Raw genomic sequence first — 115343 nt, forward strand, 5'->3', positions numbered from 1 at the left:
CTCACTGGTCGGGGTGAGTTCGGTCAGCCGGCCGTCCTCGATTCGTAGGATCCGGTCAGCCTCGTCCAGCAGGGCCGGCCGGTGGGCAACCAGCAGGGCGGTACGACCAGCCACGAGCCGCCGCGTGGCGTCCAGTACGGCCGCCTCCGACGCCCCGTCGAGTCGTGCGGTGGGCTCGTCGAGCAGCACGATCGGCGCGTCGCGTAGGAAGGCGCGGGCCAGCGCCACCCGCTGCCGTTGCCCGCTGGACAGGCCGTGTCCCCGTTCACCGAGTGGGGTGTCGAGACCTTCCGGCAGCTGGGCGATCACCTCGTCGAGGGCGGCGGCCTGGATCGCTTCTGCCAGCCGCTCCGGCGGGGTGTCGGGCGCGCCGAGCCGGATGTTGTCGGCCACCGAGGCGGCGAAGAGGTGGGCTCGTTGCGGCACCCAGGCGATCTGGCGTCGCCAGCCGTCGAGTTCGATCGTGGCGAGGTCGATGCCGTCGACGACGACCCGCCCACTGGTCGGGGTGACGAAGCCGAGCAGCAGGCCGAGCAGTGTGCTCTTGCCAGCACCGCTGGGCCCGATGATGGCGATCCGTTCGCCCGGGCGGATGGTCAGCGACACGTCCCGTAGCGCGGCACCCCGCTCGTACTCGACGGTGACCGACTCGAACCGGATCTCCCCCGCCTCAGGCGTTAGGAGGGGGCCCTTCCTATCGCTTTCTGCCTTGGAAGGGGCCCTTCCTAACACCGAGAACACGTCGTCCAGTGCGGTCAGGCCCTCCATGCTGGCGTGGAACCGGCTACCGGCGGCGCGCAGCGGAAGGTACGCCTCGGGGGTGAGCAGCAGCACCAGCAGGGCGGTCTGCAGGAGCAACCCGCCGCCGAGCAGGCGAAGCCCGACCGGCACCGCGACCAGTGCCACCGACAGGGTGGCGACCAGTTCGAGCACCAGGCTGGAGAGGAACGCGATGCGCAGCGTCTTCATGGTGGCGGCCCGGTGTCCGTCGGCCATCCGGCGGACCACCCCGACCTGGGACCGGGCCCGGCCGAACGCGCGCAGGGTGGGCAGCCCGGCGACCATGTCCAGGAAGTGGCCGCCGAGCATGGAGAGCCGCCGCCACTGGCGCTCGGTGGCGGCCTGGGCCTGCCAGCCGAGCAGCGCCCCGAAGATCGGGATCAGCGGCAGGGTCAGTACGACGATGAGGGCGGAACTCCAGTCGGCGAAGACCAGCCGGGCGAGCACCGCCGCCGGCACGGTGACACTGAGCACGAGCTGCGGCAGGTAGCCGGTGAAGTACGCGTCGAGCGCGTCGAGACCACGTCCGGCCAGGGTGGCCAGCCGTCCGGCCTGCTGACCGGCGAGCCAACCCGGCCCACGCTGGCCGACGGCGGCGAGCAGGTCGGTGCGCAGTGCCGCCTTGACGGTCGCGGCCATCCGCCCGGCCACGGTGCCCTGCGCCCAGACCAGGATGGCCCGACCGGCGACGGTGGCGATGAACGCGGCGAGCGCGACCCGGTCCAGCCGCCCGTCGGCGGCGGCGGTCAACACGACGGCCAGGGTGGTGGCCTGTGTGACGACCAGCCCGGCGGTCAGGATCCCCAGGAGCGCGAGCACAGCGAGATGGCGCCGGGTCGCGGGGACCCGGCGCAGCAGACGTGGGTCGAAGGGGCGGCGGTTCACCAGTACACCGGTGTCCTGCCGTCGATCCGCCCGCGGAATACCCACCAGCACATCAGTTGAAAGCCTAGTAGGGCCGGAACCAGCGGTAACAGCAGCCAGGTCAGTAGCCGCAGGGTCGACCCGCTGGCGGCGGCACTGGTCACCGTGAGGCTCGCCACTGGATCGACGGAGGAGACCAGCGTGTAGGGCCAGAGGGTCGCGCCGACCAGCAGTACCGGGGCGGCCAGGGCCAGCGAGGTGGCGGTGAAGGCGATTCCGGGCCGCCGTCGGGCGAGCGCGCCGCCGGCCACCAGCAGCGCCCCGACCAGCAGGACCGGCAGGAGTACGGCGATCGCCGGCTGTTGCACGGTGTGCCGTACCCGGTCGGAGAGCAGGCCGGCGACGGTGGCCAGGGCGAGCGTGGCGAGCGCGATCGGCACCAGTTTGCGGCCCAGTTGGGCGTGGCGCTGGGCCGACCCGTTGGGCAGCCGCAGTGCGAGGAAGGCCGCCCCGTGTACGGCCACCAGCGCGATCAGGGCCAGTCCGCAGGCGGCGACGAACGGGGTCATGATGTGCGTCACCCCGTCGACGTGACCGTCCGCGTGCAGCGGCACTCCCTGGAGGAGACCGGCGAGGACGGCACCCCAGCCGAACGCGGTCAGGGCGCAGCCGATCACCACGACGCGGTCCCAGATCGTGCGGCTCCGGTCGCCGGTCGGGCGGCTGCGTAACTGGACGGCGGCGGTGACCAGGATCACCCCGGTGACGGCCGCCACCACGGCGGGGTAGAGCCCGGTGAGGAGTTCGCCCTCCAGCATCGGAAAGGCGCCGAAGAGGATGCCGACGGCGGCGACCAGCCAGACCTCGTTGCCGAGGAAGAACGGGCCGACGGCGGTGAGGCTGGCCCGGCGCAGGCTCGGCTGTTCGGTACGGGCGAGCAGCAGGCCGACGCCGTAGTCGTAGCCGCCGAGAACGAGGTAGCTGGCGAAGAAGAGGCCGAGCAGGACGTACCAGGCGAGTTCCATGGTCGTGGCGTCTCCTTATCGGGCGAGGACGGGCTGCGGTGTGCGGTGACTGTCCGGGGCTTCGGGGCCGTCCGGATCGTCGGGTGGTCGGCCCAGGGCGAGATCGTGGGCACCCCGGACGGCATGCCGGGCCATCAGCACCCAGTTGGTGACGGCCAGGGTGCCGAGCAGCAGGGTGAAGCCGATGAACGAGGTGAGCAGCACGCCACCGCTGACCGGGCTGACCGCGTCCTCCACCTTGAGTAGCCCGTACGCGGCCCAGGGCTGACGGCCGACCTCCCGGGCCAGCCAGCCGAGGATGGCCGCGACGAACGGCAGCGGTACGGCCAGCAGCATCAGGTAGAGCGGGAACCGCAACCGGATGATCCAGTCCCGGTAGAGCAGGGGCAGGAGTAGGAAGCCCCAGGCGAGGGCGAAGCCGATGAGGATCATGAAGCCGAGCCCCACGTTGGCCAGGACCGGCGGGGTGTAGTCGCCGGGGCCGAACCGGGCGACCCATTCCGCGACGATGGCGTCCTTGGCGGCGCTGTTGCCGTACTTGCTGGGCTGCACCGGGCTGACCACGGCGAACTGGGCGAAGCCGAAACCCAGTACGAAGACGAGGGCGGTCGTCGCGGTGACCAGGCCGATCCGCAGTGACCGGCGGAACAGGGCGTAGTCGGGGGCACGCCGGATCAGGTGCCACGAGCTCACCCCGGCCATCAGCATGCCGCCGGTGAGGAGGGCGGCGGAGACGACGTGCCCGAGGGCCATGCCGAGGGTGGGGTTGGTGAGCAGGGCGGAGAAGTCGGTCAGGTGGGCGATGCCGTCGCGTACCTCGTAGCCGACCGGGTTCTGGAGGAAGGAGTTGGCCACCATGATCCAGAACGCCGAGGCGTATGCGGTGAGGGCCACGCCCCAGAGCAGCGCCAGGTGTACGCCCCGACGCAGCCGATGCCAGCCGAAGATCCACATGCCGAGGAAGGTGGATTCCAGGAAGAACGCCACCAGGGTCTCGATGGCCAGCGGCGCTCCGAAGACGTTGCCGACGTAGCGGGACAGGCCGCTCCAGTTCAGTCCGAACTGGAACTCCATCACGATCCCGGTGGCGATGCCGAGTACGTAGTTGATCACGTAGAGGGTGCCCCAGAAGCGGGTGAGTCGCTCGTACTCGGGATTGCGGGTGATGAACCAGGCGGTCTGTAGGTAGACCAGCAGCGCGACGAGTCCGAGCGTGACGATCACGAACAGGAAGTGGATCGAGGTCGTCGTGGCGAACTGGAGGCGGGCGAGGAGGAGCGGATCCATGGCCACCCTTCAGCGGTAGGCGTCCTTTTCGTAGAGACCCTACATGTAGCTCTCCTACCTATTGCTACTACAGCGTGTAGTAATTGAGTTCGTGGTGCGGCCCGGTCCGGATGAGGATCAGCTCAGTTCAGGAAGAGCGAGATGGGCAGAGTGAGAGTCGCGATGGCCGCCGCGAGCGCCATCGCGCCGCGTATCCGGGGTGGCCGGCGGGTGACGAGCAGCCGGTGGACCCGGGCGTCGATGTCCCGGTCGGCGATGCCGAGGGTGCCGGCAGGGCTGATCCGTGCCTTGGCGATGCCGAGCGTGCCCGCCGGGGTGATTCGCGACCCAGCGGTGGCGAACCGCAACAGGGCGGCGGCCAGCGGACCGTCGGCGTGCAGGCGGCGGGCCTTGTCGTCGGCGCGCATCTCGACCAGCAGAGCGACCATGTCGTGGGCCCGGTGCACCCACCGAGCCCACGGCAGGGCTCGGCACAGGGCGGTGAACGGGAGCAGCACCAGATCATGCCGCTCGTCGGCGTGGGCCCGCTCGTGACTGAGTACTGCCGCGAGTTGGGCCCGGTCGAGCAGGCTCAGGGTGCCGGCGCTGACCACCACTCGGGGGCGTACCCCGGGCAGGCAGTAGGCGGCGGCGCTCGGATGATCGAGCACCAGCGCGCCAGGGGCGGCGGGGTCGTCCCGGGCGACCAGGGTGAGCAGGTCGCGGTGGCGGCGCTGGGCGCGCAGCGCGGTGAGCAGGCTGCGAGCCGTCGTGCCGAGCAGCACCGTGGCCACCCCGAAGCCGACTCCGACCAGGCTGAGCTGTAGGACGCCCAGCCCCGGGGGCAGTTCACCGCCGAACAGGTCGCGGCCGAGGCGGACCAGGGCGCTGCCGGTGGGCAGGTTGTAGGGGATCAGACCGAGCGACAGCGGTACGCCGATCGCGCAGAGCCCGAGCGCGAGCCCGAGCGCCTGCCAGGACACGATGGCGACCCGAGGACTGCGCCAGCTCCAGGTGGAGCGGGTCAGTATCTGGACGAGGAGGTAGCACGCCAGGGCGGCGCCGGCGAAGTGTGCGGCGTACACCATGGTGGCATCAGCCCTGCCGGTCCGCTGCCTCGTCGGCGAGGGCTGCGCGGAGCACCTCGGCCTCGTTGCCGGTCACCGAGCGGGCGAAGCGCACCAGCGCGGCGTCCCGGCTGCCGGCCAGGTCGAGCGCGTCGAGCATCAGCTTGGCGATGTGCGCCTCACGGGTGGCGGCCGGCCGGTAGCTCCAGGCCCGGCCGTCCCGCTCGCGTTCGACCATGCCCTTGCCGGCCAGCCGGTCCAGCACGGTCATCACCGTGGTGTAGGCCAGCTCGCGGCCCGGCAACGCGTCGGCCACCTCACGTACGGTGACACCCGTTGTCGTGCCAGCGGTCCGGTCCCAGAGGACGTCCATCACCGCACGTTCGAGGTCACCCAGTCGCGTCACACCGCCAAGCCTACCGCCCGTAGTAGATCTCCCGCCCACCCCCGGTTGATCAAGAGATTGGCGTCATGGCGGGCCTGCCGGATGACGTAAATCTCTTGATCAACGCGGAGGGGTGGGGATCAACCCCGGAGGGGGCAACAGCGGTCAGACGCCCTTGGGGTGCCAGACGGTCTTGGTCTCCAGGAACGCGGTGATCCGGGCCAGGCCGGGATCGGCGGTCCAGTCGACCGGATCGGTCGCCGGCGGGCGGAGGACCCGCTTGAGGTTGCCGGCGGCAGCCTGCTCCAGCTCCACGGCCAGGCTCGGGTCGGTCACGCCGGTCAGGTCGATCGCGTTCACGTCCAGGTGGCTGGCCAGCCAGGGAGCGGTCTCGGCGGCCCGACCGGTGAGGATGTTCACCACCCCGCCCGGCAGGTCCGAGGTGGCCAGCACCTCGGCCAGGGTGACCGCGGCCAGCGGCAACTCCTCGGCGGCGAGCACCACCACCGTGTTACCGGTGACGATCGCCGGGGCGATCACGCTGACCAGCCCGAGCAGCGCCGAATCCGTCGGGGCGACGATGCCGACCACGCCGGTCGGCTCCGGGGACGACAGGTTGAAGTACGGGCCGGCGACCGGGTTCGCGCCGCCGTACACCTGGGTGACCTTGTCGGCCCAGCCGGCGTACCAGACCCAGCGGTCGATCGCCTCGTCCACCTCGGCGACGGTCAGCCCGAGCCCGACGAACTGGTCCCGCCGACCCTCCAGCATTTCCGCGACGCGGTAGAGGATCTGTGCCCGGTTGTACGCCGTCGCGCCGGACCAGCCCTTGACCGCCGCGCGGGCGGCCAGCACCGCGTCCCGAGCGTCCTTACGTGAGGCCAGCGCCACGTTGGTCTCCTGCACGAGATACGACCGCCCCGACTCGCTGCGCGGGAACTTCCCGCCGATGAAGAGCTTGTACGTCTTCCGTACCGCCAGCCGTTCAGACATCGAGGTACGCCTCCAGCCCGTGCCGGCCGCCCTCACGGCCGTAGCCCGACTCCTTGAACCCACCGAACGGCGAGGTCGGGTCGAACTTGTTGAACGTGTTCGCCCACACCACCCCGGCCCGCAACCGGTCGGCCATCCACAGGATCCGGGAACCCTTCTCGGTCCAGATCCCGGCCGACAGGCCGTACGGCGTGTTGTTGGCCTTCTCGACGGCCTCGGCCGGCGTGCGGAAGGTCAGCACGGAGAGCACCGGCCCGAAGATCTCTTCGCGGGCGATCCGGTGGGCCTGGGTGACCCCGGTGAAGATCGTCGGGGCGAACCAGAAGCCCTGCTCGGGCAGGTCGCACGGCGGCGACCAGCGCTCGGCACCCTCGGCCGACCCGATCTCGGACAGGGTACGGATCCGGTCCAGCTGCGCGGCCGAGTTGATCGCGCCGATGTCGGTGTTCTTGTCCAGCGGGTCGCCGACCCGCAGTTGGGCCATCCGCCGCTTGAGCGACTCCAGCACCGGCTCGTAGACCGATTCCTGTACCAGCAGTCGTGAGCCGGCGCAGCAGACGTGCCCCTGGTTGAAGAAGATCCCGTTGACGATGCCCTCGACCGCCTGGTCGATCGGCGCGTCGTCGAAGACGATGTTGGCGGCCTTACCGCCCAACTCCAGGGTGAGCTTCTTGCGGGTACCGGCCACGGACCGGGCGATGGCCCGACCGACCTCGGTGGAGCCGGTGAAGGCGACCTTGTCGATCCCGTCGTGCGAGACCAGGGCCTGCCCGGTCGCGCCCGCGCCCGTGACGATGTTGACCACGCCGGCCGGTAGGTCGGCCTGCTGGCAGATCTCGGCGAAGAGCAGCGCGGTCAGCGGAGTGGTCTCGGCCGGCTTGAGCACCACGGTGTTGCCAGCGGCCAGCGCCGGGGCGATCTTCCAGGCCAGCATCAGCAGCGGGAAGTTCCACGGGATGACCTGCCCGGCGACACCCAGCGGCTGCGGATTCGGGCCGAACCCGGCGTGTGGCAGCTTGTCCGCCCAGCCGGCGTAGTAGAAGAAGTGGGCCGCGACCAGCGGAATGTCCACGTCCCGCGACTCGCGGATCGGCTTGCCGTTGTCCAGGGATTCCAGCACGGCCAGCTCCCGGCCGCGCTCCTGGATGATCCGGGCGATCCGGTAGAGGTACTTCGCCCGGTCCCGGCCCGGCATCGGACCCCAGACCTGCTCGTACGCCCGGCGGGCGGCGCGTACCGCCCGGTCGACGTCCTGCGGCCCGGCCTCGGCGACCTCGGCCAGCACCTCCTCGGACGCCGGGTTGACGGACTTGATCACTCCGCCGTCGCTGGACTCGACGAACTCGCCGTCGATGAAGAGCCCGTACGACGGTTTGAGGTCGACCACCGATCGGGACTCGGGTGCGGGCGCGTATTCGAACGCGCCAGGGGTGTATTCGGGCATCGTCAGCTCAGTCCAGGGTGAAGTAGTCGGGGCCGGGGTAGCTGCCGCTGGTCAGCTTGGTGCGCTGCATCAGCAGGTCGTTGAGGAGGGTGGAGGCGCCGAACCGGAACCAGTCCGGGTGCAACCAGTCCGCCCCGACCGTCTCGTTGACCATGACCAGGTATTTGATCGCGTCCTTGGTGGTCCGGATCCCGCCGGCCGGCTTCACCCCGACCTGGCGACCGGTGGCGGCCCGGAAGTCGCGTACCGCCTCCAGCATCACCAGCGTGACCGGCAGGGTGGCGGCCACCGGCACCTTGCCGGTCGAGGTCTTGATGAAGTCGCCGCCGGCCAGCATCGCCAGCCAGGAGGCCCGCCGTACGTTGTCGTAGGTGACCAGTTCGCCGGTCTCCAGGATGACCTTGAGGTGGGCGTCACCGCAGGCCGCCTTGACCGCGACGATCTCGTCGTAGACCTCGCGGTAGCGGCCGGAGAGGAACGCGCCCCGGTTGATCACCATGTCGATCTCGTCCGCGCCAGCGGCGACGGCCGCCTCGGTGTCGGCGAGCTTCACGGCCAGCGGTGCCTGCCCGGACGGGAACGCGGTCGCCACGCTGGCCAGATGCACTACGCCAAGTCCGGCCGGCAGGACGCCGTCGGACTGCCCAGGCCGGCCGGATGGCCGCCCGGACCCGGCGCCCGAGCCGCCCAGGGCCTCGGCGGCGACCGGGACCATCGCCGGGTAGACGCAGACCGCGGCCACCGAGGGGCAGGTCGGGTCGGCCGGGTCGGGTCGCCGCGCCTTGGCGCTCAGCGCCCGTACCTTGCCGGGGGTGTCCGCGCCTTCCAGCGTGGTCAGGTCGACCATCCGGATCGCCAGGTCGATCGCCCACGCCTTGGCAGTGGTCTTGATCGATCGGGTGCCGAGCATGGCCGCCCGCTGCTCCGCCCCCACCTGGTCCACGCCGGGTAGACCGTGCAGGAAGGTTCGCAGCGTTGCCTCGGAACGCCCCAGGTCGGACAGGTCGGCCCGGTCCGACGTCGTTGTCGCCGTCATGACAGGGAGTTTACGCACCCCGACGCGACGTGATCTTGGTCACCGACGTAGGTTGGACGTTCGTGGACGTACTCGTGGTTGACCATCCCCTTGCCCAGTCGCGACTGACCGCGATGCGCGATGCCCGTACCGACTCGGCATCGTTCCGCGCAGCACTGCACGAACTCACCACCATGCTGGTGTACGAGGCGGCACGCTCCTTTCCCGCCGAGCGCTACCCGGTGCAGACCCCGGTGGCGCTGACCGACGGCACCCGGCTGGCCAACCCGCCGCTGCTGGTGCCGGTGTTGCGGGCCGGCCTCGGCATGGCCGACTCGGCGCTCGCGCTGCTGCCCGAGTCGTCCATGGGGTTCGTCGGCCTGGCCCGGGACGAGGTCACGTACGAGCCGCGCGCCTACATGGAGTCGCTGCCCCGTGACCTCAGCGGTCGTCCGGTGCTGGTGCTCGACCCGATGCTGGCCACCGGCGGCTCGCTGGAGCACTGCTGCCGGATCCTGGCCGACCGGGGCTGCACCGACATCACCGTGGTCTGCGCGCTGGCCGCGCCGGCCGGGGTCGAGCGGCTGGAGCGCTCGGGGCTGCCGCTGCGCCTGGTCACCGCCTCGATCGACGAGGGGCTCAATGAGCACAAGTTCATCGTGCCGGGGCTCGGCGACGCCGGTGACCGCCAGTTCGGCGGCATGCCCCGGTTCTGACCGGCAGCCTGCCCCGATTCTGACCCGGCGGCCTACCCGGCCGGTTCTGGCCCGGAGCCTCACAACTCGGTGTAGCTCCAGGTCAGGGCTTTGCCGTTGGCGTACGGCTGCACGCCGTGGAAGACCCGGGGCTGATCGGCGAAGACCAGCGGTAGGAAGTGCCGATCGCTCTCCCACATCGGTACCGTGCCGGCCAGGATGTCGGACAACTCGGTCCAGACCAGGGTGCCTTCTGGGCAGTTGTCCTGCGGCTGGCCGGACCACTCCGGCACCCGGAACAGGAAACCGAACCAGTGCTCGCCGCCCCGGCCGAACCCCGGCCAGGAGATCGTGCCGGCGAGTTCCAGGCGTAGGCAGTCCAGGCCGGACTCCTCCCGGATCTCCCGGCGCATGCCGGCCACCACGTCCTCGCCCGGGTCGAGCTTTCCGCCCAGCCCGTTGTAGTAGCCGAAGTGCAGGTCGTCGGGGCGCTTGTCCCGGCGCAGCATCAGCACTCGGCGCCGGTCGGGGGAGAGGACGTAGCCCAACGTTGCGATGATCGCCTGCACCCGCACACCTTACGACCTGGGTACATGCGCGGCTGGCGCGCAACGGCTACCGTCTCGGGCCATGACTGGTGTTGCGCTCGCCGAAGAGCTGCTGCTGCTCGCCTACGACGACGAGTCCGGTAAGGCGACCGGATCCCGGATCGGACTCGACCTCGGCATGGCCGCTGCGGTCCTGGTCGAGTTGGCGCTTGCCGGCCGGATCGCGTACTCCGACGGGTCGATCGTGGTGGTCGACCCGACGCCGACCGGCCAGCCGGTCCCCGATGAGGTGCTCGCCCGGCTGGCGGCCGAGCCGTTGAACGCCCCGGCCGCGTGGGTACAGCGGTTGCGGCACGGATTGCGCGACCGGCTGCTCGCCGACCTGTGCCAGCGGGGGGTCGTCCGGGACGTGGGCGAGACGGCGCTCGGGTCCATTCCGCTGCACCGCTACCCGGCGGCCGACGCGTCGGTGGAGGCCGACATCCGGCGGCGGCTGGCGGATGCGCTCACCACCGACCTGACCCCGGACGAGCGCACCGCCGCGTTGGCCACCCTGGTCGCGGCGGCCCGGATGGAACCGAGCCTGGGCGTGACCAGCTCGACCGCCGCCGACGCGCATCGCCGGTTGGACGAGATCGCCGGGGGTGCGGGCTTCGCCGGTAGCGTCGGCATGGAGGAGTCCACGGTCCGCCCATCGGTGGCGTTGGTGATCGCCGCGCTGACCCGGGCCATCGACGCGGCCCTGGGCGCTCGGGCCTGAGCCAGCCCGCCATCCCGCCATCCCGCCACCCCGCCCCGCTCACCCGCTCGCCCGGTTCCCGCCGGCTGAGGTCCGTGCGACCTCAGCCGGCTTTGTCGCGAATGCTCAGGCAGCGCCTCGCGGGTGACGGCAGGCGTGGCGCCAGGCGACGCAGCGCCTCGCGGGTGACGGCAGGCGTGGCGTCAGGCAGCGCGTCTCAGGCGATGCCGAGCGCGGTGGCGATCTCAGCCCGTAGGTCGCGCACCCGGACCGCCGCGCGCTCCCGCGCCGCGACCAGATCACCGTCGGCCACCGGCTGGACCACCTCCAGGTACGCCTTCAGCTTCGGCTCGGTGCCGGACGGCCGGATCACCACCCGGGCCGACCCGGTACGCAGGATCACCACGTCCGAGGTGGGCAGCAGGTCCTCGACCGAGGTGACCGGCTCACCGAGCAGGTTGGTCGGGGTGGTGGCCCGGATCCGGGCCATCGCCTCGGTGATCTCCCGCAGGTCGTCGACGCGTACCGAGAGCTGGTCGGTGTGGTAGACCCCGAATTCGGCGGCCAGCTCGTCGAGCCGGTCGGTGAGGCTGCGCCCCTGCGCCTTCAGCCCGGCGGCCAGCTCGGCGACGGTGAGCGCGGCGGTGATGCCGTCCTTGTCCCGGACGTGCTCCGGGGCGACGCAGTAGCCGAGCGCCTCCTCGTAGCCGAAGACCAGTGGGGCGTCGTCGGCGGCGGCCCGCACGATCCACTTGAACCCGGTCAGCGTCTCGTCGTACGTCCGGCCCCGGGCCGCGCACATCGCCCGCAGCAGCGACGACGAGACGATGGTGGTGGCGTACAGCCCGGGTACGCCCCGACGCATCAGGTGGTCGGCCAACAGCACGCCCACCTCGTCCCCGCGCAGCATCCGCCAACCCCGATCACCGTCCGGTACGGCCACCGCGCACCGGTCGGCGTCCGGGTCGTTGGCGATGGCGATGTCCGCCCCCACGGTCTGAGCCAGCGCGATGAGCAGATCGGTCGCGCCCGGCTCCTCCGGGTTGGGGAAGGCGACGGTGGGGAAGTCCGGGTCCGGCGTGGCCTGCTCGGCCACCACTCCTGGGACGGAGAAGCCCGCTCGGCTGAATGCGGCGGTGAGCACCGAAGCACCCACGCCGTGCATCGGGGTGTAGGCCACGGTCAGGTCCCGGGGGCCGTCCGGGGCGATCACCGCAGCGGCGGCGGCCACGTAGGCGGCCACGACGTCGTTGCCGAGCACCTGGCCGGGCTCACCCAGGGGCACCTTCGACAGCGGACCGACCGCCCGGATCGCGGCCTCGATCTCGACGTCGGCCGGCGGCACGATCTGCGCGCCCGCCCCGCTCGGGCCACCGAGTTCGGCCCCCAGGTAGACCTTGTAGCCGTTGTCCTGCGGCGGGTTGTGACTGGCGGTGACCATCACCCCGGCCGCCCCGCCCAGGGCCCGTACGGCGTACGCCAGCACCGGGGTGGGCAGCGGTTGGGGGAGCAGCAGGGCCGGGCGACCGGCTCCGGTGGCGACCTGGGCGGTCCGCTCGGCGAACGCCAGGGAACCGTGCCGGGCGTCGTACCCGATGATCAGCGGTCCGGTCGCCCCACGGGCGTCGAGCCAGCCGACCAGTCCGGCCGCCGCCTGGGTCACGACGGCGAGGTTCATGCCGTTGGGGCCGGCGCGCAGCGGGCCGCGTAGCCCGGCCGTGCCGAAGGTCAGCGGGCCGGCGAACCGGTCGGCCAGCTCGGCCGCGCTGGCCGGTAGCCGGTCCAGGACCTGCCGCAGTTCCTTCTGCGTGGCCGGGTCCGGGTCGTCGGCCAGCCATGCCTCGGCCTGGTCACGCAGTTCGTCGATCGTAGTCATCTCCGCCGCCATGCCGTCGTTGATAGCACGGCGGCGGTTCCGCTGCCCGTTGTCCCCCGGCCGAAGTGGCCCGGGGTACGCGCGCTAGCCGGCGTTGGTCAGCTGGAACGACCGGACCATCTCGTCGAAGATCGGCTTGCTCTCCTCGAATCGACCGCCGGACGAGGTCAGGTAGAAGGAGTACGCCTTACCTCCGTCGATGATCCCGCGCCAGACCCCGTGCCGCATGGTGTCGCCCTCGCCGCACTCGTATTCGAACTCGGCGGCCGGCTTGCCGGCCAACTGCTGGTCGGTGATGTCCGCTGGCGCGTACGGCCGGGCGCAGCTCTTGGTGTTCCCCTCGAGACCGTTCGAGGCGATCTCGGCCCAGCGGCGTGGATCGTCGCCCTTGAAGTTCTCGACGATGACGCGTACCCGCCGGCCCGCGTCGTCCGGGTCGACGTAGTCGACGTACGAGGCGCCACCGGACTTCCTGGTCCAGCCCTTCGGGACGTTGACCGAGACGCCCTTCTCGGCGTACACCTGGGTCTCCATCGCCCCGGCCTGACCGGACGCCGAGGGGCCAGCCTGCGGCACTACCGGCGGAGTCGGGTCATCGCCGCCGGTGAACAGCACCAGGCTGAGCACGAGCACGAGGACGGCCGCCACACCACCGGCCACGCCGAGCTGCACCTTGCGGGGCCAGCCCTTGATAGTGGCGACGAGGCCGCCGCCGGTGCGGCCGGCTGGGTCACCGGTGCCGAACTGCCCCGGACCGCCCGGATAGCCGCCGGCTTGACCACCGCCGTCGTAGAACCCGCCGGGTTGGCCGGTACCGCCGCCGTACATGCCGTTGGGCTGGCCACTGCCGTAGGTTCCCATGGGCTGGCCAGTGCCGTAAGGCCCGCCGGGCTGGGCGGTGCCGTAGCTGCCGCCGTAGACGCCGCTGGGCTGAGCGCCGGGCGGTCCACCCATGACCGCGCCGGTGGGATAGACCCCGCCGGGGACGCCGCCGACCGGGTACGCGCCACCTGGGCCGGAGCCGGTCGGGATGAACCCGGTCGGACCGGCGCTGGTCGGGCTGGGGCTGGTCGGGCCGGGCACGATGGTGCCGGTCAGCACCCGACCGTCGGTTATCAGGCCGGTGGGTTGGTCCCAGGGATGGGTGACGGCCGAGGAGTCGGCGGCGGGGTCCGGCATCATTCCGGTCGGCTGCTGCCAGGACTCGCCGCCAGCCGGGGTGCCAGCGGCCATGGGGTGGGCGGCGGTGGCTTCGGCGGCCGGGGTTTCGGGGCTCGGTGTTGGCATCGCCCCGGTGGGCGTACTCAGGGCGACGGCGGCGACGGCAGCGCTCGGCTTGCCGGCGTCAGCGTCGTCTTCGGCCGGGGTGTCGTCCAAGCCGGCCACTTCGCGCTTGCGCAGCTCGGCCAGTCGGTCGGTGAGCGACTCACCCGGGGCGAGCATCGCCCGACCACCGATCTGCCCACTCGGCTTCGGCTCGGCCGGAGCCGGAGCGGGAGTCGGCGGCTGCCATTGTTGGCGCTGGACCGGCACGACGGCGTACGGGTCGGTCATCGGGTCGGTCGGTGCCTTGCTGGCCAGCGGACCGGCGAGCAGTTCCCGGAGCATGCTGCGGGCGCTGTGCACGTTGATCCGCTGGGCTGGATCCTTCTCCAGCAGGCCGAAGAGGACCCGGGTCAGCGGGCCGGAGCGTACCGGCGGGGCGGGCTCGTCCTCGACCACGGCGTGCATGGTCTCGATCGGGTCACCCCGGTCGAACGGGGGGCGCCCTTCGATGGCGGTGTAGAGGGTCACGCCGAGCGAGAACAGGTCGCTGGGCGGCCCGAAGTCCTGGCCCAGCGCGCGCTCGGGGGAGATGAAGTGCGGTGAGCCGAGCACCATGCCGGGGGTGGTGAGCTGCACGTCGGTGGGCATTCGAGCCACCCCGAAGTCGGTCAGCACGCAGCGCCCGTCGGCGCAGATCAGCACGTTGGCCGGTTTGACGTCACGGTGCAGCACACCGATCGCGTGGGCGACCTCCAGCGCGCCGAGTAGCGCGATGCCGATCTTGGCGACGGCCCGGGGGGCGACCGGACCGTCCTCGATCACCATGTCGGCGAGACTGCGGGCCTCCAACAGCTCCATCACGATCCAGGGGCGACCACTCTCGGTGACCACGTCGTACACCTGAACCACGGCAGGGTGCTGGATGGCGGCAGCGGCGCGGGCCTCGCGCAGCGTGCGTTCGTAGAGGGCGTCACGGTCGCTGGGGGCGAGCCCGGGTGGGAGTACCACTTCCTTCACGGCGACATCGCGACGGAGCAGGGTGTCGACGGCCTTCCACACCGTCCCCATGCCACCGTGGCCCACTGCCGCCCGCAGCTCGTAGCGGCCGCCGATGGTGGCACCGGGGGCTGCGCGTCCGTTGGGGGGACTGACTTGTCCCCCGTTCCACGTAGGGATCTGAGTCACAGGATTAGCCACCGGAAAGATTCGAGGGGCTGGGACAGAACCCCCCTATATTGAGGGTTCCGGTGCCAGAAGGGAAAGCCGACCCGGCGCGACATCCGGGAAGTCAACCGTACGTGCTGGCTTTCTCACCGTATGTGCATATTTCGGGCAGCGATGTGCGAAATCCCGCACCCGATCGAGCGGGTCGAGGTCCTACCATCCGGTAATGAGTGAACGGCGGTTAAGCGAATCGGGTTTTCCGATCAAGAGTACCTACGGGCCGGCGGACGTACCCGACGGGTTGCCGGAGCGGCTCGGAGAACCGGGCGCGTTCCCGTACACCCGGGGCGTCTACCCCACCATGTACACGTCGCGTCCGTGGACCATGCGCCAGTACGCCGGCTTCGGCACCGCCACCGAGTCCAACGCCCGCTACCACCAGCTACTACGGGCCGGCACCATGGGCCTCTCCGTCGCCTTCGACCTGCCCACCCAGATGGGGTACGACTCCGACGACCCGATCGCGCACGGCGAGGTCGGTAAGGTCGGGGTGGCGATCGACTCCATCGAGGACATGCGAATGCTCTTCGACGGCATTCCGCTCGACCAGGTCTCCACCTCGATGACGATCAACGCCCCCGGCTCGGTGCTGCTGCTGCTCTACCAACTGGTGGCAGAGGAATCCGGAGTGCCCGGCTCGGCGCTGAAGGGCACCATCCAGAACGACATCCTCAAGGAGTACATCGCCCGGGGCACCTACATCTTCCCGCCCAAGCCGTCGCTGCGACTGGTGGCGGACACCTTCGGCTACTGCCGTACCGAGGTGCCGAAGTGGAACACCATCTCCATCTCCGGCTACCACATGGCCGAGGCCGGGGCGAGCCCCGTACAGGAGATCGCCTTCACCCTGGCCAACGGGCTGGACTACGTACGCGCCGCGCTCGCCGCCGGGCTGGCCGTGGACGACTTCGCCCCCCGGCTGTCGTTCTTCTTCGTCGCCCGGACCACGCTGCTGGAGGAGGTGGCCAAGTTCCGGGCCGCCCGGCGGATCTGGGCTCGGCTGATGCGCGACGAGTTCGGGGCGAAGGACCCGAAGTCCTGGATGCTGCGCTTCCACACCCAGACCGCGGGCGTGCAGCTCACCGCGCAGCAGCCCGAGGTGAACCTGGTACGGGTCGCCGTGCAGGGGCTCGGTGCGGTGCTCGGCGGCACGCAGTCACTGCACACCAACAGCTTCGACGAGGCCATCGCCCTGCCCACCGAGAAGGCTGCCCGGCTGGCCCTGCGTACCCAGCAGGTGCTCGCCTACGAGACGGACCTGACCGCCACCGTGGACCCCTTCGCCGGCTCGTACGTCGTCGAGGCGATGACCGACGAGATCGAGTCCGGTGTGCTGGCACTGATGGACCGGGTCTTCGAGCACGGCTCCTCGGTCGACGCGATCGAGGCCGGCTTCCAGAAGCGGGAGATCGAGACCTCCGCCTACCAGATCGCGCAGGAGATCGACTCGGGTGAGCGGGTGGTGGTCGGAGTCAACCGGTTCACCGTGGACGAGGAGGAGCCGTACGAGCCGCTGCGGGTCGATCCGACCATCGAGTCGGCCCAGGGGGAGCGACTGGCGAAGCTGCGGGCCGCCCGGGACGCCGATGCCGTCGAGCGGACGTTGGCGCAACTGCGTACCGCTGCCTCCGGTACCGAGAACGTGCTCTACCCGATGAAGGAGGCGCTGCGGGCCCGCGCCACCATCGGCGAGGTCTGCGGGACCCTGCGCCAGGTGTGGGGGACCTACCGCCCGACCGACCGGTTCTGATGTTAGGAAGGGCCCCTTCCTATCGCTTTTTGCATAGGAAGGGGCCCTTCCTAACACCCGGGGTGAGGTTAGACGGACAGCCTGTGCGGGCAGCTGTGACGATGGCCTGCACCATGGCGGGTGGAGCGGCGAATCCGGGAGACGTGACCGAACAAAACCGTCACGCGTTGTAGGAGGTACGGGACGCATGTCGACGTTTGACGGCGACCAACGTCCCGTTTCGTCCATTCCCGAACGCTGTCACCAGGCCTTTCGTAACGCAGCGCGGTCTGACCGCTACCGTAACGAGGTTGCGCAGCGTCACCGCCGGAGGTCTAGGCTGTCCGAGTCCCATCCCATCCACAGTGATCGAGTATTCGACGTGACGAGTGCGTTGACGCTGCCGCCTGGCGGGCAGCTGGCGTCGTCCTGGTTGGAGACGCCGACCGAGTCCCAGACCCTGCCGTGCGAGTTGGATCAGCTCCTCGCGTTGCGGGTCCCCGATCTGATCGCCACGCGTCGATTTATCCACGCGCATCCCGAACTGTCCGGTCAGGAATACGGCACCGCCAAACTGATCGTTCGTGAGCTGACAGATGCCGGGCTCCGGCCCCGTCTGCTGCCCAAGGGGAACGGTGTCATCTGTGACATCGACGGTCGGCCGAGCGGCCCGGTCATCGCCCTGCGGGCCGACATCGACGCGCTGCCGTTGCAGGATGCCAAGGACGTTCCCTACCGCTCGACGGTGGACGGCGTCTGCCACGCGTGCGGACACGACGTACACGCCACCGTCCTGTTGGGAGTCGGGCTGCTGCTGGCCCGACTCGCCGAGCGCGGCGAACTGGATGGTCGGGTTCGGTTGATCTTCCAGCCGGCCGAGGAGATCCTGCCCTGTGGATCGCTGGAGGTGATCGAGGCTGGTGGGCTGGAGGACGTCGCCCAGATCTTCGCACTGCACTGCGACCCCAACCTGCCCGTCGGACAGGTGGGACTGCGGGTCGGCCCGATCACCGCGGCGGCGGACAACGTCACCGTCCGGCTGACCGGGCCGGGTGGGCACACCGCCCGCCCACACCTGACCGTCGACCTGGTCGATGCCCTCGGGCGACTGGTCACCGAGGTGCCCACGCTGGTGACCCGGCGGGTGCCGGCCAACAGCGGGCTGCTCCTGGTCTTTGGTCATGCCTCGGCCGGGACGCAGTACAACGTCATCCCGACCGAGGCGATCGCCTCCGGCACGCTTCGGGTGCTCGACCGGGGCACCTGGGAGGCCGCACCCAAGATCGTGACGCAGATCGTCCGGGACGTGATCGCCCCGACCGGGGCCACCGTGGACATCGAGTACCTGCGGGGTCGCCCGCCGGTGGTCAACGACTCGCGGGCCATCCAGGTCCTGACCGCGGCCACCACCGCAGCACTCGGCCCAGCCGGGGTCGCGGAGACCCCGCAGAGCATGGGCGGCGAGGACTTCTCCTGGTATCTGGAGTACGTCCCCGGGGCGCTGGCCCGGCTCGGCGTGGGACGTACGGCGGCCAACGTCGACCTGCACCGCGCGACCTTCGACGTGGACGAGCGAGCCATCTCGGTCGGCGTTCGACTGCTCGTGCACACCGTGCTCACCGCGCTGGTCGACTGAACAGAGGGACGCCCGGGCTCCGGCCCGGGACGTCTGTAGCGATCAGGCTCGGGGCCTGCATCGGTGGGCCCCGGGCCCGATCGTGCTTTGGTGGGGGCCGGTTCAGTCGGACGTGGTGACGCTGCTGGCCCCGAACCTGGTTGGGCTAGGCGAACAGCAGTAACGGCTCCGCCGGCCCCCGTACGCCCAGGAAGCAGGCGGCGGTTACCCGGGCACCCCGCTCCACCCGGCGTACGCCATGCACTCGGGCGGCGTCGAACATCAGCAGGTCACCCTGGCCGGGTAGGACAGAGAAGTGTGGTTCGCCCAGGGTGGCCCGGTCCAGGCCGTAGTCGGACCGCTTCTGGCTGACGTACGCCGCCTCGTCGGTGAAGAGGCCCCAGAAGTCGATCTCACCGCCGTTGCCCGGCTCCGGCACCTGGAGATAGACGTTCACGCCGATCCGGCGGGTCAACCGGTAGGAGTCGAGTAGGGGGATGTCCCGCTGGTCGATGTGCGGGTTGGCGTGAGCGCCGCCGGGCCAGCGTCGGATGATGCCGGGCAGCATGGTCCGGCCTTGGTGGCGGGCGACCGTCGCCCCGTACGGCCAGAGTTCGTCGGCGTCGAGCCGCAACAGATCGGTCGGGGAGACTTGCCCGTCGAAGATCTTGTGCCGGATGACTGCGGTGGTCTCGGCGGCGGTGGCGAGGTAGCGGGCAGCGTTGGTCTCGTTCTCGGCCGCCTCGCCGAGCGACGTGCCCAGGCTCTGGAAGTCGTCGGTCAGCGTGTAGCCGGCCGCTTCGCACTCCGTGGTGATCCGGGGTAGGGCCTGCTCGCAGAGTGCGGTGGGGTAGTAGTCGCGATGCCAGATCAACTCGGTCTCTCCGTTGATCAGCCGGGCGAGTGAGCTGGCGGTCAGTTTTTCCTCGTGGCTCAGGGCGATTGTCATGACGGCTCCTGTCGACGAGTTACGCATCGGGGTGGGCGTCGAGCGCGGGCGTAGCCGGTCAGCTGGTGAGAGTGCCGTGTACGACGGTGACGGCTTGTCCTGCCAGCGTCACTCGATCGTTTCGTAGGGTAATCCTGAGCGAGCCGCCCCGGGGGGACGCCTGCTCGGCCCGTAGCTCGTCGCGGCCGAGGCGGGGAGCCCACCAGCTCGCCAGGGTGCAGTGTGCCGAGCCGGTCACCGGGTCCTCTGGGACCCCGACGTTCGGATAGAAGCACCGGCTCACCACGTCTGGGGATCCGTCGAGAGAGCCGTCCGGGGAGCCCTCGGTCGAGGCGGTGACGATCACCCCGCGACCCGGCACCCGGGCCAGCGCTGCCAGGTCCGGTTGCAGTTGGCGTACCTCGGCGGTGGATCCCAACTGCACCAGGGTGTCGGAGATGCCCCGCCCGACCGTGACGACGGACGCGCCGCCCACCCCGTCGAGGATGTCCGGGGACGGTTCGATCAGTTCCGCTGGATCGGCAGGGAAGTCCATCTCGATCCACCCGCCGTCCCGGATCGAACAGATCAACTCGCCGCTGCGGGTCTGGAAGACGGAGTCGACGCCCAACGCGTGGGTGGTCGCCAAGGTGGCGTGCCCGCACAGGTCCACTTCGGCGACCGGGGTGAACCAGCGCAGTTGTCGTACGCCGTCGACCAGTGGTCCGACGAAGGCGGTCTCCGAGTGTCGCAGCTCGGCCGCCACCGCCTGCATCCAGGCGGTGTCGTCGCTAACCTCTTCGAGTAGTACGACGCCGGCCGGGTTCCCGCCGAACGCCCTGTCTGTGAAGGCGTCGACGATGAAGAGTTCTAGGTTCGCCATCGTGGTCGCGGCCGCCATCCCGCAGGTGACCGGATGGATCGCCGCTCCTCCTCTCGATACGTATGCCGCCTGTCTGGTCGTCAGCTCGCTCATCATCGCGCAGGCATCGTCGTCTCACTATCTCCCGCCACGCGGGGAGCGGTGAGCGGACCTGCGGTCAGGGCCGCAGTTCGGAGCCGGGCTCGGGTGTGGGGCGGGCAGCCCCAGGACCGGCAACAGGGTCGGCCGTCGCGCCGTGCATCATCAGCTCCTCCAACGTTCGGCGAGTGTCCGGATGGGCGTCGCCGAGCACCCGGCGCCGGTCGTCGGCGAGTCGGCGTAGTTCGTCGGCAGCCTCCGCATTTCTGCCCTCGGAGAGCAGGGCGTGGGCGAGGATCTCCCGGATGGTGAGGATCTCCGAGCGGTGGCCCTGGCCGGTACGGGCGGCGACCTCGAGGATGTTGCGCAGCTCCTCGCGGGCCCGGGCGTCCTTGCCCCGGGCCAGCAGCACCCGGGCCAGGCTCTGTCGCACGGCGAGCGTCTCGGGATGGTCCGGCTGTCCGAGACGGTGGCGGATCCGCAGGATGGCTTGAAGTTCCTCCTCAGCCTCCCTGATGCGCCCCTGGGAGAGCAGTGCTCTGGAGAGGCTGTGCCGTACCACGAGGGTGTCCGGATGGTTGGTGCCGCGCGCCCGCTGCTCGCCGGCGAGGATCACCCGCAGTTCGCGCTCCGCCTCGACCCAGCGGCCCTGTTCCATGATGGACCGGGCGAGCTTGTGTCGACTGGCCAGCGTGTCGGTGTGCTCCGACCCGAGTAGCCGTTCCCGGGCCACGATCACCTCGCGGAGTTGCCGTTCGGCCGCCGAGAGGAAACCCTGTTCCAGGTCGGCACGGGCCCGCTCGTGGCGCAGCGCGAGCATGGTGAACTCGTCGACGTCGAGGTCCCGGATGTTGTCCAGGCAGCTGTCCAGGAATGTCGCAGCCTGCCGGGGCAGGCTCACCGCCAGCAGGTAGCGGGCGGTGAGCCGGGCCACCGTCAGGGCCAGTGCGGTGGTCTCCGGTGCCCGGGGCCGGCTGTTGCCGGTGGCCAGATAGTCGATGATCGGTCCGCCGCACTGCGGGGCCAGTACGCCCCACCGATGCCAGCACTCCGGCTCGTCCGGGTCGAGGTCGGCGGCGACACCGGCCAGCAGATCCATGATGAGCAGGTGGTATTCCGGTTCGCGTTCGATCACCTCGGGGAGGTTTCGGGTGATGTGCCGGACCAGCGGGTGCAGGCTCAGCGCGTGGGCGAAGGCCGGCTCGTCCACGTCGTCGATCATGGTCCGGTCGAGCAGAGCGAGGTCGGCGAGGGCGTCGAGCACCTGCGGTAGTCGGTCCTCGTCGAGCTTCGGAAACAGCGCCGACCGGGCGAGCCGGTCGGGCGCCAGCAGTGCGGCGTACGGGATCGGGGCCTCCGCCAGGCAGGCGAGCAGGCAGAGCAACTGCCGGGCGTACGGCATGCCCCGCCCGGCGAGCAGGTCGAGGGAGAGTTCCCAGGCCTGTCGTACCAGCTCTTCCAGGCGTAACGGCTCGCCCAGGTCTGGGCCGACGGTTGCAACGAACGGGTTGGCGAACCGGCGGTCCAGCGCCACCCGGTATTCGTCGAAGGTGCGGATCGCCGTGCTGCCCCGCAGCGCCGGGCCCCGGCTGGCCGACTTCAGGTAGGAACCCGCGCCCCGCAGGGCGAGTGGCAGCCCGCCCAGCCGGGCACCGAGGGCCCGGGCCTGGGCCAGGCTCCCGGCGCGGGGGGTGGCGAAGTCGAGCAGGACGCGGGCGGCGTCATCGTCGGACAGGGTCCGGACCGGGTGCCGGACGATCCAGCGACCCCAGGTTTCCTCGTTGCCCTCCCGGGTGGTGACGATCGCCGACCCGTGCTGGTTGGTGGGGGCGCGAAGCCACCCGTTGCCATTGACCACCTGCCCGTCGACCGGGGCGAGCAGTGCCGGGTCGTCGGCGTTGTCAAAGACCAGCAGCCACGGCTGGCCGGACTGGTCGAGCAGGTCCCACACCATGTCCATCGGCGACCTGGCCTTGCCGGACCAGATCAGGTCCAGTTCGGCGGCGGAGGCACCCAGCCGCCCGGCTATCTCCCGCATCGCGGCGCTGATCTGGGCTGGCCCTACCGCCGGCACCCACCAGACCAGCAGGCCCGAGTCCCGGGCCTGTCGGGCGATCTCCAGCGCTACCTGGCTCTTGCCGCACCCACCCAGTCCGTGCAGCACGTGCACGGCCGGGGCGGTGACCGGGGTGCCGTCCAGCGGCGGCAGGATCTCCTGGACCAGGTGTCGGCGTCCTCGCAGCGGACGGTCCAGCCGGCCAAACGGTGGGTCGACGGAGATTCGGCTCGCCCGTTCGGTGGCCGCCGGAGCGCTCGCGTAGAGGTTGAGCACGTCGCGGGCCGCGACCGAGACGTGTGACTGGTCGTACGCGTCGACCCGCTGTTCGGGAATCGGTGGCCGGTCGAGGGGGGTCGGGTCTTCCAGTGGTGGTTCGGAGCCGCCGTCGGTCACTGGTGCTCCGCCGGTCCGAAGAAGTTGATCTGATCCCGACCGGCGATGTTGGCCTTCGCCTGGTCTCGGAGGGTGATCTGCTGCCCGATCTGGGCGGCGGTCGAGACCGGCCCGGAGAAGTCGGCCACGAACTGGCGCAACTCGTCGAGCGCTTCCGGGTGCCGGCCGACCAGGTTACGGATCGCCCCGCGCCATTCGCTGCGTAGGTCGTGGGCGACCTCGGCCTGCTGGTCCGCCGGGGCGGCCTGGAGTTGCCGGTGGGAATCGGTCAGGTCACTCATGGTCCGAGTGGCGTCTGCGGTGTCACCCCGGCCGAAGATCTGCCCAATCCGCAGGCGTACGTCCGTCCAGAGATCGGTCACCATTGCCGATGTCAGGGTGGTGGCGGCGGTCGCGACGATGCTGTCGATGATCTCGTTCACGTGGTCTCACCGGATCCTCGGCGTCAATGTCGGGTGCGGGAGGTCGTCGCCCCGTGCCGACCGGTCCCTGCCGTTGGCACCTTACCGTGTGAGATCCACCCGTCACGATGAGTCGATCAAGTGCTCTCCGCTGTCCGGCCGGCGGCTCCGGCCGGCCGGACAGCGGAGCGGGATGACGGTTCGGGCCGGCGGCCGTCAGTCCTTGTTGGTCGATGGCGCTGGTGCCGCCGTTGGTATCGCCGGTGCGACGGGTGCGGCGGTTGGTGTCGCCGGTGCGCCGGGTGCCGCCGGGGCGAGCGCCGGCACGGTGACCGCCGTCCGCCGCCGTCGCTGCCCTCGGCGAACCAGCCAGATGACCCCGACCACCGGCACACCGAGTACGACGAGCCACGGCAGCACCGCACCCAGCACGGTCAGCAGGACCCCCACAGAGGCCACGAGCGCGGCCCAGCCCCCCTTCAGGCCGGCGAGGAAACCGGTCTGCGGCTCGTCGTCCTCCTGCTCTGCCTTCGGGCCGAGCAGCGTCACGTCGATGGTGGAGAGTGCGGTCAGGTCGGCCAGCCGGCGCTTCTTGGCCTCCAACGCGGCCAGATCGGCCTCTCGTTTGGCCAACTCACTCTCCAGCATCACCAGGTCACTGAGGCTCTTGGCCTGGCTGAGAAGTCGCCGCCCGCTCTCCACCCGGGCCCGCTGGGTGGCGAGCCGGGCATCGAGGTCCAGGGTCTCCTCGGTGACGTCCTGGGTCTCGATGTTCCGGCGTTCCTGTCGGCCCAGTGTGGCCAGCTCGTCCACGACCGCCGCGAACTTTGCCGCCGGTACCCGCAGGTTGAGTTTCGCCCGCGAGGAGGAGGTGTTGCTGGTGCGCTCGTCTCCGCCGACGAAGCCGCCCGCCGTGGTGGCGATCGTGGCGGCGCGGGCACCGGCCTCGTCGATGTTCTCGACGCGTACGGTGATCGAGCCGGTGTAGATGATCGTCCGCTGGTCGACCCGCAGGTCTGCCTTGGCTGCGGTGGTGTCCTGCTGGCCCGGTTTTTCCGCAGTACCGGGCGCGACCTGTTGCCCGCCCTGCTGATCGACCCCGGCGGCTGCCGGGGCCGCCCCGCTGGTCTCGGCGGAGTCCCGGCTCGGTTCGGCGCTACAACCAGTGGTCACCAGGGTGGCTGCGAGCGCCAGCGTACCCATGATCGTGGCCAGCCTTCGCCGATCCATCCTGTTCATGTCCCCTCCCGTACCGGGTAGTCAATGGCGCAGTGTTCCGTGAGACGTGCCGCGACGCCGTACCGGTTCCGGCAGACTGCGCATGGGACATCACGATTCGGCATTCAGGGGGTCACGATGCGATTGACCAAATACAGCCACTCCTGTGTACGGGTAGAGCACGACGGCGGCGTGCTGGTCATCGATCCCGGGGCGTTCGCCGAGCCGGCGGCCCTGGACGGGGTGGACGCGGTGCTGATCACGCATGAGCACTTCGACCACCTTGATGTGGACAAGCTCGCCGACCTGCTCGGCAAGCGACCGGCGGTGACCGTCCATACGCATCCGACGGTGGTGTCCAAACTGGAGGGGTTGCGGGGGGTGGTCACCGCGGTCGAGTCGGGGGACACATTCACCGCCGCCGGCATTCCGGTTCGGGCGTACGGGGGACTGCACGCCGAGATTCACCCTGATCTGCCCCGGGTGCCCAACCTGGGGTTCGTCATCAACGACTCCGTATACCACCCGGGCGACTCGTTCGACGTGCCGGACGACGTGCAGATCGACACTCTCTTCGTGCCGGTCTCCGCGCCGTGGCTCAAGCTCGCGGAGTCCATCGCCTTCGTTCGGGCGATCGCGCCGCGGCGGGCCTTCGCGCTGCACGACGCGTTGCTCAGCCACGCCGGTTACACCGTCACCGACGCCAACATGAGTCAACTTTCCGGCTGCGAGTACGCCCGGCTCGAACCCGGAGCGAGCGTCCGCTGAGCAGGCTGCCGGCGGGAGCGGGTCGGTGGGCGGAATGGTTGACGTGGATCAGGGGCTGATCGACGCGCTCTATGCCGGGCATCCGGACGGTTTCGTGGCCGCCCGGGACGAGGCCGTGGCCGCGCGTCGGGCCGCCGGCGACCAGGCGGGGGCGCGGGAGGTCGCAAAACTGCGCAAGCCGACCGTGGCGGCCTGGCTGGTGAACCTGCTGGCGTTGCGTCGGCCCGAGTTGGTGACGGAGTTCGTCGAACTCTCCGCCGCGCTCCGGGCAGCCCAGCGTGAGCTGCGTGGGGCCCGGCTGCGGGAGCTGTCCGCCCAGCGCCGGGACGCGGTGGCCGCCCTCGTCGCCGAGACCCGGGCCCTCGCCACCGAGGCGACCGGCGGTACGCCGACCGGGAAGCTGCCGCTGGCCGAGGTGGAGGCGACACTCACCGCGGCGCTCGCCGACGCCGAGGTGGCCGAGCGGGTACGTTCCGGCCGGCTGATCCGTGCGGCGAGCTACGCCGGGTTCGGCGAGGTGCCCAGACCACAGTTGCGGCTACTGACCGGGGGAGCGGGGGCAGAGCCCGCCGGTGTCGGTACGGTCGAGGTGGAGACCACCATCCCGCCGACGAGCGCCCGACTGGCCGGGGAGCAGGCCGATCGGACTCGGACGGCCACGGAGGACCGGACCGGTCGGGCTCAGCCCGGTCGGGCTCAGCCGGGTCGAGAGCGGGCGGCCCGGGAGCGGGAGGCTCAGGCGGCCCGGGAGCGGGCCGAGCGAGCCCGGCAGCGACGGGCGTTGTCGAAGGAGCTGACCCGGGCCCAGCGGGAGCAGGAGCGGGCGGAGAAAACTCTGGCCGAGGCGGTGACGGCGGTACAGGAGAGCACCGGCCGGCTGACGGAGATCGAGGGAGCCCTGGCCGACCTGGAACGACAGCGCGCGGCGGCTGAGGCCGAGATCGGTCGAAATCGGTTGGCCCGGAAGGCGGCGGAGCGGGATGCCGTTGCCGCACGGCGGCGGGCCGGGGAGATCGAGGCGGCCGTCGAGGCACTGGACGCTGATGATGCAGCCGCTCAACGCTGATGATGCAGCCGCTGAACGCTGAGGAATCCGTGGAGCCTGAATCCATGCGGTGGGGCATTTGATCCTTGCCAGCTAACCGATACCGGTTACCCGGATCGGCCCGCTCATCGGCGGCGGCCGGCGGAAAACCGGGCGACAGCGCGTATCGGCGGGCGATTCAATGCCAGACGTGAACCTCCCGGACGGCTGGACCACGCGTCGGCCTACTCTCGATGACATTCCGGTGATCCTGGCGGTGGTGCACGCCAGCGACATCGCCTCGGTCGGACAACCCGACTTCAGCCCCGAGGACGTACGGGAGGCGCTGACCGCGCCGAACGTCGACCCGGCGTACGACTCCTGGCTGGCGCTCGATCCGGACGGTGCCGTGGTGGGCTGGGCCTACCTGGAGAACCCGGCCCGGTCGCGCCGGGACTTCGTCGAGGTCTACGTGCACCCGGAGAAGGGCATTCCGGCCCAGGCGCCGCTGCTGGCCCGCCAACTGGCCCGGGTCGCGGAGCGCGCCGCCGAGTTCGGCTACGCCGAGATGACCGTGCGGTCCGGCGCGATCCCGAACGAGGAACGTTGGATCGCCACCCTGCAAGCCGCCGGATTCAGCTTCGTCAAGCGGTACGCCCGGATGCGCCGGTCGCTGGCCGGGGTGCCGGCCGTACCGCCGCCGTCACCGCAGGACGTGCTGATTCGGCCGGTCCGGGCGACTGACGATGCTGACATGCGCGAGTTCCACCGCGTCCTCGACACTGCCTTCCGGGACACCCTGGACTACGTCCCGCTCTCCTACGAGCAGTGGCGGGAGCAGATCGCCAGCCTGCCCAGCGTCGCCTGGGACGAGTGGTTCGTGGCCGTCGTACAGGACGAGCCGGTGGGCATTCTCCAGTCAGCGGACCAGGCACTGGACCAGAACGAGGGCTGGGTCAAGAACCTGGCGGTGCTGCGGGAGCACCGGCACCGGGGGGTCGGCCGGGCACTGCTCGGGCAGGCGTTCGCCGCCTACGCTGCCAAGGGACGCGACTACGCCGGGCTTGGGGTGGACCTGAGTAACCCGACGGAGGCGGCCCGGTTGTACCGGTCGGTGGGGATGGCCCCGACCTACGAGGCGGACATGTTCGAGCGGACGGTCGCGGCGGCCCGCTGACCCGTACCGCTGATCCTGCTGCCCGGTCCGGCCCTTCGCGGCACCGGCCGGGCAGCCTTTTGTTCGGCCCGGGGAGTTGCTCCCCGATCCTGGCTCGGGCGGGGTTATGCGGAGGCGGTCTTGGTGGGACGGGAGCGCAGGTCCGCCACGTAGTCGTCGGGCGCACCGGCCTTCTCCGCCGCGTTGGCGATCTCCGAGAGGTACCACGCGGTCGGCATGCCGCCCTCGTATCCAGCGAAGACGTAGACCCAGGCGGTGACGTCGCCATCCAGGGTGCTGACCCGCAGGTGCAGCTTGCGGTAGGTGCCGGCGTCCACCCCCTCGATCTCGTCGAGTTGGGCGGCGTCCCAGGCATGTACGTCGTAGAGCGCGACGAACACGCGGTCGCCGGGGGACTCGACGATGGTGGTGACGGCACCCTCCCACCCGAGCACCCCCTCACCAGCGAAGGTCAGGCGCCAGCCTTCGAGCCAGCCAGTGCCGACGAGCGGAGAATGCGGACAATATGCCCGCATCCGGGAGGGATCAAGGTTTGAGCCGTACGCGGCGTAGTGACGCACAGCGATGACGATAGCTTGGCAGGTGGGTAGTGGAGAATACGACGGTGCGTGTCGGATGAGCCGGAGAGAAGAAAGTCACTGTGAGCATTGACGAAGGGCGGACGCGGTGAGCCGGATTGTGATCATCGGCGGGGGGCCGGCCGGCTACGAGGCTGCGCTCGTCGCCGCCCAGTTGGACGCCGAAGTCACCGTGGTCGAGGCCGATGGCGCGGGCGGAGCCTGTGTCCTCTCCGACTGTGTGCCATCGAAGACCTTCATCGCCAGTTCAGAGGTGGTGACCGGGTACCGCGACACGGATGAGTTCGGTGTCCTCTCCGACGGCCTGGAGGCGGTGACCGTCGACGCGGCGGCTGTACATCAGCGGGTCAAACGGCTCGCGTTGGCCCAGTCGTCCGACATCCAGGCGAAGTTGATCAAGGCTGGAGTCACCTTCGTCCACGGGCATGCCCGGCTCGGCGAGGACACGCTCGGTCACTTGCACCGGGTGATCGTTACCCCGGCCGACGGTGACTCCGAGTACGAGATCGACGCCTCCACGGTGCTGATCGCGACCGGCGCGACCCCCCGGGTGCTGCCCACCGCCGTACCCGACGGGGAACGCATCCTGACCTGGCGGCAGGTGTACGACCTGCCGGAGTTGCCCGAGCGGCTGATCGTGATCGGTTCCGGCGTCACCGGGGCCGAGTTCGCCAGCTCCTACCTCGCCATGGGCGTGGAGGTGACCCTGGTCTCCAGCCGGGACCGGGTCATGCCACACGAGGACGCCGACGCGGCGATGGCGATCGAGCAGGTGTTCCGCAACCGGGGCATGTCCATCCTCAACAACTCCCGCGCCGACGCGGTCCGCCGTACCGAGGACGGGGTGGAGGTGACCCTCTCCGACGGCCGGGTGGTGTACGGCTCACACGCCCTGATGGCGGTCGGGTCGGTGCCCAACACCGCCGGACTGGGTCTGGCCGAGTACGGCGTCGCCGTGGCGCCCGGCGGCTACGTGACCGTGGACCGGGTCTCCCGGACCAACGTTCCGGGCGTCTACGCCGCCGGTGACTGCACCGGCGTACTGCCCCTGGCCAGCGTCGCCGCCATGCAGGGCCGGATCGCCATGTGGCACGCCCTGGGCGAGGCCGTCTCGCCGCTGCGGCTGCGTACCGTTGCCGCCAACGTCTTCACCAACCCGGAACTCGCCACCGTCGGCGTCTCGCAGGACGAGGTCGACTCCGGGCGTACCCCGGCCCGACAGGTGATGCTTCCGCTCGCCGGCAACGCGCGGGCGAAGATGGACGACCTCTCCGACGGGTTCGTCAAGCTGTTCTGCCGACCCGCCAGCGGCCAGGTCATCGGCGGCGTGGTGGTGGCACCGAAGGCCAGTGAGCTGATTCTGCCGATCACGATGGCGGTGGAGAACCACCTGACCGTGGATCAGCTCGCGCACACCATCACGATCTACCCCTCGCTCTCCGGTTCGATCACGGAGGCGGCCCGGCAGCTGATGCTGCACGAACTGGAGTGACCGCACCTGCTGTGGCAGCTGGAGTCATTTCAGCTGCCACAGCAGCGGGGATGGCCGTGGTCGTCGCGGGAGTCGGGGTGACCGCCGAAACAGCGGTAGCCAACGGCGCGGCGGTAGTCATCGGCGTCGCTGTCGAGGCGGTGGTAGTCATTGGCGTGACCGCTGGCTGTCGGCGGCCGGCGACCAACGCCAGAGCCCAGCCACCAGCGGCGAAGACGGCCGCCGCCAACCCGGCGATACCCGCCAGCAGCCAGCCGTCCCCGGCCAGCGCCGAACCGCCGAGATGGCCGACGAGCCCGCCGTACGCGGCCCAGCCGAGTGCCGCCATCGCCTCGTACGTCAGGAATCGGCGGTACGGGTAGCTACCTCGGCCTGCCTGGTAGCAGACGAGCATCCGGCCGCCCGGCACGAACCGGCAGAGCAGAACGACCAGCAGGCCAGGCTGGCGCAGGTGGTGGCCGTACCGGCTGGCCAGTTGCCGGGCCCGGTCCTGCGCCCGCCGGCTACGACCGGACTGGGGCGGTCGAGTCCGGTTCTGTGCCCGTTTGCCACGACCGAGCTGGGGCGGCCGAGCCCGGTTCCACACCCGCCGCCGCCCGGCCCGGGCTTGCCGGCGGCGGTGCCCCCGCCGCCCGAGCAGGTAGCCAGCCAGGTCGCCGGTGAAGACGCCGAATGCCCCCATGACGATGGTCAGCGGCAGGCTCAAGCCGCCGTAGACGGTCAACGCGCCGCCCGTGATCATCAGCGCCTGGGTCGGCACGATCGGGATGAACACGTCAATAGCCAACAGGCCGATCAGTACCAGATATATCCAAAACGGTGACGTCATGTCCGTGAGGAACTCGGCCACGCTGGTCACCTCGAAGGTCGGTTTGGTCTGGGCGGGGGCCTCCAGCCTGACCGGCGGATCCAACCCGATGCCGCCAGGCGGCACCAGGGGTGAGATCGGACACGCCACCGCAGGCCAGGGTCATGACGAGCGTAGCTCCCCGCGGCCGATGTACTCATCGATCAGCAGGTCGGCGCGACCGGTCTTCGGGGTTCGCCGGGTGGACGTGACCGATTGGCGGCGGGAACGAATGTGCCGACGCGCAGCGCCCGGCGTACCGTTGTCGGGGCGCGCCCCCGGCACCTCAGGTTCCCCCCGGTGCTGACGTGCCGGGACGCCGTTTGGGGTCGCCGGCAGGTCCCGTGCCGGCGACCCCCACCAGCTGTTAGGAAGGGCCCCTTCTTATCGCTTTTTGCATAGGAAGGGGCCCTTCCTAACACCCCCAGCGGAAATACGGGTGCGTCCCGCAGCGGGCGGGCGTAGCGTGGCGGCATGCGTAGCGCGGCCATGACGACGACGCCGGGACACCCCGGCGTGCCACGCTGACGCGACCACCGTCACGACCGCCCCGGGGCTCTCCGCCCCGGGACTTCGTCGTTTCCGGGTACGGGAATTCCTGAGCGGTCACGACCCGCCGGTACGCGCCGACGGGTCGTACCCGATCGAGGAGACCGACATGGTCGACCACCGCAAGCTCGGTCGCGAGCTTGAGTTGTTCCACGCCGACCCGTTGTCCGGGGCCGGCCTGCCGATCTGGCTGCCGGCCGGCGCGGCGGCCCGGCACGCCGTCGAGGAGTACGTCCGGGAGCTGGAACGCCGGGCCGGCTACCAGCACGTCTATTCGCCGCCGCTGGGTAAGCGAGAGCTGTTCGAGCTCTCCGGCCACCTGGGCTACTTCGCCGACGACATGTTCCCGGTCATGCGGCTCTCCGCGGACGACGAGTTCGTGCTGCGGCCGGCGCTCTGCCCACACCACGCCCTGGTCTACCGGGCCCGGGGCCGGTCCTACCGGGAGTTGCCGTTGCGGATCGGCGAACTGGGCGGGATGTACCGGTCGGAGCGCTCCGGAGTGCTCGGCGGACTCAGCCGGGTACGGGCCATCTCGCTCAATGATGCGCACAACTTCTGCACCCTCGAGCAGGTCGGGCAGGAGGTCGCCGAGATCCTCGACCTGATCCGGGAGGCGCACGCGGCGCTGGGCGTACGACCGGCCGGCTTCCGGCTGTCGCTGCGCGGTCCAGGTGAGAAGTACCTGGGCGACGACGAGATGTGGCGGCAGGCCGAGGACCTGCTCCGGTCGGCGCTGGCCGGGGTGCCCTATATCGAGGCCGAAGGTGAGGCGGCCTTCTACGGGCCGAAGATCGATATCCAGGTCCAAGATGCGGCTGGACGGGAGTTCACCCTCTCCACCATTCAGCTCGACTTCGACAAACCGGAGAAGTTCGACCTGACCTATGTGGCGTCGGACGGGTCGCGACGTCGTCCGGTGATGGTGCACCGCAGCCTGATCGGCAGCATGGAGCGGCTCTTCGCGTACCTGATCGAGGTGCACGCCGGGGCCTTCCCCGCCTGGTACGCCCCGGAGCAGGTACGGGTGCTTCCGATCAGCCCGGACCAGGCCGCTGCGGCGGAAAGCTTTGCCCGGGACTGTGTGGCGGTTGGACTGCGGGCCCGTTCGATATTGGATGGTTCGGTCGGTGCCCGAATTCGCGAGGCGGTCCACCGCAAGGTGCCGTACGTGGCCGTACTCGGTGCGCGGGAGGTCGCCGAGAATCGGGTCTCGCTCCGGCTACGGGACGGCCGGTGTCTCGACTTGATGGCCACCGCCGACGCGCTCCGCCTGATCACCGCAGGAGTGGCTGCGAGGTAAGGAAGGGCCCCTTCTTATCGCTTTTTGCATAAGAAGGGGCCCTTCCTAACACCCAAAAGCACGCCACCGCCGCGATCCGACCGGCGACTGGCAGCCGCTACTACCCGACTGGCGACCGGGGGCGCAACGTACCGGTCGGGGCGCCGGTACCGGTCGCGGCGCCCACGCCGACCATGTCCGGTTCGGCGTCGCCAGCCTCGGCCACCGGTTGTGTGAACTGCGCGTGGTAGAGCCGGTGGTAGGCACCCTCGGCGGCGAGCAGTTCGCTGTGCGTACCCTGCTCCACGATTCGACCACTCTCCATCACCAGGATCAGGTCCGCGTCCCGGATGGTCGACAGTCGATGGGCGATCACGAAGCTGGTCCGGTCGGCCCGCAGCGCGGCCATCGCATGTTGCAACAACACCTCGGTACGGGTGTCCACCGAACTCGTCGCCTCGTCCAGGATCAGCAGCGACGGGTCGGACAGGAACGCCCGCGCGATCGTGATGAGCTGCTTCTCTCCGGCGCTGACGTTGCTGCCCTCCTCGTCGATGACGGTGTCGTAGCCGTCGGGCAGGCTACGGACGAACCGGTCGACGAAGGTCGCCTTCGCCGCGGCGACGATCTCCTCCTCGCTGGCGCCCGGGTTCCCGTACGCGATGTTGTCCCGGATCGTGCCGCCGAAGAGCCAGGTGTCCTGGAGGACCATGCCGATCTCGCCGCGCAGCTCGTCCCGACGCATGGTGGTGATGTCGACCCCGTCGAGGGTGATCCGTCCGGCGTCCAACTCGTAGAACCGCATGATCAGGTTGACCAGGGTGGTCTTGCCCGCCCCGGTCGGCCCGACGATCGCCACCGTGTGCCCCGGCTCGGCGACCAGGGACAGGTCCTCGATCAATGGCTTGTCGGGCTCGTACCGGAAGGAGACCTGCTCGAACTCGACCCGGCCGTGCGGGTTGGTGACCCGGGCCGGTTCGGCCGGCTCCGGGCTCTGCTCCGGCGCATCGAGTACGGCGAAGACCCGCTCCGCCGAGGCGACCCCGGACTGCAGCAGGTTAGCCATCGACGCGACCTGGGTCAGCGGCTGGGTGAACTGCCGGGAGTACTGGATGAACGCCTGGACGTCGCCGAGGCTCATCGCCCCGGATGCCACCCGCAGGCCGCCGACCACCGCGATAGCCACGTAGCTCAGGTTTCCGATGAACATCATCGACGGCATGATGATGCCGGAGATGAACTGGGCACCGAAGCTGGCCTTGAACAGTTCGTCGTTCTTGTCGCCGAAGGCGGCTTCGATCTCCCGCTGCCGGCCGAAGACCTTGACCAGCTCGTGCCCGGTGAACGCCTCCTCGATCTGACCGTTGAGCGCCCCGGTGTGCTGCCACTGCGCGATGAACTGGCGCTGCGAACGCCCGGCGATCTGCTTTGTCACCAGCACCGACAGCGGTACCGCGACCAGCGCGATCACCGCGAGCAGCGGCGAGATGATGAACATCATCGTGAGTACGCCGACGACGCTGAGGAGCGCGGTGAGCAGCTGACTCAACGTCTGTTGCAGACTCTGGGCGACGTTGTCGATGTCGTTGGTGACCCGGCTGAGCAGCTCACCCCGAGGTTGTTTGTCGAAGTAGGGCAGCGGCAGCCGGTGCAGTTTCTCCTCGACGTCGGCGCGCAGCCGCAGGATCGCCCGCTGCACCACGTCGTTGAGCAGGTAGAACTGCCACCAGGAGAGCAGGCTGGCGGCGACGAAGAGGACCAGTGCCAGCGCCAGGACCTGCCCCAGGCGGGTGAAGTCGATTCCGACGCCGGGTACGACGTCCATGTTCGCCAGCATGTCGGCGAAGGTGTCGTTGCCCGCCGCCCGAGCCTGTGCGACCGCCTGGTCGAGGGTCGTTCCCTCGGGTAGCTGCTTGCCGATGATCCCGGCGAAAATCAGGTCAGTGGCCCTACCGAGGATCTTCGGCCCGATGACAGTGAAGGCCACGCTGATCACGGCCAGCGTGACGATCCCCAGCAGGTGGATTCGGTACGGGCGGAGCCGGCCCAGTAGTCGTTTGGCGGACGGGACGAAGTTCATCGACTTCTCGCCGGGCATGCCGGCCTGCCAGTGTGGTGCACCGCCCCGCCCGCCGGCCGGTAGTCGCTTGGGTGTGCTCTCGGCCGTACCCGACTCGGGGGTCTGCTCCTGCGTCTGTCCGCCGCTCATGCCGTCCTCAGTCGTCTGCTTGCTCATGCCGGCACCGCCGAGGTGAGCTGGGATGCCACGATCTCCGCGTACGTCGGACAGGTGTCGAGGAGTTCGTCGTGTCGTCCGCGTCCGACGATCGCACCATCGTCGAGGACGAGGATCTGATCGGCATCCATGATCGTGGAGACCCGCTGGGCCACGATGACCACGGCGGCGTCGGCGGTGATCGGGCGTAGTGCCGCCCGTAGCCGAGCGTCGGTGCCCAGGTCGAGCGCGGAGAACGAGTCGTCGAACAGGTAGATCTCCGGGCGGCGGACCAGGGCTCGGGCGATCGCCAGCCGTTGCCGCTGACCACCGGAGACATTGGTGCCGCCCTGGGCGATCGGGGCGTCAAGCCCTTCCGGCATCGCCTCGACGAAGTCCCGGGCCTGGGCGACCTCCAACGCCGCCCACAGTTCCTCGTCGGTGGCGGCCGGGTTGCCGTAGCGCAGGTTGCTGGCCACCGTGCCGGAGAACAGGTACGGCCGTTGTGGCACCAGCCCGATCCGGCTCCACAGCAGATCGGGGTCCAGGTCGCGGACGTCCACCCCGTCCACGGTTACGGATCCGGCGGTTGTGTCGAACAGTCGGGGAACCAGGGACAGCAGCGTCGTCTTGCCGGCCCCGGTGCTGCCGATGATCGCGGTTGTCCTGCCCGCCTCGGCATGGAAGGAGATGTCGCGGAGCACGGGTGCTACCGCCCCCGGGTACTGGAACCGCACCTCGCGGAGCTCCAGGTCGCCGTGTAGACCGACCTCGGCGATGGGAGCCTGCGGCGGGAGCACGGACGACTCGGTGTCGAGCACTTCGACGATCCGTTCGGCGCAGACTGCTGCCCGGGGCACCATCATCGTCATGAAGGTGGCCATCATGACCGACATCAGGATCTGCATCAGGTAACTCAGGAAGGCGGTCAGCGCGCCGACCTGGATCTCGCCAGCGTCGATCCGTCCTGCGCCGAACCACAGCACGGCGACGCTGGAGAGGTTGAGCACCAGCATCACGATCGGGAAGATCAACGCCATCAACCGACCGGTACGCAGGGCGGTGGCGGTCAGCTCGGTGTTGGCCGTATCGAAGCGTTCGGTCTCGTGTGGCTCGCGGACGAACGCCCGGACCACCCGGATGCCGGTGATCTGTTCGCGGAGCACTCGGTTGACGGTGTCGATCCGGGTCTGCATGAGCCGGAACTGCGGCACCATCTGGCGGACGATCGAACCGATGGCCAGGGCCAACACAGGCACGCTGACCAGCATCAGCCAGGAGAGGCCGACGTCTTCCCGGAGCGCCATGATCACGCCGCCGATGCACATGATCGGTGCCGCCACCAGCATGGTGCAGCTCATCAGTACGAGCATCTGCACCTGTTGCACGTCGTTGGTGTTACGGGTGATCAGCGAGGGGGCACCGAACTGGGCCACTTCGCGGGTCGAGAAGCTCAGCACCCGACGGAAGATCAACGATCGGAGGTCCCGCCCGAAGCCCATGGCAACCCGGGCACCCAGGTAGACCGCGACGATCGAACAGGCGATCTGGAGCCCGCTGACCAGGAGCATCCATCCGCCGATACGGAGGATGTAGCCGGTGTCGCCGCGGGCGATGCCCTGGTCGATGATGTCGGCGTTGAGACTCGGTAGGTAGAGCGAGGCGATGGTGCCGACGAGTTGGAGCAGCACCACAGCGGTCAGTGCACCGCTGTAGGGCCGTAGGTGGGTGCGGAGCAGTCGGGTCAGCACCGGGGACCTCCGAAGTCGCGCGCGTACGTCGGGATGCCAGCGTCGCAGCAGTGCGGCGACTTGTCGCCCGATTTACCGTGCTTCGGGCGCTGTCTGGCCTGTCCTCCTGGCCCGATGGCTAAGCTCATTTGTCGTTCTCCCCGTTGGACGTCGTCTTGATCAGTTCAAGTAGGAACTCGCGGATCACGGCCGCCTTCGCCGGGTCGGTGTCGACCGACGTGAGTGGTGGGTTTCTGTGGATGACCGCGAGCAGCGCCTGGATTCGATCCGTCCCAGCTGGTGTGAGGGCCAGTCGTACGGTACGACGATCGGTCTCGCTCCGCTGTCGTTCGACCAGTCCGTCCCGGGCAAGCGTGTCGACGATGCCGGTGAGGGTCGCCGGGCGTACGAAGCATCGGGTGGCCACCTCGTGGTGCGGCAGATTTCCGTGCTCGGCGAGGGTGAGCAAGGCGACCATGCCGGCCGGAGTGAGCCCGTGGTGCTCGGCCAGGTAACGATGCCACTGCTGCGACATCAGGTGCCCGGCTACGGCGACGAGCCGACCGAGTGGTGCGTTGTGTAGGTCGTGCCGCGGATCCATGGGCGATATGTTAGCTCCCTAATCATTAGGAGCCAAACGAAATAGCGAGTGCCGCCCCGACGAAGACGACCTGGAGCGCGGTGCGGGGCACCAGCGGTGTTGCCGGCCGGCCGTCCACGGTCAGCTTGCGCCGGGCGGCGGAGACGTTCGCCGGGAACATGGCGAGCATCAGCAGGGCCAGGGCGCCGGCCGTCCACGGTGCGGTGGCCGGGATCAGCAGGCCGACCGCCCCGGCGAGCTCCAGTACGCCGGTGATGGTCACCAGCAGTTCCGGTCGAGGTAGGGCGGGCGGCACCATTGCGATCATTTCCGTACGCCGGGTGCCGACGAAGTGGACGACGCCGGTGAGGGTGAACATCAGGGCGAGGCCGACCCGTAGGGCGGGCAGCCAGTTGTCGAGGGCGTCCACGCCGAGCAGGCCGGTGATGCGGGCGATGGCGAAGCCGACGATCAGGGCGATCAGGGGGGCCACGGAAACTCCAATCAGAAAGCACGATCTTGTCAGTGACAAGACTGCCCCGACAGGTGTCATCTTGTCAATGGCAAGATATGCTGTCGGCATGACAGGAGAGAGTTCCGTCGGTCGGACGTACCACCATGGCGACCTGCGGCGGGCGTTGCTGGCGGCGGCGGTCGAAGCAGTTGGGGAGCACGGCCCCACGGCGCTGAGCCTGCGCGACCTGGCCCGCCGCGCGGGCGTCTCGCACGCCGCCCCAGCCCACCACTTCGGGGACAAGGCCGGGCTACTCACCGCACTGGCCGCCGAAGGGTTCAACACCCTCGCCGACGACCTGTCCCGAGTGACCCGGGAGACCGGCAGCCTGCTGGAAACCGGGGTGGCCTACCTCCGGTTCGCCATCGAACATCGGGCCCACTTCGAGGTGATGTTCCGCCCGGACCTCCATCGCAGCGACGATGCCGAACTCGTTGCTGCCCAGCGCCGGGCCGGCGAGGCGCTCGGCGCTGGCGTTGCCACGCTGCCCGCCGCGCCCAGCGGACTGGACGCCCGGTTCGCCGGGCTGTCCGCCTGGTCCATCGTGCACGGCTTCGCCACACTCTGGCTGGCCGGCGCACTCCCGGACGACGTGGTGGGTACGGATCCCGAGGCCGCCGGCCGAGTCGTCCTCCAGGGCCTCTTCGCGGTCTGAGGTGTGAGGGGGTGCGGTGTTAGGAAGGGCCCCTTCCTATGCAAAATGCGATAAGAAGGGGCCCTTCCTAACACCAAAACCCCGTCACCAGCTTGTCGGCAGCGGCATTCCCTCGGCGTACCCGGCCCGGCTCTGCACTCCGACCAGGGCCCGTGCGTGGAACTCGATCAGGTTGGCCGCCCCGGCGTACGTGCACGCGCTACGTACCCCCGCGACGATTTCGTCGATCAGGTCCTCGACTCCTGGGCGGTGCGGGTCGAGGAACATCCGGGCCGTCGAGATGCCCTCCTCGAAGACCGCCTTGCGGGCCTGCTCGAACAGGCTGTCCTCGCCGGTACGGGCGCTGACCGCGCGCGACGACGCCATCCCGAAGCTTTCCTTGTACCGTCGCCCGTCGACGTCGGTGTAGAGGTCACCGGGGGACTCGTAGGTGCCGGCGAACCAGGAACCGATCATCACGTTGGACGCGCCGGCCGCCAGTGCCAGGGCGACATCCCGGGGGTGACGGATGCCGCCGTCCGCCCACACGTGCCGACCGAGTTGGGTGGCGGCATCGGCACAGTCGAGTACGGCCGAGAACTGCGGTCGGCCGACGCCGGTCATCATCCGGGTGGTGCACATCGCCCCGGGGCCGACCCCGACCTTGACGATGTCCGCGCCCGCCTCGACGAGGTCCCGCACCCCGTCGGCGGTGACGACGTTGCCGGCGGCGACCGGTACCGGTGGGTCGAGCGCCCGTACTGCCCGCAGGGCGGTGAGCATCCGTTCCTGGTGGCCGTGTGCGGTGTCCACGACCAGGGTGTCTATTCCGGCCTCGATCAGCGCGGCGGCCTTTCCCGCCACGTCACCGTTGATGCCGATCGCGGCGGCGACCCGTAGCCGGCCCTTGGCGTCCACCGCCGGCCGGTAGAGGGTGGCCCGGAGCGCGCCCTGCCGGGTCAGTACGCCGACCAGTCGCCCGTCGCCGTCGACCACCGGCGCGAGACGCCGCCGCCCCTGGGACAGTACGTCGAACCCGGCGCGCGGATCGGCTTCCGCCGGTACGGTGTGTAGCTCGGTGGACATCACCTGGTGTAGCTGGGTGAAGCGATCGACGCCTTCGCAGTCTGCCTCGGTGACCACCCCGATCGGCCGTTCGTCGGCATCGACCACCATCACCGCGCCGTGTGCCCGTTTGGGGAGCAGGTGGATCGCGTCGCCGACGGTCTCGTGCGGGCCGAGCGTGATCGCGGTGTCGTGCACCAGGTGACGTTGTTTCACCCAGGCGACGACCTGTGCCACCACCTCGATCGGAATGTCCTGGGGCAGGACGGCGATCCCGCCGCGCCGGGCTACGGTCTCGGCCATCCGCCGCCCGGCCACCGCCGTCATGTTGGCGACCACGATGGGAATCGTGGTGCCGGTCCCGTCGACGGTAGAAAGATCGACATCGAGCCGTGATCCGACGTTGGACCGGACCGGGGCCATGAAGACATCGTCGTACGTCAGGTCGTGCGCGGGGGCCGCGCCAGAAAGGAACCGCACCCGGCCATCATGCCCGCTGGAAGATCTGTCAGCAGGCCCGCTGGGAGATCCGCCAGCAGGCCCGCCGGAAGTTTCGCCAGCAGGCCCGCCGGGAGATCCCACCGGCGAGCCAGTTGCGGGATGCGCCCATCAGGTCCGCCGGGAGATCTTCGATCGAGACACCGCGAAAAACCTCCCGAGTACGACCTCAGGCCGGTGGCGGGGTGATGGTGCAGATCGCCGAACCAGCGGTGATCACCGCACCCACCTCGGCGGAGAGGCCACTGACCACACCGCTGCGATGGGCGTTCAGCGGTTGCTCCATCTTCATCGCCTCGAGCACCACGACCAGGTCCCCCTCGGCGACCATGTCCCCGTCGGCCACCGCAATCTTGACGATGGTGCCCTGCATCGGCGAGGTGAGCGTGTCGCTGCTGACCCCGCCGCCGCCCTTCGTGCCGGCACCCCGTCGGGCGGGACGGCGGCTGCTGGTGGCGCTGGTACCCGGGGCGCTGGTCGTACTCGCGCCGATGCCGGCGGGCAGGGTCACCTCCAGCCGTTTGCCGCCCACCTCGACCACGATGGTCTCGCGGGCCGTCGGTGCACCTGCCGGGTCGGCGGAGGCGGCGGCGGTGAACGGCGGCACGGTGTTGTCGAACTCGGTCTCGATCCACCGGGTGTGTACGGCGAACGGCTCGGCGGTGAATGCCGGGTCGCGGACCACCAGCCGGTGGAACGGCAGTGCGGTGGCCATCCCCTCGACCACCATCTCGTCCAGGGCGCGCCGGGCACGTTCCAGAGCCTCGGTCCGGGTCTCCCCAGAGATGATCACTTTGGCGAGCAGCGAGTCGAAGTTGCCGCCGATCACGTCGCCGGCCGAGATGCCGGTGTCGACGCGTACCCCCGGGCCGGTGGGCAGGCGCAATGCGGTGACGGTGCCGGGCGCGGGCAGGAAACTGCGGCCCGGGTCCTCGCCGTTGATCCGGAACTCGATGGAGTGTCCGCGCGGCGTCGGGTCCTCGGTCAGCCGCAGCTTCTCGCCGTCGGCGATGCGGAACTGTTCGCGGACCAGGTCGATGCCGGCGGTTTCCTCGGTGACCGGGTGCTCCACCTGCAACCGGGTGTTGACCTCCAGGAAGGAGATCGTCCCGTCCGCGCCGACGAGGTATTCGACCGTGCCGGCACCGTGGTAGCCGGCCTCCCGGCAGATCGCCTTGGCGCTGTCGTGGATGGCGGCACGTTGCGCCTCGGTCAGGAACGGCGCGGGTGCCTCCTCGACCAGCTTCTGGTGCCGGCGTTGCAGCGAGCAGTCTCGGGTGCCGACGACGATCACGTTGCCGTGCTGGTCGGCCAGGACCTGGGCCTCGACGTGCCGGGGCCGGTCCAGGTAGCGCTCGACGAAGCACTCGCCCCGACCGAAGGCGGCGACCGCCTCCCGGGTGGCCGACTCGAACAGCGCCGGGATCTCCTCCATGGTGCGGGCCACCTTGAGCCCGCGTCCGCCACCGCCGAACGCCGCCTTGATGGCGACCGGCAGGCCGTGGTCGACGGCGAAGGCCATCACCTCGTCGGGGCCACCGACCGGGTCCGGGGTGCCGGGCACCAGGGGTGCGCCGGCCCGCTGGGCGATGTGTCGGGCGGTGACCTTGTCACCGAGGTCGCGGATCGCCTGCGGGGTCGGGCCGATCCAGGTCAGGCCCGCGTCGATGACGGCCTGCGCGAAGTCGGCATTCTCCGAGAGGAAGCCGTAACCCGGGTGTACGGCGTCCGCATCGGACCGCTTGGCGATGTCGAGGAGCTTGTCGATACGCAGGTACGTCTCGGCGGCGGTGTCGCCGCCCAACGCGTACGCCTCGTCGGCGATGGTGGCGTGCAGCGCGTCGCGATCCGAGTCGGCGTAGACGGCCACACTGCCCAGGCCGGCATCCCGGCAGGCACGGACGACCCGGACGGCGATTTCGCCCCGGTTGGCGATGAGTACCTTGCGCACGCTGTTCCCCTTAGCTGGCTCGTGACCTCTGGTTCGTGAGTGCGGGACTCCTGGAAGTTACTGACCGGGAGTGTAGTGGTCACGTTGATCAACTTGATCGGTCGGCGGTGTGGGATGTTGCACTGGCCGCCAGATGCTAGTCAATTTTGGCTATTACGCTGATCGTCGTGTCAGCAACCCGAATGATGATCCTCGGACTGGTCCAGTGGATGCAGCCGGTGCACGGCTACGACGTACGGCGTGAGTTGCTCAGCTGGGGGGCCGACCGGTGGGCGAACATCCAGCCCGGGTCCATCTATCACGCGCTACGCAAGTTGACCGCTGAAGGGTTGCTGCGGGAGGTGGCCACCGAACAGGTCGGTGGCCGGCCGGCGCGTACCACGTACGAGGTCACCAGCAAGGGGGCGGACGAGTTCGAGACCCTGCTGCGGGATCAGTGGTGGCAGCTGCATTCGCAGCCCGACCCGTTCATCTCGGCGTTCTCGTTTCTGCCGGCCTTGCCCCGGGAGGAGGCGGCGGCAGCGCTACGCAACCGGGCCCGACTGCTGCGAGCCGGTAACGAGTCGATGCGTGCCTCGTTGGACTCGGGTTGGATCCGCAAGTCCAAGCCGGTGCACGTGGGCTGGATGTTCGAGCTGTGGTGCGCCCGGGCCGACGCGGAGATCAGCTGGTGCGAGCGGATCGCCGGGTTGATCGAGTCGGGCGTGCCGTACCTGCCAGCGGAGCTGGTGCAGCAGGAGGGCTGGGACGGGTGGAAGGACCAACAGGGACAATAGTCAACGTTGACTAAGAAGGTGGTATCGCACTAGCCTCGGCGGGAGCGTTGGGGCGGACGCCTGCCTTGCGTGGTCTCGGGGGAATCACGGTCGGCGGAAGTCGTCGGCCCTGGCTGACCAGGAGCAGAAAATGATCGAAACCAGGGGGTTGCGGAAGTCCTTCCGCTCCCGCCAGGGCAAGGAGAAGAAGACCGTCGACGCCGTACGCGGAGTCGACCTCACCGTGGCCGAGGGGGAGATCTTCGGCTTCCTCGGCCCCAACGGCGCCGGCAAGACCACCACACTGCGCATGCTCGCCACCCTCATCGAGCCGGACGGCGGCGAGGCCATCGTGGCCGGTGCCAACCTGCGTACCGACCCGGCCGAGGTGCGCCGCCGGATCGGTTACGTCGCCCAGGGCGGCAGCACCTGGGACGAGTCCACCGCCCGCGAGGAGCTGGTGCTCCAGGCCCGGATGTACGGCATCGGCAAGGCCGAGGCGCAGCGCCGGGCGGTCGCCTCGCTGGCCGCCTTCCAACTGACCGAGTACGCCGACCGCAAGTGCAAGACGTACTCCGGTGGTCAGCGCCGCCGGGTGGACATCGCGCTCGGCATCATCCACCAGCCGAAGATCGTTTTCCTGGACGAGCCGACCACCGGCCTCGACCCGCAGAGCCGGGCCCACATGTGGGACGAGATCCGTCGGCTCCGCGCGGACGGCATGACGGTCTTCATCACCACGCACTACCTGGACGAAGCCGACGCGCTGTGCGACCGGATCGCCATCATGGACCACGGCGAGATCGTGGCCGAGGGCACGCCCGCCGAACTCAAGCGGGAGATCTCCGGCGACGTGGTGCTCGTCGGCATCGACGGCTCGACCCCACAGGCCGCCCAGCTACTGGACAGCCAGGACTACGTGACCAAGCTGGAGACCCCCGACGAGGGGGGCCTGCGCCTCTACGTCGACGAGGGCGCCACCGCGATCCCGCAGATCCTCCGGGTGCTCGACGGTGCCGGTCTCCCGTTGCGCTCCATCGAGCTGCACCGGCCCAGCCTCGACGACGTGTTCCTCACCAAGACCGGCCGTTCGCTGCGCGAGTCCTGAGCACCGCGCACACCAGGAGACCTCGATGAAAATCTTCCGCGACACCTGGCTGATCTTCCAGCGGCAGGCCCTGCTGCTGGTCCGTCAACCCGTCTGGCTCATCGTCGGCGTCTTCCAGCCGGTGATGTACCTGCTGCTCTTCGCGCCCCTACTCAAACCGGCGCTTGCGCCGCTCGGGGCCAACACCGACGCCGAGATGTACCGGATCTTCATCCCCGGGCTGCTCGTACTGCTGGCCATCTTCGGTGGCCTGTTCCAGGGCTTCGGCCTGATTGCCGAACTCCGGGCCGGCATCATCGAACGATCCCGGGTCACCCCGATCAGCCGGTTCGCCCTGCTGCTCGGCCGGTCCCTGCGGGACGTCGTCTCCCTGCTGATCCAGGCCGTGATCATCACCGTACTGGCGTTGGTGCTCGGCCTGCGCGTGCAACTCGGCCACCTGCTGCTGGCGTACCTGCTGTTGGCTCTGATCGCGTTGATGACCGCGACCGTCTCCTACGGCGTCGCGCTCGTGGTCAAGAGCGAGGACGCCCTCGCCCCACTGATGAACACCCTGGCCCAGCCGATCCTGCTGCTCTCCGGCATCCTGCTGCCACTGGCCTTCGCCCCCACCTGGCTCCAGCGGGTCGCCGACTGGAACCCGTTCTCCTGGGCGGTCGACGGAGCCCGAGCCCTGTTCGCCGGCAACGTCGGCGACCCGTCGGTCTGGCAAGGGCTGACGATCATCGGCGCGATCACCGTACTGGCCGTGATCTGGGCCGCTCGGGCCTTCGCCCGCAGCGTCCGCTGACGTACCCCGTACTGGATCCTGTGTGAGCTGGCACCCGACCCGGGCGGGCGGGGCGGGGCCGTACCGGGCGGCCTTGTACTCCAACATGCCGATAAAGCTGGCCCACCCCGCGTCGTGCACGGATCTTGCCAGCCGGGTCCGGCCGAGCCCGACCACGCACAGGTCCTCGACATAGATCGCTTGGTTGTCGCGAACTATCCTCGTGGACAGCTTGTGCTGCCAGTCCCGCCGGGTGTCGGCCACCCGGCCATGTGCCCGTGCGACCTTGACGACAGCCTTTCTGCGGTTGGCCGAGCCCTTCTGCTTACGGGACAGGGCCTGCTGCAACCGTTTGAGTTTGCGGGCGGCCCGGCGCAGGAACTTCGGCGCGGCCACCTTTCTGCCGTCCGACAGAACGGCGAAGTGGGTTAAGCCCAGGTCGATGCCCACCTCAGGCTCGACCGGCGGCAACGTCTCATCGGGCTGCGTCGTGACGACGAACGAGGCGAAGTACCGTCCGGCCGCATCCTTGATGATCGTCACCGACGACGGGTCGCAGGGCAGCGCCCTGGACCAGCGCACCGCAAGGTCGCCGATCTTCGGCAACCTGAGCCGACCGTTATCGCAGATCTTGAACCGGGAATTCCTCGTGAACCGGATGGCCTGCCGGTTGTCCTTACGCGACCGAAACCTCGGCGGGGCGACCTTCCGACCCCTACGCTTGCCCGACAGCGAGGCGAAAAAGTTGCGGTACGCGGTGTTCAGATCGGCGAGGGCCTGCTGCAACACCACCGCCGACACCTCACAAAGCCACGCCCGAGCGGGTGTCAACTTCGCCTCGGTGATGATCCGGCGCGACAACTCCCCGTCAGAGACGTACGCAAGCCCTTGCTCACGGGCCTGCTGACGCAACCGCAGCCCGTCGTTGAACACCACCCGCGCGCAGCCGAACGCCTTCGTCAGCTCGATTCGCTGACCGGGCGTCGGATAGACGCGGAATTGGTAACGAAGCTGCACGATCACGAATGTATCGTGTTGGTCGATGGATGAACTCGAAGGCATTCGCACTGGCAGACATTGTGTTTTCGCAATACACATCCACTTGGTTTCCGTGACCTCGTTCCGACACGAAGGTGTTCAGCGACCGGCACCTGTCCCGGATGGATACAGATCATGCGGAAGGTCTGCGCCGACTTCGAAGCCGAGTTGGTCGAGTTCAACGGCGAGAACAACCATGTGCATCTACTGGTGAACTATCCGCCCAAGGTTGCCGTGACCCGGCTGGTCAACAGCCTCAAGGGCGTCTCATCGCGCCGCCTGCGGCAGGAGTTCCCCGACCTCGTACGCCACTACTACCGGCCAACAAGCTGTGGTCGGGCTTGTACTTCGCAGGCTCAGTGGGCGGAGCACCGCTGAACGTCGTGAAACAGTACATCAAGCAGCAGAACCGCCCGGTTTAAGACACTGTTCGGGCCCTGGCGGTCCTCCCAGCACGGGCCTCCACCCCCGCCCTGAAGGGCGGAGCACTGGCCCGCGCAACCGGTAGCGTAACGACCGTGCCCCGCCTCATCCATGACAGAATCACCTGGTTGACCTATGCCCAACTGGGCGTATGGGGCTTCTTCCTCTACGGCTTCGGGCCGGTCGTACCCCTGCTCCGCGACGAACAGGGCACCAGCGCCGCCGTCGCCAGCCTGCACAGCACCAGCCTCGCCCTCGGCGCCCTGATCGGCGGGTACCTCTTCCCGATACTGACCCGTCGGTTCGACCGGGGACCGGTGCTCTGGTGCAGCCTCGCCGGGGTAGCCGCCGGGGCCATCGGCCTGACCACCCTCCGGCCACTGCCCGCCACCCTCGCCGCCGTCGTCGTCGCCGCCACCTTCGGCACGATGGTGGTCTGCGGGGTGAACACCGTGCTCGCCGACCACCACCGGTCCGCCGCACCCGCCGCGATCAGCGAAGCCAACGCCGCCTGCGCCGGCGTGGGCGTACTGGCCCCCCTCGTCATCGGCGCCGCGGTCAGCGCCGGGCTTGGCTGGCGACCGGCGCTCGCCGTCGAGGTCGCCCTGATCGCGCTCGTCGCGCTCGCCGCCGTCACCTTCCGGGTACGCCTACCGAAGGCCGCCACCGCTGTCGCGGCTGCCGAAACCGGATCGGGGCGGCTGCCCCGGGCCTACTGGCTGGCCTGGGCGCTGATGAGTCTCACCGGCTCGATCGAGGTGTGCCTCTCCCTCTGGGGAGCCGACGTGCTGCGCACCCACGCCGGCCTGTCCCGGGGAGCGGCCTCCGCCGCGCTCGCCGCGATCGTGGGCGGCATGTTCCTCGGCCGGCTCGTCGGTGGGCGGATCGCCCTCCGGGTCGCCCCCGTACCGCTGCTGCTCGGCGCGTTGTCGGTCTCGCTGCTCGGCTTCACCCTGTTCTGGGTGTCCCCGGTCGGCTGGATCGCGGTTACCGGGCTGATGATCATGGGGCTGGGCAACGCCATGCACTACCCGCTGGGCATCTCGCTCGCCCTGGCCGCTGCCGAAGGACAGGCCGACCGGGCGGCCGGCTACTCGTCGTACTCGATGGCGGTGGGGTTCGGGATCGCGCCGGTCGTACTCGGGTGGGTGGCCGACGGCGTCGGCTCGCACCTGGCCTTCCTGCTGCTGCCGGTGTTCATCGCCGCGTCCGCGCTCCTCGCCCTCCGCCTTCGCGTTAGGAAGGGCCCCTTGTTATCGCATTCTGTAGAGGAAGGGCCCCTTCCTAACCACGAAGAGGCACGAGCAGCACCGTAACCCGGAGAGCTGTCCGGTCGGTCGTTCCGGGCTGGCTGTCCGGTCGGTCGTTCCTGGCTGGCTGTCCGGTCGTCCCTGATTGATCAGCGCCGGCGGGCCAGGGTCAAGCCATCGGCCACCGGCAGCATCACCACGTCGACCCGCTCGTCGGTGCGGACCATGTCGTTGAAGGCGGCGATCGCGCGGTCACTCTCGTTGCGCGGGGCCAGCACCCGACCCCCACGCAGTACGTTGTCGACCGCGATCAGGCCGCCCGGCCGCATCCTCGGCACCAGCTCGTCCCAGTAGACCGGGTAGCCAATCTTGTCCGCGTCGATGAAGGCCAGGTCGAGGTACGGCTCGGTCGGCAGCGTACGAAGAGACTCGGCCGCTGGGCCGATGCGCAGCTCGATCCGGTCGCTCACCCCGGCCCGGTCCCAGTACCGGCGAGCCACCGAGGTGAACTCGTCGGAGATGTCGAAGCAGGTCAGCTTCCCGTCGGCGGGTAGCCCGCGGGCGATCGCCAGCGACGACATGCCGGTGAACGTGCCCACCTCCACCGCCTGACGTGCCCCGATCAGCCGGGTGAGGAAGGTCAGCAGCGCCGCCTGCTCCGGGGCGACCTGCATCTGCGCATCGTCGGGCAGCAGAGCGATCGTCTCTTCGGTCAACGCCCGGGCGATCTCGTCCGGCGGCGAACCGTGCGCCACGAGATAGGTGTGAAGTTCTTCGGTCAGCGGCAGCGGCTTGATGGTCACGATCAGACGCTAATCGAGCGGGGCGGAACCGAGCGGCCCAGGACCGGGTGGCGGCCAGGCATTTGTCCACAGGTCGACGATGCGCAGGTCGAGGTCGCGAAGCATTCTGCGCAGCAACGGCAGGGAGAGGCCGACGACCGTACCCGGGTCGCCCTCCACCCGCTCGACGAACGGCCCGCCCAGGCCGTCGATGGTGAACGCGCCTGCTACGTGCAGCGGCTCACCGGTCGCCACGTACGACGCGATCTCGTCGTCGGAGAGGTCGGCAAAATGCACGGTGGTGGCGGCGACCTCGGCGACCTGCCGGCCATTCGTCAGGTCGATCAGGCAGTGCCCGGTGTGCAGTATCCCGCTGCGGCCCCGCATCCGCTCCCAGCGCTTGGTCGCATCCGCCGCGTCCGTCGGCTTGCCAAGGATCTCGCCGTCGAAGGCAAGCACAGAATCACACCCGAGTACGAGAGTGCCCGGCTCGCTGGTCGGCCCGAGCCGCTCGGCGACCGCTTCCGCCTTCAACTTGGCCAGGGTCAGACTGAGGTAACCCGCCCCCTGGGTCTCGTCAGCCGTGGATTCATCCACGCCGCTGACCAGCACCTCGGGCTCGATTCCGGCGGCTTGCAGCGTCTTGAGGCGCGCCGGGCTCGCTGAGGCGAGGACGAGGCGCGGTCGTGTGGTTGTACGCACGACGACTGACGCTACCCGGTCGAGCCCCGCCGACTCTTGGCACATCAGAGCATGAGGTCGCAAGTGTCGTATGTGGCACCGATATTCATCTGTCAAAACCCGTTGGTGGAGGGGAGTTGTGGGATGAGCCTTCCGTCGCGCTCTCCTCCTCTTGCTCGGCGTTGCTCAACAATGCCGCACGATCGTCGGCGCTTAGCTGTCGGTAGCGATCGACGAATTTGGTGGCACGATCTTGGAGGTGTTCGCGGTAGGCGTCTATCTGAAGAAGGTCGCGTCCTCGGATTCGGCCATTAGCAATCTCGCGACGAATTTCGTCGGTAAGTGGGTTGCCGCTCGGAGGGAGGGTCTCAGCTTGGCGGCGGATCAAGGTGTGCGCACGTTCGATGCGTGTCGAGTCGATTGGAATGTTGGGTAAGTTAATGGTCAAGTCTTCACCTCGGGGCAGGTGTGGCAATGCAGTTGCGGCCGGCTGGATCTGGGTCGGAGAGCAAGAGTTTTGGAAGATCCGAAGGGGGCTCTACGCTGGGGAGTCCAATAACTGCTGCGGCAAGCTGCCAGCCATGGTAAAGCTGTCGGAAGAAGTCGACGATGAACATGATCGCATCAGCGACTGCGATTATGGCGTCAATGATGGTTCCCCAGCCGCCGCTAAAGAGGCCAGTAAAGATTCCAATGGCTTCCAACGCCAGGTCGATGAGTTGTCCGACGAGATAGTTCAGTACTTGATAGCCCCAATAGGCGACCTCTACGTAGCCTTCGCAGATCTCGAAAAGATAGTCGTAGAAATCTTTCTCGAGCTTCATCGCGTCGGCGAGCTGTTGGAGGTAGAGGATCGCATTTTCGGCGGCATTGCCTGACCATGACCATGCCAAGGCGTCGTCGACGTATTCGATATTGCTCCGAAGGTCGCTTACCGCACCTCCGGCGTTCAACCAGGCATGGCCGTAGCGTGCGAACACTTGCCAATCGCCAGAGAATATTTGGAGGACGTCCTCTATGGCATCCCTCCCGTACATTTCCTTGACGACCTCGCGTAGCCACCAGTTCATGCTTACTACATCATTGATGTTGCCGATCCATTTCGCGATCTCTGCAACTTTGGGCTGCATGCCGCTCACATCGCTAGGTGGGCCCTGTCGCAGGTTGTCCAACGGATCGGCAACATCTTGGAAGGTAGAAGTGACGCGTGCGTGGCTCGGCCACTGGTCTGGCGTGGTGGGGGGTATTGGGGGGCGGGATGCGCGAGGAAGCTGGTTGTCCAGGTTGGCGGCGGCCGACCTGTCGGCCCTTCGATAATCGGCGGCGCTGGCTGCAAAGTTGACCGCTGCGCTGTGCCAGACCCTAGATACCCAGTCTAGTCGTTCTTCGGCCCGTTCTATCAGCTCATCGTGATTGAAGGTGAACCATGCAGGTAGTCCTTGACCTCCTAGCTGTTCCGCAGTTCCCTTCGCAAGGTGTCTATCTATGTAGCCTGTGATCTCCGGTACGCGTTCGCGATTCCGCTGTAGGAGTGCAGAGACGCGTTCTATTGCCTCCGCGTCGACGGTGAACGTCATCTTCGTCCTCCACTGCGTTGGCGTTGACTAGTTCCCCTTGACGAGCCTGAGAAGATATCTCTGTGACTAAACGTCTAACGCTACGTTCGACTGTTGATGCCTGGTTCTATGGGCTACTTGGGGTGGCGTGCACGGTATCGACGCTAAGTGCGACATTCGCGATTCTTGTCGATGGAGACTTCGGATCTTCCTTCGGTCAGTTGTTGCTAGCGCTGGTTTTCTTGATCGTCGTATCGGTGGGGCTGTTGCGGATGGCGGTGCTACGGGTAGTGGTGCACGGCGATCATCTGCAGCTAGTTAATCCTTTACGTAGTCATCGCATTGCTTGGCGGGATGTCGAAAATATCGAACTCGTATCTGATCGCGGTTGGCATGTTCTGGTTTGGGTCGGTGATGTCCCGATTCGGGCCTGGGGCCTATCCAAGATTGGTCGGTTCGGAGCTGCAGCCAATAGTGCCTATGACGATTCAAGGACAGATGCACCTCGGTGGCTCCGAGAAGGTTATTCGACGCTTCGTCGATACTGGCGCAAGCGCCGATAAAGTTGCCGAGTAAACGTTGGGTCAGGAGCTTTTCGGGCAGTGCAGTGCGTTATTTGTCGCTCGTCGCTCGTCGGCGGCGCACCAAGACGATCAGTGCGACTCCGACCGCCAGGGCGGCGAGTGCCGCGAACACGATGGCGGCCGTGCTGAGCCTGCTGCTGTCCGAGGCGCTGGTGTCGGGTAGAGCGGTCGTATCGGTATCTGCAGGAGTCAGGGTCGCGCTGGCCGCTGCGGGCTCCAGCGGGGGGACGTCTGCCGTCAGCGCCGCAACCAGGTCGAGTACGCCGTAGCCGTACTCCTCGTCGCGTCCGGGTGCACCCTTGTCCGCAGCGGTGGCGGTCAACCGGTGTATGACCTCTTCGGCGGAGAGCTCCGGGTACTTACTCCGCACCAACGCCGCCGCCCCCGCGACGATTGCGGTCGAGTTTGAAGTGCCGGTACCGATTCGGTATTTCCCGTCACTTCCGGTGCTCCGAATTTCGACGCCGGGTGCCATGAGCGCGAGCTGCTTGCCGGTTACAGAGATCGCGGCCCGGGTTCCATTCCTGTCTGTTGCGCCAACCGCAACGACACCCTTGATCGCTGCCGGGAAGGTGACCCCGAGGCTCTGAGGGCTGTTTCCGACGCCAGCGACGACAACTATATCGGCTGCGATGGCTGCGGCAACGGCTTCGCTTAGCGATCTAGATGAGTTGCTGCTTGAAGAAATGCTGATTACTTTTGCTTGGCGGGTTATTGCGTAACGTATTCCCTGCGCTATCTTGTCCCCGTTTCCCGCATCTGATGAGGTTTCATCCCGTATTGGAATGATTTTGGCGCGGGGTGCGATGCCGAGAGCGCCAACGCCAGGGCTTCGCCCATGCGCGGCAATTAGGCCAGCCATGCCGGTGCCGTGCGAACGCTCATCGCCCTGGCCATTCCCTAGTCCGCCGCTCGCGACGTCAATGCCTTGTAGCAGGTTGTTTCGTAGGTCAGGGTGAGGGTCGACGCCGGTATCTATGACAGCCACGGTTACTCCTTCTCCCTGCGTGATCGAATGGGCCTTCTCGGCGTTCAGGAATCGGAGGTGCCACTGTTCGTCGCGAACTTGGTCTGCGCGAGCTTGAGTTGCTGGCAGTACGGCAACTACTGAGGCGCAGACTGCGGCGATTATGGCATTTAGGGCGCGAGTGCTCACCGATTGAATCCGATCGAAGGGCCAGGGTCTATTAGACCAGGCTCAGGCGGTGGTAGGACGACAGGAGTCACGCCCTCCGCTGTTTCCCAAAGATTATCGGGATCCCACCGGCGTTCCTCATCGTCGTTGTGGCCGGGTCTTCTTCTGAGTTTTGCTGAAGCTGTCTGCCCTTGGTTGCCACCAATCACTCCGCCGACAGGATTTGTTCTGCGGATCGCAGCACCCGACCGGGGATGGCCTATGCCTCCTGTGGGCGTGCTACCGATTAGGCCGCCGGGAGGCATAGCGCGAGTCGTGTTTGCCATACCACCCGTACCTGGCTTGATGGATGCACCTGTTCCATTTTGGAAGGGAGGAGTGGGGCTTGGGCCGGTTGAGAACGGCGGCGTGAGGCCGCCAACCGGGCTAAAGGTATTTGGTGGCGAAGTGGAAGGGATAGAGGCGGGTGGGGCAAGATTGGCTGGGAGCGGAATCGTTGATGGTGGGCTGCTGCCACCGAGTACCGGCCCGCTGCCAGGTGTGGTTGGCGTTGGGACTGGAACAGCGTTCGGTGGGCTGCTAGCTGGCGGTAGGGCGGGCGGTAGTCCTACATGCACAATCGGCGGAATAGCTGGGGGCAGCAGGGTCCCGTCGCCAGGCGGCGTTGATCCGGGCGGATCATCTATGGGTGTCTTTCCGTTATAGCGTGGGGGCTGCCTGATCTGTACTCGTGCTTCGACGAGTTCGCCGCTCAGGCCGACCATGAGGCCGCGAGCACTCTCGTTCAGGCGTTCCAGTTCGGGATCGGTGACCGGCGGCTTGCCGGTAGAGGTGCCGGGAAGTAGTGAATCTCGATCGGCAGCGACGCGCTGGTCGTACTCGTGTTTCTGTTGTCTCTTCAGGGTGTATTCGTCGTAGAGCTTGCGGACCTTTTCGCGGGTTTGGCTGATAGCCATGGTGGCGGCAGAGAGCGTGGTGTAGTTCGCCTGAGCGGTCTCGTAGGTCTGTTGGACATTTTCTATGAGATGGTCCAGGTACGCGATGTAGAGCCCTGCCGCTTCGCTCTTCCCGGGTGGCCAAGCCTCAACCAAGCCAGCTCGATACTGCTTCAGGTGCGACATGTGAGTCTGCGTCAACTCATACGTCTTTCGCCAGCCAGCGACCTGCTTCCAATGGTTGTCGGTGTGGTGATCCTTGACCAGTTCCCAAATTCTCGCGACATCATAGGACTGCCAGCTCGTACCGGAGGTGCTGCTACCGTCACGCTTGATCATCAGGTTGTCTCCCAGGGCTGCGCCGGGGACTCAGGCGGGTTCCGAGCTGGATGTTCCGGTTTCGGGCCGAGGATCGCCTCGACATCCTTCACTCGTGCAGCCGCGAACGCGTCGCTGTTCGCGTAATTCTCGCTGATCTTCCTGGCGGCTTCGGCAAACCTGTTGGTGATGTTCTGGTAGTCGTACACCAGGCCGTGGGTCTCGGTTATCGAGGCGTGGTGTTCCGTGAGAAACGAGTAGAGCTCACCGAAATTGACGTTCACGGGGGGTAGCTCGACGGATACGTCGTCGCTGATGAGCTGCAGGTGTGGGATGTAGTTCTTGACCAGGTCGTTGCGCAGGTTGGCGGCGAATTCGTCCATGCGGCTGATGTCGGCTTCGATGTCACCGTAACCGCGTAGCCAACGTGGTCCCTGATCCTCTTCAGGAATCATTGGCCCTCCCCAAGCCCAACGACGGCCCTGCCGCTCACTGAGGTTAGTCGGTTACGGCCAGTGTCGGCAGCCCGTATCGGGCTCAGCTGGGGCGACCGGAGAGCCGCCAGGCATCGACGCCACGCTCCACCGGCAGGGCGGCTGCGCTAGTGGCGCGGGGGCGTCCGCTGCGTACCCATGCCGAAGTGGCTGGTGGCGCTGGTGGCGCGGCGGGTCGAGAACGGGTGGCGAACGCACCGACCAGGGCGGCGAGTTCCGCTACCGTCGGTACGCCACGGACTACCCGAAAGACCGGCTCCTGCGAAGACATATGACGAGAGTACGACGTTGCCAGTTGACGGACGCCTCACAATGCGCGTGCCGCGAGTGTGACCAAGCTCCACGCCGGGTACCGTCCACGGGATGTCCGACGCGCTTCCTCAAATTGTTGCTGACCGTTACCGGCTCGTGAAGCCGCTCGGTCAGGGGGGCATGGGTCGTGTGTGGATGGCCCGTGACGAGGTGTTGCACCGTGACGTTGCCATCAAAGAGCTGGTGCCGCCACCCGGGCTGACCCCGGAAGAGCGTCGGGAGATGCGCGAGCGGTCTCTCCGCGAGGCGCGGGCCATCGCGCGACTCAACCACATCAACGTGGTCCGGGTTTTCGACGTACTCCGTACCGATGGTGATCCCTGGATCGTCATGGAGTACGTCCCGTCCCGCTCGTTGCAGGACCTTCTCGCCGACGATGGGCCAGTGTCACCGGCTCGCGCTGCCGAGATCGGCCTGGCCGTGCTCGGGGCGTTGAAGTCGGCACACAAGGCCGGCATGTTGCACCGGGATGTCAAGCCGGGCAACGTGTTGATCGGTGACGACAGCCGGGTGGTGTTGACCGACTTCGGGTTGGCGACCGTTCCCGGCGACCCGACCGTGACACGTACCGGGCTGGTGCTCGGGTCGCCCGCCTACATTGCCCCTGAACGGGCAAGGGACGGTACGACCGGCCCCGAGGCGGACCTGTGGTCGCTGGGCGCGACCTTGTACGCCGCAGTGGAGGGGCAATCGCCGTACGCCCGATCGTCGGCGATCGCGACGTTGACCGCGCTGGCGACGGAACCGCCACCACCCCCGAAGAACGCCGGGCCGCTCAAGGCCGTACTTGCCGGCCTGCTCCGCAAGGATCCGACACAGCGGATCAATGCCGAGGTGGCGGAGCGGCTGCTGCGCCGGGTCACCAGCAAGCGGTCGCGGGGGCCCATCTCACTGCTCGACGGCGTACGTCGGCCCGGGCCGAATGGTCCGCGCGAGGAGCGCTCGACTGTTCCCGCACCCCGTCCCGCCGAGACGCCACCGTCGGCACAGCAGCCGTCCCCACCGCCGGTCCAGAAGTCGGTCCAGCAGTCGTCACCTCCGGCCGCGACCCTGCCGCCGGCCGCCAAGACAACGGTCCTGCCATCGGCTGCCGCACGGACACCGGCTACCGCGTCGTCGCCGGCTACCGCATCGTCTCCGGCTGACGACGAGACGAAGCGCACCCCGACATTTGCACCCACTGCCCGGATGCCCGCCCCGGCGTCCGGCAGCGCTCCGGTGTTAGGAAGGGACCCTTCACAGGCAGAAAGCGATAACAAGGGGCCCTTCCTAACCGGAAAGCGGTGGGCGTGGGTGGCGGGTGGCGTCGCGGCGCTGCTGCTCGCGTTGTTCGTGATCGTGCCGCTGGCCAACCGTGACTCGGACGACGAATCTGGGCCGGGGACCGGAGCGGGTGCGACGAGTTCGGCGGGCAGCCAGTCGGCGGCCCCGTCGTCGACAGCCGCGCAGACCCCCAGCGCGACACCGACCGGTCTTGGCGAGCCCGTCGTGCCGGCCGGCTGGTATCTGTATGAGGACCCGACCGGGTTCAAGGTGCCGGTGCCAAATGGATGGTCGGTTCAGCGGGAGTCGTTCAAACCTTACGGTCCCGAGGACGTTCGGGTGTACTTCCGAGACGGTCGAGGGAGAATGCTACTCATCGATCAAACCAAGCGGCCGCTGAAGGATGCAGTCGCCGACTGGAAGGATCAAGAGGGTCGGCGCAAGGGCGGTATGCCGAACTACCGCCGGGTGACGATCCAGAAGGTCGACTATTGGGACGAGGCGGCCGACTGGGAGTGGACACAGACTTCAAACGGGCGAACCATCCACGTCCGCAACCGTGGGTTCGTCACCGCGAAGGACAAGGGGTATGCGATTCGCTGGGATACACCAGCGGATCAGTGGGAGGCCAACCTGGCCAACTTCGAGATCATCGCGGCTGGTTTTCGTCCGGTTCGTAGTTGATCAACCGCTGCTGGACCTTGAGTAGGCGGGCGACTTCCGGGGCTGTTGTTCTGGGTAATATGAGGGCCTTGATTGTCCGTCGTAGCTTGAATGGATCCTTCGTGGCCCGTGTCGTTCGGGCAAGTCACGTCACGGTGAGTCCATGCCTTTTCGCCCAATGGATCGCGTTGAGGAACCGCTAGTGGCTCTTTCATCGGTTAACAGGAGTGGGCTGTGCTAAGCGTGGAAGCTTAGTGCAGCCCACTCCTGACGGTTGGATCAACTCGGTGATACTAGAATTAGTGAGCGAGGTTTTTGGCTTGCGAGGTAAACCCTAGAGTGAAGCGAGTTTTGGTCAGCGGGTTTCCGATACGAATGGGCCTTCTGACCATATCACGCACCAGTAGGCAACCCATTTGCCGGTAGTCCACGAATCTGGCCAAACCTCAATCCATCTGTTGTCTGTAGAACCGCAAGCGGTATATGTTCCTCCTGACGTGTTGGTGCATACGGCATCCATTGTATTGCCTGCGTATAGAGTGCCCCAGACGCCGTATTCGAGTCCTGGCCCGGTGCGAATGTTAAGGTTTCCTTGTCCGGCTCTGGGGGTGACTTTGCACGGCGACATGCTCTTCTTTTTGAGGCTAATGTCTAGTGTAGTCTGGCGACTGGGTGTTGATGCGGAGGCTGGTGGAGTTGCAACTCCAAAAATGGTGGACATTAGCGTGAGTGTTGAGAGTGCTCTCATCGTCCAAGTGTGCATGGTGCTCCAATAAAATAGAAGATCGACTATGGGCAAGTCTATCTAGCAATCGGCATACGTCAAGGTCGGCGTGGATTTTTACTAAATCGACCCCTGAAGCTTGAGGTTTGCTCTCAAGTTTGGTATTAAGACTCACCTGCTTGTAGCTGGATAGGTGCTGTTTTTGATCTCCCCGTGTCGCCGGTGGTGTCACGGCTCGTTGATCTGTCGGGCCCGCCCCGAACCTGCTCTGCCTTTGTATGAGGACTCCTCGCGGAGAACGCGGTGCTGCGGACTGCTGTTGTGGCCTGACCAGCCGGTTGGAGCAGGAGTTGGGTCGGATCGTCGAGCTTGAGGCCCGGTTGAAGGTGGCCTCGGCTGAGTCGTCGAAGCCGCCGTCGTCGGGTGGGCTGGCCAAGCCCACGCCGAAGTCGCTGTGGGGCGAGTCGGGACGCCGGTCGGGCCGTCCCGGCGGGCAGCCGGGTGTGACGTTGCGGCAGGTCGGCAACCTGTGATCGTCCGTCCCGCGCCGTCCCGTGAATCAGACGTCCTCTGAGAGGACGTCTGATTCACGTACTTTGTGTGTTATGGCGGTTTAGTCGTCTCGCCAGGTTTGGGTGTTTTCGGCGGTGAGGCGTTTGGCGAGGTTGTCGATCATGGCGATGGTGATCATGCTGGCGGAGTTGTCGGGTCGGGCTTCGTAGTCGCGGACCAGGCGCCGATGTTGCATGAGCCAGCCGATGCTGCGTTCGACGACCCAGCGTCGTTTGACCACCGAGAAGCCTTTGGCTTGTGGATCCTTTGTGACGGTCTCGACGTCGATGCCGAGTGCGGCACCGTGTTCGACGACCTTGGTCTTGAATCCGGCGTCGACCCAGGTCTTGGTCAGGGTGGGGTAGGTGGCCTTGGCGTGGTCGAGTAGGTCGATGCCGATGGTGTTGTCGCTGGCGCTGGCGGCGGTGACGATCACGGCGAGGAGGAGGCCGAGGGTGTCGGTGATGATGCCGCGTTTACGGCCTACGATCTTCTTCCCAGCGTCGGTGCCCTGCGTGGACAGTGGGACGTTGGTGGAGGTCTTCACGCTCTGGCTGTCCATGATGGACGCGGTGGGGTGGATCGTGCGGCCGTGGTGGTCGCGCACAAGGCCGGTGAGGTTGTAGTTCAGCTCGGTGAAGATGCCTTCCTTGCTCCATGCGGCGAAGTAGCCGTAGACGGTGCGGTACGGCGGGAAGTCGTGCGGTAGGTAGCGCCAGGCGATGCCGGTGCGGTTGACGTACAGGATGGCGTTGAAGATCTCGCGCAGGTCGTGGGTGGGGGTGCGACCGCCGACGCCGGCATCGGTGCGGGCCTGTCGCCAGGCAGTCAGGCGGGGTGCGATCAGTGTCCACCGGGCGTCGGACAGATCGGATGGATAGGCTCGTCGTGCCGTCATGGTGTAGGAGTACGGCGGCCTGCCGCTGGCTCGACGGACGCCATGTCCGCTGATTTCGGGGTGTAGGTGAACCAGACACGATCGAGGGTTGAAATGCTCCTATTCTGGTCGGGTCTGCGTCCGGCGAGATGCGCTCTTTCTGGATCGGGTCGGACATTTTGCGCTATCGAGGTTGAGGCGCGAATCGGCCGCTACTGACATAAAGGTGAAGCAGACGTCCTCTGAGGCTCGTGGGTGGTCTGGGGTAGCAGTCGTATTGAGGCCAACGCATCGTGGACTGCCATACCGGCGAAGGCCGAGGGGGCGCAGCAATATGTTCTCGATGTCAGGCGTCCATGGTCCGACATCAGTCGGGGTGGACGGTGTTCTCGGCCATCCTCAAAGTGTCAGGCTAAGCAGGCGATTTTCAACGTCATGGCGGATGGGTTCCGCCCTGTTCGGGACGACCGCGTATAAACGCTCTCTCCTCTGGGTACCAGTGACGGTACGACGAGAGGAGGTACGACATGAGCAACCGATTGAACCCGACGAAGCCCACCGTGGCACTGTGGATGCTGATCGCCGTTGGGGACGTGGCGCTGATTATCGCCAGCGCGGGTATGGTCGCACTGATCGCCCTCGCAAGCGTCGTAACCGTAGCCGTCGCTACGGTAGGTGCCTGGCTGGCTCTGCACCGTAGCGTTCCCGCTCGGAATGCCGCACCCGCCCGCGTCCCCATGTCGGCCCGGATACCCGTACACACGTCCCCGCGACAGCGGTTTCCGATCCGCTGACCCGTATCCACCACCCCTGTTACATGTTGATCAAGAGATTTGCGTCAGCCTGAGGGCCTCAGGATGACGCAAATCTCTTGATCAACGTGGGAGGGCGATCAGGCAGGGACGAAGCGTACGTCCGACAGGTCGCCGTGGACGACGATCCGTACCCAGGTGTCGGCGGCCAGCGTCGCCAGGTCGCTCCGTCGGATGGTCGCGCCCCAATCGGTACGCGCCGCCACCGCCGTACGGAACGCCATCAGCTCCAGACCGTTCGCGTCCGTCGCGCTGCGTCCGCACGGCAACAAGCATCGGTACGACCGAGGCTGGCCGTCCTGCTGGGCTGGCTGCATCGGTTCCTCGCAGTAGCCGCAGTGCACCAGGCCACGCAATGCCCAGCGGTCGAGGTCGGCAGGGGTGGTCACGTCGTACACCGGCGGGCCTGGGCCCGGATGATCGCGCCGATGTCCTCGCGGTCGTGGCCGAGCAGCGCGGTTCGGGCCTGGTCGTACGGGCCGCAGGGCCAGCGGCGACGGCAGTAGCGGCAGCGCGGGATGCGCAGTAGCCGCCACAGCGGGGAGGGTTGATGTCGGCGGAAGATGACGAGTGCGCGTATGCGCTCCACCCGGTACCTCCTGGGGAGTCGAGGTGGCGCGCGACGGCTCGCGGGGAGCACTCTGGGGACGAGCACGAGCCGCCGCGCGCGAGGGGACCGATTCCGCCAGGGCTGCGGACCAAGGGGATCGGCCATGTGCAACCTTATGCATAAGGAGGGCTTAGGGCAAGACCTGATGCATCCTGCTGCATCTTGAGGCTTGTGGCTTCCGTGTCGACCGTGATCAAATGGCGGTGCGGACCAAGGGGTGAGAGATGCCTACCTCAAAGACTCAACAGATCATCAATGACCTGACCGGGAAGATCGAGTCAGGAGAGCTGGCACCTGGTGCCCAGTTGCCGAGCACTGCTGAGCTTCGGGCTCAATACGGTGTCTCGATCACGGTCGTCCGTGGGGCGATCAACTGGCTGAAGGCCAAGGGGATGGTCGAGGGTATGTCCGGGGTCGGGGTGTTCGTGGCGGAGCGGAACGAGTGAACGGGCCTTACCGGGTCAGCGCAACAGGGCGGCCGGGTCGAGGTTGAGCCGGAACGGCTCAGCGATCTGAAGTGTGTCTCGCCAGACTTGGCGACAGCGTGTTCTACGTAGTGCTCGCCGTCGAGGCGAAACATCCGCAGCGTGAGTGTCGAAACATCCTGTTCGACCAGGAGGTACCACGGGATGCGGGCGATCGCGTAGAGCTGCATTTTGACGACGCCATCAGCAGCGGCATTGCCGGGGGAAACGATCTCGCCGACTAGACGTACCTCGGCTGCCTCTACCACCGCGCCTTCGTCGTCCGTCTCGGCGACGACCAGATCTGGGATGGCGATCCGACCAGAGCGGAGTCGGACGTTGACGGCTTCATAGACCGAGAGTTGCCCAGATAGGGTTGCCATCTCGATGGAGTTGGCCAGCCGCCGCGACAGGTGCTGGTGTCGCTTGTTCGGCGTTGGACTTACGATCAGGCTCCCGTCGAGGAGTTCGATTCGGTTGGGGGTCTCGCCCAGGGCGAAGTATTCCGGCTCAGTCCACGGGCCGAGGTGCCCTTCAAGGAAGGCCATCACCCACCCCCTGCTCCGTTCGTCATGCCCCGAGTCTCGCAGAGGGCCGACGATGTGGGTGGTGGGCGAGCTTGCCCGGGTGGGTTAGGCTCGCGGCCCATGTTGTCGATTGACGGGCTCACCGACCTCTGGGACCGGCTCTTCGGGGCACAGCCGGACCCACCACCGCTGCTCGTCCTGATCACCGGGCTGATCGCGCTCGTCGTGGTGCTGACCCGGCTGCCGTGGCGGATCGGCCGCAATGCGATCACCATCGCCCACGAGGGCGGCCACGCACTCGCCGCCCTGTTGACCGGGCGCCGGCTGCACGGCATCCGGCTGCACTCGGACACCTCCGGGCTGACCCTGTCCGCTGGCCGACCGACCGGCTTCGGCATGGTGCTGACGCTGCTCACCGGCTACATCGCGCCTTCGCTCGTCGGGCTGGCCGGTGCCTGGCTGCTCGGCGGCAACCGGATCACGCTGCTGCTCTGGGTTGCGGTCGTACTGCTGCTCGCCATGCTGGTGATGATCCGCAACGTCTTCGGCATCGTGTCGATCGTGGTCACCACCGCGGTCGTACTGGGCGTCTCCTGGTACGCCTCGCCGGACGTGCAGGCCGCGTTCGCGTACACCGGGGTCTGGTTTTTGTTGATCGGCGGGGTACGACCGGTCGGCGAGTTGCAGTCCCTGCGCAGTCGGGGCCGGATGCCCCAGTCAGACGCGGACCAACTCGCCGGCGTGACCCGGCTACCTGCGCTGTTCTGGGTCGGCCTGTTCGGCGTCATCAACCTGATCGCGTTGCTGGTCGGCGCAAGCCTGCTCGCTGGCCCGATACTCACCGAGTTTGGCCTGACGATTCCGTAGCAGCACGATGGCGAAGCGCGGCGTTGAAGCGCGGCGTTGAAGCGCGGCAGCAAAGTAGCGCAGGTATCGAAGTTCTGCGTTGGCGCGATACCGTGCGATCCTGGGCGCTGTGCAGACGATGTCGCCCCGATTTCACCTCTCCGTCGGATTCACGCACGCCCGATCGTTGCGGATCGCGACGGAGGCGTTCCTCGGCGTCCTGATCACCGCCTCCGCCGCCTTTGTCGGATACATGATCGGGCAACTGGTGATGTGGGGAATCGCCGACTCCATCGCTGATGAGGCGAAGTGGTTGCCCCCGTTGGTGGCGGTGATCCTGATGGTGCCGGCGGCACTCTGTTCGGTGCTGATGGTTGCTGCCGTCGTCTGCAGGGGAGCCTGGTTGAGCGGCACCCAGCTGACCGTACGGGTGCTGCGGCAGCGGACCGTTGATCTGGCGACGGCCCGGTCGGTGGCACTGGACATGGTTCCCAGGCCGAGGAAGCTTGCTCCACCGCTGCCGCAGTTGTCGGTGGTGGGTGCCGACGGTAGGACGCTGCGGCTGCGACTGGCCAGCCGAGAAGGGCATCCACTGCCACAGGAGCAGCTACTCGGACTCGCCACCGTGTTGTCGACCGCACGATACCCGGGTGCCGCCGAGACGGTGTCGTGGCTGCGGGATGCCGCCGCGCAGGCCATTCCCACGGTTCGTAGGCTGAGCAAATGACCGTGACCGCTCGATGGAATTGACCGTGCCGGTGCGATGGAACTGACGTCGGAGTTCGAGCAGCACCGGCCGTACCTGATGGCGGTCGCGTACCGGATGCTGGGCAGCCGCACCGAGGCGGAGGACGTCGTACAGGAGGCGTGGCTGCGCTACCAGGCCGCCGACCGAGACGGTATCCAGGAGCTTCGGGGCTGGCTCACCACCGTCACCGGCCGGCTCTGCCTCGACACGTTGCGCTCGGCCCGGGTACGCCGAGAGGCGTACGTCGGGCCGTGGCTGCCCGAGCCGATCGTGTCCCGGCTACCGGCCAGCCCGGAGCAGGGCGAAGCCGCCGACCCGGCCGACCGGGCGGTACGCCGGGACGAGGTCAGCTACGCCCTGCTGGTGGTGATGGAACGGTTGACCCCGGAACAGCGGGTCGCCTTCGTCCTGCACGACGTGTTCGCGGTCCCGTTTCCCGAGATCGCCAGCCTGCTCGGCAGCACCGACGTGGCGGTCCGCCAACTCGCCTCCCGGGCCCGGCGGGTCGTGGCGGCCGAGGACGGTTCAGCGCGGCACCGGCCGGACCCGGCGCAGCAGCGTCGAGTGGTCGACGCCTTCGTCCGGGCCGTGGAGGCCGGTGACCTGGACGCGCTGCTGGGCGTACTCGCGCCGACCGTCACCGCGACCGGCGACGGCGGCGGTGTGATCAACGCCGGCCGGCGCTCGATCGTGGGTGCGGAGAAGGTGGCGCGGTTCCTGCTGGGCATATTGCGTCGGGCGGTGGACGAAAGCGGCACGCTGCTGGTCGAGCCGATTCTGGTCAACGGCGACCTGGGGCTGCTGGTGGAGCTGTCCCGGCCTGAAGGCTCGGCGCTGCGGTTCAGCATGGCGTTCGCGTTCGACGAGTCGGGCCGGATCGCCCACATCTACGACCAGCTCAACCCGACCAAGCTCACCGGGCTGCCACCACGGCTCAACCCGGCCCCGCTCACTGGACTGTCACCACGGCTGCCACCACAGCTCAGCTCTGCGGAGCAGCCTCGCTGATCTGCGTCGCCCAGGGCACCGGGCAGGCGTCCCCGCTGGTGTAGCCCTGGGCGGTCAGGCCGAGCGCGTGGTTGGTCCGGGCCCGCATGTTCTCCAGGCTTATCGAGTACGTCAGCTCGACCAACTGTGCCTCGTCGAGGTGTTCCCGAAGCGCGGTGACCAGTTCGTCGGTGACGTCCATCGGCAGGTCGGTCATTGCGTCGGCGTACCGGAGGGCGAGCTTCTCCAGCTCGGTGAAGGCGTCCGAGGTCTGGTATCGGCTCAGCTCCCGGTGCCGCTCCACGGAGAAGCCGGCCCTGAGGGTGAGCATGGTGCCGAAGTCGACGCACCACGAGCAGCCGACTCTCGTGGCCACCCGGTGCACCACCAGGTCCCGTAGCGCCGCGTCGAGGCGGCCTACGGCCTTCCCGTACGTCATCTCGTGCACCGCCGACGTCCACATCAGCGCGGGGTGGTGGGCGGCGGCACGGAACGGTTCCGGTACCTCGCCGTACATGCGCTGGGCGACCCGGAACGCGAGTCGAGTCAGCCAGCCTGCCTGCTTGTCAGAAACGAGTGCGATACGTGTCATGCGGAGAGGACGGGCCGGGTCGGTGCAGTGTGACCGGCTGAGAGCTGGAACACGGTCTCGCCCCGCCCTGTCGGCGTGCACCCCGGCCCGGCCCGTCCCAGCGCACTACAGCGGGATGTTGCCGTGCTTCTTCGGCGGCAGGGTCTCCCGCTTGGTACGCAGCACCCGTAGCCCCCGGACGATCTGCCCCCGGGTCTCGTGCGGGGCGATCACCGCGTCAACGTACCCGCGCTCGGCGGCGATGTACGGGTTGGCCAGGGTGTCCTCGTACTCGGCGATCTTCTCGGCCCGGACGGCGGCCGGGTCCTCGGCGGCGGCCAGTTCGGACCGGTAGAGGATGTTGACCGCCCCCTGGGCCCCCATCACCGCGATCTGGGCGGTGGGCCAGGCGAAGTTGAGGTCGGCCCCGAGGTGCTTGGAGCCCATCACGTCGTACGCCCCGCCGTACGCCTTGCGGGTGATCACGGTGATCTTCGGGACGGTGGCCTCGGCGTACGCGTAGATCAGCTTGGCGCCCCGGCGGATGATGCCGTCCCACTCCTGGCCGGTGCCGGGCAGGAAGCCGGGAACGTCCACAAAGGTGAGTACCGGGATGTTGAACGCGTCGCAGGTACGGACGAACCGGGCTGCCTTCTCCGAGGCGGCGATGTCCAGTGTTCCGGCGAAGTGCATCGGCTGGTTGGCGACCACACCGACCGGGCGGCCCTCGACCCGGCCGAAGCCGACCACGATGTTCTGCGCGTAGAGCGGGTGGACCTCCAGGAACTCCCCGTCGTCCAGGACATGCTCGATCACTTGGTGGATGTCGTATGGCTGGTTGGCCGAGTCGGGCACCAGGGTGTCCAGCTCCCGATCCTCGTCGGTGACGTCGAGGATCGCCTCGGCCGGGTACGCCGGCGGGTCGTCCAGGTTGTTGGCCGGCAGGTACGACAGCAGTGCCTTGACGTAGTCGATCGCGTCGTCCTCGTCGGTGGCGAGGTAGTGCGCGTTGCCGCTCTTGGTGTTGTGGGTGCGTGCCCCGCCCAGTTCCTCCATTGCCACGTCCTCACCGGTGACCGTCTTGATCACGTCCGGTCCGGTGATGAACATGTGCGAGGTCTGGTCGACCATGACGGTGAAGTCGGTGACGGCGGGGGAGTAAACCGCACCGCCCGCGCACGGCCCCATCACCAGCGAGATCTGCGGGATCACCCCGGAGGCGCGGACGTTACGGAAGAAGATTTCGCCGTAGAGACCGAGGCTGACCACACCCTCCTGGATGCGGGCACCACCGGAGTCGTTGATGCCGACGACCGGGCAGCCGATCTTCATGGCCAGATCCATCACCTTGACGATCTTCTGGCCGAAGACCTCGCCGAGCGAGCCGCCGAAGACCGTGAAGTCCTGGGCGAAGACACACACCTGCCGGCCGTCGACGGTGCCGTAGCCGGTTACCACACCGTCCCCGTACGGGCGGGTCTTCTCCAGCCCGAAGTTGGTGGACCGGTGCCGGGCCAGCTCGTCCAGCTCGACGAAGGAGCCCTCGTCGAGCAGCATCTCGATTCGTTCCCGAGCGGTCTTCTTGCCCCGCGCGTGCTGCTTCTCCACGGCCCGCGCCGAGCCGGCGTGCACTGCCTCGCCGGTACGTCGTTCCAGGTCCGCCAGCTTGCCCGCGGTGGTGTGGATGTCTACCTCGGTCGCACTCTGCTGCCCAGTCACGCCAGCGATCGTAACGATGGTTAAGCCCGTTGGCGCTGTGCACTTCCCCTCAATCGCCAATGGTGGCCAGCCTTCGACCGACGTTGAGGGGTCGTAGGCTGAGCGGATGCCTGGCTCGCCGTACACGGATCTGGACCGTCCGCCGCTGGACGAACGCCGGCTGCGTCGGGCGCTGGTCACCCCGTACGGGCCGTGGAACCGGTTGGAGCTGCGCGCCGAGACCGGCTCGACCAACGAGGACGTGGCCACCGCCGCCCGGACCGGCGAGCCGGAAGGGCTGGTGATCGTCGCCGAGCGGCAGACCGCCGGCCGGGGGCGGCGCGGTCGCCTCTGGCAGTCGCCGGCCCGCGCGGGCATCGCGACCAGCGTGCTGTTCCGGCCCGGCGAGGCGGATGCGCACCACGGTTGGAAACCCGCACCCCCCTCCGGGTACGGCTGGCTGCCGCTGCTGGCCGGCGTCGCGCTGGTCGAGGCGGTGTCCCAGCTGACCGAGCTGGAGGCGGCCCTGAAATGGCCGAACGACCTGCTGATCGGCGGGGCGAAGTGCGGCGGGATCCTGGCCGAGGCGTTGCCGGCGGCCGACTCCGGCCAGCCGCCCGCCATCGTGCTCGGTATCGGGCTCAACGTCACGCTGCGCGTCGACGAGCTGCCGCCGAACCCGACCGGGTTGCCCGCCACCTCCCTGCGGCTGGCCGGTGCCCCGGTCACCGACCGCGATCCGCTGCTGCGGGCCCTGCTGCGCGCGCTGGCCGCCTGGTACGGCCGTTGGCGGGCGGTGGACGGGGACGCGGAGGCGTGCGGCCTACGTGACATCTATCTCGACTCCTGCGACACCATCGGTCGCCAGGTGCGGGTGTTGTTGCCAACGGGCGTCGATCTGATCGGCGAGGCGACGAGTGTCGACCCGGACGGTCAGCTGGTGGTCCAGTCCGCCGTCGGCGAGCACCGGGTGGCCGCCGGGGACATCCTGCACCTTCGCTGAGGAGCGGACCGGACCACTCTGGTCGGGGCGGCGCAAAAAGTCCCGACCGTCAGGTACGCCATCTCGTGGACCGGAGCCGCTACGGTCAGCGCGGACATTCGCGTACACGAGGAGGTTGGCGTGGCTTTCCCCGAAGACGTGCTCACTGAGGACGAGCATGTCGTACTGCATCTGCATCCGCACTGGAAGGCACTGATCCGGCCGGTGCTGGTGCTGGTGCTCGCCATCGCCGCAGTGGTGGTCGGCTCCGTGTTCCTGCCCGAGGGCGGTGCCGGCACGATCGGGCTCTACGTCATCGCCGGGCTCGGCCTGGCGCTGGTGGGGTGGCTCAGCCTGTGGCCGTTCCTGGTCTGGCGCACCACCCACTATCTGTTCACGAACGAGCGGGTGCTGCTTCAGCACGGTGTGCTCGCGCGGGAGCGCCGGGACATCCCGCTGGGCCGGGTCAACGATCATTCGATGAGCCAGCGGTTCGTTGAACGGCTGCTCGGTTGCGGCACGTTGACCATCGAGTCGGCCGGTGAGCGGGGCCAGTCGGTGCTGGTCGACATTCCGGGAGTGGAGCAGGTGCAGACCAAGCTCTACGAGTTGGTGGAGGACCATAACGACAAGCATTCGCTCGGTGACGGCGAGATGCGGAACATCCTTGCCGACATGAACGAGGGCAAACCGCTGCGCGAGCAGCCGCAGTAGTCAACGAGACCGGGTATCGGTCAGCGAGGTTGGGTAGTAGTCAACGAGGCCGGGGAGGCTGCGGGCCGGCTCCTGATGGAGCCGGTTGGTCGGCCCCGGCCTGCGTGGCGCGGTCTAAGCCTCGGCCTGCGTGGCGTGGTCGGCTCCGGCCCGCATGGCGAACCAGCCTCGGAAGCGGGTCCGCAGCACCTCGCGTTCGGGCTGGCCGTCGGCGTTCAGCCGGATCATCGTGCCGATCAGGGTGACGGTGCCGAGCCCGGGGCGGGCGGTCGACGGTTTGCTTCCCGCCACGTCGACCCGTACGGCGAGCCGGTCGTCGGCGTGCACCGGGGCCAGCCAGCGGAGTTCCTCCAGCCCGGGGGACGCGTCGGCGGCGGCCTTGGACAGCAGGCCATCCACATAGGCGCGCATGAGAAGACTCATCGTGTAGAAGCCGCTGGCGATCAACCTGCCGTGGTGGCTCTGCCCGGCCAACGCCGCGTCGACGTGGTACCACTGCGGGTCGAAGCGACGTGCGTAGGCCAACATCTCGACCCCGTCGATGTCGACGATCCCGAGGTCGAAACTCCGCCCAGGGGTCAGATCCTCGAAGAACAGCTCGGCGGGGGCACCCGTGCCGGACAACATGGCGGGGGTGGTCAGCGGCTCGAGGGCCGTTGGCTGGCGGCGTGCAGCTCGGCGGCGAGCTCAGCCTCCAGTTCGGCATCGATCGAGTTGGCGAGGTCTATCGCGGTGCGATCGCGGTCCACCGCAGTGAGTTCGCGGTCTACCGGGACGAGCCGGCCGAGGGTGGCGTCGAGGGCCGAGTCGGTGTCCGGTGCCGTCCGGGCCTGAGGCGCGGTAGCAGTGCTGGTGGGGGAATCGTCGGGAATCGTCTCTTCCAGTTCGGCCACCGCCTCGGCGAATTCTGCGACCGGATCCAGCTCGGCCAGGATCTCGCCAGCGTGCTCGTCGTGCTCGGGTCCGTCAACGGCCAGGGCGCCGTCGGCGACCGGTGCTGTGGTGGCGACGGGGACCGGCCGGAAGACGAAGGTGCGGTAGGACCAGAACCGGAACGCGGTACCCAGGACCAGGCCAGCGGTCTTGGCGACGTTGATCGCCAGCAGCCCGGAGACGCCCAGCCCGTACTTCGCCACTGCCAGGACACCCAACTCGATGATCAGCCCGGTGGCGTTGAACAGGAAGAACAGTGCGTATTCCCGGCGCATCGCCGACTTTGGCCGGTCCCGGTAGGTCCAGTGCCGATTCATCAGATAGGACGTGATGGTGGCGACGACGGTCGCGATGACCGTTGCCTTCAACTGACCATTGGAAAATACCGTTAGTGCGAGCGCGTTGAACACTGCGTAGTTGATGATCGTGTTCGCGCCACCAACGATGCCGAACTTCAGCGCCTCGTGGACGAACTTCTGCCAGCGATCGGGCAGTAGGCGGACAAGACGCATGTAGACACCTTAAAGCAGCGAGAAGGGCGGACCGGGGAGCCTGCTGGGGGATGGGGCGAGAAACACTGACTAGTCACTCTTCGTGATCGCATCGGGCGCGTCCTGTGCGGCCGGTCCAACGAAGACGAATCGCCGATAGGACCAGAAGCGGAACAGGGTGCCGAGGGCGGCGCCGACCAGGTTGGCGGAGATGTTGTCCGCCAGGAGTGACTTGAACACGGAGGGCCAGATGGCGCCCAGCCCGTAGTGGCTGATGGCGAGGCAGGCCAGGCCGATGCCGAGCCCCACGGCGTTGAAGAAGAAGTAGAGCGAGTATTCGCGGGCCATGCCGGATCGCTCTCGATGTCGCCAGGTCCAGAACCGGTTGCCGACGAACGCGATCGTCGCCGCGACTGCGGTGGAGAAGGTCTTCGCGGTCAGTCGTTCCATGCCAAGTCGGGTGACGGCATAGTTGAACAGCGCAAAGTCTACGAAGAAGGCAAAACCGCCCACAACGCCAAACTTGCCCAGCTCTCGGACGAGGTGGCCAAATCGGTCGATGAGTAGGTGGCGGAGGCCTCGACGGGTGCCCGAAGGGCTCGGCTGGCCGCCGGTAACGGTCGATGGCACGGGTTCGAGCCTACCGGCTGAGGCCGCCACTCACCGGCAGCAACGTCGATCCGGGAGGTTGGTTGGCGTGCCGAAATCCGGAAATGTTATTTGTGATGCTGCGGTTACCCTCTGTCAATTGTGGGGAAGTTAAGCGGAATGAGCCGTCAACCGTCCAGGCGTCATCGGGAGAGCAAACCGTCAGCCGTCCCGCCGGCAGCGAGCCGCCAACTGTCCTAGTGGGAGCCGGCCGGTATCAGCGATGGGACTCGAAGGATTTGCGCGAAACTGCGCGTAGCAGCGATGAATAGTTCGCGTTGCGGCAGCTTGCCCGAAGCTTGTGCAGTTCTTCACAACCAGTCCCGCTGCCCCGGGCCTTTCCCCGGTTTACGCTGAGTGGAATCCCAGGTATCACGAAGGCGAAGCGGTTACCGCCCGTCAGAGTCGTGCATCCCAATACCGGTCAATGTCGACCACAAGGAGATGTGTCATGGTTGCTCCGGCCACTGTTCGGGGTATCGATCAGGCCCCGACCTCCCACCCGAAACTGCTTGCCTGGGTCCGCGAAGTCGCCGAATTGACCACCCCTGAGCGGGTCGTTTGGGTCGACGGCTCGGACGAAGAGTGGCAACAGCTCACCGACGAACTGGTAGAGGCCGGCACGCTGGTCCGATTGAACCCAGAGCGCAAGCCGAACTCGTTCTGGGCACGTACCGACCCATCCGACGTGGCGCGGGTGGAGGAGCGCACCTTCATCTGCTCGGTCGACGAGGCCGACGCTGGACCCACCAACAACTGGATGGCTCCGGCCGAGATGAAGCGGACGATGACGGAGCTCTACCGCGGTTGCATGCGCGGTCGGACGATGTACGTCATCCCGTTCTGCATGGGGCCGTTGGAGGCCGAACAGCCCATGTTCGGCGTCGAGATCACCGACAGCCCGTACGTGGTCGCCTCCATGCGCATAATGACTCGGATGGGTAGCAAGGTGCTGGCCGGAATGGGCGACAACGCGGACTTCGTGCACGCGCTGCACTCGGTCGGTGCCCCGCTGGCTCCCGGCGCGCAGGACGAGGTCTGGCCGTGCAACCAGACCAAGTACATCTCCCACTTCCCCGAGAGCCGGGAGATCTGGTCCTACGGTTCGGGCTACGGCGGTAACTCGCTGCTGGGCAAGAAGTGCTACTCGCTGCGGATCGCCAGCGTGATGGGCCGGGACGAGGGCTGGCTCGCCGAGCACATGCTGATCCTCAAGATGACCTCGCCGGAGGGCAAGGTCTACCACATCGCCGGCGCGTTCCCGTCCGCCTGCGGCAAGACCAACCTGGCCATGGTCGAGCCGACCATCCCGGGCTGGAAGGTCGAGACCATCGGTGACGACATCGCCTGGATGCGGTTCGGCGAGGACGGCCGCCTCTACGCGCTCAACCCCGAGTACGGCCTCTTCGGCGTGGCACCGGGCACCGACTGGAAGACCAACGCCAACGCCATGCGGACGCTGGACCGGGGCAACTCGATCTTCACCAACGTCGGCCTCACCGACGACGGTGACATCTGGTGGGAGGGAATGGGCGAGCCGCCGGCCCACCTCATCGACTGGAAGGGCAAGGATTGGACCCCGGAGAACGGGGAACTCTCCTCCCACGCGAACAGCCGGTTCTGCACCCCGATCAAGCAGTGCCCGATCCTGGCCGACGAGTACGAGGACCCGCGCGGCGTACCGATCGACGCGATTCTCTTCGGTGGTCGGCGTAGGGACACCGTCCCGCTGGTGACCGAGGCGCGCGACTGGGTGCACGGCGTCTACATGGGAGCGACGCTTTCCTCGGAGACCACCGCTGCCGCCTCCGGGCAGGTCGGCGTGGTGCGCCGCGACCCGATGGCGATGCTGCCGTTCATCGGCTACCACGCGGGTGACTACTTCCGGCACTGGATCGAGATGGGCAAGGGCGTCGACGGTGACGCCGAGAAGCTGCCGAAGGTCTACTACGTCAACTGGTTCCGCAAGGACGCCGACGGTAAGTTCCTGTGGCCCGGCTTCGGCGAGAACTCCCGGGTGCTCAAGTGGATCGTCGAGCGGATCGAGGGCAAGGCCGACGCGGTCGAGACGCCGATCGGCATGGTGCCGACCATCGACGCGCTCGACGTCGACGGCCTCGGCCTCACTCGTGAGGACATCCGGATCGCCCTCAAGGTCGACGTCGACGAGTGGCGCAACGAGCTGCCCCTGATCACCGAGTGGTTCGACAAGTTCGGTGACAAGCTGCCCGGTGTGCTCTGGGCGGAGTTGGACGCGCTGCGTGCCCGCCTCGACGCCGAGCAGGCGGTCGAGGGGCGCCAGGCGTAGCCCTGGCCCGGATCGGGCATCATCATCAACATGACGACGGCCGCCGCGACGAAGGTCCGGCGGCCGTCGGCTGTCCGCTTCCTGACCGCGCTGCTGGTCGTCACCGCTGCGGCCACCGTCGTGGTCGAGCTGCTCAACTGGCGGTACGCCCCGGAGTCCGGCTTCGGGCTGGCAGTACGTACGGGTTGGGCGCTGCTGCGTTCGTTGGGCTTCCTCGTCCTGATCCGTCAGGTGCGTCGGGGTCGGAGTGCTGCCCGCCCGTTCGGGCTGATCCTGGCCGTGACCACCGTCTTCGCGGTGGGTCGACTGGTCGTGCCCCGTACCGGCGCTCCGCCCCTACCCGGCGTGCTCGGCTTCGCCGCGCTGACCGTCCTCTGCGCGGCGGTGGTGTGGTTGCTCTACCGCTCGCCGTCGGTACGGGAGTTCATGGTGCGGCACCCGGGGCGGCTCGTCATCGATCGGCAGGGCATCTCCTGGCGGGAGGTGCCGCCTCGGCGTCCGCCGATCGCCGGCTGGTTGCTCACGGTACGGGCGGCGGTGTTCACGTACAGCCCGTTGATGCTGGTGCCGTGCCTGGTGGCGGTCGGTGAGGTCTTCGCCGGGCGGATTCTCGCCGTACCTGTCGTGGTGTTCTGGCTGGCCGCCTCCTTCGGTGCCAGCTACGTGGTGCTCTTCGGCACGTTCTTCCTACTGCGAGGCCGACGCTGGGCAGCCGGACTGCTGGTCGTGGTCACGTTGGTCGTACTCCTGGTGGATCTGCCGTTGTGTTGGTTCCTGCTCGGCGTCGACGGGCTGGTCCGTGATGGTGCTCCGCTGGTGGTGGCGGCCGGGATCGCGCTGTACGGCATATGGCGGGCGGCGGTCACTGAGCGTCCCGGGGTCGCCGACTCCAGTGCGGTGGCCGACGTCTCGATGTGACCGCTGACACCCTGGTGGTGGTCGGTGCGGGTCGGTAGCTGACACACCTGCCAACGCAGTCGCTACTCTCAAGGTGATGACTCTGCGGGACCTTATCTACTCGGTGTACGAGCGGCGGCTGACGGCGAAGCTCGCCGGACGGCCGGTACCCCGACATGTCGGGGTGATGTGCGACGGTAACCGGAGATGGGCCAGGGAGATGGGGTACGTCGACCCCAACGACGGGCACCGGGTCGGCGCCGCCAAGATCAAACACGTGCTCAACTGGTGTGACCAGGCCGGCATCGGGCACGTCACCCTCTATCTGCTGGCCACCGAGAACCTGCGTCGCCCGGCCAAGGAGCTCGACCCGCTCGTGAAGATCATCGAGGATCTGGTCGTCGAGCTGGCCGAGGAGGGCAACCCCTGGCGGCTGCGCATGGTCGGCGCGCTCGACCTGCTGCCGACCCAGACGAGTGGGACGTTGAAGGCCGCTGAGGAGCACACCCGGGATCGCGCCGGTGGGGCGCAGGTCAACATCGCGGTCGGGTACGGCGGCCGGCAGGAGATCGCCGACGCCGTACGGTCACTGCTCCAGGAGCATGCGGCGGCGGGTGGCACCATCGAGGAGTTGGCCGAGGTGCTCGACGTGGAGCACATCGCGGAACACCTTTACACCCGGGGACAGCCGGATCCCGACCTGGTCATCCGGACCAGCGGAGAGCAGCGCCTCTCCGGGTTCCTGCTCTGGCAGTCGGCCCATTCGGAGTTCTACTTCTGCGACGTGAACTGGCCGGACTTCCGGCACGTCGACTTCCTCCGGGCGCTGCGCTCGTACGCCAGTCGACAACGCCGGTACGGCGCCTGACCCGTTGCGGTGCTGCTCAGCTGAAGGTGTTGTTCAGCTGAGCGCGTCGCTCAGCTGAACCGGTGTACGGCTTCGGTGAGGAAGTCGCCGAGCGCTTCCGGAGACTCGATGGTCAGGTCGGCCGCGGTAGAGACCTCCTGGCCGGTCTCCGGGTTCGCTACGGCGACACAGACCCCGAAGAAGGAGGGATCTGCGGCTTCCCGGGCCCGTAGGGCGGCGAATGCCTTGATGTCGGAAACGTCGTCACCGAAGTACCAGGCGCAACCGGCCGATGGGACGGCTTCCCCGATCACCATGCCCTTGTCCCGATCGACCGGTGGCTTCAGCTCGATGACCATGCGCCCGCACTGCACGCGTAGGCCGAGTCGTTCAGCCTGCGCCTGGCCCCACGATTCGACGGCTGCGGCCAGTTCGGGGGCGGTGCGATAGTGCAGGGCCACGGAGAGCCGCTTGTATTCCACCAGCGTCCCCTCGGGCAGTTCGGCCCGGGCGCGCTCCGCCAACTCGACCATGGTTGGCACCCAGGGCAGCGCGGCCGGCTCGGTCACCGTTTCGCCGGACCCGTGACTGTGCTCCAGGCCGTAGAGGCCGTAGAGGTCGACGTCGGTGAGGGAGGCGAACCGGTCGCGCAGGAACTCGACCGGCCGGGCCGAGACGATCGCCACCCGTTGCACCACCGAGGTGAGGGCTTCGATCGCCGCGAGGACCTTCGGTGCCGGCTGCACCGCGGTGGGATCGTCCTCGACCGGGGCGAGTGTGCCGTCGAAGTCGAAGAACAGCACACATTGCCCGGCTCGGTCGATCGTGGCGTTCCACGCCTGATCCACGGAGAAGGGGCGGGTCAGCTGATGGTTTTCAGAGTTGTACGGCCGCACGGGCGTCAGCGTACCCCGGCAGCTGTCCGTTCGGACGACCTGTTACTGAACGTTCAGTCGTCGCCTCCGATCATCGCGCGTCGGCCGTGCAGTCTCGGACCGATGGGTACGACGGCCGCGTCCGGGCTGTGACCGAGTAGGTAGCCCTCGACGAAGCCGGCGTTGTGGTCGCCCGTGTGGCTCTCGATCTCGTTCAGCCGGGCGACGAGGAACTCGGTGAGGGCGGTGATGCGCCCGATGAGCCGGTCGTGCAGTTCGGCGACCACGGCCAGCACGGTGGCGCTGGCGGTGGTGGTGATGGCGAGCAGGTTCAGGATCATCGGAACCTGTTGACCATTGACCGTGCCGATCACGACGTTGGCGGTCACGCACAGTGTCGCTGACACCGCGGCCACCACTACTGCCATCCATTTCAGGGTCATGGGATTGACCCCTCCTTCTGTCCCGCAGGGCTGGGTTCGGCCTTGTCCCGTCCCCCCGCCGACGACGAGCCCAAGCAGTACGAAAAGGCACGCTAGCGCGCCCGTTCCGCCCGGAACAGGGGGCGGATGGCGCAGAGTATGCAGTTTTTCACCATCTGAGGAACTAGCCTGCTTGTTTGCCCCGTTTTCCGGCATTAGGCGGCATTATTGGGCGATAAGCGAGGTAGCGAATTGTTTCCCGAATATGAAACTTCTCTGCATCAGAGACGTTCGGGTCGACCAGTCGCCGGAGCAGCGCTTCCACGTCCGGGTCCATCGGTGGCGCGTGGGGCGTCGGACGTGTCGGGTTACCTCGGTCCCAGCCGAGCACCCCGAAGGCGACGGTCGGATTGATGCCGAGGCCCTCACAGAACGCGACAACCCGTTCGGCCTCCGGGTCGCTGGCCCACTCGCCGCGTACCCAGCGGTTGATGGTCTGCCGGGAGACTCCGGTACGGCGGGACACCTCGGAGCCGGTCCAGGCGCGGGTAGCACGGGCATCGGCCAGCGCCTTGCGAATGAAGGCGGCGAAGGCGATTTTTCGCCCATGGGCGCGGTCCGACACCTGGCGACGGTACGGCCAGCTTTCCGGCCGCGCAGCTGTCCGCGCAGCGATGTATTGCATGCGTGACAGATTTTCACGCTTTCCAGCTTTGGGCATGCTGGCGTTGTCGAGGGGCATCACGTCGGCAGGATAGGTGCACCAAGGGGTGGCGGTAATCGTACGAAAAGCTGATACTGTCACGCGCATGAGACGCCCTACCGTGTGTCACGTGCTTGAGACGATCTGCGTTCAGGCGGGTCACGTACTCGTGACAGGAGTGGTTCGGTGATCGAACTCGCGACCCGCGCCCAGGCATTCGGATTGATCGCTGACGGGGTGGCCGCCGGACTCAGCGCTCCCTGGCGTCTCTACCTTGCTCGTGGTTCCCGCTATCTCGCACTCAACGTGGGTGATCGTGCCGAGTGGGACTCGTGGCGTACGCATCTCGGCTGCCCGGAACTCAGCGTGCGGGTCTATGACGCCGGTGGTGAGATCAGACGGGCCTCGGTCGCCGAGGTGATCCTCGATGGCTGCCGGATCAGTGTCGAACTGGTTGAGGAGGTCGGCACCGACGACCTCGACCGGTTGCCCGTCATCGGCGACCAGCTGCTCGGCGATGGTGACGGCGACGGCGACAGTGATGGCGACAGTGATGGCGATGGCGAGCAATCGTTTGGTACCGACCGGGCCATGTGTGACGGGGAGGAGCGATGAGCCCCTTCTTCCTGGTCTTCCTCGTGCTGCTGCTCTGCTCGTCGAGTTACGCGGCAGGACGCCTGCACGGGCAGCTCAGCTACCGGATCGGCTATCGGTTCGGATACCGACAGGGTTACTTCGACGGCGACCGGGGGGCATGGAACCGTCGGCGCCGGGAGGCGCAGGCGGCCATCGCCTCGGTGCTGGCGGTGCCATCACCCACGACAACTGACAGCGCCCGCACCGTCGTACGTCAGGGAACGACATACACGGGCGCCTCCTTCGCGGGGACCGCGACCAACGGCGGACGGCACTCCACCGACGTCTTCGCCGGCCGCAACGCATGACCGGCGGCGACGGTGGGGTGAGCGGTCGCCCGCGAACACGGTGCGCCGTCCGCGGCGGACGCGCACCGTCTGGGGTCACGTCAGACCGGTGACGGTGATCCCACCGGCCGGGATGCGCGCAGGGGGCATGCATCCCGGCCGGTCCCAGCTCGGGGCGGGTCCGACAGCCACGCGCTGAGGAGATCAGCGGGATGTGGCTAGCCCAAGCGGTCTTGCCCGGCTAGCGTCTAGGCATGGCGCGGGGTTGTCCCGAGCCAGCCGGACGGCCCGGACTCTGCGAGATGCTGTGTGCACGGGGCCACACCCGACCTCGTGCTCCGGGCACCGGACGAGGCGGACTGCGGGTGGACGGGTGCACACCCGCCGGAGCAGGCCTGTGACGACTCGTCGTACCAACCACCGGGCTGAGCAGAGCCCGGCCGCCACTACCACCGGTCGCCGGACCGGTGCCGCCATCGCCGACCGGATCAGCGGCCGTCGCCGTACCGCCGGGAAGTCGGCTGGCGAGCCAGCGGAGCCCGAACCGGCTCGCCAGATATACGTCCTGGACACCTCCGTCCTGCTCTCCGACCCGGCGGCCTTCCACCGGTTCGCCGGACACGAGGTGGTGCTACCGCTCGTGGTCATCACCGAGTTGGAAGGAAAACGCCACCATCCCGAACTCGGCTGGTTCGCCCGGCAGGCCCTGCGGACGCTCGACGAGATCCGGGTCCGGCACGGGCGGCTCGACCAGCCGGTACCGGCCAACGACGTCGGCGGCACCCTACGGGTGGAGCTGAACCATGCCGACAGCGGAGTGCTGCCGGTGGGCTTCCGTACCGAGTCCAACGACGCCCGGATCCTCGCCGTGGCCCTCAACCTGGCCGCCGAGGGACGCGACGTCACGCTGGTGAGCAAGGACATGCCGCTGCGGGTCAAGGCGGCGGCGGTCGGCCTCGCCGCCGATGAGTACCGGCACGGCCAGGCGAGCGATCCGACCTGGACCGGGATGGCCGAGCTGGGATTGGGTACGGAGCAGGTCGGCCAGTTGTACGCCGGTGAGGCGGTGGACCTGGACGAAGCGGCCGGACTGCCGTGCCACACCGGACTGGTGTTGCAGTCCCCCCGCGGCTCCGCCCTGGGGCGGGTGTTGCCCGACAAGACGGTACGGCTGGTCCGCGGTGACCGGGAGGCGTTCGGGCTGCGGGGTCGGTCGGCGGAGCAGCGGATCGCACTCGACCTGCTGCTCGACGAGTCGATCGGGATCGTCTCCCTGGGCGGTCGGGCGGGCACCGGCAAGTCCGCGCTGGCGCTCTGCGCGGGCCTGGAGGCGGTGATGGAACGCGGTCGGCACAAGAAGGTCATCGTCTTCCGTCCGCTGTACGCCGTCGGCGGTCAGGAGTTGGGCTATCTGCCCGGCTCGGAATCCGAGAAGATGTCGCCCTGGGCCCAGGCCGTCTTCGACACCCTCGGGGCGGTGGTGCACGAGAACGTGCTGGACGAGGTGCTGTCCCGGGGGATGCTCGAAGTGCTTCCACTGACCCACATCCGGGGCCGCAGCCTGCACGACGCCTTCGTCATCGTCGACGAGGCCCAGTCGCTGGAACGGGGCGTACTGCTCACCGTGCTGTCCCGGGTCGGGCAGGGCTCCCGGGTGGTGCTCACCCACGACGTGGCCCAGCGGGACAACCTGCGGGTCGGGCGGCACGACGGCGTGACTGCCGTGATCGAGGCACTCAAGGGGCACCCGATCTTCGCCCATGTGACCCTGACCCGTTCGGAGCGCTCACCCATCGCCGAGGTGGTGACCGATCTGCTGGAGGACATCCCCGGTTGAGTCGCCAAAGTGCTGAGCTTTGGTCCATATTTGCGGGCAAATATGGCGTGACCCAAGTCACATTTGAGACTGTTGGTTTCCCATCAGCCTCACCGTGCGCAATCGTGTCCGGTGAGCGCCAGCCAGCTGGGGAAGATCGTTGAAGTTGACTTACCCGGCGGCGGACGGTGCCGACGATCACCAGTCGGCGGGTCGCGACTCCGACGGGGTCGAGCGCTTGCGGCACCACCGGCCCCGTGGGGTCGCTACCCGGTGTGCCGCGTCCATGCCCCCGACGAAGGGACCACTTCGTGAGTCGGCTGTGGAGCCGGTACGGTGTCCGGACGCTCGCCGTCGCCCTGCTCGCTGTGGGCGTCACTGGCGGGTACTACCTGGGCGAAGATCGGGAAACCCAGCAACAAGGGATCGAGGCCCAACTGGCCGCGAACGTCGACGAGGCTGAGTTGGCGTACCAGCGGGAACGGCAGGCGGTCCACCAGTCGGCCACCGCCGGCAAGCGGGCTGCCGAGTACCAGGCCGCGGTCAAGGCGGCCGACGAGGCCAAGGCAGCGGCCGAGCGGGCCCGTAAGGCCCAGGCCGCGGCAGCGAGCCGCAAGAAGGAACGCGAGGAGGCGGAAGCGGCCACCAAGCCGTTCACCGGGCCGATCCCGGCCTCGTGCAACGAGTACAGCGGCAACCGGCAGATCGGCTGCGCGATCCTGCTGCAGGACGGGTTCGGCCTCGACCAGATGCCCTGCCTGGACAAGCTCTGGACCAAGGAAAGTGGCTGGAACCCCAAGGCCAGCAACTCCTCCAGCGGGGCGTACGGCATCCCGCAGGCGGTGCCGGGCAGCAAGATGGCCTCGGTCGGTGACGACTGGAAGACCAACCCAGCGACTCAGATCAAGTGGGGCCTGGGCTACATCAAGGGCCGCTACGACACGCCATGTGGCGCCTGGGCGCACTCTCAGGCCAAGGGCTGGTACTGACGCGGCGACAACCTGCACCAACCGAAGAAACCGCAAAAGGGGTACGGATCTGGGGTCCGTACCCCTTTGGGGTTTTCCAGTGGGCCCTTGTGAGGCCGCTGGCTTCGCCTACGGTCGGGTACGGGCGGCCTGGTTCGCCAGCGCGGCGCACACGACTGAGTGAACTTCACGAAGGGTGGAGTGGCGGTAGCTCACGATAGCTGATAGCTACTTGTGGGTGAGATCCGAGATGCCTGGTCAGCGAGGTGACCCGTCCCAGTTCGGCAGCGAGGCGTTCTACGCCGCGCTCGGTCGGGCCTTCGTGGCCATGTGCGCGGTCGTGCCGGTGCTGTTCGTGATCGAGGCGCTGGATGTCTGGCTCGCCGCCGGCTTCGACACCCTCGGCGGCATCATCCCGCAGCGGATCGAGGGACTCGACGGCATCTTCTTCGGTCCGTTCCTGCACCACGGCTTCGACCATCTCTACAGCAACAGCGTGCCGCTGATCCTGCTCGGCACCTTCGTACTCGCCGCCGGGGTCCGACGTTTCCTCTACTCCACCCTGGTGATCGTGCTCGTCAGCGGATTCGGGGTGTGGATCACCGGCTCACCGAACTCGATCGTGGTCGGTGCCAGCGGAGTCGTCTTCGGCTACCTGGGCCTGCTGTTGGCCCGGGGCATCGTGGAACGCAGCTGGTGGAACCTGGCTGTGGTGCTGTTGGTGGGCATGCTCTACGGCGGGCAGTTGATTGGGGTGTTCCCCACCGACGAACAAATCTCCTGGCAGGGCCACCTGTTCGGGCTGCTCGGCGGAATCGTTGCGGCCATCCTCTTCCGCCGCCGTCGGCCCCGTAACGACGACGACCCGTATCGGACCGAGTCGACCCTGACCCTGCCCTGACTCGGTCCTGCCCTGACCCTGCCCTGACTCGGTCCTGCCCTGGCCTTGACCCGGCCCTGCCCCTGCCTGACTCTGTCCTGATCCGGCCCGGATCACCCCGCTCCCGGCCTGTCCCGGCCCGGGCTCTGGCAATTGGTGCCAGATCAGCGTCTTGCCGCGCCACGCCACCGCCCCCTACCGTCGAACCAGCAGACGCCCCTCCCGGGAAGCGACGCCCGGTAGCCGGAAGCGACGGTGAGCACATGCGCGAGGTCGATGTCGCCATCATCGGAGCCGGGCCGGCCGGCCTGTTCGCGGCGTACTATGCCGGGTTTCGGGGACTTTCCGTCGCGGTGGTGGACGCGTTACCCGAACCCGGCGGTCAGGTCACCGCGATGTACCCCGAGAAGGTCATCTTCGATGTCGCCGGGTTTCCCTCGATCAAGGGGCGGGACCTGGTTGCCAACCTGATCGCCCAGGCCGCGCCGTTCGCGCCGGAATACCTGCTCGGCGTCCGGGCGGAGCACCTGTCGTACCAGGCCGACCGGCCGGTGATCACGCTTTCCGACGGTGCGCGACTGCACTGCGGCTCGGTGCTGATCACAGGCGGGCTGGGCAGCTTCACACCCCGGCCGCTACCGGCCGCCAGTAACTTCACCGGCAACGGCCTGGTCTTCTTCGTACCGCAGCTGGCTGAGCTTGCCGGCCGGGACGTGCTCATCGTGGGCGGTGGCGACTCGGCCTTCGACTGGGCGTTGGCCCTGCACCCCCTGGCCCGCTCCGTCACCCTGGTCCACCGGCGCGACCGGTTCCGGGCCCACGCCGCCACGGTGGCACGGGTGCGTCAACTCCCGGTCCGGATCGTTGTCAACGCCGAGGTGACGAAGATCCACGGAGACGGCGCGGTCGCCGGCGTCGACCTCCAGGTCAGGGGCGGCGACGCCGAGACCGTACCGGTGGACACCCTGGTCGCGGCGCTGGGTTTCACCGCTGACCTTGGGCCACTGGCCGCCTGGGGACTGGCCCTGGACAAGCGGCACATCCTGGTTGACAGCACGATGGCGACCAATCTGCCCCGGGTCTTCGCCGCCGGGGACATCACCGAATACCCCGGCAAGGTTCGGCTGATCGCCACCGGCTTCGGCGAGGCGGCAACAGCGGTCAACAACGCCGCCGTGGTCATCGACCCGACCGCCCACATCTTCCCTGGGCATTCCTCCGACGTCGGGTGAGCGGGGGGAGTGGCGTTAGGAAGGGCCCCTTCCTAACGTTTTTTGTATAGGAAGGGGCCCTTCCTAACACCAAAGCGGGGGAGGGCGGCCGATGCGATGGCCACCGACGCCAGGGTCAGCAGCGCGCCCAACACGGTGTCGAGCCCCGGTCGCAGTTCTGCGGTCGACGGGACCACCAGATCGATCAGCACAGCCCCGACGACCTGCCCGGCGATGGTCGAGAGGCCGAGCAGCAGCACACCGGTGAACCGGACCACCGCCGCCGCGATCGTGATGAAGACGATGCCGATCGGCCCGCCCAGATAGAGCCACGGCTCGGTGGGCCACTGGCCCGCCGGCCAACCCCGTACCAGGACGTTCACGGCGAGGGCGACCAGCAGTGCGGTCGTACCGACAAGGAAGTTGACCCCGGCGGCGGTCAGAGCGCTGCCGGCGGCGACGCGTACCCGGCCATTGACCGCCTGCTGCCAGGCGACGCCCACTCCGGCGAGCACCGGCAACACGGCGAGCCCCAGCGCCGCCGGGTCGCTCAGCCGGTCGCCCACCGAGAGCAACACCGCGAGTACGGTGAGCACGGCGCCAGCGAGCCGGGCCGGAGTGACCGGCTGCGGCCCCAGCGGGCCGATCCCGGCCCGGTCCACGGCGAGACTGCTGGCCGACTGGCCGGCGACCACCGCCACGGTGAACACCGCCACCCCTAGCGCGCCCACGGTCAGCCCCTGCGTGACCACCAGGAACGCACCGCAGACACCACCGAGGCACTGCCACGGCCGTAGTGCGCCCCCGCGCAACGCGGTACGCAGCCCTGCCAGGCCCCGCCGTCCAGCCGGTACGGCGGGCACCAGTACGAGCAGCACCAGCAGCCCGATGCCGAACGAGACGGTGGCTGCGGCGATGCCGTCTTCTAGGCGTACGCCCAGCTCACCATTGATGCGTGACTGTAGGGCCACCGCGACCCCGGAAGCCACGGCGAGTGCGACGCCGATCGCTCGGCGCGGCGCCGGTGGTTCCGGGGCCGTCGAGGGGTTGATCAAGTTAGTCCTGTTCGGCCAAGGGCCGGCCGTCGAAGTCGACAGCCGAGTAGAGAGCCAGCTTTTCCAGCCGGTGGTAGGAGTCGATCACCCGGATGGTGCCGCTCTTGGAGCGCATCACGATCGACTGCGTGTACGCCCCGCCGGCGCGGTAGCTTACTCCGCGCAGCAGGTCACCCGAGGTGACCCCGGTGGCGACGAAGAAGCAGTTGTCCCCGGTCACCAGGTCGTCGGTGGTCAGCACCCGGTCGAGGTCGTGACCGGCGGCCAGCGCCTTGTCCCGTTCCTTGTCGTCCTTGGGCCAGAGCTTCGCCTGCAAGGAACCGCCCATGCACTTGAGCGCGCAGGCGGCGGTGATCCCCTCGGGCGTACCGCCGATGCCCATGAGCACATCCACCCCGGATTCGCCCCGGGCGGCGGCGATCGCCCCGGCGATGTCCCCGTCGGAGATGAACCGGATCGGAGCGCCGGCCCGGCGAATGTCGCGTACCAGGTCCTTGTGTCGCGGCCGGTCCAGGACGCAGACCGTGACGTCGGAGACGTCGGTGCCCTTGACCTTGGCGATCCGCCGGAGGTTCTCGGCCACCCCGGCGTTGATGTCGACGACGTCGGCGTAGGCCGGGCCGACGGCCAGCTTCTCCATGTAGAAGACGGCGCTCGGGTCGAACATCGCACCCCGCTCGGCAACCGCCAGTACGGCGAGCGCGTTCGGCATGCCCTTGCTCATCAGCGTCGTACCGTCGATCGGATCGACCGCGACGTCGACCTCGGGACCGGTGCCGTCTCCGACTTCCTCGCCGTTGAACAGCATCGGGGCGTTGTCCTTCTCGCCCTCGCCGATCACCACGACCCCGCGCATCGGGATCGAGTTGATCAGCTTGCGCATCGCGTCGACCGCGGCACCGTCGCCACCCTCCTTGTCACCCCGGCCGACCCACCGTCCGGCGGCCATGGCCGCCGCCTCGGTGACCCGGACCAGATCGAGGGCCAGGTTGCGGTCCAGATTCTGTGGGATCCGGTTGCTGCTGTTACTCACGACGGCTCCTCCTCGCGGCGTTGCGGGGTGGACCGGCATACTGCGGCGTCCGTCGATGCCGCCGCCGGCGTTGGAAGGAATCCTGGCACGCTGGTCAACTTAACGCCGGTTCGGGGCACCGGTGGCCCGGATCGCAGCAGCCGGCCAAGCTGCGAAGATGGGTACGTGGACCTCGCCCAGCCTGCCAGCCCCAGCCAGGACGCCCAGCCTGCCGGTCGTAGTCAGGACGACCGTACCCAGGATGAACCCACCCGTAACGTGGAGCCGCCGAGCTCCCAGCGGTCGGTCAAGGACATGGCCATCTCGCTGCTCGTGCTGCTCGTACCAATAGCCCTGTTGTTCGGCTTCTACCGGGCCTTCCTCGGGGGTGACCAGCCCATGGTGGTCGACACCGCGCCGGTCGTCGCCCAGGCCAGGTCGGCCAACGCCTTCCCGGTCGGTGAGCCGGCCGGGCTGGACCAGGAGTGGCGAGCTGTCACCGCCACCTTCCGCCGCTCCGACGATGGGGCGACGCTGCGTCTCGGCTACCTCAGTCCGTCCGGTGGGGGCGTGCAGGTGGTGCAGAGCAGCGTACCGGCCGAGAAGCTGCTGCCGACGGAGCTGGCGGCCACCGGTCCGGCGCAGGGCGCCACCGAGCTGGCTGGGCGGAGCTGGCAGCGGTATCCGGCCCGGTCCGGCGAGCGGGCCCTGGTGCTTCTGGAGCCGAACCGTACGGTGATCGTGGTCGGGGCCGCCCCGGAGTCGGAACTGCACGACCTGGCGCGTTCGCTGAATTGACCGGCGCCGTTCCGGCCATTATTGCCGGGTGTGATGCTTCTGACTCCAGCCGATTTTGCGTGCGGTTGCCGGCTAATGAACTGCGGTCGAGTAAGTGACGGGCGTCTCCCCTTGGATCAGGTTTATCGGACAGCGCGGCGGGATACGTGAGCGTTAAGCTCTTCCGTCTATCTCCGGTGGTGGTTCGCTGCCGGGCATTCTCTCTGGAGTGAATTCTCGTGAAGATTCGACGGTGGACGATCGCCGGCCTCGCTGCGGCGACGCTGCTTCTCCCCGGTGTCGCCGCGTGTGACGCTGGCGATGTTGCGCCGAACTCGGCCAGGTCGGAAGTGCCGGCCATCCCTGCGGACCCGAAGGAGGCCCTGCTTGCTTCCACCAAGGAAATCGCGAAGGGCAACTTCCGGTTCGCGGTGGAGAGCAATGGCATGACCAGCGCTGGCACGGTGCACATGCCCAGCCGGAGCGCCCAGATGTCGATGAAGGCTGATGACCCCGCCCTCGGTTTCTCGATGGAGGTAGAGCTTATCTACGTCGAGCCGGACAGCTACGTCAAGATGAAAGTCGGCGGCGCACTCGCTGATGTGCCGGGGATGGCGGCGCTGAACACCGGCAAGTACATGCACCTCGACCAGTCGAAGATCAAGGGTATCGAAGACCTTGAGTTCGACTTCAATGATGTCGACCCGGCCGGAGCCGACGTGCTGACCAAGGCGATCGTCGACGTCCAAAAGACCGGCGAGGGCGCCTACAGTGGCAAGATCGACCTGTCGAAGGCGACCGAGGCGGGGCTCAGCAACGAGGAAGTACTCAAGGCGCTTGGTGCCCAGGCCAACTCGCTGCCGTTCACCGCGAAGCTCGACGCTCAGGGTCGACTGACCGAGCTGGCGATCAAGGTGCCGACGGTCGGTGACATCAAGGAGCAGGAGCTGAAGGTCACCTACTCCGACTACGGTGCCGCCACCGCAGCGCAGAAGCCGGAGGCGAGCCAGACGCAGGAGGCTCCTGCCGGGGTCTACGACTTCTTCAAGGGCTGACAGTCCCGCTTTATCGAGGGGGGCGACCCAGTGGGGACGTCCCCCTCGATGCTGTTCAGCGGACTCTTCTCGGCCTGGATTACCGGCCTGGTTCAGGCGGACTCTCTGGCCTGGCGGGCGGCGTCGATCCGTTCACGGGCTCCATCCAGCCAGTGCTGGCAGACCTCGGCGAGCCGTTCACCGCGCTCCCAGAGCGCCAGCGACTCCTCCAGCGAGGTCCCACCGGCCTCCAGCCGTTCGACCACCGACGCCAGTTCGGCGCGAGCCTGCTCGTAACTCAGCCGCTCGTCCGGACTCAGCCGCTCGTCCGGCCCGGTCGCTTTCTTCTTCTGGTCGGCCATGGGCGGTCCTTTCTCGGTACATCCGGTCCGGGTTGGCGCAGTTGCGGACCCGTGTCGGAACGAAGTCCTGGCCCGCCGCCGTGGATGCTGGTGGTCCTCAGGGCGGTGGCGGGCGCTGGTTCAGCTGTCGACTGTTGCGGCGACCTCGCCCCGGGCGAACCGCAGCCGCAGCGGGTCACCGGTGGTGACCTCCGCCGAGTCGCGTACCACCTGGCCGTCGGCGCGCTGCACGATGGCGTACCCCCGATCCAGGGTCGCGGCCGGGGAGAGCGCGCGGAGCCGGGCCACGGTGTGTCGCAGGTCCCCGGCGGCGGTGCCCAGCCGGTGGTCGAGACAGCGGGTGGCCCGGTCCCGCAGCCCGGCCACGTCGGTGGCCCGCTGGTCGAGCATCACCGCCGGCCGGGCCAACACCGGCCGGGACCGCAGCGCGTCGATCCGGTGCGACTCCCGGTCGACCAGGTTGACCACCGCCCGGTCCAGCCGCTGCCGGGCCTGGCGGATCAGCCGCGACTCCTCGGCCAGGTCGGGCACCACCCGCTTGGCAGCGTCGGTCGGGGTGGAGGCACGGACGTCGGCCACATAGTCGACCAGTGGCGCATCCGTCTCGTGCCCGATCGCGCTGATAACCGGGGTACGGCAGGCAAACACCGCCCGACACAGCGCCTCGTCGGAGAAGGGCAACAGATCCTCGGTGCTGCCGCCGCCCCGGGCCAGGATGATCACGTCGATCCGGTCGTCCGCGTCGAGCACCTTCAGCGCGTCGATGATCTGCGGTACGGCGGTCGGCCCCTGCACCGCCACGTTGACGGTCCGGAACTCCACCGCCGGCCAACGGCGCTGCGCGTTGGTGAGTACGTCCCGTTCGGCGGCCGAGGCCCGACCGGTGATCAGGCCGACCCGGCCGGGCAGGAACGGCGGCCGGCGTTTGCGGGCCCGGTCGAAGAGCCCCTCCGCCGCCAGTAGCTTCTTGAGCTTCTCCAGCCGGGCCAACAACTCGCCGAGGCCGATCTGGCGAATCTCGTCGGCGCGCAGGCTGAGCGTGCCCCGGGCCGCGTAGAACTCGGGTTTGGCATGCAATACGACCTTTGCGCCGTCGGCCAGCTCAGGCGCCCCGGCGTCCAGTACGTCCCGATTGGTGGTGACGGTGAGACTGAGGTCGGCCGAGGAGTCGCGCAGGGTCAGGAAGACGGTGGAGGCACCGGGGCGGCGACTGATCTGGGCGACCTGTCCCTCGACCCAGACCCAGCCCAGCTTGCTGATCCAGCCACTCACCTTCTGGCTGACCACCCGGACCGGCCAGGGCTCGTCGGGGCTGCTACGCGGGATCTCCGGCTGGGTCACCGGCCCAGCCTACGGCCCGGGGCGGACATGTCCTGTTGATCAAGAGGTACGCGTCGTCCATGTGCCGCTCTGATGACGCAAACTTCTTGATCAACAGGGATGGGTGTGACGGCACGTAGACTGGTCGGGTGACCGAGGCCCAGGCGACCACACAGACCGGCAAGCGCGTACTACTGGCCAAGCCCCGTGGCTACTGCGCTGGCGTGGACCGCGCGGTGCAGACCGTGGAGGAAGCGCTCAAGCTCTACGGTGCCCCGATCTACGTACGCAAGGAGATCGTGCACAACAAGCACGTCGTGTCGACCCTGGAGCAGCAGGGAGCGATCTTCGTGGAGGAGAACGAGGAGGTGCCGGAGGGCGCCACCGTGATCTTCTCGGCGCACGGCGTCGCCCCCGAGGTGCACGAGCAGGCCAAGGCCCGCTCGCTGAAGGCGATCGACGCGACCTGCCCGCTGGTGACCAAGGTCCACCAGGAGGCCAAGCGGTTCGCCGCCGAGGACTACGACATCCTGCTGATCGGCCACGAGGGGCACGAGGAGGTCATCGGCACCTCTGGCGAAGCTCCCGAGCACATCCAGCTCATCGACGGGCCGGCCGACGCCGACAAGGTCACCGTCCGCGACCCGAACAAGGTCGTCTGGCTCTCGCAGACCACGCTGTCGGTCGACGAGACGCTGGAGACGGTGGCCCGGCTCAAGAAGCGGCTGCCGATGTTGCAGTCGCCGCCCAGCGACGACATCTGCTACGCCACCTCCAATCGGCAGCAGGTGGTCAAGGAGATCGCCCCCGAGTGCGACGTGGTGATCGTGGTGGGCTCGCGCAACTCCTCCAACTCGGTACGCCTGGTCGAGGTCGCCCTGGGTGCCGGTGCCGGGGCCGGGCACCTGGTGGACTACGCCTCGGAGATCGCCGACGAGTGGTTGGCCAATGCCCGTACGGTGGGCCTGACCTCGGGAGCCAGCGTCCCCGACGATCTGGTCATGCAGGTCCTGGAGCATCTCGCGGCCCGGGGGTTCACCGACGTGACCGAGGTGACTACCGCCGACGAGCGACTCACCTTCTCCCTGCCGCAGGAACTCAAGCGCGACATGAAGGCCGCCGCCGCGGCCCGCGCCGCCGCCAGCGCCTGACTCCGGCTGATCGCCGTGATCAGGGAACGATCGATTGCGGCGAGATTCGGGAAGGATCGACTGCGGCGATCAGGGAACGGTTGATCGGCGCGGGGCATCATATCCGCATGAGAACGATCAGGATCGTCGCGTCCGCCGTGGTCGCTTGCCTGGTCCTGAGCGCGTGCGCCCAGGACGGCCCGACCGGCACGTCCCCGACCCCGACCGCATCGGAGGGAACACCGGTGACCACCCCACCTGTCGACCCCGGCACCACCGATCCCGGCAATTCGTCGCCGCCGTCCGGCAAGTCCCCCGTACCTCGGCCACCCGGTGGGACGACCCCGCCGTCCGGCACCGTGACCATCAGCGGCACGATCGTCGCCGGAGTCGAGGCTGGCTGTGTGCTGCTCGACCGCTACCTGCTCTTGGGCGGCCCGCGTGAGCTGCTGCGCGCCGGGGCGACGGTGACGGTGACCGGACGGGTGCAGCCGGGTCTGATGACCACCTGCCAGCAGGGCACCCCGTTCGTGGTGGAGAGCGCCAAGGCCGCCTGAGCACGCCGTCGAGGCCCGCAAAACAGCAGCGCTGCCGGGTCCGCGAGACCGCGCTGCCGGGGTCCGCGAGACCGCCCCGGTAAAGGGCACGGAGCCCGTTCCTGCACAGGGGAACGGGCTCCGTGGCTATGCGCAGCAGTACGTCAGGAGACGGTGCCGATCGACACCGAACCCCGACCGATGATCGCGCCCTCGTCGGTCTGTACGGCCAGCTCGCCGTAGAGCGTCCGACCGGCGGCCGAAGCAGCTGAGGCGGTGACCGAGCCGGCGACCGTGGCGGTGGCACCGTTGGCCAGGGTCAGCGACCCGCTGGCGGTCGACAGCGAACCGAGCGCCGACGCGGTGAACGAGTCCCGGTAGTCGTACGCGGTGCTGCCGCCCGCCCCGTCCACGGCGTAGCCGTCAACGACCACCCGGTAGGTGCCCGGGACGGGGTTGGCGATCGTGACCGCCTCCTCCGAGTCGCCGTCGGCGGCCTGGCCGACCAGGGTCGTACCCCGGAAGACCCGCAGGTCCAGGTCGGCGGCCAGGTTGCCGGGGTTGCCGATCCGGGCGGTGAAGGTGGTCGCCCCGGCCGGCACCTCGACGGTGTATTCCTGGACGGTCCCCTCGGCGATCGTCGGCCGGCGGGTGGCGATGCTGGAGAGCGCACCGCCGACACCGGTGACGGTGACCGGACCGTAGTTGTTCTTCAACGACCAGCTGACCGGGGTCGCCTGGTTGGCCGGCACGCTGGGCAGTTCGATCGTCGCCGGCTCCACCGTCACGCCCTGCACCCGGGCCAGCAGCTGGTACGGGTTGTCCAGCGCCGGCGAGGTACGCCGAGCCTCCACCTCGATCTCCCAGACACCCGGGATCGGGTTGTCGTACGACCGCTCCTGCGGCTTGCAGACAGCTGGGTCGGAGTAGTTGGTGTAGCACTGGGTGGTGGCGGTGGGGTCGGCCGGCACGCCGTACGGGTTGATCGCGATGAACCGGGTCTGCGATCCGGTGGCGATGCCGGAGAGGTTGACCTGCAACGACCCGGCACCGGCAGGCACCGTGACGAAGTAGGACGTGGTGCTGTTGCGTTCGATCGAGCCGCTGGCCGTGATGGCGTGGTTCGGCGACTTGGTGTCCTCACCGATCACGACCGTGGCGGGCATCTCGAAGTCGACGACGGAGGTCTTCGGGTCGTCGATGCGCAGGATGGCGGCGTGCACGCCGACCCCGCCCCGAGCCTCCACGTAGAACGTGACGGTCTTGTTCAGCGGCAGGTTCAGCGTCTTCGGCGCGTTACGGAACGTGCCGTCGTTGCCGACCCAGTTGAGCTTGTGCTTGACCGTCTTGTTCGGACCGCTCGTCCGGGTGACCTTGATGGCGTACTTCTTGGTGGCACCCGGCCGCTGGCCACCGTCCGTGGCGGCACACCGGTTGTAGAGGCCGGTGCCCTGGTGCGGGGTGGCGAGCAGGTTGGAGATCGGCGTGCAGACCGGGACGGTCAGCTCGTAGTTGCGGGTCTCGACGCCCCGGGCGAGCAACTTCCAGGCTCCGTTGACGTCGAACAGACCGTTGCCCTGGCCGTGTACCGAGACGTTCTTGATCGGCTTGGCCGAGGTGTAGATCGCCCGGCGCAGCGCGGCCGGGGTGACCCCACCCTGCGTGGCCTTGGCGGCCGAGAGCAGCAGCGCGGCGGCACCGGTGGCCTGCGGGGAGGCCATCGAGGTGCCCTGGAGCATCTGGTAGCCCGCCGGCAGCGGGTAGCCCGCCTCGGCGACCGGGACACCCGGCAGCCAGGTCGGCGTGGTGGAGATGGCCGAACCCGGGGCGGTGATGTTCGGCTTGAAGCCACCGTCCTCACGCGGACCGCGGGAGGAGAACGGCTGCAGGTTGTTCGGCGTACGCACCGCCGAGCCGTAGTTGGCCAGCCAGCTCTCCCGGCTGGCGCTGGCGGCGACGGAGACCACGTTGCTGGTCACCGACGGGTCGCCGATGGTGTTCACACCCGGCCCGCTGTTACCGGCCGAGATGAAGATCTGCACGCCGTAGTCCTGGATCAGCCGGTTGTAGAGCACCGACCGGGCGCTGTTGCCGTCGTTGAGCGCCGGCAGGCCGCCGATCGAGATGTTGACGACGTCGACGCCCCGGTTGACGATCAGGTCGACCATGCCGGTGGTCAGTGCCGCGTAGGTGCAGCCGCCACCCCAGGAGCAGGCCCGGGCGGAGACCAGCTTCGCGCCGGGTGCGGCACCGTCGAAGGCGGCGTTGCCGAACATGTCGTTGGCGGCGGTGATGCCGGCGACGTGCGAGCCGTGTGCGCTCTCCGACAGGCCGATGCTCACGTAGTCGACCAGGCCGGGCCCGCCGGCCGGGGTGGTGTCCACGTCCTCGCGGTACTCGACCACGAACGGGATCCGCTCGCTGATCTCGGTGGCCACGTTGTCGGTCCCGAAGTAGCCGATGTCGAACTTCTCCTTGTACGGCCGCATGACAGCGTCGTCGGTGAAGTCGAAGTTCTGGTTGGTGTCCACCCGGATGTCGTGGCTCACCGCGTCGTACAGGATGCCGAAGGTGTCGGTGGTGTCACCGTCGCGGTTGATGTCCCCGGCCGGGGCGCTGGCTGCGGTGATCGACTCGGCGAACCGGTTGAACCGGTAGCTGCCGGCCGGGGCCTTCCAGGTCTGGGTGCCGACGGTGAAGGTCGGTCCGGTCACCTCGGTGAGCATCGGACGCCAGCTTGCGTCCTCCAGCGGGTCGGTCGCGGTGACCCAGTCGACGATCTTGCGCTCGCCGGTGGTGGCGGTCTGCAGCGCCGGGTGGGCCACGTCGACACCGGAGTCCATGATGCCGATCGTCACGCCCCGCCCGTCCCACTGCGGGTTCCGCTGCTTGAACGACACCGCGCCGGTCTCGTGCGTCGGCATGAACGGGTTCACGGCCGGCGTGTCCGTACCGGGAGCGGTCGTTCCCGGTGCCGGGGCCGGTGCCTTCCGGGCGGTGCTGACGTCGGTCCGGTCGCCCGGTGCCGGGTCGGGCAGCGGTACGGCCTCGTCCAGGTCGATGGCGGCCACACCGGGCAGCGTGGCGGCCTGGGTCACCATCCCGGTGGGCACCTTGGCCAGCAGGTAGCCAACCGAGTCGAACTGGCGGCTGACGGTGCCGCCGAGCCGGGCCAGCCCAGTGGCGACGTCGTCGGCCTCACCCTGATCGGTGGCGACGATCAGCGTCACCGACTGGTCGCCCTTGGCCTTCGCCTCGGCCAGGAGCTTTGCGTCGCGGGAACCCAGGGCATTGGCCGGATTGGCCTTCGGCACGTCGGTCTCGCTCGGTGGGCTGGCGCTCGCGGCAGCACCACCCGTCAGGGTCATGGCCCCGGCCGCCACGACCGACGCGAGGAGCCCGGCGGAGGTACGCCGACTCCAGGTGCGGGGTCTACTCACGTTCTCTTCCTCCAGAGAACAGGGCCCTTAGATGCAGGGCACGTGTGAGCCGCATCTTCCGGGTTGCCGGAATGACTGTCACTACTGGCCGGTTACTTTGTGACTGGCCCGTGATAGGAATCTGTGCGACCAGCGCGGAGTCGTGACAGGAGAATCACAATTAGTGGCCGCCGATCTGATGGCCCAGATCGATCGGACCGGCTATAGGGACCTCTCCGGCTCATCGACCAACTCTGGTGCCTGCGGTTGGCGTGGCGTTATCTCGACCTGGGCCGGTGTGGACAGCTGGTCGCCGGAGACACCCAGATCGGCGAGTTTACGGGCGCTGACCAGCACCCGGGCCTCCAGGGAGCCGACCGCCTTGTTGTACGCGGTCACCGCCCCACCCAGCGCCCCGCCCAACTTGGACACATGCTCGCCGAGGGTGGCGAGCCGGCCGTACAGCTCCCGGGCCAGGGCGTGTACGGCGACCGCGTTGCGGGCCAGCGCCTCCTGCCGCCAGGTGTACGCCACGGTACGCAGCAGCGCGACCAGGGTGGCCGGGGTGGCCAGCACCACGTTGCGGGCGAAGGCGTACTCCAGCAGCGTCGGGTCACGTTGCAACGCGACGTCGAGGAACGGGTCGGCCGGAACGAACAGGACCACGAACTCGGGGGTCTGCTCGAACGCCGACCAGTAGGACTTGGCCGCCAACGAGTCCACGTGGGCCCGCAGGTGTCGGGCGTGCGCGTCGAGTTGACTGTCCCGGCCGCGTTCGTCGCGGGCCTCCATGGCGGTCAGGTACGCGTCGAAGGGCGCCTTCGCGTCCACCACCACCGAGCGGCCGCCGTGCAGCCGGACCACCAGGTCGGGGCGTACCCCCTGGTGGTCGGTGGCGGCGGTCACCTGCTCGTCGAAGTCGCAGTGCTCCAGCAGGCCGGCCGCCTCGACGATGCGGCGTAGTTGGTGCTCGCCCCACCGGCCGCGTACCTGGGGTGCGCGCAGCGCCGCCACCAGCTGTTTGGTCTCGGTGCGTAGTTCGCCGGAGACGGTGCCCATGGCGCGTACCTGCTCGCGTAGCTCGGCGTAGGCGTTCACCCGGTCGCGTTCCAGTTCCGCGATGCGCTGCTCGTAGCGGCGCAGCGACTCGTGTAGCGGCGCGACCGCCCGGGCCACCGCCTCCTGGGACTGCGCCGTCGCCTCGTACGACAGGGCGCGCATCGACTGCTCCAGCCGCCCCTCGCCATCGCGGGTGGCCTGCAGGGTGGCGTCGAGCCGGGCGATCTCGGTCGCCGACCGGGCGCGGGCGGCCAGCCAACCGATGGTTCCACCCGCCCCGAGGCAGCAGATCACCACGGCCACCGTCGAAGCATCCACCCGTCGAGCATGCCAGCCCGGTACGGCCAGACTGTGACCTGGCTCGCTGGCTCGCCGACGGGGTGGGCGGACGGAGCTACCGTCGTACTCATGAAGTGGGTTCTGTTCCTTCTGTTCCTGGTGCTGGTCGTCGGCCTCCTGGTGTGGTTGCGGCGGGAGACCGCGGCCCGGCAGGCGCGGGCGCTGGCGGATGCCCGGGCCGACGCGCAGCGCTGGTACGAGCGGCTGGGCGGCCAGGTGATGGGCCTGCACGGCGACGAGCCGGCGGTGCGGCAGGCGCTCGCCGACGCGGGGGAGCGGTACACCGCCGCCGGTGGGCAGTTGGAGCAGGCACGCACGGTTCGGCAGTACGAGCTGGCCCGGGAGACCGCTCTGGAGGGCCTGGCCTACATTCGGGCGGCTCGTACCGCGCTCGGGATCGATCCCGGCCCGGAGCTGCCGCAGTTGGCCGCCGCCCGGGGTGCCGGGGCGGTCACCGTGCCTCGCGAGGTGAACGTGCAGGGGCAGGTCTTCCGGGCCGGTCCGCAGCCGGGCGCGGCGACGCCGTACTACTACCCGGGTGGTCGGATGCAGGGGCGGCCGGTGCCGTCGGGCTGGTATTCGACGCCGTGGTGGAAGACCGGTCTGGCTGCCGGTGCCGGGGTACTCGGCGGCATGCTGATCGCCGACGCGCTCTTCTCGCCCGCCTTCGCCGACCCGGGCTACGGCTACGACGCCGGTTACCAGGACGGTTACGCCGACGGCGGGGACTTTGGTGCCGATGGTGGTGACTTCGGCGGCGGTGGGGACTTTGGCGGCGGAGACTTCGGTGGTGGCTTCGGCGGTGGCGATTTTGGTGGCGGGGACTTCGGCGGCGACTTCTAGCCCGCCCCGGCCGAGTTCGAGTCGGTCTCGCCGGCCTTCCTGATGCTGGCCAGCCCTCCGAAGGTAGGGCTGGCCGGATGGTCCCAGGCGGCTTCACCGGGCAGAGTCAGAGGGTGACCTCAGAGATACGGACTACGTCGCCAGTCACCTCTCGGACTTCGGTTGCTTGGCTGGTCAGTGTGGGCGTGGCGGCTCTGGCCGTGGCAGCGGTGACGATCGTCGCCCAGTCGACTGGACGGTTCCACTGGTGGGCGGGCTTCATCCTGGTGCCCGGTGCCCTGATCGCGGCGACCGGCGGGCCGCTGCTGACCCGGGGTGGCGGCCGGAGCTTCACCGGATATCTCGTGGTGTGGGTCGGCAGCCACGTCTTCGCCGTCGGGGCGCTTCTCATGTTCGGCGTGATGGGTCGGTGCTGGCCGCTCATGATCGTGCTGCCGACCCTGGCCGTTGCCGGCACCTATCTGTGGCGACCGGTGCATCCCCTGGCCCGGGCTCTGCACCGCACCATCGCCTGTTTGGCGCTCGCCGGAACCGCCGTCGGCGTGACGTTGCAGTTGCTGGTGGCGGACGTAATCGACTTCGGTGAGACCGCCTGGTGGGGCGGGTTCATGATGCTGGCCGGTGTGATCATGCTGCTCAACGGCCTGGAGCTGCTTCGGTACCGGATCGACTACCGGGTGTCGGCGTTGACGCTGATCGCCGGCCCGGCCGTGGTCAGCTTCCTGCTCGGGTTGCAGTTCCTCCGCGGCTGGCCGTACTGAAACTCAAGAAATACTCAAAATTTCGATACATCGATTGAACGCCGACTTCGCAGCCCTGAAACTTACCGCCAAGCTTTGCGGGGGTGCTGAAGGAAGGCTCCGTCATGGGGGGTTACCAGCGGCGTGTCCGGCGGCCAGTAAAACGGGACGCCGGCCGCCTCACACGTCGGATCGCGATCGTCACGGCGGCTGTGATGCTGCTCGGCTTCGTCACACCGACCAAGACCGAGCCCGGCCCCGACCCGTTCCCGCTGGGCTGGTTGTGGTCGGCGCTGCGGACGGCTCGGGCGGCGGCGGCTCCGCTGATCACCGGGCTACCGGTGCAGCCATGGGGAGCGAAGCGGGGGCCGGAGACCGCCTCGTACGCGGACACCCGAGAAGGCCGAGGCAACGGGCTGCCCGCCGGCAAGGGCATCGGTGCGGTAGACGCGTACGAGCCACCGACGCGGCAACGGGGGCGCGCGTCGGTGACCGCCACGGTCGGCGACGATGCCAGCTTCAGCCCGACGAAGAGCCGGCGGGTCGCCGACGCTGCCTCGGCAACCTCCGACCTGTACGAGAACCCGGACGGCTCCTACACCCGCAAGGTCCACGAGCTGCCGGTCAACTACCAGCGCGCCGACGGCAAGTGGGCCCCGATCGATCCGAACCTGAGCCGGAGCGCGAACGGCCGGTACCGGCAGCGGTCCAACTCGGTCGGATTGGACTTCGCCCCTCGGGCCGACGACCCCAATCTGACGACGGTCGAGGTCGACGCCAGCCACACGGTCTCCTACGCGCTCGCGGGGGCGGCGAAGGTGGCACCGGTGGTGACCGGGGACACCGTCACCTACACCAACGCGTTGCCCGGCGTGGACCTGCGGTTCGAGTCGCGGGCGACGGAGGTGAAGGAGTCCATCGTCCTGCGCTCGGCCGACGCGCCGACCTCGTACGTCTTCCCGATGCGACTGCGGGGCCTCACCCCGAAGCTGGCCGCTGACGGCTCGGTCACCCTGCACGACCGGAAAGGGACGGTGCGGGCCACCATCCCGGCCGGCTACATGGAGGACTCGCGGTTCGACCCGCAGAACGGTGCGTTCACCCGCTCCTACGGGGTGCGCTACGAACTGGTGAACGCGGGTGGCCCGGCACTGAAGGTGACCATCGACGCGGGCTGGCTGCGGGACCCGGCCCGGGTGTTCCCGGTGACCGTCGACCCGACCACCAACTTCGCCAACACCGGCGACACCTACGCCTACTCGACGCAGAGCGGTAACCACGGCAGCGAGAACGAACTGCTGGCCGGCACCTGGAACGGCACGGCGAAGGCGCACTCGTTCCTGCACTTCAACAACTTCGCGCAGGCGTACGGCGGCGCGCAGATCTCCGCCGTGTCCCTGAAGATCTTCACCTCCTGGGCGGGCACCTGCACCGCGAAGCCGTTCACCGTGCACCCGATCACCCAGTCCTGGACCGAGTCGGGGGTGACCAGCTACCCCGGCCCGTCGTTCGGCGCGTCGATCGGCTCGGTCACCGCCAATCCCGGCGCGGCCTGCACCAACACCGGCGGTGACCGGAGCATCGGCACCTGGATGACCGTGCCGCTGACCGTCGGCACGTTCCAGAGTTGGGCGGCGGGTGGCACCAACAACGGGCTGGCGGTGTCCGCGTCGCAGACCGACATCACCCAGTGGAAGCGCTTCACCTCGCGTAACGGTCCGGCCGGCCGCAGCCCGTACCTCCAGGTGACCTACACCGCCGGGGCACCCCCGCAGGTGGACGCGCAGTACCCGCCGGACGGGGACGCGGTCTCCAGCCTGACGCCGGAGCTGCTGGTCGCGGCACACGACCCGGACAACGCCGCGACCCCGCTGACCTACAACTTCGCTCTGTACAACAAGGCCGGCAACAAGATCAAGGAGTCTGGCGCGACCTCGTCGCGTAGCTGGGTGGTGCCCTCGGGCACCCTGGCCTGGGGACAGACGTACCACTGGACGGTGCTGGCCAGCGACGGCTCCCTCACCAGTTCCTCGCAGACCATCAACACGTTGACCACCCCGGTGCCGCAGCCCCTGATCACCTCCGGGCTCGGGCAGAACGGTGGGCAGGGCTTCGAGCCGAGCGTGGCCAACTACACCACCTCGGCGACCGACGCCGCCATCGCCACGGTCGGGCCGGCACTGTCGATCGTCCGGTCGTACAACAGCCAGGACCCCCGGGTCGACCTGGCCTTCGGTGCGGGCTGGTCCAGCCTCGCCGACACCCGGGCCACCGAGCAGCGGGATGCCGCCGGGGTGCTGCAGACCGTGGTGGTCACCTACCCCGGCGGGCAGGACGTCGCCTTCGGCCGCAACACCGACGGCTCGTTCGCCCCGCCGCTGGGCCGGTTCGCCACCTTCACCGCCGTGACCGGCGGCTACCGCATGGTCGACAAGGACGGCACCACCTACACGTTCACCGCCGCCACCGGGGTCGCCGGACGCTACGGGGTCACCTCGATCGCCGACGCGCAGGGACGTACCGAGACGTTCCTCTACGACAGCGCGAACCGGCTGGCCACCATCCGGTCAGCCGCCGGGCGGGCGTTGCACCTGACCTGGAGCACCCCGTCCGGAGCCAGCGCCGCACACGTCGCCACCGTCACCACCGACCCGGCCACCCCCGGCGTACCGGACACCGCCGCCACCTGGCAGTACGGCTACACCGGTGACCAGCTGACGAAGGTCTGCCCGCCGACGTCGACCACGGCGTGCACCACGTACACCTACGGGACCGGATCGCTCTATCCGACCACCCTGATGAACGCCGCGCCCAAGTCGTACTGGCGGCTCGACGAACGGTCCGGTACGACCGCGAACAGCGAGATGCTCGACAACCAGGGCACCGACGCCAGCACGTACACCGATGTGACGCTGGGCCAGACCGGCCCGCTGCCGGGCTCCACGGCGAAGGCGGCCGGGTTCAACGGCACCTCCTCCCTGGTTCGGCTGCCCGCCGAGCTCTCCGGCGCGGCCACCAACCTCGCGGTCAGCATGTGGTTCAAGGCGAACGCCGGTGACCAGGGGCCGCTCTTCAGCTACCAGGCCGATCCGGTCACCGGCGGCGCGACCACGGCCGGCAACTACACCCCGGCGCTCTACATCAGCACCAGCGGCAAGCTACGCGGCCAGTTCTGGGACAACAGCATCAACCCGATCGCCACCACCGGCTCGGTGGCCGACGGGCAGTGGCACCACGTCGTGCTCACCGCGGCCGGTAACAAGCAGTGGATGTACCTGGACGGCGCGCTGGTCGGCACCAAGACCGGCGCGATCCAGACCATCAACGCCTACAGCACGGCGAACATGTATGTCGGTGCCGGCTTCCTCGGGGGCGTCTGGCCCGACCAACCGCACTACAGCGGTGGCGCCAGCGACGCCGGTCACGCCGCGTACCTCAAGGGCACGGTCAGCGACGCGGCGCTCTTCGACCGGTCGTTGACCGCCGACGAGGTGGCCACGATCCACGCCACCGCGACGAAGGTGGCCCGCCCGCTCACCTCGGTGATCCGGCCCTCGGGCAACCCGTCGGCCACCATCGCCTACGACAGCGCCACCGGCATGGTCACCCAGGTCACCGACGCCAACGGCGGGGTCTGGAAGCTGAACCGGCCGACGGTCTCCGGATCCAGCCAGGTGTACGCCGGCACGGTGCTCGGCGGCGGTCCGGCCGACTACTGGCGGTTCGGCGAGACCGGCACCACCGACGCCATCAACGAGGTCAACGGCAGCAGGGCCACCTACAACGCGGTGACCCTCGGCACCACCGGCGGCCCGTTCGGCGACGCCTCGGTGGCCACCTTCGACGGCACCTCGTCGTACCTCAAGCTGGCCGACGGGTACGTGCCGACCAGCGGCCCGCAGTCGATCAGCCTCTGGTTCCGTACGACGTCCGGCAACCGGACGCTGTTCAGCTACCAGAGCGACCAGATCAGCACCGCCGAAACGGCAGCCGGATACACCCCGGCGCTCTACATCGGTGCCAGCGGCAAGCTGCACGGCCAGTTCTACCGCTCCTCCAGCGGCATGTTCAGCAGCGAGGCCAGCGTGGCCGACGGGCAGTGGCACCACGTGGTGCTGGCCGCCGGCACGACCACCCAGTCGATGTACCTCGACGGTGAACTCATCGAGACCAAGGCATCCACCATCGGACACACCGGCCAGAACCAGGTCTACGTGGGTGCCGGTTTCCTCGGCGGGGTCTGGCCGGACCAGACGCTGAACAACACCGGCAGCAACACCGGTTACCCCACCTACTTCCAGGGCGACATAGCCGAGGTGGCGTTCTACCGTACGCAGTTGTCGGAGGCCCAGGCGGCGGCGCAGTTCGCGGCGCGCGGCGAGACGGCGGGCGTGCCGGCGAAGACGGTGACGGTGACCGACCCGGGTGGTCGGACGCTGACCAACGTCTACGACGTGGCCACCGGGCGGCAGGTCACCGAGACCGACGCGCTGGGCAACGAGACGAAGTACGGCTACGACGTGCGCGGCTTCCTGCGTACCGTTACCGACCCGAACGGCAACGTCACCACCACCGAGCACGACGTGCGGGGCAACATCGTCTCCCACACCACCTGCCAGGACCAGGCGGCCAGTCGGTGCTCGACGGTGTACTTCACGTACTACCCGGACGCGACCAGCACCGCGCTGACCCCGGATCCGCGTAACGACGTCCTGCTTACCGTCCGGGACGGGCGGTCGGCGTCGGCCACCGACAACACCTACCTGACCACGTACGCCTACGACGCGAAGGGCAACCAGATCTCGACCACCGACCCGTTGGGTCGGGTGACCCGGACCGCGTTCACCGACGGCACCACCGTGCCGGCGTTCGACGGCGGGTACGCACCGGTCGGACTGCCGATGTCGGTGACCACGCCGGGCGGGGCGGTGCAGTCGGTCGTCTACTACGCGAACGGCGATGTGGCAAAGGTGACCGACCCGGTCGGGAAGGTCACCACGTACCGCTACGACGGGCTCGGCCGGCTGGCGACCGAGACTGAGACGACCGACACCTTCCCGGCCGGTCTGGTGACCGCCTACGAGTACGACAAGCTGGGCCGGCTGGTGAAGCGGACCGACCCGGCGACCACCAACCGGGTCACCGGAGCCGTGCACACCCCGGTCACCACGACGGTGTACGACGTCGACGGGCTGGTCGTGACGCAGACGATCGCCGACCTGACCGGCGGCGACGCGTCCCGTACGGAGAAGACGACCTACAACGCGTACGGGCAGCAGGTCAGCACGACCGACGCCACCGGCAAGACCACCCGGTTCGAGTACGACGCGTACGGCAACCCGATCAAGGAACTCGACGCCGATGGTGGCGAGATCCGGTCCAGCTACGACCCGACGGGTAACCTGCTCACCTCGACGCTGGTCGGCTACATCGGCGATCCCAACAACCCCAGCCCCGCGACCGACCTGATCGTGGAGTCCCGCAGCTACGACCCGGCCGGTCGGCTGGCCACCCAGACCGACGCCATGGGCTGGGTGACCGCCTTCACCTACACCGACAACGGCCTGACCGCGAAGGTGGTCCGGAAGGACCCGACGACCGGGGCATCGTTCGTAGTCCAGGAGGACAGCTACGACGGGGCCGGCAACCTGATCTCGCAGAAGACCCAGAACAGCACCTCCACCACCACGTACGCCGTCGACGCCGCCGGCCGGCCGACCTCCTCGACGCTGGACCCGACCGGCCTGAAGCGGACCATCAGCTACAACTACTCGCGCGACGACAACCTGGTGGCCGAGACGCTCTCGGATCCGACGGGTGTGCTGGCCATGTCCGAGACGATGTACGACCCGATGGGCCGGGTCGTCGCCGAGACGACGCACAACTCGCTGATGACCCCGGTCGGCCGCTGGCGGCTCAACCAGACCGCCGGCGCCACGGCGAAGGACACGGCGGGCAACAACCCGGCCGCCGCCACGGACGTCACCTGGAACACCGAGCGGGGCGGCGCGGCGAGTTTCAACGGCACCACCTCCTACCTGGCCACGGACAGTCCGGCGGTGGACAGCGCGCGTAGCTTCACCGTGGCGGCCTGGGTGAAACTCACCGACAACACCGCCCGACGCAAGGTGCTCGCCACCACTGGAGAGCTGCAGAGTTCGTTCGAGCTGCGGTACGACAACTCGAACAACCGCTGGCGGTTCGTCATGAAGTACGCCGACGTACCGGACGCCGGTGGTACGGCGGCGAACTCGACCAGCGTTCCGGCGCTGAACACCTGGACCCACCTGGCCGGCGTCTACGACGCGACGACCGGCGCGCTGAGCCTCTACGTCAACGGGGTGAAGGAGGGCAGCTCGGCGCACGTCACGCCGTTCACCACCCAGGGCCCGCTGCTCATCGGGGCCGGCATCTACAACGCCGAGCGGGGTGACTACTGGAAGGGCGGCATCAGCGACGTCCAGGCGTACTCCCGGGTGTTGACCGCAGCCGAGATCGGCAAGGTGCATGCTGGCACCGCGCCGGCCGCTGACGCGGGCGTGATCCGGACCAGCTACAAACTGGACGCCGACGGCCTGGCTCGGGCGATGACCGACCCGAACGGCAACGTCACCAACTACGACTACGACGAGGCCGGTCGCCCGACCGTCACCGTCGCCCCGGCCGTGCAGAGCGAGCCCAGCGGTGGCGGCGCGGCGCTGGTGCGGCCGATCTCGTACACCGGCTACGACACCTTCGGGATGGAGGTGGAGTCCCGGGACCCGAACGGCAACGTGGTCGTCACCGAGTACGACGCGGAGGGGCGCGAGGTCGCCAACCGAATGCCCAGCTACACCCCGCCGGGCTCGACCACCCCGATCACGCCGGTGACCACCAACGCCTACGACGCTCTGGGGCAGTTGACCAGCAGCACCGACGCGCTGGGCCGGATCACCCGGTACGCCTACGACCAGTTCAGTCGGGTCACGAAGGTCACCGACCCGAACCAGGGGGTGACGACCTACACGTACGACCCGCTGGGCGACCAGTTGTCGATGATTGACCCGACCGGGGCGAAGTCGACCGCCACCTACGACTACCTGGGCAACCAGCTCACCACCACGGATGTGGTGCGGCAGACCGGGGCGGCGTACACCACGCGGTACACGTACGGCAGCAACGGGTTGCTGACGTCGGCGACGACGCCGGCGGGTGCGACGACTTCGATGACCTACAACGCGGCGGGTGAGACGCTGTCGGTCACCGATGCGGCGAACAACCGGACCACCTACACCTACAACGGGGCCGGTGAGCAGACCCGGATCACCCAGCCGGACGGCAACTACCACACCACCGAGTACGACATGACCGGTCGGGAGATCGCCGAGAAGTCGTACTCCGCCACCGGCACCCTGTTGCAGAGCGAGTCGGACCGGTACGACGCGGCCGGCAACGTCATTGCCAGCACCGATGCCCGGGGCAGCACCACCACGTTCACCTACGACCCGACCGGTCTGCTCACCTCCGCGGTGCAGCCGATCAGCGGCTCGGACTCGATCACCACTTCGTTCGGCTACGACGCGGGCGGTAACCAGACCCGGTTCACCGACGGTCGGGGGCATTCGTACCTGACCACGTACAACACGTGGGGCCTGCCGGAGTCCCAGATCGATCCGGCCACCACCACGTACCGGGATCTGGCCGACCGGTCGTTCACCGTGGCGTACAACGCAGCCGGCGACCAGACCCGGGCGTTCCTGCCCGGCGGGGTCACCCTCGACTACGAGTACGACGTGAACGGCAACATGATCCGGCAGAGCGGCGCGGGTGCGGAGGTCGCGACCGGCGAGCGGAGCTTCGGTTACGACATCGGCGGCCGGGTCACCTCGGCCACGACGCCGGCCGGAACGAACACGTTCACCTACGACGACCGGGACATGCTGTTGTCGGCCAACGGTCCGTCCGGCTCGTCGTCGTTCACCTACACCCTGGACGGGTTGCTCGCCTCGCGGACCGACGCTGCCGGGACGACGTCGTACGACTACGACGCGGCCGGTCGCCTCGCCCTGCTCGCCAGTGACACGGCGGGGGTGCGGGCCGCCTACACCTACGACAACATGTCGCAGGTCAAGACCATCACGTACGGCTCGGGCGGCGGTACCCGTACCTTCGGCTACGACCCGCTGCACCGGCTCGTCACCGACGAGGTGAAGTCTGCTGCCGGCGCTACCGTCGGAAAGATCAGCTACGGGTACGACGCGAACGGAAACGAGACGTCGAAGACCACCAGTGGGTTCGCCGGCTCGGCCAGCAACACCTACACGTACGACCTTGCTGACCGGCTGACCTCGTGGAGCGCGGGCAGCACCACGACCGTCTACGCGTACGACAAGTCGGGTAACCGGGTACAGATCGGCGACCGGCTGTTCAGCTACGACGAGCGCAACCAGTTGGTCGGTGACAACAAGGGCACCACCTACCAGTACACGGCCCGGGGCACCCTTGCGGCGACGGTCGGTGGTGGCGAGACACTGGCCACGAAGACGGATGCCTTCGGGCAGATCCGCAGCCAGGGGGTCGGCGGGTCCGGGGCGGAGACGTACGACTACGACGCGCTGGGCCGGGTGCTCCGGGCGGGCTTCTCCTACAGCGGGGCCGGTAACGACCTGGCCGGTGACGGTACCGCCGTCTACCTCCGCGACCCGGATGCCGACCTGGTCGGCGAGATGGCTGGGGGAACGAAGCGGATCGCCTGGACCGACGAGCATGACGATGTGGTCGGTCAACTCGACCCGACGGCGGCCACGATGGCCGGCTCGACGACCTACGACCCGCTCGGCCGGGTGTTGGCCACCAGCGGGATGATCGGAAACCTCGGCTACCAGTCGGAGTGGACCGACCGGCTGACCGGCCGGGTCAACATGCTGACCCGCTGGTACAACACCGACACCGGCCAGTTCGACACCCGGGACAACGCCGAGGTCGACCCGGTGCCGGACTCGGTCGGCGCGAACCGGTTCGCCTACGCCGACGACAACCCGATGACGGTGACCGACCCGGACGGCGAGTGGGGCATCAAGAGCATCTTCAAGAAGGTCAAGAAGGCCGCAAAGAAGGTCAAGAAGGCGGTCAAGAAGGTCGCCAAGAAGGTCGTCAAGAAGGTCAAGAAGGCGGTCAAGAAGGTCAAGAAGGCGGTCAAGAAGGTCGTCCACAAGGTCCGCAAGGTCGTAAAGAAGGTCAAGAAGGCGGTATCCCGCGCGTACCACAAGGTCAAGAAGGCGGTGGTGAAGAAGTACAAACAGGTACGCAAGTGGGTGTCCAACAAGGTCGCCAAGGTCAAGCAAAAGGTCAAACGGATCTACAACAAGGTCAAGCAGGCCGGCAAGGCGGTGGTGGCCAAGGCCAGCCGGGCCATCAAGAAGACCGTCAACAAGGTCAAGGACGCCTACCACGCATCCGCGAAGTGGGTGAAGGACCACAAGAACGCGATCCTGGAGGTCGCGGCGATCGGAGCCGGAATCGTCGCCGGCCTGGCCTGTACGGCGGCGACCGCCGGGGTAGGCGCGGTGGCCTGCATGGTCGGCGCGGCAGCCGTGATCAACGTGGCCAAGGACGCCGCCCAGGGTGACATCGACGACCTCGGCGACGTACTGGGCTCCGCCGGCACCGGTGCCCTCCAGGGCCTGATGGGCGGGTTCGGTGGCGCGATCGGTGGCCGACTGGCGGCCGGCGTCACCAGCAAGCTCGGCGGGTTCGCCGGCTCCTTCGTCGGACGCTCGGCCGGTGGCGCGGTCAGTGGTGGGGTGGGCGACGCGGTGAGCCAGTTCATGCTCACCGGGCATGTCGACGCCAGCGGTGTGGTGGTGAGCGCCGGGATCGGTGCGATCTTCGGTGGCTTCGCCAAGGGCGGATCCTCCCGCCGGGGGCCACCGGACTCGGACGGGGCACCGAGGAACAACGGCAGCGGCTGTACGCACAGCTTCGACCCGAACACCCGGGTCCTGATGGCGGACGGCTCGACCCGACCGATCAAGGACGTCAACGTCGGCGACCGGGTCAAGGCGACCGACCCGACGACCGGGGTGACGACCGCTCGCAAGGTCGAGGCGTTGCACCTCAACCGGGACGCGGACCTCACCGACGTCGCGGTGACCAGCAACGGGCGCACCGTCACCCTGCACACCACCCAGCACCACCCGTTCTGGGACCAGTCGGTCAAGCAGTGGCGCAACGCCGCCGACCTGAAGGCCAACTCGTCGATCCTGGTCGACCCGTCCGGCGCGACCCAGCGGGTCACCAAGGTCCGCAACTTCGTCGGCGACCGCTACATGCGGGACCTCACCGTCGCCAACGACCACACCTACTACGTCCTCGCCGCCAGCGCGCCCGTCCTGGTGCACAACTGTCCGACCGGCGGCGACGGCGGTGGCAGCGGTGGACGGGGTAACGGTGGCGGTGGCCGGGCCGATGACGACAACCCGTACAGCAACTGGGACGACATCTACGGCGGGCCGGACCTCAACCGCCGCCCGGGCGGGGTGGAGGAAGGCGAATCCGGCGAGCGGGTGCGTCGCCGGCAGGCCCAGGACCGTACGTCGGAGGAGAGCGAGGCGCGGGCCAAGACCGCCAACGCCACGTCGGCCGTGGCCAAGGACGTCGGCAAGATCGTCAACAACGGCTCCGCGAAGGCGAACGATCCGATCTCGGCGGTCGCCGTGACCGCGGTCTTCATCGGCACCGCGATCCGTAGAGGCTGGAAGAACTGGCGAAACAACCGGCGCGGCGGAGGGTAGTACTCGGCGTCGGCGACTGACGGGCTTCGGCTCGTCAGTCGCCGATCAGGGCGGCGCAGACCAGCGCAGGGCTGGTTAGACCAGCGAGTCGCGCCACTGTTGGTGCAGGGCCGCATACCGGCCGCCCTCGGAGACGAGGGCGGCCGGTGGGCCGTCCTCGACGATCCGGCCGGCGTCGAGCACCAGCACCCGGTCCGCAATCTCCACAGTGGAGAGCCGATGCGCGATCACGATCGCGGTCCGGTCGGCCAGGATCGAGCGCAGTGCCTGCTGGACCATCCGCTCGCTCGGTACGTCCAGCGACGAGGTCGCCTCGTCCAGGATCAGGACCGCCGGGTCGGCGAGGAACGCCCGGGCGAAGGCGACCAGCTGCCGCTGACCGGCGGAGAGCCGACCCCCGCGCCGATGTACGTCGGTCGCATAACCCTCCGGCAGGGCGGCGATGAACTCGTGCGCCCCGATAGCCCGAGCCGCCGTCACCACCTCGTCGTCGGTCGCGTCCGGTCGGCCGAACCGTATGTTGTCGGCGATCGAGCCGGCGAAGAGATGATTCTCCTGGGTGACCAGCACCACCGTGCGGCGTAGCTCGGCATCGGCGATGTTTCGCAGGTCGACGCCGTCGAGCGTGACGGTTCCCGTGGTCGGGTCGTAGAACCGGGCGACCAGCTTGACCAGCGTCGACTTGCCGGCCCCGGTGGCCCCGACCAGCGCCAGGGTCTGCCCGGCCGGCACCCGCAGGCGCAGTTCCGGCAGGATCAGCGCGTCCCGCCGGTAGCCGAAGGAGACGTCGCGGAACTCGACCGCGCCCCGCTGCCGCTGCCCCTCCCCGTCCTCGCCCACCGCAGTGGCGGCGGACAGCGGTACCGGCTGTTGCGGCTCCGGCACCGTCGGCTTCTCGTCCAGCACCCCGGCCAACTTCTCCAGCGCGGCGGTAGCCGACTGGAGGGCGTTGTAGAACTGGCTCAACTCCTGCATCGGTTCGAAGAACCGGCGCAGATAGAGCAGGAACGCGGCCAGTACGCCGATCTCGGCGTGACCGTTGAGCACCCGATAGCCGCCGTACGTCAGCACCACCGCGATCGTGACATTGCCGATCAGCTTGATGCTGGGGGAGTAGATGGAGATCAACCGGAACGCGCGCAGGTTGGCCCGCCGGTAGTCGTCGTTGACGGCGGCGAAGATGCGTTGGTTACGCGGCTCGCGGCGGAACGCCTGTACCGCGCGGATCCCGCCCAGCGACTCAACGAAGTGGACGATCACCAGGGCGACCGCTTCCCGGGTACGGCGGTAGGCGTGCCCGGAGGCGCGAGCAAACCAGCGGGACAACCAGACCAGGAACGGAAACGCCATCAGGGTGACCGCCGCCAGCGGCAGGTCCAGCCAGAGCAGGATGCTGGCGACCGAGACGATCGACAGTCCGGCCAGCACCAGGTCGTCGATGCCGCCGTCGACCAGCTCGGCGATGGAGTCCATGTCACTGGTCAACCGGGCGATGACCCGGCCCGAGGTGTATCGCTCGTGGAAGTCGACGGAGAGGCGCAGGAAGTAGTCGTACACCCGTTTTCTGAGGTCGAACAGGATGGCCTGACCGACCCGGGCGGAGAGGATGAGGAAACCGCGTTTGCTGACGTACTCGACGACCGAGGCGGCGAGGAACGCGGTGGCGATCGCCACCAGCGGGCCCGGATCGCCGTTCCGCAGCGGCGGGATGGCCCGGTCGATGCCGAGCATCACCAGGTACGGGCCAGCCATGCCGGCGGTGTTCTGCAACAGCAGCAGCACCACGGTCACCGCGATCAGCCGACGGTGTGGCCGCAACACCGAACCGAGCAGGCGTCGGCTACGCCCCCGGAGTCGGGCGATCGCCGATGCGGTGTCCGCCTCGGCGGTGCTCCGCTCCGCGTCCGGATCCGTGGCGACCCCGCGCCACTGCCGGACGTCGGGCCTGTCGCTGTCGCCGTCGCCGCTGCCCGGTTGGTTGGCGGTCGGCCCGGCGGTCATGATCGGACCAGCCCGAGGTCGCCGGGCTTCTGCGCAGCGGCGGCTGTGGTCGGATCGGCCGGCGATGGGCCGATCTTCGGCGGGACAGTGGCGACCTCTGTGGCCGGCGGGGTCGGTTCGGCCGGCGATGCGGCGGTGGCGGAGAGCAGCGCACGATAGGCCGGTACGGTGGCGAGCAGTTCGGAATGGGTGCCGAGCGCCGTGATCCGACCGTCGGTGAGCAGGGCCACCCGATCGGCGAGGGCGACCGTCGACGGGCGGTGCACCACCAGCAGCGCGGTGGTGTCCTGGAGCACCCGGGCCAGGGCCGCCTCGACCAGGGCCTCGGTGTGTACGTCCAGGGCGGAGAGCGGATCGTCCAACACCAGCACACGGGGCTGACCGAGGACTGCCCGAGCCAAGGCCAACCGCTGGCGTTGACCGCCGGAGAGCGACAACCCCTGTTCACCAATGCGCGTTTCCAGCCCCCACGGCAGGTCGTACACGAAGTCGGCCTGGGCGATCGCGAGCGCGGCCCGTACGTCTTCCTCGCTTGCTCCGGGCCGGCCCAGGGTGAGGTTCTCCCACACCGACATCGAGAAGAGCGTGGGTTCCTCGAAGGCCATCCCCACCACGTGGCGCAGCGAACCGAGCTGGATGTCCCGAATGTCCCGGCCATCCACCGTGATCCGACCACCGGTGACGTCGTAGAGCCGGGGCACCAGGGACAGCAGACTGGTCTTGCCGCAGCCGGTCGCGCCGACGATGGCCAGGGTCTCGCCGGGGCGTACAGTCAGGTCGAGGTCGTGCAACAGCGGCTCGGTGGCACCCGGATAGCCGAACGAGACGCCCTCGAAGCAGAGCCAGCCGGTGACGTCGGCGGGCAGGAGTTCGACCGCCCCGGGCCGGTCGATGATCGTGGGTTGCGTGTCGAGTACCTCCTGCACCCGGTCGGCGGCGGTCATCGCCTCCTGAGCGTTGGCGATGATCCAGCCCAGCGACTCGATCGGCCAGATGAGCATCAACTGCAACGTCACGAACGCGACCAGCTCGCCGATGGTCAACGCGCCATGTACGGCGGCCACCGTGCCGGCGGCCAGCACCACGGCCATGGTCAGGTTGGGAACCAGGTCGAACAGCGCGGAGGTGTTCGCCAGCAGTCGACTCTTGCGGATCGCGGTGTCGTGCAGTTGCCGGGTGCTGGCGGCGAAGCGCTCGGCCATCTGCGGGCGTCGGCCGAAGGCCTTGATGGTGCGTACCCCCTGGGCCGACTCCTCGACCATGGTGGCCACGTCGCCCTGCTCGTCCTGCATCCGCCGAGACGCGACCAGATAGGCGCGGGTGAAGCGGCGACTGACCAGGAACAGTGGGACGGCGCTCGTTGCGACGAGCAGCCCCAGTGGCGGATGCATCGCGACGAGCAGCGCCACCACCGTGATGCAGGTGGTCGAATTGGCCACCAGGAAGATCAGCCCGAAGGACAGGAACCGCCGGATCACCGACAGGTCGATGGTGATCCGAGACAGCAGTTGGCCAGACTGCCACCGATCGTGGAACCCGACGTGCAGCCGCTGGAGGTGGGCGTAGAGGTCGTCGCGGATGGTGGCCTCCATGCCCACCGCCAGGGACGACTGCGCCCATCGCCGGATGAAGATCAGTCCGGCCTCGGCGAGGCCGAGCAGCAGCGTCAGCGCGCCGAGCCGAAGCAACCCGGCCGAATCCCGGTGGGCGATCGGACCGTCGACCACCTGCTGGATCACCAACGGCACCGCGATCCCCGCCCCGGTCGCGGCGAACGCGGCGATCAGCAGCCCGGCGAGCTGCCCAGCGTACGGCCGGACGTAATGGCGCAGGCGCCAGAGGCTGTGCAGGGCAGGAGACCGCGTAGCGGATGGCGGCGCAGGCGTGTGGTCAGGGGCCGCTGGCACCCTCTGACCGTATCGGCAAACGCCGATTCTATTCGGGTCAGCTTGCCGTCAACCGCACCTCGTGCCCGAGAAGCCACTTCTTCACGTTGAGCCCCCAGCGGTAGCCGCCGAGACCACCATCGGTGCGCAACACCCGGTGGCACGGTACGAAGAGCGCGGCGGCGTTGCGTGCGCAGGCCGCCGCAGCGGCCCGTACCGCCGGGGGGCGTCCGGCCAACTCCGCGAAACCGGTGTAGGTGATCGGCTCGCCGGCCTTCACGGTCCGCAGCGTGTGCCAGGCGTGCGCCATGAACGGCCCATCGGTGTGCTGCTCGACCGGCACGTCGTCAATCGCGTCGAGGTGACCGTCTAGATAGGACAACACGGCGGTGGTCACCGGTCCGAGGTCCGGTCGCGCCAGCACCGGGCCGCGCAACTTCGGATGTACGACGGTCAGCAGCGTCTCGGCGTCCGTGGAGAAGCCGGCGGCGCGTACCGCCCCATCGTTGTTGACCAGTACGCACAGCGGCCCGGCCGGTGTCTCGATACTGGTGCTGTACAAGCTGGTCATGCCACTTCTTCCAATCTTTCGTTTCGTGGTCTAGGCGCTCGCGGTGCCTCATCTGCTCGCGACTGCGGGGCTCGCTTCGCTCACTCCTCGCGCTCGCGGTGCCCTTGTTGCTCGCGACTGCGGGGCTCGCTTCGCTCACTCCTCGCGCTCGCGGTGCCTCATCTGCTCGTGCTCGCGGTCCACAGGTGGATGACGGCGTACGAGCGCCACGGGCGCCAGTTGCTTGCGTGCTCCGCCAAGGCGGTCGGGTTGTCGGGCAGACCGAGCGCCGCGGCACCCCGACGTACTGCCAAATCGGTGGGGAGGAAGACGTCCGGATCGCCGAGTCCCCGCATCGCCACGTAGCCGGCGGTCCACGGCCCGATCCCCGGTAGCGCGGTCAGCTGCCGGGTCATCTCCACCCGGTCCACGCCGGGATTGAGATCGAGGGTGCCGTCAGCCACCGCCCGAGCCACGGTACGGATCGTCTCCCGACGGGAAGCCGGCATGCCGAACACCTCGTCCGGCAGCCGCAACATCTCCTCCGGAGTCGGAAACGCCCGCAACTGTCCATTTCCAGCCCCACCCCTTGCCTGTTGATCAAGAGATTTACGTCGGCGATCCAGGTCGTCAGTGACGCAAATCTCTTGATCAACAGGGGCAGGTTGGGGGTGAGGTTGGGGGAGGGCAGTGGCGGCGACGAGGCGGGCGAGCACGGTACGGGCACCGGCGACCGAGACCTGCTGCCCGACGATCGCCCGTACCGCCATCTCGAAGCCGTCGACCGAGCGGGGCACCCGTACCCCGGAGTTTTTTGCCACCGCCTCGGCGAAGGCCGGGTCTGCGGCCAGCATGGCGTCCACCGCCTCCGGATCGGCGTCCAGGTCCAGCAGGCGGCGGCAGCGGGCCACCGCCGGAGCCAGGTCACGTACGTCGACCAGCCGCAGCGTCGCCGCGACGTACTCCGGCAGGGGGGTCAGGGTGACCTCCGCCGTGCCGTGCGGTAGGCGCAGCCCACGCCGGTACGACCCGTTTCCGGCCTCCTCCACTCCGGCGATGGTGCGCAGGGTGAGGAAGTCGAGCAGCGCGTCGGCGTGCAGTGGCGGCCGGTACGCGAGCCGGAGGTTGATCGTTCCGGCGCTGGTCGTACCCCCGACCGGGGTGACGGACCGGCGGGCCGACTCGCGCAACTGCGACGGCGCGGCCGCGTAGACCTCGCGGATCGTGTCGTTGAACTGCCGCACGCTGCCGAACCCGGCGGCGAACGCGATCTCCGCAAGTCCGAGGTCGGTGGTCTCTACCAGGATTCGGGCGGTTTGTGCCCGTTGCGCCCGGGCCAGCGCGAGCGGTCCGGCACCCACCTGCGCGGTGAGCATCCGGTGCAGGTGCCGCTCGGTGTAGCCGAGCCGGGCCGCCAAGCCGGGCACCCCCTCCCGGTCCACCACCCCGTCGCCGATCAACCGCATTGCCCGACCGACGACGTCGGCGCGTACGTCCCAGTGCGGCGAGCCAGGTGCGGCGTCCGGGCGGCACCGGCGGCAGGCCCGCAGCCCGGCCCGCTGAGCGGCGGCCGCCGATGGGAAGAACTGGACGTTCTTGCGTTTCGGCGTCATCGCCGGACAGGACGGCCGGCAGTAGATGCCAGTCGACGTGACACCGGTATAGAACCAGCCGTCGAACCGCTGGTCACGGCTATCCACTGCCCGGTAGCAGCGCTCGAAGTCCCACTCCACGCCATCGATCCTGCCTCGCCGCCGGACGCCACTGCTCGCGGGAATCGGACCTGGATGTTAGGAAGGGCCCCTTGTTATCGCTTTTTGCATAGGAAGGGGCCCTTCCTAACATCAAAACGGGCGGGACGCAGCCGCGACGAACATGGGAACGGCGACGAAGAGCCGATCGTCGTGGGCTCGTCGCCGCTGCTCGGCGACCCAGTCGGCGGCCTGCTTCCCGGTGACCACCCCGGCGGACCGTACGGTGTCCGCCATGCCGACGAGCACGGGTAGCCCGACCGGGGGCGGAAAGCTCGTGGTAGACCTTGTCCGCCCGGTAACCAGTCACCTCGCCATCGCCCAACGGCAGGTCGTACGCGTCGCCGAGGCGGAAATCCCCGCCCGGCCATCGGTGGCGGGCAGTTTCGATTATCGTCCCGTCAAGATCTACGCCGACTGCGGTGACGCCCCGGTCGACCAGTTCGCCGACGGCTCGCCCCGTTCCACACCCCACGTCCACGATCTTCGCCGTGCCGGTCGATGCCACCAGCTCGGTCGATGCCACCAGCTCGGTCGGTGCCAGCAGTTCGTAGGAGCGGGTCCGGAGCGCTACCGCGTCGGATCTGGTTTCGACTCGGTCGAGCCGGGCGACAAGCACATTCCGGGCATGGTCCGCCGGGTCCCCATGCTGGGTTTGAGTAGTTCGGTGTGACCGGTCCTCTCGCGCATTCGTTGACATGACTTCCAGGCTGCGACTTAATGCCGACATGAAGTCAAGTGGTGGCGACACGTCGATGAGCATCGGCGGCGGTACGTCGATCAGCGTCGTCGACGGTGTGCCGATGAGCATCGGCGAGGTTGCTCGGCGATTCGGCCTCGCCACCCACGTACTGCGGCACTGGGAGTCGGTCGGGCTGCTCTCCCCCGAGCGGGTAACGGGCGACCGACGGCGCTACGGCAGCGACCAGCTCTATCGAATCGCGGTGATCCTGCGAGCCAGACAGGCCGGCCTCAGCCTCGACGAGATTCGCGGGGTGCTGAACGAACGGGAACCCGGGGTACGACGGGCGCTCCTCCAGCGGCGTCGGGAGGACCTGCTGGGGCTGATCGAGCGGGTGAAAGCCTCGCTCGACATGATCGAATGTGCGCTCGACTGCGCACACGAGGACTTCACCCGGTGCGCCACCTTCCAGGCGAGGATCGCGGCGGACGTGACCGGCCGCCCAGTCAGCGAGGTAAGCGCCGGCAGTGCGGTAAGCGCCGGCAGTGCGGTAAGCGCCGGCAGTGCGGTAAGCGCCGGCAGCGCCGTACCCGAGGTTGGCAGCGCCGGCAGCGCGGACAGCGCCGTACCGCCTGCCGGTCGTCCGGTGGCGGCAAGGTAGCGTTGAATCGCCTTGTCGACCCTGTCCGTTGCTCGGTCCGCCAACTGGACCGGCGGACCCCGCCGAGGTCGCGGTACGTCACGGAAGAGAGAGTTGACGCGTTCCCATGTCTTCACTGTCCATCGGCATCGTCGGCCTGCCCAACGTCGGCAAGAGCACCCTGTTCAACGCCCTGACCAAGAATGACGTGCTCGCCGCGAACTACCCGTTCGCGACGATCGAGCCGAACGTCGGGGTGGTCGGGCTGCCGGACGAGCGGCTGGACAAGCTCGCCGAGATCTTCGGCTCGCAGAAGATCATCCCGGCTCCGGTCTCCTTCGTCGACATTGCCGGCCTGGTCCGGGGTGCCTCCAAGGGGCAGGGGCGGGGTAACGCGTTCCTGGCCAACATTCGCGACGCTGCCGCGATCTGCCAGGTGGTCCGGGCGTTCTCCGACCCGAACGTGGTGCACGTCGACGGCAAGGTCTCGCCCGCAGACGACATCGAGACGATCAACACCGAGTTGATCCTGGCTGACCTGCAGACCCTGGAGAAGGCACTGCCCCGGCTGGAGAAGGAAGCCAAGCTCCGCAAGGACCGGGCCGCCGCCGTCGACGCCGCGAAGAAGGCGATCGAGCTGCTCAACACCGGGGTCACCCTCTACGCCGGGGCGGCGAAGGCGGGCATCGACGTGGCTGAGCTGCGTGAGCTGCACCTGCTCACCACCAAACCCTTCCTGTACGTCTTCAACGTCGACGAGGCCGAGCTGGCCAACCCGGACTTCCTGGACGAGCTGCGGCTGCTGGTCGCGCCGGCTGAGGCGGTCTTCATGGACGCCAAGGTCGAGTCCGAGTTGATCGACCTGCCCGAGGAGGAGGCTCGCGAGCTGCTGGAGTCGATCGGGCAGCCGGAGCCGGGGCTGAACCAGCTCATCCGGGTCGGTTTCCGTACGCTCGGGCTGCAGACGTACCTCACGGCCGGCCCGAAGGAGGCACGGGCCTGGACCGTGCCGGTTGGGGCGACCGCCCCGGAGGCCGCCGGGGTCATCCACTCCGACTTCCAGCGCGGCTTCATCAAGGCCGAGATCGTCTCGTACGACGACCTGGTTGCCGCCGGTTCGATGGCCGCTGCCAAGGCCGCCGGTCGGGTACGGATGGAAGGCAAGGACTACGTCATGCAGGACGGCGACGTGGTGGAGTTCCGCTTCAACGTCTGAACGTTCGCCCAACTCCCCGGGGCGATAGAAGGGGGCATGGGGTAGGGCATGCATTGATCGGATGCGTGTCGGCTGCAACTTTGTCGGCGTGTCGTGTTGCTCAGTCGTCAACGATCATGACTAAACCGACACTGGTAGGGGCGCGTCGCGACGGACTGGCGACTGTCCATTGTGTACCTTCAACGGGTACCCATGGAGGCAGTAGTTGGCGGATGACAGACAGGCAGGCCGAGGTCTGGGGCGCGGACTGCGCTGCCTGGCCGCCGGGGTCGGACTTGTGCTCCTGGTCGCTGGCTGTTCCTCGTCGTCCTCCAGATCACCGAACGAGCAGCCCACTGGGCAGCCAGACAAGTCGCCGAAACCAGCGGTTCAACTGGTTACGCCCGAAGCAGTTGGCGGTCATCCGAAGTCCAGGGATCGGCAACTCATCGAGCTCGCGCAGGAGAGCATGGGCGGGCTGAAGAAGCAAGTGGGCGAGGTGACGAGTGCCGTTGGCTGGGCCTACGGTGGCGACTCCGCCGAGGCGGAGATGATCCTGATCAGTGGGGTGGCGGGATCGGTCACGGACCCGACCCAGACCTTGGATCGGCTCTTCGCGTCCCTGCCCAGGCTGATGGATGTGCGACCGGTGGATCCCGGGCCGTTGGGCGGCGAGGCGCGGTGTGGCCGAGGCGAGACCACCAGCGATGCTGGGGTCGTCCAGGTCACGAGTTGCTCCTGGGCCGACAAGAACACTGTCGGGTCCGTGACCTTCCTGTCCCCCGGCCCGTCCGTGAACAAGCGCGATCGTAGCGGGGAGTTCGTGGCGATCCGGGGGCAGATCGAGCAGCCGGCGAGCTGACACGCCCTACGAGATGTAGTGCAGGATCACGTTGTGGACGTGGTGGGCCTTATCCGAGCCCCGGAACTCCACCTCGTAGGTGTGCGTCCCGACGTGGATGGCGATGGCTCCGGTGGAGAAAAACTGACCGCCCCAGGATTTGTTGCTCACCACGCTGACGCTGGTGATCTTCCCGTACGGGATGCTGGTGATCGCGAACTTCTTGCCCACGAATGACTTGTCCTGGATGATCACCCGTCGGCTGGTGAGGCCGATGAACCCGGTGCCGGCACCGATCGCGTCGTAGACCGCGATGACCTCTTCACCCTCGAGCAGGCCACTCTGGATCTGCTGCAACTGTTCGCGCCGGTCATAGGTGACGTTAGCCATGACCACGAGCCTAGGCGGGCCGCGCCACCTCATCAGTGCTCGTTGCTGTCATCGACCCTGGGCAGCGGCATGGTCAGGTCGCTGGTGCCGCGTACCTGGGGGAGCATGACGGTCGCGTCGGCAGCCCCGCCCAATCGTGGTGCTCGGACCCGGGTGCCGTCGGTTGCCGCCGCTGGGTGCGAGAGCGGCGGCTGCCCGCCCTGGGGGCGGGTGGTGAACCGATCCTGTTGCTCGACCGACTGCTCGGGCAGCGGCAGCGGCTGGGCCGCAAGGTGCCGGTCCAGCACGATCCTCGGGATCTCGCTGGTGATGTCGCCAGCGTGCGCGGGCTTGCGACCCAACGGCACAGTGTTGCCGACCTGGCGGGACGCCTGCCACACCTCCCATCGCCAGAGCACCAGGGGGGATACGGCGACCCCGAGCGCGACGAGGGGCCAGAGCAGCGCGGCGGGGCTGGCCCGGTCGAAGACGAACGCCAGCGCGATGGCGACGGTGAGAATCAGGCACCAGCCCA

At 68.3% G+C, this 115343-nt stretch carries 98 protein-coding genes and 5 pseudogenes (1 of these 103 only partly in view); 44 read left to right on the forward strand and 59 right to left on the reverse strand.

The window, feature by feature from the left end; genetic code table 11:
* The 8 genes from cydD to deoC form a co-directional block, all read right to left on the reverse strand.
* Positions 1-1665 (reverse strand): thiol reductant ABC exporter subunit CydD (cydD, locus tag ACWDV4_RS03445; protein WP_449974524.1); only part of this gene is annotated, 1665 nt, incomplete at its 3' end.
* On the reverse strand, positions 1662-2669 hold the full coding sequence (locus tag ACWDV4_RS03450) for a cytochrome d ubiquinol oxidase subunit II (RefSeq protein ID WP_449974525.1): 1008 nt from the start codon (positions 2667-2669) through the stop codon (positions 1662-1664). The genes cydD and ACWDV4_RS03450, both read right to left, overlap by 4 nt.
* Before the next feature lie 15 nt (positions 2670-2684).
* Entirely contained in the window at positions 2685-3956 is a 1272-nt protein-coding gene (locus tag ACWDV4_RS03455; RefSeq protein ID WP_449974527.1) for a cytochrome ubiquinol oxidase subunit I, read from the reverse strand.
* Between the two features lie 122 nt (positions 3957-4078).
* A complete protein-coding gene (locus ACWDV4_RS03460; RefSeq protein WP_449974528.1) occupies positions 4079-5023 on the reverse strand; it encodes a M56 family metallopeptidase in 945 nt (314 codons plus the stop codon).
* Between the two features lie 7 nt (positions 5024-5030).
* Entirely contained in the window at positions 5031-5408 is a 378-nt protein-coding gene (locus ACWDV4_RS03465) for a BlaI/MecI/CopY family transcriptional regulator (RefSeq protein WP_449974530.1), read from the reverse strand.
* 144 nt (positions 5409-5552) lie between these two features.
* Entirely contained in the window at positions 5553-6380 is an 828-nt protein-coding gene (locus tag ACWDV4_RS03470) for an aldehyde dehydrogenase family protein (RefSeq protein ID WP_449974531.1), read from the reverse strand.
* Positions 6373-7824, reverse strand: a complete 1452-nt coding sequence (locus tag ACWDV4_RS03475; protein ID WP_449974532.1) for an aldehyde dehydrogenase family protein — start codon at positions 7822-7824, stop codon at positions 6373-6375. Before ACWDV4_RS03475 ends, ACWDV4_RS03470 begins: the two co-directional genes overlap by 8 nt.
* Positions 7825-7831: 7 nt before the next feature.
* Positions 7832-8860, reverse strand: a complete 1029-nt coding sequence (gene deoC / locus ACWDV4_RS03480) for a deoxyribose-phosphate aldolase (protein ID WP_449974534.1) — start codon at positions 8858-8860, stop codon at positions 7832-7834.
* Positions 8861-8922: 62 nt separating this feature from the next.
* On the opposite strand from deoC, the gene upp reads away from it, so the two are divergent.
* Positions 8923-9555 carry a uracil phosphoribosyltransferase gene (gene upp, locus ACWDV4_RS03485; RefSeq protein WP_449974535.1) on the forward strand — a complete coding sequence of 211 codons (633 nt, stop codon included), beginning with the start codon at positions 8923-8925 and terminating at the stop codon, positions 9553-9555.
* Positions 9556-9614: 59 nt separating this feature from the next.
* Here the strand turns inward: upp and ACWDV4_RS03490 are convergent, their stop codons facing one another.
* Positions 9615-10103 carry an NUDIX hydrolase gene (locus ACWDV4_RS03490; protein WP_449974536.1) on the reverse strand — a complete coding sequence of 163 codons (489 nt, stop codon included), beginning with the start codon at positions 10101-10103 and terminating at the stop codon, positions 9615-9617.
* A gap of 61 nt (positions 10104-10164) precedes the next feature.
* Between ACWDV4_RS03490 and ACWDV4_RS03495 the strand changes: the two genes are divergently transcribed.
* The gene (locus ACWDV4_RS03495; RefSeq protein WP_449974538.1) at positions 10165-10842 is read left to right on the forward strand and encodes a GOLPH3/VPS74 family protein; all 678 of its coding nucleotides are present in this window, start codon (positions 10165-10167) and stop codon (positions 10840-10842) included.
* Positions 10843-11038: 196 nt separating this feature from the next.
* On the opposite strand, the gene ACWDV4_RS03500 is transcribed toward ACWDV4_RS03495, so the two are convergent.
* Together ACWDV4_RS03500 and ACWDV4_RS03505 are read right to left on the reverse strand one after the other, a co-directional pair.
* Positions 11039-12709 (reverse strand): phospho-sugar mutase, encoded by a 1671-nt coding sequence (locus ACWDV4_RS03500; protein ID WP_449974539.1) that lies wholly within the window; start codon positions 12707-12709, stop codon positions 11039-11041.
* Positions 12710-12781: 72 nt separating this feature from the next.
* On the reverse strand, positions 12782-15148 hold the full coding sequence (locus tag ACWDV4_RS03505) for a serine/threonine-protein kinase (protein WP_449974540.1): 2367 nt from the start codon (positions 15146-15148) through the stop codon (positions 12782-12784).
* Positions 15149-15353: 205 nt separating this feature from the next.
* Here ACWDV4_RS03505 and ACWDV4_RS03510 point away from each other — a divergent pair, with 205 nt between their 5' ends.
* Both ACWDV4_RS03510 and ACWDV4_RS03515 read left to right on the forward strand, forming a co-directional pair.
* A complete protein-coding gene (locus tag ACWDV4_RS03510; RefSeq protein ID WP_449974541.1) occupies positions 15354-16937 on the forward strand; it encodes an acyl-CoA mutase large subunit family protein in 1584 nt (527 codons plus the stop codon).
* A 361-nt stretch (positions 16938-17298) separates the two neighbouring features.
* The gene (locus tag ACWDV4_RS03515) at positions 17299-18552 is read left to right on the forward strand and encodes an amidohydrolase (protein ID WP_449974543.1); all 1254 of its coding nucleotides are present in this window, start codon (positions 17299-17301) and stop codon (positions 18550-18552) included.
* A gap of 145 nt (positions 18553-18697) precedes the next feature.
* On the opposite strand, the gene ACWDV4_RS03520 is transcribed toward ACWDV4_RS03515, so the two are convergent.
* The 5 genes from ACWDV4_RS03520 to ACWDV4_RS03540 all read right to left on the reverse strand — a co-directional run bounded on the left by ACWDV4_RS03520 (position 18698) and on the right by ACWDV4_RS03540 (position 24512).
* Positions 18698-19480, reverse strand: a complete 783-nt coding sequence (locus ACWDV4_RS03520; protein WP_449974545.1) for a 2OG-Fe(II) oxygenase — start codon at positions 19478-19480, stop codon at positions 18698-18700.
* Between the two features lie 58 nt (positions 19481-19538).
* Positions 19539-20435: a PhzF family phenazine biosynthesis protein gene (locus ACWDV4_RS03525; protein WP_449974546.1), complete on the reverse strand. Its 897-nt coding sequence runs from the start codon at positions 20433-20435 to the stop codon at positions 19539-19541.
* 64 nt (positions 20436-20499) lie between these two features.
* The gene (locus tag ACWDV4_RS03530) at positions 20500-22872 is read right to left on the reverse strand and encodes a tetratricopeptide repeat protein (protein WP_449974548.1); all 2373 of its coding nucleotides are present in this window, start codon (positions 22870-22872) and stop codon (positions 20500-20502) included.
* Positions 22869-23294, reverse strand: coding sequence for a hypothetical protein (locus ACWDV4_RS03535; RefSeq protein WP_449974549.1), 426 nt, complete (start codon positions 23292-23294; stop codon positions 22869-22871). Before ACWDV4_RS03535 ends, ACWDV4_RS03530 begins: the two co-directional genes overlap by 4 nt.
* A gap of 195 nt (positions 23295-23489) precedes the next feature.
* Complete coding sequence (locus ACWDV4_RS03540; protein WP_449974550.1) at positions 23490-24512, reverse strand: DUF4349 domain-containing protein; 1023 nt, start codon at positions 24510-24512, stop codon at positions 23490-23492.
* Between the two features lie 117 nt (positions 24513-24629).
* Between ACWDV4_RS03540 and ACWDV4_RS03545 the strand changes: the two genes are divergently transcribed.
* The 3 genes from ACWDV4_RS03545 (at position 24630) to ACWDV4_RS03555 (ending at position 27460) form a co-directional block, all read left to right on the forward strand.
* Positions 24630-25259: an MBL fold metallo-hydrolase gene (locus ACWDV4_RS03545; protein ID WP_449974551.1), complete on the forward strand. Its 630-nt coding sequence runs from the start codon at positions 24630-24632 to the stop codon at positions 25257-25259.
* A gap of 34 nt (positions 25260-25293) precedes the next feature.
* Positions 25294-26325 carry a hypothetical protein gene (locus ACWDV4_RS03550; protein ID WP_449974553.1) on the forward strand — a complete coding sequence of 344 codons (1032 nt, stop codon included), beginning with the start codon at positions 25294-25296 and terminating at the stop codon, positions 26323-26325.
* 160 nt (positions 26326-26485) lie between these two features.
* Entirely contained in the window at positions 26486-27460 is a 975-nt protein-coding gene (locus tag ACWDV4_RS03555) for an N-acetyltransferase family protein (RefSeq protein ID WP_449974554.1), read from the forward strand.
* Positions 27461-27564: 104 nt separating this feature from the next.
* Here the strand turns inward: ACWDV4_RS03555 and ACWDV4_RS03560 are convergent, their stop codons facing one another.
* The gene (locus tag ACWDV4_RS03560) at positions 27565-28020 is read right to left on the reverse strand and encodes a gamma-glutamylcyclotransferase (protein ID WP_449974556.1); all 456 of its coding nucleotides are present in this window, start codon (positions 28018-28020) and stop codon (positions 27565-27567) included.
* 106 nt (positions 28021-28126) lie between these two features.
* Here ACWDV4_RS03560 and ACWDV4_RS03565 point away from each other — a divergent pair, with 106 nt between their 5' ends.
* Positions 28127-29530, forward strand: a complete 1404-nt coding sequence (locus ACWDV4_RS03565) for an NAD(P)H-quinone dehydrogenase (protein WP_449974557.1) — start codon at positions 28127-28129, stop codon at positions 29528-29530.
* Here ACWDV4_RS03565 and ACWDV4_RS03570 read toward each other — a convergent pair.
* A complete protein-coding gene (locus tag ACWDV4_RS03570; RefSeq protein WP_449974558.1) occupies positions 29487-30488 on the reverse strand; it encodes a DedA family protein in 1002 nt (333 codons plus the stop codon). The genes ACWDV4_RS03565 and ACWDV4_RS03570 overlap by 44 nt on opposite strands.
* 532 nt (positions 30489-31020) lie before the next feature.
* On the opposite strand from ACWDV4_RS03570, the gene thrS reads away from it, so the two are divergent.
* Entirely contained in the window at positions 31021-32229 is a 1209-nt protein-coding gene (gene thrS / locus ACWDV4_RS03575; RefSeq protein WP_449974682.1) for a threonine--tRNA ligase, read from the forward strand.
* Positions 32230-32329: 100 nt separating this feature from the next.
* Here the strand turns inward: thrS and ACWDV4_RS03580 are convergent, their stop codons facing one another.
* The 4 genes from ACWDV4_RS03580 to ACWDV4_RS03595 all read right to left on the reverse strand — a co-directional run bounded on the left by ACWDV4_RS03580 (position 32330) and on the right by ACWDV4_RS03595 (position 37226).
* Positions 32330-34417 carry an ABC transporter ATP-binding protein gene (locus ACWDV4_RS03580; RefSeq protein WP_449974684.1) on the reverse strand — a complete coding sequence of 696 codons (2088 nt, stop codon included), beginning with the start codon at positions 34415-34417 and terminating at the stop codon, positions 32330-32332.
* A 23-nt stretch (positions 34418-34440) separates the two neighbouring features.
* The gene (locus ACWDV4_RS03585) at positions 34441-36174 is read right to left on the reverse strand and encodes an ABC transporter ATP-binding protein (protein ID WP_449974559.1); all 1734 of its coding nucleotides are present in this window, start codon (positions 36172-36174) and stop codon (positions 34441-34443) included.
* Between the two features lie 124 nt (positions 36175-36298).
* On the reverse strand, positions 36299-36754 hold the full coding sequence (locus tag ACWDV4_RS03590; RefSeq protein WP_449974560.1) for a MarR family winged helix-turn-helix transcriptional regulator: 456 nt from the start codon (positions 36752-36754) through the stop codon (positions 36299-36301).
* A gap of 25 nt (positions 36755-36779) precedes the next feature.
* Entirely contained in the window at positions 36780-37226 is a 447-nt protein-coding gene (locus ACWDV4_RS03595; RefSeq protein ID WP_449974562.1) for a DoxX family protein, read from the reverse strand.
* Between the two features lie 88 nt (positions 37227-37314).
* Between ACWDV4_RS03595 and ACWDV4_RS03600 the strand changes: the two genes are divergently transcribed.
* Positions 37315-37902, forward strand: coding sequence for a TetR/AcrR family transcriptional regulator (locus ACWDV4_RS03600; RefSeq protein ID WP_449974563.1), 588 nt, complete (start codon positions 37315-37317; stop codon positions 37900-37902).
* Between the two features lie 84 nt (positions 37903-37986).
* Here the strand turns inward: ACWDV4_RS03600 and ACWDV4_RS03605 are convergent, their stop codons facing one another.
* The gene (locus tag ACWDV4_RS03605; RefSeq protein WP_449974564.1) at positions 37987-39426 is read right to left on the reverse strand and encodes a GuaB1 family IMP dehydrogenase-related protein; all 1440 of its coding nucleotides are present in this window, start codon (positions 39424-39426) and stop codon (positions 37987-37989) included.
* Between the two features lie 187 nt (positions 39427-39613).
* The gene (locus ACWDV4_RS03610; protein ID WP_449974565.1) at positions 39614-41395 is read right to left on the reverse strand and encodes an ATP-binding protein; all 1782 of its coding nucleotides are present in this window, start codon (positions 41393-41395) and stop codon (positions 39614-39616) included.
* A gap of 182 nt (positions 41396-41577) precedes the next feature.
* On the opposite strand from ACWDV4_RS03610, the gene ACWDV4_RS03615 reads away from it, so the two are divergent.
* The 3 genes from ACWDV4_RS03615 to ACWDV4_RS03625 all read left to right on the forward strand — a co-directional run bounded on the left by ACWDV4_RS03615 (position 41578) and on the right by ACWDV4_RS03625 (position 44048).
* Entirely contained in the window at positions 41578-42171 is a 594-nt protein-coding gene (locus ACWDV4_RS03615) for a PadR family transcriptional regulator (protein WP_449974685.1), read from the forward strand.
* 130 nt (positions 42172-42301) lie between these two features.
* On the forward strand, positions 42302-43258 hold the full coding sequence (locus ACWDV4_RS03620) for an ATP-binding cassette domain-containing protein (protein ID WP_449974566.1): 957 nt from the start codon (positions 42302-42304) through the stop codon (positions 43256-43258).
* A 25-nt stretch (positions 43259-43283) separates the two neighbouring features.
* Positions 43284-44048 carry an ABC transporter permease gene (locus tag ACWDV4_RS03625; RefSeq protein WP_449974567.1) on the forward strand — a complete coding sequence of 255 codons (765 nt, stop codon included), beginning with the start codon at positions 43284-43286 and terminating at the stop codon, positions 44046-44048.
* A gap of 117 nt (positions 44049-44165) precedes the next feature.
* Here ACWDV4_RS03625 and ACWDV4_RS03630 read toward each other — a convergent pair.
* Positions 44166-45125: pseudogene (locus ACWDV4_RS03630) on the reverse strand (RNA-guided endonuclease InsQ/TnpB family protein); the annotation flags it as partial.
* Between ACWDV4_RS03630 and tnpA the strand changes: the two are divergent.
* Both tnpA and ACWDV4_RS03640 read left to right on the forward strand, forming a co-directional pair.
* A pseudogene (gene tnpA, locus ACWDV4_RS03635) lies at positions 45070-45487 on the forward strand (IS200/IS605 family transposase). The pseudogenes ACWDV4_RS03630 and tnpA overlap by 56 nt on opposite strands.
* Positions 45488-45583: 96 nt before the next feature.
* Positions 45584-46804, forward strand: coding sequence for an MFS transporter (locus tag ACWDV4_RS03640; protein WP_449974568.1), 1221 nt, complete (start codon positions 45584-45586; stop codon positions 46802-46804).
* A gap of 83 nt (positions 46805-46887) precedes the next feature.
* Here the strand turns inward: ACWDV4_RS03640 and ACWDV4_RS03645 are convergent, their stop codons facing one another.
* From ACWDV4_RS03645 to ACWDV4_RS03660, 4 genes are read right to left on the reverse strand one after another with little or no spacing between them, the layout of a single operon-like run.
* Positions 46888-47541 carry an O-methyltransferase gene (locus ACWDV4_RS03645; RefSeq protein WP_449974569.1) on the reverse strand — a complete coding sequence of 218 codons (654 nt, stop codon included), beginning with the start codon at positions 47539-47541 and terminating at the stop codon, positions 46888-46890.
* Between the two features lie 9 nt (positions 47542-47550).
* Positions 47551-48267: a Maf family protein gene (locus ACWDV4_RS03650; RefSeq protein ID WP_449974570.1), complete on the reverse strand. Its 717-nt coding sequence runs from the start codon at positions 48265-48267 to the stop codon at positions 47551-47553.
* A 40-nt stretch (positions 48268-48307) separates the two neighbouring features.
* Positions 48308-48649 (reverse strand): hypothetical protein, encoded by a 342-nt coding sequence (locus ACWDV4_RS03655; protein WP_449974572.1) that lies wholly within the window; start codon positions 48647-48649, stop codon positions 48308-48310.
* 4 nt (positions 48650-48653) lie between these two features.
* A complete protein-coding gene (locus ACWDV4_RS03660) occupies positions 48654-49778 on the reverse strand; it encodes a hypothetical protein (protein WP_449974573.1) in 1125 nt (374 codons plus the stop codon).
* A 251-nt stretch (positions 49779-50029) separates the two neighbouring features.
* On the opposite strand from ACWDV4_RS03660, the gene ACWDV4_RS03665 reads away from it, so the two are divergent.
* Positions 50030-50320, forward strand: coding sequence for a PH domain-containing protein (locus ACWDV4_RS03665; RefSeq protein ID WP_449974687.1), 291 nt, complete (start codon positions 50030-50032; stop codon positions 50318-50320).
* 49 nt (positions 50321-50369) lie between these two features.
* Here ACWDV4_RS03665 and mycP read toward each other — a convergent pair whose 3' ends face one another.
* From mycP to ACWDV4_RS03685, 4 genes are all read right to left on the reverse strand, one after another.
* Positions 50370-51497, reverse strand: a complete 1128-nt coding sequence (mycP, locus tag ACWDV4_RS03670) for a type VII secretion-associated serine protease mycosin (RefSeq protein WP_449974574.1) — start codon at positions 51495-51497, stop codon at positions 50370-50372.
* Complete coding sequence (locus ACWDV4_RS03675) at positions 51494-52750, reverse strand: hypothetical protein (RefSeq protein ID WP_449974576.1); 1257 nt, start codon at positions 52748-52750, stop codon at positions 51494-51496. Before ACWDV4_RS03675 ends, mycP begins: the two co-directional genes overlap by 4 nt.
* Positions 52750-53112: a hypothetical protein gene (locus tag ACWDV4_RS03680; RefSeq protein WP_449974577.1), complete on the reverse strand. Its 363-nt coding sequence runs from the start codon at positions 53110-53112 to the stop codon at positions 52750-52752. Before ACWDV4_RS03680 ends, ACWDV4_RS03675 begins: the two co-directional genes overlap by 1 nt.
* 154 nt (positions 53113-53266) lie before the next feature.
* Positions 53267-53494 carry an acyl-CoA carboxylase epsilon subunit gene (locus ACWDV4_RS03685; RefSeq protein WP_449974579.1) on the reverse strand — a complete coding sequence of 76 codons (228 nt, stop codon included), beginning with the start codon at positions 53492-53494 and terminating at the stop codon, positions 53267-53269.
* Between the two features lie 92 nt (positions 53495-53586).
* Between ACWDV4_RS03685 and ACWDV4_RS03690 the strand changes: the two genes are divergently transcribed.
* Together ACWDV4_RS03690 and ACWDV4_RS03695 are read left to right on the forward strand one after the other, a co-directional pair.
* Entirely contained in the window at positions 53587-55482 is a 1896-nt protein-coding gene (locus ACWDV4_RS03690) for a protein kinase domain-containing protein (protein ID WP_449974581.1), read from the forward strand.
* 981 nt (positions 55483-56463) lie between these two features.
* A complete protein-coding gene (locus ACWDV4_RS03695; RefSeq protein WP_449974582.1) occupies positions 56464-56718 on the forward strand; it encodes a DUF6444 domain-containing protein in 255 nt (84 codons plus the stop codon).
* Between the two features lie 80 nt (positions 56719-56798).
* Here the strand turns inward: ACWDV4_RS03695 and ACWDV4_RS03700 are convergent, their stop codons facing one another.
* Positions 56799-57635 (reverse strand): IS5 family transposase, encoded by an 837-nt coding sequence (locus ACWDV4_RS03700; RefSeq protein ID WP_449974584.1) that lies wholly within the window; start codon positions 57633-57635, stop codon positions 56799-56801.
* Positions 57636-58141: 506 nt separating this feature from the next.
* Between ACWDV4_RS03700 and ACWDV4_RS03705 the strand changes: the two genes are divergently transcribed.
* Positions 58142-58408 (forward strand): hypothetical protein, encoded by a 267-nt coding sequence (locus ACWDV4_RS03705; RefSeq protein WP_449974585.1) that lies wholly within the window; start codon positions 58142-58144, stop codon positions 58406-58408.
* Positions 58409-58506: 98 nt separating this feature from the next.
* Here the strand turns inward: ACWDV4_RS03705 and ACWDV4_RS03710 are convergent, their stop codons facing one another.
* The gene (locus ACWDV4_RS03710) at positions 58507-58815 is read right to left on the reverse strand and encodes a zinc ribbon domain-containing protein (RefSeq protein ID WP_449974586.1); all 309 of its coding nucleotides are present in this window, start codon (positions 58813-58815) and stop codon (positions 58507-58509) included.
* On the reverse strand, positions 58812-59015 hold the full coding sequence (locus ACWDV4_RS03715) for a hypothetical protein (protein ID WP_449974587.1): 204 nt from the start codon (positions 59013-59015) through the stop codon (positions 58812-58814). Before ACWDV4_RS03715 ends, ACWDV4_RS03710 begins: the two co-directional genes overlap by 4 nt.
* 245 nt (positions 59016-59260) lie before the next feature.
* Here ACWDV4_RS03715 and ACWDV4_RS03720 point away from each other — a divergent pair, with 245 nt between their 5' ends.
* Positions 59261-59482 (forward strand): winged helix-turn-helix domain-containing protein, encoded by a 222-nt coding sequence (locus tag ACWDV4_RS03720; protein WP_449974588.1) that lies wholly within the window; start codon positions 59261-59263, stop codon positions 59480-59482.
* 134 nt (positions 59483-59616) lie between these two features.
* On the opposite strand, the pseudogene ACWDV4_RS03725 reads toward ACWDV4_RS03720, so the two are convergent.
* Positions 59617-60048: pseudogene (locus tag ACWDV4_RS03725) on the reverse strand (Uma2 family endonuclease); the annotation flags it as partial.
* Between the two features lie 99 nt (positions 60049-60147).
* Here ACWDV4_RS03725 and ACWDV4_RS03730 point away from each other — a divergent pair.
* The 3 genes from ACWDV4_RS03730 (at position 60148) to sigJ (ending at position 62629) form a co-directional block, all read left to right on the forward strand.
* Positions 60148-60894: a M50 family metallopeptidase gene (locus tag ACWDV4_RS03730; protein ID WP_449974589.1), complete on the forward strand. Its 747-nt coding sequence runs from the start codon at positions 60148-60150 to the stop codon at positions 60892-60894.
* Positions 60895-61003: 109 nt separating this feature from the next.
* The gene (locus ACWDV4_RS03735; protein ID WP_449974590.1) at positions 61004-61600 is read left to right on the forward strand and encodes a hypothetical protein; all 597 of its coding nucleotides are present in this window, start codon (positions 61004-61006) and stop codon (positions 61598-61600) included.
* A gap of 36 nt (positions 61601-61636) precedes the next feature.
* A complete protein-coding gene (sigJ, locus tag ACWDV4_RS03740; protein WP_449974591.1) occupies positions 61637-62629 on the forward strand; it encodes an RNA polymerase sigma factor SigJ in 993 nt (330 codons plus the stop codon).
* Here sigJ and ACWDV4_RS03745 read toward each other — a convergent pair.
* Together ACWDV4_RS03745 and ACWDV4_RS03750 are read right to left on the reverse strand one after the other, a co-directional pair.
* Entirely contained in the window at positions 62604-63200 is a 597-nt protein-coding gene (locus tag ACWDV4_RS03745) for a carboxymuconolactone decarboxylase family protein (protein ID WP_449974593.1), read from the reverse strand. The genes sigJ and ACWDV4_RS03745 overlap by 26 nt on opposite strands.
* A 105-nt stretch (positions 63201-63305) precedes the next feature.
* The gene (locus ACWDV4_RS03750) at positions 63306-64898 is read right to left on the reverse strand and encodes an acyl-CoA carboxylase subunit beta (RefSeq protein ID WP_449974594.1); all 1593 of its coding nucleotides are present in this window, start codon (positions 64896-64898) and stop codon (positions 63306-63308) included.
* 106 nt (positions 64899-65004) lie between these two features.
* Here ACWDV4_RS03750 and ACWDV4_RS03755 point away from each other — a divergent pair, with 106 nt between their 5' ends.
* Positions 65005-65880, forward strand: a complete 876-nt coding sequence (locus tag ACWDV4_RS03755; RefSeq protein WP_449974595.1) for a biotin--[acetyl-CoA-carboxylase] ligase — start codon at positions 65005-65007, stop codon at positions 65878-65880.
* Positions 65881-66000: 120 nt separating this feature from the next.
* Positions 66001-66573 (forward strand): PH domain-containing protein, encoded by a 573-nt coding sequence (locus tag ACWDV4_RS03760; RefSeq protein ID WP_449974596.1) that lies wholly within the window; start codon positions 66001-66003, stop codon positions 66571-66573.
* Positions 66574-66687: 114 nt separating this feature from the next.
* Here ACWDV4_RS03760 and ACWDV4_RS03765 read toward each other — a convergent pair whose 3' ends face one another.
* From ACWDV4_RS03765 to ACWDV4_RS03775, 3 genes are all read right to left on the reverse strand, one after another.
* Positions 66688-67200, reverse strand: a complete 513-nt coding sequence (locus tag ACWDV4_RS03765; RefSeq protein ID WP_449974597.1) for a MaoC/PaaZ C-terminal domain-containing protein — start codon at positions 67198-67200, stop codon at positions 66688-66690.
* 11 nt (positions 67201-67211) lie between these two features.
* Positions 67212-68018, reverse strand: coding sequence for a GtrA family protein (locus tag ACWDV4_RS03770; RefSeq protein WP_449974598.1), 807 nt, complete (start codon positions 68016-68018; stop codon positions 67212-67214).
* Between the two features lie 69 nt (positions 68019-68087).
* The gene (locus ACWDV4_RS03775) at positions 68088-68627 is read right to left on the reverse strand and encodes a GtrA family protein (protein ID WP_449974600.1); all 540 of its coding nucleotides are present in this window, start codon (positions 68625-68627) and stop codon (positions 68088-68090) included.
* Positions 68628-69096: 469 nt separating this feature from the next.
* Here ACWDV4_RS03775 and ACWDV4_RS03780 point away from each other — a divergent pair, with 469 nt between their 5' ends.
* The 3 genes from ACWDV4_RS03780 (at position 69097) to ACWDV4_RS03790 (ending at position 72718) form a co-directional block, all read left to right on the forward strand.
* A complete protein-coding gene (locus tag ACWDV4_RS03780; protein ID WP_449974601.1) occupies positions 69097-70953 on the forward strand; it encodes a phosphoenolpyruvate carboxykinase (GTP) in 1857 nt (618 codons plus the stop codon).
* Positions 70954-70983: 30 nt separating this feature from the next.
* On the forward strand, positions 70984-71871 hold the full coding sequence (locus ACWDV4_RS03785; RefSeq protein ID WP_449974602.1) for a hypothetical protein: 888 nt from the start codon (positions 70984-70986) through the stop codon (positions 71869-71871).
* Positions 71872-71947: 76 nt separating this feature from the next.
* On the forward strand, positions 71948-72718 hold the full coding sequence (locus tag ACWDV4_RS03790; protein ID WP_449974603.1) for an isoprenyl transferase: 771 nt from the start codon (positions 71948-71950) through the stop codon (positions 72716-72718).
* Positions 72719-72768: 50 nt separating this feature from the next.
* Here the strand turns inward: ACWDV4_RS03790 and otsB are convergent, their stop codons facing one another.
* From otsB to ACWDV4_RS03805, 3 genes are all read right to left on the reverse strand, one after another.
* Positions 72769-73593 (reverse strand): trehalose-phosphatase, encoded by an 825-nt coding sequence (gene otsB, locus ACWDV4_RS03795; RefSeq protein ID WP_449974604.1) that lies wholly within the window; start codon positions 73591-73593, stop codon positions 72769-72771.
* Between the two features lie 53 nt (positions 73594-73646).
* Positions 73647-74015, reverse strand: coding sequence for a hypothetical protein (locus tag ACWDV4_RS03800; RefSeq protein WP_449974606.1), 369 nt, complete (start codon positions 74013-74015; stop codon positions 73647-73649).
* A 163-nt stretch (positions 74016-74178) separates the two neighbouring features.
* Positions 74179-74679, reverse strand: coding sequence for an XRE family transcriptional regulator (locus ACWDV4_RS03805; protein ID WP_449974688.1), 501 nt, complete (start codon positions 74677-74679; stop codon positions 74179-74181).
* Positions 74680-74883: 204 nt separating this feature from the next.
* Here ACWDV4_RS03805 and ACWDV4_RS03810 point away from each other — a divergent pair.
* The 6 genes and pseudogenes from ACWDV4_RS03810 to ACWDV4_RS03835 form a co-directional block, all read left to right on the forward strand.
* Positions 74884-75195 (forward strand): annotated as a pseudogene (locus tag ACWDV4_RS03810) (hypothetical protein); the annotation flags it as partial.
* A 113-nt stretch (positions 75196-75308) separates the two neighbouring features.
* Positions 75309-75641 carry a hypothetical protein gene (locus tag ACWDV4_RS03815; protein ID WP_449974608.1) on the forward strand — a complete coding sequence of 111 codons (333 nt, stop codon included), beginning with the start codon at positions 75309-75311 and terminating at the stop codon, positions 75639-75641.
* A 376-nt stretch (positions 75642-76017) separates the two neighbouring features.
* Positions 76018-77457, forward strand: coding sequence for a PhoH family protein (locus ACWDV4_RS03820; protein WP_449974609.1), 1440 nt, complete (start codon positions 76018-76020; stop codon positions 77455-77457).
* Positions 77458-77747: 290 nt separating this feature from the next.
* The gene (locus tag ACWDV4_RS03825; protein WP_449974610.1) at positions 77748-78425 is read left to right on the forward strand and encodes an aggregation-promoting factor C-terminal-like domain-containing protein; all 678 of its coding nucleotides are present in this window, start codon (positions 77748-77750) and stop codon (positions 78423-78425) included.
* Between the two features lie 229 nt (positions 78426-78654).
* Positions 78655-79305 (forward strand): rhomboid family intramembrane serine protease, encoded by a 651-nt coding sequence (locus tag ACWDV4_RS03830; protein ID WP_449974611.1) that lies wholly within the window; start codon positions 78655-78657, stop codon positions 79303-79305.
* Positions 79306-79547: 242 nt separating this feature from the next.
* Positions 79548-80516 (forward strand): NAD(P)/FAD-dependent oxidoreductase, encoded by a 969-nt coding sequence (locus tag ACWDV4_RS03835; RefSeq protein WP_449974612.1) that lies wholly within the window; start codon positions 79548-79550, stop codon positions 80514-80516.
* Between the two features lie 32 nt (positions 80517-80548).
* Here ACWDV4_RS03835 and ACWDV4_RS03840 read toward each other — a convergent pair whose 3' ends face one another.
* Both ACWDV4_RS03840 and glpX read right to left on the reverse strand, forming a co-directional pair.
* Positions 80549-81547 carry a DMT family transporter gene (locus ACWDV4_RS03840; protein WP_449974690.1) on the reverse strand — a complete coding sequence of 333 codons (999 nt, stop codon included), beginning with the start codon at positions 81545-81547 and terminating at the stop codon, positions 80549-80551.
* A 4-nt stretch (positions 81548-81551) separates the two neighbouring features.
* Entirely contained in the window at positions 81552-82583 is a 1032-nt protein-coding gene (glpX, locus tag ACWDV4_RS03845; RefSeq protein ID WP_449974614.1) for a class II fructose-bisphosphatase, read from the reverse strand.
* Between the two features lie 165 nt (positions 82584-82748).
* Between glpX and ACWDV4_RS03850 the strand changes: the two genes are divergently transcribed.
* Both ACWDV4_RS03850 and ACWDV4_RS03855 read left to right on the forward strand, forming a co-directional pair.
* A complete protein-coding gene (locus ACWDV4_RS03850; protein ID WP_449974616.1) occupies positions 82749-83360 on the forward strand; it encodes a DUF4245 domain-containing protein in 612 nt (203 codons plus the stop codon).
* Between the two features lie 218 nt (positions 83361-83578).
* A complete protein-coding gene (locus ACWDV4_RS03855) occupies positions 83579-84394 on the forward strand; it encodes a hypothetical protein (protein WP_449974617.1) in 816 nt (271 codons plus the stop codon).
* 92 nt (positions 84395-84486) lie between these two features.
* On the opposite strand, the gene ACWDV4_RS03860 is transcribed toward ACWDV4_RS03855, so the two are convergent.
* Positions 84487-84735, reverse strand: coding sequence for an exodeoxyribonuclease VII small subunit (locus ACWDV4_RS03860; protein WP_449974619.1), 249 nt, complete (start codon positions 84733-84735; stop codon positions 84487-84489).
* A gap of 120 nt (positions 84736-84855) precedes the next feature.
* Positions 84856-86076: an exodeoxyribonuclease VII large subunit gene (gene xseA, locus ACWDV4_RS03865; protein WP_449974620.1), complete on the reverse strand. Its 1221-nt coding sequence runs from the start codon at positions 86074-86076 to the stop codon at positions 84856-84858.
* A 128-nt stretch (positions 86077-86204) separates the two neighbouring features.
* Here xseA and ACWDV4_RS03870 point away from each other — a divergent pair, with 128 nt between their 5' ends.
* A complete protein-coding gene (locus tag ACWDV4_RS03870) occupies positions 86205-87206 on the forward strand; it encodes a 4-hydroxy-3-methylbut-2-enyl diphosphate reductase (RefSeq protein ID WP_449974621.1) in 1002 nt (333 codons plus the stop codon).
* A 107-nt stretch (positions 87207-87313) separates the two neighbouring features.
* A complete protein-coding gene (locus ACWDV4_RS03875; RefSeq protein WP_449974623.1) occupies positions 87314-87742 on the forward strand; it encodes a hypothetical protein in 429 nt (142 codons plus the stop codon).
* Between the two features lie 143 nt (positions 87743-87885).
* Here the strand turns inward: ACWDV4_RS03875 and ACWDV4_RS03880 are convergent, their stop codons facing one another.
* Both ACWDV4_RS03880 and rmuC read right to left on the reverse strand, forming a co-directional pair.
* The gene (locus ACWDV4_RS03880; RefSeq protein WP_449974624.1) at positions 87886-91161 is read right to left on the reverse strand and encodes a S8 family serine peptidase; all 3276 of its coding nucleotides are present in this window, start codon (positions 91159-91161) and stop codon (positions 87886-87888) included.
* A 201-nt stretch (positions 91162-91362) separates the two neighbouring features.
* Complete coding sequence (gene rmuC, locus ACWDV4_RS03885; RefSeq protein WP_449974626.1) at positions 91363-92517, reverse strand: DNA recombination protein RmuC; 1155 nt, start codon at positions 92515-92517, stop codon at positions 91363-91365.
* Positions 92518-92607: 90 nt separating this feature from the next.
* Here rmuC and ACWDV4_RS03890 point away from each other — a divergent pair, with 90 nt between their 5' ends.
* The 3 genes from ACWDV4_RS03890 to ACWDV4_RS03900 all read left to right on the forward strand — a co-directional run bounded on the left by ACWDV4_RS03890 (position 92608) and on the right by ACWDV4_RS03900 (position 104893).
* Positions 92608-93381 (forward strand): hypothetical protein, encoded by a 774-nt coding sequence (locus ACWDV4_RS03890; RefSeq protein WP_449974627.1) that lies wholly within the window; start codon positions 92608-92610, stop codon positions 93379-93381.
* A 185-nt stretch (positions 93382-93566) separates the two neighbouring features.
* Complete coding sequence (locus tag ACWDV4_RS03895; protein WP_449974629.1) at positions 93567-94142, forward strand: hypothetical protein; 576 nt, start codon at positions 93567-93569, stop codon at positions 94140-94142.
* Positions 94143-94246: 104 nt separating this feature from the next.
* Entirely contained in the window at positions 94247-104893 is a 10647-nt protein-coding gene (locus ACWDV4_RS03900) for a LamG-like jellyroll fold domain-containing protein (protein WP_449974630.1), read from the forward strand.
* A 75-nt stretch (positions 104894-104968) separates the two neighbouring features.
* Here ACWDV4_RS03900 and ACWDV4_RS03905 read toward each other — a convergent pair whose 3' ends face one another.
* The 6 genes and pseudogenes from ACWDV4_RS03905 to ACWDV4_RS03930 form a co-directional block, all read right to left on the reverse strand.
* Complete coding sequence (locus ACWDV4_RS03905) at positions 104969-106894, reverse strand: ABC transporter ATP-binding protein (protein ID WP_449974632.1); 1926 nt, start codon at positions 106892-106894, stop codon at positions 104969-104971.
* Complete coding sequence (locus ACWDV4_RS03910; protein ID WP_449974634.1) at positions 106891-108801, reverse strand: ABC transporter ATP-binding protein; 1911 nt, start codon at positions 108799-108801, stop codon at positions 106891-106893. The genes ACWDV4_RS03905 and ACWDV4_RS03910 overlap by 4 nt, the downstream gene beginning before the upstream one ends.
* A gap of 37 nt (positions 108802-108838) precedes the next feature.
* Positions 108839-109351, reverse strand: a complete 513-nt coding sequence (locus tag ACWDV4_RS03915) for a methylated-DNA--[protein]-cysteine S-methyltransferase (protein ID WP_449974636.1) — start codon at positions 109349-109351, stop codon at positions 108839-108841.
* Between the two features lie 158 nt (positions 109352-109509).
* Positions 109510-111063 carry a DNA-3-methyladenine glycosylase 2 family protein gene (locus ACWDV4_RS03920; protein WP_449974637.1) on the reverse strand — a complete coding sequence of 518 codons (1554 nt, stop codon included), beginning with the start codon at positions 111061-111063 and terminating at the stop codon, positions 109510-109512.
* A gap of 111 nt (positions 111064-111174) precedes the next feature.
* Complete coding sequence (locus ACWDV4_RS03925; RefSeq protein ID WP_449974694.1) at positions 111175-111318, reverse strand: hypothetical protein; 144 nt, start codon at positions 111316-111318, stop codon at positions 111175-111177.
* 70 nt (positions 111319-111388) lie between these two features.
* A pseudogene (locus tag ACWDV4_RS03930) lies at positions 111389-111892 on the reverse strand (class I SAM-dependent methyltransferase); the annotation flags it as partial.
* Here ACWDV4_RS03930 and ACWDV4_RS03935 point away from each other — a divergent pair.
* From ACWDV4_RS03935 to ACWDV4_RS03945, 3 genes are all read left to right on the forward strand, one after another.
* Complete coding sequence (locus ACWDV4_RS03935) at positions 111810-112424, forward strand: helix-turn-helix domain-containing protein (RefSeq protein ID WP_449974639.1); 615 nt, start codon at positions 111810-111812, stop codon at positions 112422-112424. The pseudogene ACWDV4_RS03930 and the gene ACWDV4_RS03935 overlap by 83 nt on opposite strands.
* Before the next feature lie 106 nt (positions 112425-112530).
* Positions 112531-113619 (forward strand): redox-regulated ATPase YchF, encoded by a 1089-nt coding sequence (ychF, locus tag ACWDV4_RS03940; RefSeq protein WP_449974640.1) that lies wholly within the window; start codon positions 112531-112533, stop codon positions 113617-113619.
* A 448-nt stretch (positions 113620-114067) separates the two neighbouring features.
* Positions 114068-114460 carry a hypothetical protein gene (locus ACWDV4_RS03945; RefSeq protein ID WP_449974641.1) on the forward strand — a complete coding sequence of 131 codons (393 nt, stop codon included), beginning with the start codon at positions 114068-114070 and terminating at the stop codon, positions 114458-114460.
* A gap of 6 nt (positions 114461-114466) precedes the next feature.
* Here the strand turns inward: ACWDV4_RS03945 and ACWDV4_RS03950 are convergent, their stop codons facing one another.
* Positions 114467-114829 carry a PH domain-containing protein gene (locus ACWDV4_RS03950; protein WP_449974643.1) on the reverse strand — a complete coding sequence of 121 codons (363 nt, stop codon included), beginning with the start codon at positions 114827-114829 and terminating at the stop codon, positions 114467-114469.
* Between the two features lie 32 nt (positions 114830-114861).
* Positions 114862-115343: the 3' end of a glycosyltransferase family 2 protein gene (locus ACWDV4_RS03955; RefSeq protein ID WP_449974644.1), read on the reverse strand. The gene runs 1552 nt beyond the window's last position; the window shows 482 of its 2034 coding nt (coding positions 1553-2034); its start codon lies beyond the right edge, outside the window — the gene reads right to left on this strand; the stop codon is at positions 114862-114864.

The sequence above is a fragment of the Micromonospora sp. NPDC003197 genome (genome assembly GCF_053590565.1).

Excerpts from the sequence above, each read along its gene's own strand:
- ACWDV4_RS03450 (WP_449974525.1), bottom strand. The coding sequence starts at position 2,669 with ATGGAACTCGCCTGGTACGTCCTGCTCGGCCTCTTCTTCGCCAGCTAC.
- ACWDV4_RS03455 (WP_449974527.1), bottom strand. The coding sequence starts at position 3,956 with ATGGATCCGCTCCTCCTCGCCCGCCTCCAGTTCGCCACGACGACCTCG.
- ACWDV4_RS03460 (WP_449974528.1), bottom strand. The coding sequence starts at position 5,023 with ATGGTGTACGCCGCACACTTCGCCGGCGCCGCCCTGGCGTGCTACCTC.
- ACWDV4_RS03470 (WP_449974531.1), bottom strand. The coding sequence starts at position 6,380 with ATGTCTGAACGGCTGGCGGTACGGAAGACGTACAAGCTCTTCATCGGC.
- ACWDV4_RS03475 (WP_449974532.1), bottom strand. The coding sequence starts at position 7,824 with ATGCCCGAATACACCCCTGGCGCGTTCGAATACGCGCCCGCACCCGAG.
- deoC (WP_449974534.1), bottom strand. The coding sequence starts at position 8,860 with ATGACGGCGACAACGACGTCGGACCGGGCCGACCTGTCCGACCTGGGG.
- ACWDV4_RS03495 (WP_449974538.1), top strand. The coding sequence starts at position 10,165 with ATGACTGGTGTTGCGCTCGCCGAAGAGCTGCTGCTGCTCGCCTACGAC.
- ACWDV4_RS03500 (WP_449974539.1), bottom strand. The coding sequence starts at position 12,709 with ATGGCGGCGGAGATGACTACGATCGACGAACTGCGTGACCAGGCCGAG.
- ACWDV4_RS03510 (WP_449974541.1), top strand. The coding sequence starts at position 15,354 with ATGAGTGAACGGCGGTTAAGCGAATCGGGTTTTCCGATCAAGAGTACC.
- ACWDV4_RS03520 (WP_449974545.1), bottom strand. The coding sequence starts at position 19,480 with ATGACAATCGCCCTGAGCCACGAGGAAAAACTGACCGCCAGCTCACTC.
- ACWDV4_RS03525 (WP_449974546.1), bottom strand. The coding sequence starts at position 20,435 with ATGAGCGAGCTGACGACCAGACAGGCGGCATACGTATCGAGAGGAGGA.
- ACWDV4_RS03540 (WP_449974550.1), bottom strand. The coding sequence starts at position 24,512 with ATGAACAGGATGGATCGGCGAAGGCTGGCCACGATCATGGGTACGCTG.
- ACWDV4_RS03545 (WP_449974551.1), top strand. The coding sequence starts at position 24,630 with ATGCGATTGACCAAATACAGCCACTCCTGTGTACGGGTAGAGCACGAC.
- ACWDV4_RS03550 (WP_449974553.1), top strand. The coding sequence starts at position 25,294 with ATGGTTGACGTGGATCAGGGGCTGATCGACGCGCTCTATGCCGGGCAT.
- ACWDV4_RS03555 (WP_449974554.1), top strand. The coding sequence starts at position 26,486 with ATGCCAGACGTGAACCTCCCGGACGGCTGGACCACGCGTCGGCCTACT.
- ACWDV4_RS03580 (WP_449974684.1), bottom strand. The coding sequence starts at position 34,417 with ATGAGCGGCGGACAGACGCAGGAGCAGACCCCCGAGTCGGGTACGGCC.
- ACWDV4_RS03590 (WP_449974560.1), bottom strand. The coding sequence starts at position 36,754 with ATGGATCCGCGGCACGACCTACACAACGCACCACTCGGTCGGCTCGTC.
- ACWDV4_RS03600 (WP_449974563.1), top strand. The coding sequence starts at position 37,315 with ATGACAGGAGAGAGTTCCGTCGGTCGGACGTACCACCATGGCGACCTG.
- ACWDV4_RS03615 (WP_449974685.1), top strand. The coding sequence starts at position 41,578 with ATGATGATCCTCGGACTGGTCCAGTGGATGCAGCCGGTGCACGGCTAC.
- ACWDV4_RS03620 (WP_449974566.1), top strand. The coding sequence starts at position 42,302 with ATGATCGAAACCAGGGGGTTGCGGAAGTCCTTCCGCTCCCGCCAGGGC.
- ACWDV4_RS03625 (WP_449974567.1), top strand. The coding sequence starts at position 43,284 with ATGAAAATCTTCCGCGACACCTGGCTGATCTTCCAGCGGCAGGCCCTG.
- ACWDV4_RS03650 (WP_449974570.1), bottom strand. The coding sequence starts at position 48,267 with ATGTGCCAAGAGTCGGCGGGGCTCGACCGGGTAGCGTCAGTCGTCGTG.
- ACWDV4_RS03660 (WP_449974573.1), bottom strand. The coding sequence starts at position 49,778 with ATGACGTTCACCGTCGACGCGGAGGCAATAGAACGCGTCTCTGCACTC.
- ACWDV4_RS03665 (WP_449974687.1), top strand. The coding sequence starts at position 50,030 with ATGGCGGTGCTACGGGTAGTGGTGCACGGCGATCATCTGCAGCTAGTT.
- ACWDV4_RS03675 (WP_449974576.1), bottom strand. The coding sequence starts at position 52,750 with ATGATCAAGCGTGACGGTAGCAGCACCTCCGGTACGAGCTGGCAGTCC.
- ACWDV4_RS03680 (WP_449974577.1), bottom strand. The coding sequence starts at position 53,112 with ATGGACGAATTCGCCGCCAACCTGCGCAACGACCTGGTCAAGAACTAC.
- ACWDV4_RS03685 (WP_449974579.1), bottom strand. The coding sequence starts at position 53,494 with ATGTCTTCGCAGGAGCCGGTCTTTCGGGTAGTCCGTGGCGTACCGACG.
- ACWDV4_RS03690 (WP_449974581.1), top strand. The coding sequence starts at position 53,587 with ATGTCCGACGCGCTTCCTCAAATTGTTGCTGACCGTTACCGGCTCGTG.
- ACWDV4_RS03695 (WP_449974582.1), top strand. The coding sequence starts at position 56,464 with ATGAGGACTCCTCGCGGAGAACGCGGTGCTGCGGACTGCTGTTGTGGC.
- ACWDV4_RS03700 (WP_449974584.1), bottom strand. The coding sequence starts at position 57,635 with ATGACGGCACGACGAGCCTATCCATCCGATCTGTCCGACGCCCGGTGG.
- ACWDV4_RS03705 (WP_449974585.1), top strand. The coding sequence starts at position 58,142 with ATGAGCAACCGATTGAACCCGACGAAGCCCACCGTGGCACTGTGGATG.
- ACWDV4_RS03720 (WP_449974588.1), top strand. The coding sequence starts at position 59,261 with ATGCCTACCTCAAAGACTCAACAGATCATCAATGACCTGACCGGGAAG.
- ACWDV4_RS03730 (WP_449974589.1), top strand. The coding sequence starts at position 60,148 with ATGTTGTCGATTGACGGGCTCACCGACCTCTGGGACCGGCTCTTCGGG.
- sigJ (WP_449974591.1), top strand. The coding sequence starts at position 61,637 with ATGGAACTGACGTCGGAGTTCGAGCAGCACCGGCCGTACCTGATGGCG.
- ACWDV4_RS03745 (WP_449974593.1), bottom strand. The coding sequence starts at position 63,200 with ATGACACGTATCGCACTCGTTTCTGACAAGCAGGCAGGCTGGCTGACT.
- ACWDV4_RS03755 (WP_449974595.1), top strand. The coding sequence starts at position 65,005 with ATGCCTGGCTCGCCGTACACGGATCTGGACCGTCCGCCGCTGGACGAA.
- ACWDV4_RS03765 (WP_449974597.1), bottom strand. The coding sequence starts at position 67,200 with ATGTTGTCCGGCACGGGTGCCCCCGCCGAGCTGTTCTTCGAGGATCTG.
- ACWDV4_RS03770 (WP_449974598.1), bottom strand. The coding sequence starts at position 68,018 with ATGCGTCTTGTCCGCCTACTGCCCGATCGCTGGCAGAAGTTCGTCCAC.
- ACWDV4_RS03780 (WP_449974601.1), top strand. The coding sequence starts at position 69,097 with ATGGTTGCTCCGGCCACTGTTCGGGGTATCGATCAGGCCCCGACCTCC.
- ACWDV4_RS03785 (WP_449974602.1), top strand. The coding sequence starts at position 70,984 with ATGACGACGGCCGCCGCGACGAAGGTCCGGCGGCCGTCGGCTGTCCGC.
- ACWDV4_RS03790 (WP_449974603.1), top strand. The coding sequence starts at position 71,948 with ATGACTCTGCGGGACCTTATCTACTCGGTGTACGAGCGGCGGCTGACG.
- ACWDV4_RS03800 (WP_449974606.1), bottom strand. The coding sequence starts at position 74,015 with ATGACCCTGAAATGGATGGCAGTAGTGGTGGCCGCGGTGTCAGCGACA.
- ACWDV4_RS03805 (WP_449974688.1), bottom strand. The coding sequence starts at position 74,679 with ATGCAATACATCGCTGCGCGGACAGCTGCGCGGCCGGAAAGCTGGCCG.
- ACWDV4_RS03815 (WP_449974608.1), top strand. The coding sequence starts at position 75,309 with ATGAGCCCCTTCTTCCTGGTCTTCCTCGTGCTGCTGCTCTGCTCGTCG.
- ACWDV4_RS03830 (WP_449974611.1), top strand. The coding sequence starts at position 78,655 with ATGCCTGGTCAGCGAGGTGACCCGTCCCAGTTCGGCAGCGAGGCGTTC.
- ACWDV4_RS03835 (WP_449974612.1), top strand. The coding sequence starts at position 79,548 with ATGCGCGAGGTCGATGTCGCCATCATCGGAGCCGGGCCGGCCGGCCTG.
- ACWDV4_RS03860 (WP_449974619.1), bottom strand. The coding sequence starts at position 84,735 with ATGGCCGACCAGAAGAAGAAAGCGACCGGGCCGGACGAGCGGCTGAGT.
- ACWDV4_RS03875 (WP_449974623.1), top strand. The coding sequence starts at position 87,314 with ATGAGAACGATCAGGATCGTCGCGTCCGCCGTGGTCGCTTGCCTGGTC.
- ACWDV4_RS03890 (WP_449974627.1), top strand. The coding sequence starts at position 92,608 with ATGAAGTGGGTTCTGTTCCTTCTGTTCCTGGTGCTGGTCGTCGGCCTC.
- ACWDV4_RS03900 (WP_449974630.1), top strand. The coding sequence starts at position 94,247 with ATGGGGGGTTACCAGCGGCGTGTCCGGCGGCCAGTAAAACGGGACGCC.
- ACWDV4_RS03905 (WP_449974632.1), bottom strand. The coding sequence starts at position 106,894 with ATGACCGCCGGGCCGACCGCCAACCAACCGGGCAGCGGCGACGGCGAC.
- ACWDV4_RS03915 (WP_449974636.1), bottom strand. The coding sequence starts at position 109,351 with ATGACCAGCTTGTACAGCACCAGTATCGAGACACCGGCCGGGCCGCTG.
- ACWDV4_RS03925 (WP_449974694.1), bottom strand. The coding sequence starts at position 111,318 with ATGGCGGACACCGTACGGTCCGCCGGGGTGGTCACCGGGAAGCAGGCC.
- ACWDV4_RS03935 (WP_449974639.1), top strand. The coding sequence starts at position 111,810 with ATGAAGTCAAGTGGTGGCGACACGTCGATGAGCATCGGCGGCGGTACG.
- ychF (WP_449974640.1), top strand. The coding sequence starts at position 112,531 with ATGTCTTCACTGTCCATCGGCATCGTCGGCCTGCCCAACGTCGGCAAG.
- ACWDV4_RS03945 (WP_449974641.1), top strand. The coding sequence starts at position 114,068 with ATGGGCGGGCTGAAGAAGCAAGTGGGCGAGGTGACGAGTGCCGTTGGC.
- ACWDV4_RS03950 (WP_449974643.1), bottom strand. The coding sequence starts at position 114,829 with ATGGCTAACGTCACCTATGACCGGCGCGAACAGTTGCAGCAGATCCAG.